This is a genomic window from Methylobacterium sp. DB0501 (assembly GCF_011043735.1).
Classification (GTDB): domain Bacteria; phylum Pseudomonadota; class Alphaproteobacteria; order Rhizobiales; family Beijerinckiaceae; genus Methylobacterium; species Methylobacterium alsaeris.
Genome location: NZ_JAAKGV010000004.1, coordinates 221896 through 334713, shown reverse-complemented (window position 1 = coordinate 334713; position 112818 = coordinate 221896). Strand labels below are relative to the sequence as shown.

102 protein-coding genes and 1 other RNA gene (2 of these 103 cut by a window edge) are annotated in these 112818 nt (G+C 71.3%); 53 read left to right on the top strand and 50 right to left on the bottom strand.

Going from position 1 to position 112818, the window contains the following annotated elements; translation table 11 throughout:
- Positions 1 to 1464, top strand: the 3' portion of a protein-coding gene (gene ptsP / locus G4G93_RS08840) for a phosphoenolpyruvate--protein phosphotransferase (protein WP_165083204.1). 798 nt of this gene lie to the left of the window's left edge; only the last 1464 of its 2262 coding nucleotides appear in the window; the start codon falls outside the window, past its left edge; its stop codon occupies positions 1462 to 1464.
- Between the two features lie 415 nt (positions 1465 to 1879).
- Here ptsP and G4G93_RS08835 read toward each other — a convergent pair whose 3' ends face one another.
- Positions 1880 to 2302 carry an ester cyclase gene (locus G4G93_RS08835; RefSeq protein WP_165083202.1) on the bottom strand — a complete coding sequence of 141 codons (423 nt, stop codon included), beginning with the start codon at positions 2300 to 2302 and terminating at the stop codon, positions 1880 to 1882.
- A gap of 234 nt (positions 2303 to 2536) precedes the next feature.
- On the opposite strand from G4G93_RS08835, the gene prfA reads away from it, so the two are divergent.
- From prfA to G4G93_RS08790, 9 genes are all read left to right on the top strand, one after another.
- The gene (prfA, locus tag G4G93_RS08830; protein WP_165083200.1) at positions 2537 to 3616 is read left to right on the top strand and encodes a peptide chain release factor 1; all 1080 of its coding nucleotides are present in this window, start codon (positions 2537 to 2539) and stop codon (positions 3614 to 3616) included.
- On the top strand, positions 3613 to 4500 hold the full coding sequence (prmC, locus tag G4G93_RS08825; protein ID WP_312891815.1) for a peptide chain release factor N(5)-glutamine methyltransferase: 888 nt from the start codon (positions 3613 to 3615) through the stop codon (positions 4498 to 4500). Before prfA ends, prmC begins: the two co-directional genes overlap by 4 nt.
- A gap of 426 nt (positions 4501 to 4926) precedes the next feature.
- A complete protein-coding gene (locus G4G93_RS08820; protein WP_165083198.1) occupies positions 4927 to 5955 on the top strand; it encodes a DUF4167 domain-containing protein in 1029 nt (342 codons plus the stop codon).
- Between the two features lie 778 nt (positions 5956 to 6733).
- Entirely contained in the window at positions 6734 to 7360 is a 627-nt protein-coding gene (locus G4G93_RS08815) for a TetR/AcrR family transcriptional regulator (protein WP_312891813.1), read from the top strand.
- A gap of 106 nt (positions 7361 to 7466) precedes the next feature.
- Positions 7467 to 8384, top strand: coding sequence for an SDR family NAD(P)-dependent oxidoreductase (locus tag G4G93_RS08810; protein WP_165083194.1), 918 nt, complete (start codon positions 7467 to 7469; stop codon positions 8382 to 8384).
- 309 nt (positions 8385 to 8693) lie between these two features.
- Entirely contained in the window at positions 8694 to 10169 is a 1476-nt protein-coding gene (gene zwf / locus G4G93_RS08805) for a glucose-6-phosphate dehydrogenase (protein WP_165083192.1), read from the top strand.
- Between the two features lie 259 nt (positions 10170 to 10428).
- On the top strand, positions 10429 to 11100 hold the full coding sequence (locus tag G4G93_RS08800) for an invasion associated locus B family protein (RefSeq protein ID WP_165083190.1): 672 nt from the start codon (positions 10429 to 10431) through the stop codon (positions 11098 to 11100).
- 43 nt (positions 11101 to 11143) lie between these two features.
- Entirely contained in the window at positions 11144 to 11338 is a 195-nt protein-coding gene (locus tag G4G93_RS08795) for a hypothetical protein (protein ID WP_165083188.1), read from the top strand.
- Between the two features lie 427 nt (positions 11339 to 11765).
- Positions 11766 to 13028, top strand: coding sequence for a nitrate/nitrite transporter (locus tag G4G93_RS08790; RefSeq protein ID WP_165083186.1), 1263 nt, complete (start codon positions 11766 to 11768; stop codon positions 13026 to 13028).
- A 39-nt stretch (positions 13029 to 13067) separates the two neighbouring features.
- Here the strand turns inward: G4G93_RS08790 and G4G93_RS08785 are convergent, their stop codons facing one another.
- Positions 13068 to 13838, bottom strand: a complete 771-nt coding sequence (locus G4G93_RS08785; protein WP_165083184.1) for a ComF family protein — start codon at positions 13836 to 13838, stop codon at positions 13068 to 13070.
- Between the two features lie 192 nt (positions 13839 to 14030).
- Between G4G93_RS08785 and G4G93_RS08780 the strand changes: the two genes are divergently transcribed.
- Positions 14031 to 14234, top strand: a complete 204-nt coding sequence (locus tag G4G93_RS08780) for a hypothetical protein (protein ID WP_165083182.1) — start codon at positions 14031 to 14033, stop codon at positions 14232 to 14234.
- A 113-nt stretch (positions 14235 to 14347) separates the two neighbouring features.
- Here the strand turns inward: G4G93_RS08780 and G4G93_RS08775 are convergent, their stop codons facing one another.
- Entirely contained in the window at positions 14348 to 15121 is a 774-nt protein-coding gene (locus tag G4G93_RS08775) for a restriction endonuclease (RefSeq protein WP_165083180.1), read from the bottom strand.
- A gap of 257 nt (positions 15122 to 15378) precedes the next feature.
- Between G4G93_RS08775 and G4G93_RS08770 the strand changes: the two genes are divergently transcribed.
- Entirely contained in the window at positions 15379 to 16173 is a 795-nt protein-coding gene (locus tag G4G93_RS08770; protein ID WP_165083178.1) for a DUF1194 domain-containing protein, read from the top strand.
- Positions 16174 to 16258: 85 nt separating this feature from the next.
- On the opposite strand, the gene G4G93_RS08765 is transcribed toward G4G93_RS08770, so the two are convergent.
- The gene (locus G4G93_RS08765; protein WP_165083176.1) at positions 16259 to 16690 is read right to left on the bottom strand and encodes a MucR family transcriptional regulator; all 432 of its coding nucleotides are present in this window, start codon (positions 16688 to 16690) and stop codon (positions 16259 to 16261) included.
- A gap of 662 nt (positions 16691 to 17352) precedes the next feature.
- Positions 17353 to 18393: an adenylate/guanylate cyclase domain-containing protein gene (locus G4G93_RS08760; RefSeq protein ID WP_246736633.1), complete on the bottom strand. Its 1041-nt coding sequence runs from the start codon at positions 18391 to 18393 to the stop codon at positions 17353 to 17355.
- A 324-nt stretch (positions 18394 to 18717) separates the two neighbouring features.
- Between G4G93_RS08760 and G4G93_RS08755 the strand changes: the two genes are divergently transcribed.
- A complete protein-coding gene (locus G4G93_RS08755) occupies positions 18718 to 18951 on the top strand; it encodes a hypothetical protein (RefSeq protein WP_165083172.1) in 234 nt (77 codons plus the stop codon).
- A gap of 45 nt (positions 18952 to 18996) precedes the next feature.
- Here the strand turns inward: G4G93_RS08755 and G4G93_RS08750 are convergent, their stop codons facing one another.
- Complete coding sequence (locus G4G93_RS08750; protein ID WP_165083170.1) at positions 18997 to 19404, bottom strand: EF-hand domain-containing protein; 408 nt, start codon at positions 19402 to 19404, stop codon at positions 18997 to 18999.
- Between the two features lie 127 nt (positions 19405 to 19531).
- Positions 19532 to 20854 carry a hemolysin family protein gene (locus tag G4G93_RS08745; protein ID WP_165083169.1) on the bottom strand — a complete coding sequence of 441 codons (1323 nt, stop codon included), beginning with the start codon at positions 20852 to 20854 and terminating at the stop codon, positions 19532 to 19534.
- A 282-nt stretch (positions 20855 to 21136) separates the two neighbouring features.
- Here G4G93_RS08745 and purH point away from each other — a divergent pair, with 282 nt between their 5' ends.
- Positions 21137 to 22738: a bifunctional phosphoribosylaminoimidazolecarboxamide formyltransferase/IMP cyclohydrolase gene (gene purH / locus G4G93_RS08740; RefSeq protein WP_165083167.1), complete on the top strand. Its 1602-nt coding sequence runs from the start codon at positions 21137 to 21139 to the stop codon at positions 22736 to 22738.
- A 158-nt stretch (positions 22739 to 22896) separates the two neighbouring features.
- Complete coding sequence (locus G4G93_RS08735) at positions 22897 to 24180, top strand: DUF3422 family protein (RefSeq protein WP_165083165.1); 1284 nt, start codon at positions 22897 to 22899, stop codon at positions 24178 to 24180.
- A 403-nt stretch (positions 24181 to 24583) separates the two neighbouring features.
- Here the strand turns inward: G4G93_RS08735 and G4G93_RS08730 are convergent, their stop codons facing one another.
- From G4G93_RS08730 to G4G93_RS08695, 8 genes are all read right to left on the bottom strand, one after another.
- On the bottom strand, positions 24584 to 26290 hold the full coding sequence (locus G4G93_RS08730) for a cation acetate symporter (RefSeq protein ID WP_165083163.1): 1707 nt from the start codon (positions 26288 to 26290) through the stop codon (positions 24584 to 24586).
- Positions 26287 to 26592 carry a DUF485 domain-containing protein gene (locus tag G4G93_RS08725; RefSeq protein WP_165083161.1) on the bottom strand — a complete coding sequence of 102 codons (306 nt, stop codon included), beginning with the start codon at positions 26590 to 26592 and terminating at the stop codon, positions 26287 to 26289. Before G4G93_RS08725 ends, G4G93_RS08730 begins: the two co-directional genes overlap by 4 nt.
- 294 nt (positions 26593 to 26886) lie before the next feature.
- A complete protein-coding gene (gene acs / locus G4G93_RS08720; protein WP_165083159.1) occupies positions 26887 to 28836 on the bottom strand; it encodes an acetate--CoA ligase in 1950 nt (649 codons plus the stop codon).
- A gap of 156 nt (positions 28837 to 28992) precedes the next feature.
- Positions 28993 to 29253 carry a hypothetical protein gene (locus G4G93_RS08715; protein ID WP_165083157.1) on the bottom strand — a complete coding sequence of 87 codons (261 nt, stop codon included), beginning with the start codon at positions 29251 to 29253 and terminating at the stop codon, positions 28993 to 28995.
- A gap of 345 nt (positions 29254 to 29598) precedes the next feature.
- Positions 29599 to 30078 (bottom strand): nucleoside deaminase, encoded by a 480-nt coding sequence (locus G4G93_RS08710; protein ID WP_165083155.1) that lies wholly within the window; start codon positions 30076 to 30078, stop codon positions 29599 to 29601.
- A 136-nt stretch (positions 30079 to 30214) separates the two neighbouring features.
- On the bottom strand, positions 30215 to 31105 hold the full coding sequence (locus G4G93_RS08705) for a LysR family transcriptional regulator (protein WP_048434235.1): 891 nt from the start codon (positions 31103 to 31105) through the stop codon (positions 30215 to 30217).
- 110 nt (positions 31106 to 31215) lie between these two features.
- The gene (trxB, locus tag G4G93_RS08700) at positions 31216 to 32208 is read right to left on the bottom strand and encodes a thioredoxin-disulfide reductase (RefSeq protein WP_165083153.1); all 993 of its coding nucleotides are present in this window, start codon (positions 32206 to 32208) and stop codon (positions 31216 to 31218) included.
- A gap of 31 nt (positions 32209 to 32239) precedes the next feature.
- Positions 32240 to 33226 carry a mitochondrial fission ELM1 family protein gene (locus tag G4G93_RS08695; RefSeq protein WP_165083151.1) on the bottom strand — a complete coding sequence of 329 codons (987 nt, stop codon included), beginning with the start codon at positions 33224 to 33226 and terminating at the stop codon, positions 32240 to 32242.
- Between the two features lie 107 nt (positions 33227 to 33333).
- Between G4G93_RS08695 and gltX the strand changes: the two genes are divergently transcribed.
- Entirely contained in the window at positions 33334 to 34680 is a 1347-nt protein-coding gene (gltX, locus tag G4G93_RS08690) for a glutamate--tRNA ligase (RefSeq protein ID WP_165083149.1), read from the top strand.
- Positions 34681 to 34894: 214 nt separating this feature from the next.
- On the opposite strand, the gene G4G93_RS08685 is transcribed toward gltX, so the two are convergent.
- The 4 genes from G4G93_RS08685 to G4G93_RS08670 form a co-directional block, all read right to left on the bottom strand.
- Positions 34895 to 36304 (bottom strand): amidase, encoded by a 1410-nt coding sequence (locus tag G4G93_RS08685; protein ID WP_165083147.1) that lies wholly within the window; start codon positions 36302 to 36304, stop codon positions 34895 to 34897.
- Between the two features lie 4 nt (positions 36305 to 36308).
- On the bottom strand, positions 36309 to 36656 hold the full coding sequence (locus tag G4G93_RS08680; protein ID WP_165083145.1) for a hypothetical protein: 348 nt from the start codon (positions 36654 to 36656) through the stop codon (positions 36309 to 36311).
- Between the two features lie 14 nt (positions 36657 to 36670).
- Complete coding sequence (locus G4G93_RS08675; RefSeq protein WP_165083143.1) at positions 36671 to 37237, bottom strand: Uma2 family endonuclease; 567 nt, start codon at positions 37235 to 37237, stop codon at positions 36671 to 36673.
- A gap of 140 nt (positions 37238 to 37377) precedes the next feature.
- Complete coding sequence (locus G4G93_RS08670; protein WP_165083141.1) at positions 37378 to 38826, bottom strand: homospermidine synthase; 1449 nt, start codon at positions 38824 to 38826, stop codon at positions 37378 to 37380.
- 338 nt (positions 38827 to 39164) lie between these two features.
- Here G4G93_RS08670 and G4G93_RS08665 point away from each other — a divergent pair, with 338 nt between their 5' ends.
- Positions 39165 to 39377: a hypothetical protein gene (locus G4G93_RS08665; protein ID WP_165083139.1), complete on the top strand. Its 213-nt coding sequence runs from the start codon at positions 39165 to 39167 to the stop codon at positions 39375 to 39377.
- Positions 39378 to 39523: 146 nt separating this feature from the next.
- Here G4G93_RS08665 and proB read toward each other — a convergent pair whose 3' ends face one another.
- From proB to rplU, 5 genes are all read right to left on the bottom strand, one after another.
- Positions 39524 to 40678: a glutamate 5-kinase gene (gene proB, locus G4G93_RS08660; protein WP_206289625.1), complete on the bottom strand. Its 1155-nt coding sequence runs from the start codon at positions 40676 to 40678 to the stop codon at positions 39524 to 39526.
- Between the two features lie 409 nt (positions 40679 to 41087).
- Positions 41088 to 42116, bottom strand: a complete 1029-nt coding sequence (obgE, locus tag G4G93_RS08655; RefSeq protein WP_165083137.1) for a GTPase ObgE — start codon at positions 42114 to 42116, stop codon at positions 41088 to 41090.
- A 66-nt stretch (positions 42117 to 42182) separates the two neighbouring features.
- Complete coding sequence (locus G4G93_RS08650; protein WP_165083135.1) at positions 42183 to 42818, bottom strand: GNAT family N-acetyltransferase; 636 nt, start codon at positions 42816 to 42818, stop codon at positions 42183 to 42185.
- 193 nt (positions 42819 to 43011) lie between these two features.
- Positions 43012 to 43293 (bottom strand): 50S ribosomal protein L27, encoded by a 282-nt coding sequence (gene rpmA / locus G4G93_RS08645; protein WP_093571229.1) that lies wholly within the window; start codon positions 43291 to 43293, stop codon positions 43012 to 43014.
- Positions 43294 to 43335: 42 nt separating this feature from the next.
- Entirely contained in the window at positions 43336 to 43653 is a 318-nt protein-coding gene (gene rplU, locus G4G93_RS08640) for a 50S ribosomal protein L21 (RefSeq protein ID WP_048436258.1), read from the bottom strand.
- Positions 43654 to 43927: 274 nt separating this feature from the next.
- Here rplU and G4G93_RS08635 point away from each other — a divergent pair, with 274 nt between their 5' ends.
- Together G4G93_RS08635 and G4G93_RS08630 are read left to right on the top strand one after the other, a co-directional pair.
- Positions 43928 to 44314 (top strand): DUF2267 domain-containing protein, encoded by a 387-nt coding sequence (locus tag G4G93_RS08635; protein WP_165083132.1) that lies wholly within the window; start codon positions 43928 to 43930, stop codon positions 44312 to 44314.
- Positions 44315 to 44481: 167 nt separating this feature from the next.
- Positions 44482 to 45483: a GNAT family N-acetyltransferase gene (locus tag G4G93_RS08630; protein WP_165083130.1), complete on the top strand. Its 1002-nt coding sequence runs from the start codon at positions 44482 to 44484 to the stop codon at positions 45481 to 45483.
- A gap of 27 nt (positions 45484 to 45510) precedes the next feature.
- Here G4G93_RS08630 and G4G93_RS08625 read toward each other — a convergent pair whose 3' ends face one another.
- The 5 genes from G4G93_RS08625 to G4G93_RS08605 form a co-directional block, all read right to left on the bottom strand.
- Complete coding sequence (locus tag G4G93_RS08625) at positions 45511 to 45810, bottom strand: HigA family addiction module antitoxin (protein ID WP_165083128.1); 300 nt, start codon at positions 45808 to 45810, stop codon at positions 45511 to 45513.
- Between the two features lie 15 nt (positions 45811 to 45825).
- Positions 45826 to 46110: a type II toxin-antitoxin system RelE/ParE family toxin gene (locus G4G93_RS08620; protein WP_165083126.1), complete on the bottom strand. Its 285-nt coding sequence runs from the start codon at positions 46108 to 46110 to the stop codon at positions 45826 to 45828.
- Between the two features lie 112 nt (positions 46111 to 46222).
- The gene (locus G4G93_RS08615) at positions 46223 to 47059 is read right to left on the bottom strand and encodes an SDR family oxidoreductase (RefSeq protein WP_165083124.1); all 837 of its coding nucleotides are present in this window, start codon (positions 47057 to 47059) and stop codon (positions 46223 to 46225) included.
- Positions 47060 to 47107: 48 nt separating this feature from the next.
- Entirely contained in the window at positions 47108 to 48280 is a 1173-nt protein-coding gene (gene queG / locus G4G93_RS08610; protein ID WP_165083243.1) for a tRNA epoxyqueuosine(34) reductase QueG, read from the bottom strand.
- Positions 48277 to 48969 carry a glutathione S-transferase family protein gene (locus G4G93_RS08605; RefSeq protein ID WP_165083122.1) on the bottom strand — a complete coding sequence of 231 codons (693 nt, stop codon included), beginning with the start codon at positions 48967 to 48969 and terminating at the stop codon, positions 48277 to 48279. Before G4G93_RS08605 ends, queG begins: the two co-directional genes overlap by 4 nt.
- A 442-nt stretch (positions 48970 to 49411) precedes the next feature.
- On the opposite strand from G4G93_RS08605, the gene G4G93_RS08600 reads away from it, so the two are divergent.
- The 7 genes from G4G93_RS08600 to G4G93_RS08570 all read left to right on the top strand — a co-directional run bounded on the left by G4G93_RS08600 (position 49412) and on the right by G4G93_RS08570 (position 56787).
- Positions 49412 to 50215: an undecaprenyl-diphosphate phosphatase gene (locus G4G93_RS08600; RefSeq protein WP_165083120.1), complete on the top strand. Its 804-nt coding sequence runs from the start codon at positions 49412 to 49414 to the stop codon at positions 50213 to 50215.
- 103 nt (positions 50216 to 50318) lie between these two features.
- Complete coding sequence (locus G4G93_RS08595) at positions 50319 to 52133, top strand: methylmalonyl-CoA mutase family protein (RefSeq protein WP_165083118.1); 1815 nt, start codon at positions 50319 to 50321, stop codon at positions 52131 to 52133.
- 67 nt (positions 52134 to 52200) lie between these two features.
- Positions 52201 to 52653, top strand: a complete 453-nt coding sequence (locus tag G4G93_RS08590; RefSeq protein ID WP_165083116.1) for a DNA polymerase III subunit chi — start codon at positions 52201 to 52203, stop codon at positions 52651 to 52653.
- Between the two features lie 32 nt (positions 52654 to 52685).
- Positions 52686 to 54251 (top strand): S10 family peptidase, encoded by a 1566-nt coding sequence (locus G4G93_RS08585; protein ID WP_165083114.1) that lies wholly within the window; start codon positions 52686 to 52688, stop codon positions 54249 to 54251.
- Complete coding sequence (locus G4G93_RS08580) at positions 54248 to 54613, top strand: hypothetical protein (RefSeq protein ID WP_165083112.1); 366 nt, start codon at positions 54248 to 54250, stop codon at positions 54611 to 54613. The genes G4G93_RS08585 and G4G93_RS08580 overlap by 4 nt, the downstream gene beginning before the upstream one ends.
- Positions 54614 to 54784: 171 nt before the next feature.
- Positions 54785 to 55882: an OpgC family protein gene (locus tag G4G93_RS08575; RefSeq protein ID WP_165083110.1), complete on the top strand. Its 1098-nt coding sequence runs from the start codon at positions 54785 to 54787 to the stop codon at positions 55880 to 55882.
- Positions 55843 to 56787, top strand: coding sequence for a GDSL-type esterase/lipase family protein (locus G4G93_RS08570; protein ID WP_246736617.1), 945 nt, complete (start codon positions 55843 to 55845; stop codon positions 56785 to 56787). Before G4G93_RS08575 ends, G4G93_RS08570 begins: the two co-directional genes overlap by 40 nt.
- A 327-nt stretch (positions 56788 to 57114) precedes the next feature.
- On the opposite strand, the gene G4G93_RS08565 is transcribed toward G4G93_RS08570, so the two are convergent.
- The 6 genes from G4G93_RS08565 to G4G93_RS08540 form a co-directional block, all read right to left on the bottom strand.
- Positions 57115 to 58185 (bottom strand): enolase C-terminal domain-like protein, encoded by a 1071-nt coding sequence (locus tag G4G93_RS08565; protein WP_165083241.1) that lies wholly within the window; start codon positions 58183 to 58185, stop codon positions 57115 to 57117.
- A gap of 56 nt (positions 58186 to 58241) precedes the next feature.
- A complete protein-coding gene (locus G4G93_RS08560; protein WP_165083108.1) occupies positions 58242 to 58988 on the bottom strand; it encodes an SDR family NAD(P)-dependent oxidoreductase in 747 nt (248 codons plus the stop codon).
- Positions 58985 to 59800 (bottom strand): amino acid ABC transporter ATP-binding protein, encoded by an 816-nt coding sequence (locus tag G4G93_RS08555; RefSeq protein ID WP_165083106.1) that lies wholly within the window; start codon positions 59798 to 59800, stop codon positions 58985 to 58987. The genes G4G93_RS08560 and G4G93_RS08555 overlap by 4 nt, the downstream gene beginning before the upstream one ends.
- An 11-nt stretch (positions 59801 to 59811) precedes the next feature.
- Positions 59812 to 60474, bottom strand: a complete 663-nt coding sequence (locus tag G4G93_RS08550; protein ID WP_165083104.1) for an amino acid ABC transporter permease — start codon at positions 60472 to 60474, stop codon at positions 59812 to 59814.
- Positions 60475 to 60501: 27 nt separating this feature from the next.
- Positions 60502 to 61365 carry a transporter substrate-binding domain-containing protein gene (locus G4G93_RS08545; protein WP_165083102.1) on the bottom strand — a complete coding sequence of 288 codons (864 nt, stop codon included), beginning with the start codon at positions 61363 to 61365 and terminating at the stop codon, positions 60502 to 60504.
- 380 nt (positions 61366 to 61745) lie between these two features.
- Entirely contained in the window at positions 61746 to 63053 is a 1308-nt protein-coding gene (locus G4G93_RS08540; RefSeq protein ID WP_165083100.1) for an FAD-binding oxidoreductase, read from the bottom strand.
- 122 nt (positions 63054 to 63175) lie between these two features.
- Between G4G93_RS08540 and G4G93_RS08535 the strand changes: the two genes are divergently transcribed.
- Entirely contained in the window at positions 63176 to 63856 is a 681-nt protein-coding gene (locus G4G93_RS08535) for a nitroreductase (RefSeq protein WP_165083098.1), read from the top strand.
- 429 nt (positions 63857 to 64285) lie between these two features.
- Entirely contained in the window at positions 64286 to 65242 is a 957-nt protein-coding gene (locus tag G4G93_RS35510) for a hypothetical protein (protein ID WP_206289623.1), read from the top strand.
- Between the two features lie 152 nt (positions 65243 to 65394).
- Here G4G93_RS35510 and G4G93_RS08525 read toward each other — a convergent pair whose 3' ends face one another.
- Genes G4G93_RS08525 through G4G93_RS08515 form a run of 3 tightly spaced genes read right to left on the bottom strand, consistent with a single transcriptional unit; the run spans position 65395 to position 68056 of the window.
- The gene (locus G4G93_RS08525; RefSeq protein WP_165083096.1) at positions 65395 to 66270 is read right to left on the bottom strand and encodes an SMP-30/gluconolactonase/LRE family protein; all 876 of its coding nucleotides are present in this window, start codon (positions 66268 to 66270) and stop codon (positions 65395 to 65397) included.
- A complete protein-coding gene (locus G4G93_RS08520; RefSeq protein ID WP_165083094.1) occupies positions 66267 to 67277 on the bottom strand; it encodes an aldose epimerase family protein in 1011 nt (336 codons plus the stop codon). The genes G4G93_RS08525 and G4G93_RS08520 overlap by 4 nt, the downstream gene beginning before the upstream one ends.
- An 11-nt stretch (positions 67278 to 67288) precedes the next feature.
- Complete coding sequence (locus G4G93_RS08515) at positions 67289 to 68056, bottom strand: FadR/GntR family transcriptional regulator (protein ID WP_165083092.1); 768 nt, start codon at positions 68054 to 68056, stop codon at positions 67289 to 67291.
- Between the two features lie 134 nt (positions 68057 to 68190).
- Here G4G93_RS08515 and G4G93_RS08510 point away from each other — a divergent pair, with 134 nt between their 5' ends.
- The 4 genes from G4G93_RS08510 (at position 68191) to mmsB (ending at position 73012) form a co-directional block, all read left to right on the top strand.
- Positions 68191 to 68949 carry an SDR family NAD(P)-dependent oxidoreductase gene (locus G4G93_RS08510; protein WP_165083240.1) on the top strand — a complete coding sequence of 253 codons (759 nt, stop codon included), beginning with the start codon at positions 68191 to 68193 and terminating at the stop codon, positions 68947 to 68949.
- Between the two features lie 201 nt (positions 68950 to 69150).
- Positions 69151 to 70215, top strand: coding sequence for a multiple monosaccharide ABC transporter substrate-binding protein (chvE, locus tag G4G93_RS08505; protein WP_165083090.1), 1065 nt, complete (start codon positions 69151 to 69153; stop codon positions 70213 to 70215).
- A complete protein-coding gene (gene mmsA / locus G4G93_RS08500) occupies positions 70215 to 71798 on the top strand; it encodes a multiple monosaccharide ABC transporter ATP-binding protein (RefSeq protein WP_165083088.1) in 1584 nt (527 codons plus the stop codon). Before chvE ends, mmsA begins: the two co-directional genes overlap by 1 nt.
- Before the next feature lie 8 nt (positions 71799 to 71806).
- Positions 71807 to 73012, top strand: a complete 1206-nt coding sequence (gene mmsB / locus G4G93_RS08495) for a multiple monosaccharide ABC transporter permease (RefSeq protein ID WP_165083086.1) — start codon at positions 71807 to 71809, stop codon at positions 73010 to 73012.
- Between the two features lie 250 nt (positions 73013 to 73262).
- On the opposite strand, the gene G4G93_RS08490 is transcribed toward mmsB, so the two are convergent.
- Positions 73263 to 74189 (bottom strand): LysR family transcriptional regulator, encoded by a 927-nt coding sequence (locus G4G93_RS08490; RefSeq protein WP_165083084.1) that lies wholly within the window; start codon positions 74187 to 74189, stop codon positions 73263 to 73265.
- Between the two features lie 97 nt (positions 74190 to 74286).
- A complete protein-coding gene (locus tag G4G93_RS08485; RefSeq protein WP_165082720.1) occupies positions 74287 to 74544 on the bottom strand; it encodes a hypothetical protein in 258 nt (85 codons plus the stop codon).
- A 194-nt stretch (positions 74545 to 74738) separates the two neighbouring features.
- Between G4G93_RS08485 and aroQ the strand changes: the two genes are divergently transcribed.
- Positions 74739 to 75185, top strand: coding sequence for a type II 3-dehydroquinate dehydratase (aroQ, locus tag G4G93_RS08480; RefSeq protein WP_165083082.1), 447 nt, complete (start codon positions 74739 to 74741; stop codon positions 75183 to 75185).
- A 66-nt stretch (positions 75186 to 75251) separates the two neighbouring features.
- Here the strand turns inward: aroQ and G4G93_RS08475 are convergent, their stop codons facing one another.
- The 3 genes from G4G93_RS08475 to G4G93_RS08465 form a co-directional block, all read right to left on the bottom strand.
- Positions 75252 to 76031 (bottom strand): outer membrane beta-barrel protein, encoded by a 780-nt coding sequence (locus G4G93_RS08475; protein WP_165083080.1) that lies wholly within the window; start codon positions 76029 to 76031, stop codon positions 75252 to 75254.
- 77 nt (positions 76032 to 76108) lie between these two features.
- Positions 76109 to 76324, bottom strand: coding sequence for a hypothetical protein (locus G4G93_RS08470; protein ID WP_165083078.1), 216 nt, complete (start codon positions 76322 to 76324; stop codon positions 76109 to 76111).
- A 17-nt stretch (positions 76325 to 76341) separates the two neighbouring features.
- Positions 76342 to 76545: a hypothetical protein gene (locus G4G93_RS08465; RefSeq protein ID WP_165083076.1), complete on the bottom strand. Its 204-nt coding sequence runs from the start codon at positions 76543 to 76545 to the stop codon at positions 76342 to 76344.
- A 162-nt stretch (positions 76546 to 76707) separates the two neighbouring features.
- Here G4G93_RS08465 and G4G93_RS08460 point away from each other — a divergent pair, with 162 nt between their 5' ends.
- The 3 genes from G4G93_RS08460 (at position 76708) to G4G93_RS08450 (ending at position 80325) form a co-directional block, all read left to right on the top strand.
- Positions 76708 to 77565: a DUF6502 family protein gene (locus G4G93_RS08460; RefSeq protein ID WP_165083074.1), complete on the top strand. Its 858-nt coding sequence runs from the start codon at positions 76708 to 76710 to the stop codon at positions 77563 to 77565.
- Positions 77566 to 77576: 11 nt separating this feature from the next.
- Positions 77577 to 78965, top strand: coding sequence for a DUF5666 domain-containing protein (locus G4G93_RS08455; RefSeq protein ID WP_312891804.1), 1389 nt, complete (start codon positions 77577 to 77579; stop codon positions 78963 to 78965).
- A gap of 235 nt (positions 78966 to 79200) precedes the next feature.
- Complete coding sequence (locus G4G93_RS08450; protein WP_165083070.1) at positions 79201 to 80325, top strand: lytic transglycosylase domain-containing protein; 1125 nt, start codon at positions 79201 to 79203, stop codon at positions 80323 to 80325.
- A 308-nt stretch (positions 80326 to 80633) separates the two neighbouring features.
- On the opposite strand, the gene G4G93_RS08445 is transcribed toward G4G93_RS08450, so the two are convergent.
- Complete coding sequence (locus G4G93_RS08445) at positions 80634 to 81467, bottom strand: 3-keto-5-aminohexanoate cleavage protein (protein WP_165083069.1); 834 nt, start codon at positions 81465 to 81467, stop codon at positions 80634 to 80636.
- A gap of 74 nt (positions 81468 to 81541) precedes the next feature.
- Positions 81542 to 82306, bottom strand: coding sequence for an electron transporter (locus G4G93_RS08440; RefSeq protein ID WP_165083067.1), 765 nt, complete (start codon positions 82304 to 82306; stop codon positions 81542 to 81544).
- Positions 82307 to 82512: 206 nt separating this feature from the next.
- On the opposite strand from G4G93_RS08440, the gene G4G93_RS08435 reads away from it, so the two are divergent.
- From G4G93_RS08435 to G4G93_RS08405, 7 genes are all read left to right on the top strand, one after another.
- The gene (locus G4G93_RS08435; RefSeq protein ID WP_165083065.1) at positions 82513 to 83124 is read left to right on the top strand and encodes a pyridoxamine 5'-phosphate oxidase family protein; all 612 of its coding nucleotides are present in this window, start codon (positions 82513 to 82515) and stop codon (positions 83122 to 83124) included.
- Between the two features lie 270 nt (positions 83125 to 83394).
- Positions 83395 to 83766 carry a response regulator gene (locus G4G93_RS08430; RefSeq protein WP_165083063.1) on the top strand — a complete coding sequence of 124 codons (372 nt, stop codon included), beginning with the start codon at positions 83395 to 83397 and terminating at the stop codon, positions 83764 to 83766.
- Positions 83767 to 83854: 88 nt separating this feature from the next.
- Positions 83855 to 84598 carry a YoaK family protein gene (locus G4G93_RS08425; RefSeq protein ID WP_165083061.1) on the top strand — a complete coding sequence of 248 codons (744 nt, stop codon included), beginning with the start codon at positions 83855 to 83857 and terminating at the stop codon, positions 84596 to 84598.
- Positions 84599 to 85142: 544 nt separating this feature from the next.
- The gene (locus G4G93_RS08420; protein ID WP_165083239.1) at positions 85143 to 85832 is read left to right on the top strand and encodes a response regulator transcription factor; all 690 of its coding nucleotides are present in this window, start codon (positions 85143 to 85145) and stop codon (positions 85830 to 85832) included.
- The gene (locus G4G93_RS08415; protein ID WP_165083059.1) at positions 85829 to 87349 is read left to right on the top strand and encodes an ATP-binding protein; all 1521 of its coding nucleotides are present in this window, start codon (positions 85829 to 85831) and stop codon (positions 87347 to 87349) included. The genes G4G93_RS08420 and G4G93_RS08415 overlap by 4 nt, the downstream gene beginning before the upstream one ends.
- On the top strand, positions 87346 to 90255 hold the full coding sequence (locus G4G93_RS08410) for a bifunctional [glutamine synthetase] adenylyltransferase/[glutamine synthetase]-adenylyl-L-tyrosine phosphorylase (RefSeq protein WP_246736616.1): 2910 nt from the start codon (positions 87346 to 87348) through the stop codon (positions 90253 to 90255). Before G4G93_RS08415 ends, G4G93_RS08410 begins: the two co-directional genes overlap by 4 nt.
- Before the next feature lie 398 nt (positions 90256 to 90653).
- Entirely contained in the window at positions 90654 to 92279 is a 1626-nt protein-coding gene (locus G4G93_RS08405; protein WP_165083237.1) for a methyl-accepting chemotaxis protein, read from the top strand.
- 268 nt (positions 92280 to 92547) lie between these two features.
- Here the strand turns inward: G4G93_RS08405 and G4G93_RS08400 are convergent, their stop codons facing one another.
- Entirely contained in the window at positions 92548 to 94899 is a 2352-nt protein-coding gene (locus G4G93_RS08400) for a PAS domain-containing sensor histidine kinase (protein WP_165083057.1), read from the bottom strand.
- Between the two features lie 200 nt (positions 94900 to 95099).
- Complete coding sequence (gene pepN, locus G4G93_RS08395) at positions 95100 to 97757, bottom strand: aminopeptidase N (RefSeq protein ID WP_165083055.1); 2658 nt, start codon at positions 97755 to 97757, stop codon at positions 95100 to 95102.
- Between the two features lie 184 nt (positions 97758 to 97941).
- Between pepN and G4G93_RS08390 the strand changes: the two genes are divergently transcribed.
- Positions 97942 to 98382: a VOC family protein gene (locus G4G93_RS08390; protein WP_165083053.1), complete on the top strand. Its 441-nt coding sequence runs from the start codon at positions 97942 to 97944 to the stop codon at positions 98380 to 98382.
- Between the two features lie 45 nt (positions 98383 to 98427).
- On the opposite strand, the gene G4G93_RS08385 is transcribed toward G4G93_RS08390, so the two are convergent.
- Positions 98428 to 98598, bottom strand: coding sequence for a hypothetical protein (locus G4G93_RS08385; RefSeq protein WP_165083051.1), 171 nt, complete (start codon positions 98596 to 98598; stop codon positions 98428 to 98430).
- A 139-nt stretch (positions 98599 to 98737) separates the two neighbouring features.
- Here G4G93_RS08385 and rnpB point away from each other — a divergent pair.
- The 9 genes from rnpB (at position 98738) to G4G93_RS08340 (ending at position 109659) form a co-directional block, all read left to right on the top strand.
- An RNA gene (gene rnpB, locus G4G93_RS08380) (RNase P RNA component class A) lies at positions 98738 to 99185 on the top strand.
- Between the two features lie 479 nt (positions 99186 to 99664).
- Complete coding sequence (gene rsmH / locus G4G93_RS08375; RefSeq protein ID WP_165083049.1) at positions 99665 to 100684, top strand: 16S rRNA (cytosine(1402)-N(4))-methyltransferase RsmH; 1020 nt, start codon at positions 99665 to 99667, stop codon at positions 100682 to 100684.
- Positions 100681 to 101130: a hypothetical protein gene (locus tag G4G93_RS08370; protein ID WP_165083047.1), complete on the top strand. Its 450-nt coding sequence runs from the start codon at positions 100681 to 100683 to the stop codon at positions 101128 to 101130. Before rsmH ends, G4G93_RS08370 begins: the two co-directional genes overlap by 4 nt.
- A 5-nt stretch (positions 101131 to 101135) precedes the next feature.
- On the top strand, positions 101136 to 103010 hold the full coding sequence (locus G4G93_RS08365) for a peptidoglycan D,D-transpeptidase FtsI family protein (RefSeq protein WP_395411471.1): 1875 nt from the start codon (positions 101136 to 101138) through the stop codon (positions 103008 to 103010).
- The gene (locus G4G93_RS08360) at positions 103007 to 104464 is read left to right on the top strand and encodes a UDP-N-acetylmuramoyl-L-alanyl-D-glutamate--2,6-diaminopimelate ligase (protein ID WP_165083045.1); all 1458 of its coding nucleotides are present in this window, start codon (positions 103007 to 103009) and stop codon (positions 104462 to 104464) included. The genes G4G93_RS08365 and G4G93_RS08360 overlap by 4 nt, the downstream gene beginning before the upstream one ends.
- The gene (locus G4G93_RS08355; RefSeq protein ID WP_165083043.1) at positions 104461 to 105921 is read left to right on the top strand and encodes a UDP-N-acetylmuramoylalanyl-D-glutamyl-2,6-diaminopimelate--D-alanyl-D-alanine ligase; all 1461 of its coding nucleotides are present in this window, start codon (positions 104461 to 104463) and stop codon (positions 105919 to 105921) included. Before G4G93_RS08360 ends, G4G93_RS08355 begins: the two co-directional genes overlap by 4 nt.
- Before the next feature lie 81 nt (positions 105922 to 106002).
- The gene (mraY, locus tag G4G93_RS08350) at positions 106003 to 107088 is read left to right on the top strand and encodes a phospho-N-acetylmuramoyl-pentapeptide-transferase (RefSeq protein ID WP_165083041.1); all 1086 of its coding nucleotides are present in this window, start codon (positions 106003 to 106005) and stop codon (positions 107086 to 107088) included.
- Positions 107089 to 107292: 204 nt separating this feature from the next.
- On the top strand, positions 107293 to 108726 hold the full coding sequence (murD, locus tag G4G93_RS08345) for a UDP-N-acetylmuramoyl-L-alanine--D-glutamate ligase (RefSeq protein WP_165083039.1): 1434 nt from the start codon (positions 107293 to 107295) through the stop codon (positions 108724 to 108726).
- Between the two features lie 99 nt (positions 108727 to 108825).
- A complete protein-coding gene (locus G4G93_RS08340; protein ID WP_165083037.1) occupies positions 108826 to 109659 on the top strand; it encodes an endonuclease/exonuclease/phosphatase family protein in 834 nt (277 codons plus the stop codon).
- On the opposite strand, the gene G4G93_RS08335 is transcribed toward G4G93_RS08340, so the two are convergent.
- Positions 109592 to 111028, bottom strand: a complete 1437-nt coding sequence (locus G4G93_RS08335; protein ID WP_165083035.1) for a phospholipase D-like domain-containing protein — start codon at positions 111026 to 111028, stop codon at positions 109592 to 109594. The two genes, G4G93_RS08340 and G4G93_RS08335, sit on opposite strands and share 68 nt — an antisense overlap.
- A 392-nt stretch (positions 111029 to 111420) precedes the next feature.
- Positions 111421 to 112818, bottom strand: partial view of a translational GTPase TypA gene (gene typA / locus G4G93_RS08330; RefSeq protein ID WP_165083033.1) — the 3' portion only. It continues 429 nt past the right edge of the window; 1398 of the gene's 1827 nt are visible here — the last part of the coding sequence; its start codon lies off the right edge, out of view; the stop codon is at positions 111421 to 111423.

Here is a 112818-nt window from a genome sequence, read left to right as displayed (position 1 = left end):
CGCGAGGCGGTCCTGTCCGGCCTCACGGCGGAGGCCGCGGTGGAGCGGGTGCAGTCCGACAACCGCGCCCGCATGCTGCGCCAGAGCGATCCCTACCTGCGCGAGCGCCTGCACGACCTCGACGACCTCGCCAACCGGCTGCTGCGCCAGCTCGTCGGCCGCTCGACGGTCGGGCCCGACGCGATGCCCGAGAACGCCATCTTGGTGGCGCGCTCGATGGGCCCGGCGGCGCTCCTCGACTACGACCGCGCCCGCCTGCGCGGCGTGGTGCTTGAGGAAGGCGGGCCGACGAGCCACATCGCCATCGTGGCCCGCGCCCTCGGCATCCCGGCGGTGGGCGAGGTGGCGAACGCCACGGCCTTGGTCGAGACGGGGGATGCCATCATCGTCGATGGCGGGACCGGCGAGATCCAGATCCGGCCGGGGCCGGAGATCGAGGCGGCCTATGCCGAGAAGGCGCGCCTGCGGGCGAGGCGCCAGGAGCAGTACCGTTCGCTCCGCGACGTGCCGGCGGTCACCCGCGACGGGGTCGCGGTCAATCTCCAGCTGAATGCCGGTCTCATCGTCGACCTGTCGCACCTGAACGAGACCGGGGCCGAGGGCGTCGGGCTGTTCCGCACCGAGTTGCAGTTCATGGTCGCCGAGCGGATGCCGACGGCGGCCGAGCAGCAGATCCTGTACGAGGCGGTGTTCGATGCCGTCGGCGACCTGCCGGTGACCATCCGGACCCTCGATATCGGCGGCGACAAGGTGCTGCCCTACATGAAGGCCCTCGAGGAGGAGAACCCGGCTTTGGGCTGGCGGGCGATCCGCATCGGGCTCGACCGGCCCGGCCTCCTGCGGATGCAGCTGCGCGCGCTGCTCAAGGCCGCGCGGGGGCGGCCGCTCAAGATCATGTTCCCGATGGTCGCGACCGTCGAGGAGTTCGTCCAGGCGCGTGCCATCGTCGAGCGCGAGAAGGCGCATCTCACCCGCCACGGCTACCCGTTGCCGGCGGATTGCCGCCTTGGCGTGATGGTCGAGGTGCCCTCGCTGCTGTTCCAGATGGACGAGATCGCCGCGGAAGCCGATTTCCTCTCGGTCGGCTCGAACGACCTGATGCAGTTCCTGTTCGCGGTCGACCGCGAGAACCGCCAGGTCGCCAACCGCTTCGACCCGTTGAGCACCGCGGCCTTGCGCGCCTTCCGGCTGATCGCCGAGCGGGCGCAGGCCGCCGGGACCCCGGCGACGGTCTGCGGCGAGATCGGCGGGCGGCCGCTCGAGGCGATGGCGCTGATCGGGTTGGGCTTTCGCGCCCTGTCGATGTCCCCGGCCTCGATCGGGCCGGTCAAGGCGATGGTGCTGGGGATCGATGCCGGCGCGGTGGCGGCGTTCCTGGAGCAGGAACTGGCGCGGACCAAGGACGGGGCTTCGCTACGGCCGGCGCTCGCGGCCTTCGCGGAAGAGCACGGTGTCCCGGTCTGACGGGCACGGGCGGATCTCTGCCAGCTACGCGAATCGGTAACCTCACCGTGCGATCGTTCTGACGTCGGGAAAGACTCTCTCCGGCCGCGAAGGCCCCGTGGCATGCGGGGTTTGCGGCGGAATCGCCGGCCGCCGCCTTTCGAGCTGGCGCAGACCGGAGAGAGGGTGAGAGATATGAACGGCTGGCCGTTCGTGACGATCACCGTCACGAAGGACCCGACCGGATGGAATATCACCATCACGATCGGGCTCATGTAATGACGTCTGACCGACAAGAGGGGTCGCGGGCTGCCACCCGCGGCTGCTCGCTCGTAAAATGGGGCAGGCAACCCTCATCCGCAAAGGGTCTCGCGTAAGGCGGGCCGGCTTTATCCACGGCTACTCGCTCGAAAGCGAGGGAGATGCTCCAGAGGCGCTACCGACCACTGATGTGGGTCGTCCAGTTCGGCTGTGCCGTGGCGTCGCTCCAGGCCGAGCCGATCGGCTGCATCACGACCCAGGTCTCCGCGAGCTTGCCTCCTTCGGTGCGATAGGATTGCATGCCCGCGCGGGTGCACACCTCACCGCTCTCCCGGTCCGTCCATCTCATCGTGAAGCGGTACCAGGCGCGCTCGCCATCGAAGTGATGGTCGTACACCACGATCCTGACGTCCGGTCGCGCCTGCCGCAAGCGTGACAGCTCGGCCGCATAGTCCTCGCGGCTCACGGTGCGATCACCCAACTCGTCGTGCCGGATGTAATGCGGCGTAACACAGGCCTCGACGAGGTCGAAGGCGCCCTCATGCCAGACCCTCTCCCAGCGATCGAACAGGTTCTTGAGGCCGCTCGTCTCGATCATAACCATCTCCCTGTGTCGGCCGGATCGATCCGCCGTCATCGCATCGATCCGGCCTGAGGGCGCGTGCGGCGTGCGGGCGTGGCGAACGGCGCGCGTACTGCCATGGTGCAAGCGGTGTGCCGTGCCACCCCGACTCCCCATCCCCCGCAGACCTGCTATACGCGGCATCATCTCCGGCACCGGGCGCGGGCCGCCCCGGCTGAACCGGCCGATACGAATGGCCATATCTCCTGCATGATCGCGATCCCGTCCGACCGTCTCGACGCCATCCTGGCCCGCCACGACATCGTCACCGCCACCCTGAGCGCCGGGGAAGCCGAGGCCGAGAGCTTCGTGCAGCTCTCGCGCGAGCTGTCCGAGCTCGATTCCGTCGTCGAGGCGATCCGCGCCTTCCGGGCCGCCGAGCGCGCGTTGCGCGGCGTCGAGGAGATGATCGAGGAGGGCGATCCCGAGATGCGGGCGCTCGCCGCCGAGGAGAAGCCGGAGGCCGAGGCCGCCCGCGAGGCCGCCGCCCGGTCGCTGCAATTGCTGCTCCTGCCCAAGGACGCGGCCGACGAGAAGAGCGCCATCCTGGAGGTGCGCGCCGGCACCGGCGGCGACGAGGCGGCGCTCTTCGCCGGCGACCTGTTCCGGATGTACTCGCGCTACGCCGACCTGAAGGGCTGGAAGGTCGAGGTCATCTCCGAGAGCCCCGGCACGATGGGCGGCTACCGCGAGGTCGTGGCCGAGGTGAAGGGGCGCGGCGTCTTCGCCCGGCTGAAGTTCGAGAGCGGCGCCCACCGGGTGCAGCGGGTGCCCGATACCGAGACGCAGGGGCGCATCCACACCTCCGCCGCCACCGTGGCGGTGCTGCCGGAGGCCGAGGAGGTCGACATCCAGGTCAACGATTCCGACCTGAAGATCGACACCATGCGGGCGCAGGGAGCCGGCGGCCAGCACGTCAACAAGACCGAATCGGCGATCCGCATCACCCACGTGCCGAGCGGCATCGTGATCTTCGTCCAGGAGGAGCGCTCGCAGCACAAGAACCGGGCCCGCGCCATGTCCCTGCTGCGGGCCAAGCTCTACGACCAGGAGCGCAGCCAGAAGGATGCCGCCCGCGCCGCGGACCGCAAGTCCCAGGTCGGCAGCGGCGACCGCTCGGAGCGGATCCGCACCTACAACTTCCCGCAGGCCCGGGTGACCGACCACCGCATCAACCTGACACTCTACAAGCTCGAGGAGGTGATGGCCGGTACCGCCCTCGACGAGGTGGTGGACGCGCTGATCACCGAGCACCAGGCGGCGTTGCTGGCTGCCGAGGGGATGGCGTGACCGGCCTCGCCGCCGGTCCGATCGACGCCGGGACGACCCGGACCGCGGCCCGGGCCCGGGCCGTCGACGCGCTCGCGGCGGGCGGGATCGAGACTGCCGCCCTCGATGCCCGCATCCTGGTCGAGGAGGCGTTGGGCGTCACCGCCACCGACCTCGCCCTGCGCGGGAACGAGCCCGCCGGGGCGGCGGGGGCGGAGCGCCTGACGGCCTATCTCGCCCGGCGCGTCGCCGGCGAGCCGGTGGCCCGGATCATCGGCGCCTGGGAGTTCTGGGGCCTGCCCTTCGGGCTCTCGCCCGACACCCTGGTGCCGCGCCCCGATACCGAGACCCTGGTCGAGGCGGCCCTCGCCCTCGGCCTCGATCCGGGCGGCTCGCACCGGCTGGTCGATCTCGGCACCGGATCGGGCTGTATCCTGGTGGCTCTGCTCACCGAGTGGCCGCGGGCCCAGGGCCTCGGCCTCGACCGTTCGCAGGCTGCGCTCGCGACCGCCCGGGCCAACGCCGCCCGCAACGGCGTCGCGAACCGTGCCGCCTTCGCCGCCGGGAACTGGGCCGCGGCACTCGCCGGACCCTTCGACCTCGTCGTTGCCAACCCGCCCTATATCGCGACCGACGCCATCGCCGGCCTGTCCGAGGAGGTGCGTGCCCACGACCCGCGCCTCGCCCTCGACGGCGGTCCCGACGGGCTCGACGCCTACCGCGCCATCCTGGCCCAGGTGCCGCCCCTGCTGGCGCCGGGCGGGCATCTCCTGGTCGAGATCGGCTACGACCAAGAGTCGGATCTGCGGGATCTCGCCGCTGCCCACGGCCTGTCGGCGCGGGTGGTCTGCGACCTCGCCGGCCACCCGCGGGTGGTCGTCATGACCGCGAGGATCGCTCCCTGACGCGGATTATTCAGGTTCCTGTGATCTTTATGCGCGAAACCGGCCTGAAATCCGCGTGAAGTCCCTTGGCGGGGGGCGTCGAACCCGCTAACGTCCCGAGGTAGATCGTGAACGGTCCGGATCAGACAGCCAGGCTCAGTTCTCGGGCGCGACATTGAGCGCGGACCTTTGGACGATCTTCCACCACCGGGCAGACCAATGAGCGCGTAGGCGGTCCGGTGCCCCGCATCTGTCGATCGACGACGGCCGGACCGCGAGGCGGCCCGCGGTCGCACAGGGCAAGGCGGACATCGCTGCGGAGACGGAACATGGCCCGGCAGAGGCCGCCCGGCTCCGCGGACGAAGCACCGCCGCGCGCGTAGTCCCGCCCTTCAAGTCGTCGAAGAGGGTCAGTCGAGACCGATGAGACCGAACCAGAACAGGCGTATGCGTGGCCGCAACCGCAGCAACAAGGGGCCGAACCCGCTGACCCGGGCCTACGAGTCGAACGGCCCCGACGTGAAGATCCGCGGCACCGCCCAGCACATCGCCGAGAAATACGCCCAGCTCGCCCGCGACGCCCAGGCGAGCGGCGACCCGGTGATGGCCGAGAACTACTTCCAGCACGGCGAGCATTATTACCGCATCATCGCCGCAGCGAACGAGCAGTACCGCCAGCAATACGGCGGCACCTACGGTCGCCAGGGCTACGACGACGACGAGGACGGCGACGACGAGGGCGCGCCGACCAACGGCTACGCCGTCCAGGAGCGCGGCGCCAACGAGCGCGGCGTCAACGGCTACTCGCAGTCCGGCTACGGCGCCGCCGACGATTACGGCGATCCCGGTCAGCAGCCCCAGCCCTACGACAGCCGCGACGACCGCCCGTCCCGCTACGACCGCCAGGACGCCCGGGGCGATGCGCGTCAGGAACAGCCGCGCCAGGACCAACCTCGTCAAGACCGGCGCGAGCGCTTCCAGAACCGGCAGGAGCGCCAGCAGCGCGACCGCCAGGATCGCCCCGAGCGGCAAGACCGTCCTGAACGCCAGGATCGTCCTGAGCGGCAGGAGCCGTCCCGCGCCGAGCCGCCGCAGCCCGTGCGCCAGGAAGCCCCGCGCCAGGAGAACGGGCGTCAGGAATCCGGGCGGCAAGAGGGCTACCGCGAGGGTGGCCGCTCCGAGTTCCGCCGCGAGCGTCGCCGCGAGGAGCCCCGCTCCGAGCCGGTGCTGGCCGCCGACGAGCCGACCGGTCTGCCGGCCTTCCTGACCACCCCGGTGCGCCCCGTCACCCCGCCGCCCGCCCCGGTCGAGGAGCCGCCGCCGGCGCCCCCCGCCGCGCCGGTCGACGCGACCGACGCGACCGATGCCCCGGCGGCCCGGCCGCGCCGCCGCCGCCGCACCCGGTTCGAGGGCGCCGAGGGCACCGAGCCGGCCGGCGAGCTGTTCCCGAAGCCCGCCGATTCGTCGGGGGAGTGAGCGTTCGCGCCATCGCGAGCAGAGGCGCATCCAAACCCCTCTCCCTGGAACTCGGGCTTGCCCGAGTTCCCCACCCACTTGATCGAGTCGGGCATGCCCGACTCGGGTTGGGGGAGAGTGGGGAACCTGGTGTGCTGTGATACCGACGGCCCAGGATGCTGACGCATCGATTCGATCTCGGGCGAGTCCGAGATCGACGGGGCCGTCGAGCCCTCTCGAATTTCAATGTCGAGCCCAAGGTCCCGGGCTTGGCATCGAAAATTCGAGAATCGAACCAATGGTCGTTTTCAACGACCGTTGGCGTGGGAGGAGTTGGGCGACGCCGATCCAGGGAGCGCCCCTCACGCCGGTTCAGGCATTTCCGGGAACGTGCCCCTCTCCCGCCGGGTATCCGCCGGACACCCTCCCCCGCAGTGGGAGGTGAGGGTTACGATCCAGCTCGCGTCGCGCCTCTTTCCCCATCGGCCGACACGGCGAGCCGGACCGCCACGGTTGCTGCCTCCGGGCCGTCCGAGATGAACCTGCGCTCCGGCGCCCGTCCCACGACGTCTCGCGACGATCAATCATACAGACCGGTCCGTCTTTCGCCGATCTGAGAGCCGCACAGCTCATGCCAATCGCAGTCAAGTTCGATCCGGCAGGGGTTACGCACCTTGGATCACTGGTGCGGCGCACGGCCTTGCTGCAAAACAGGTCAGTCTCGCCCGCGCCGCGGGCGTCGTCTCGCGGGGGTGACCGGTTTGAACGCAAGCGGGAAGATCGGGTTGGAGCAGGCCGCGTGACGGTGCGGGTGGGCGACACGCATCCGCGGAGCGAGGGCCCGCCCCGTGAGCGCCTGCAGCGCGCGGCCTCCGAGCTGTTCTTTCGGTACGGCATCCACGCCGTCGGGGTCGATGCCGTGGTGGCGGCGGCCGGCACCGCCAAGGCGACGCTCTACAAGCTGTTCGGATCGAAGGAGCGCCTGGTCGAGACGGTGCTGGAGGCGGAAGGACGGTCCTGGCGCGACTGGTTCCTCGGCGGGCTCGATGCCGGCGAGGCGAGCCCGCGCGAGCGGCTCGACCGCATCTTCCCGCTGCTCGCCGAGTGGTTCCGCGACGAGCGGTTCTATGGCTGCCCGTTCATCAACGCCGTCGGCGAGCACGACAAGCGCGACGACCGGATCCGCGCCCTGACCCTCGCCCACAAGCGCCAGGTGGTGGCACGCCTGCGCGACCTCCTCGCCGAGGCCGGTGCCCGCGACCCCGACGCCCTGGGATGGGAGGTCGGCCTGCTCGTCGACGGCGCGATCGTCACGGCGTTGCTCACCCGCGATCCGGAGGTCGGGCGCGTCGGCGCCCGGGCGCTGGGGAGTCTCCTCGATGCCGCCCTGCCGGGCGCGCCGTGCCGGGGCCGCAAAACCGCCTGAGCGCGAGAGCGTGGCGCGAATTTTTGCGCCGCCGCCCGTGGCGTTTCCGGTGCGGCTGCCTACCTGCCGGGCTGAGACAGAGCCCAAATTCCAGGCGGAGCGCAGCATGATCCACCACCCCGCACTCGCGAAGGGCCGCGTCGCGGTCGTCACCGGCGCGGCGAGCGGCATCGGCCTCGCGGCCGCCAAGGCCTTCGCGCGGGCCGGGATGCGGGTGGTGCTGGCCGACCTGCCCGGCGAGGCGCTGACGCAGGCCGGCCGCGACGTCGCAGCCGTGGCGCAGGGCGGCGAGGCGGAGGTGCGCGCGGTGCCGACCGACGTGGCCGTGCCCGAAGCGCTGGAGGCGCTGCGCCGGGAGGCGAGCGCCCTCGGCGAGGTGTCGCTGCTGATGGCGAATGCCGGCATCGAGGCCGGCGGCCGGTTCTTCTCGGATTCGGCCACCTGGCACCGCATCCTCGACACCAACCTGTGGGGCGTGATCAACGCCATCCGGGCCTTCGTGCCGGCGATGATCGAGGCGGGCCGGCCGGGGGCGGTGATCGTCACCGGGTCGAAGCAGGGCATCACCACGCCGCCGGGCAACACGCCCTACAACGTCAGCAAGGCCGGCGTGAAGGTGACGACCGAGGCCTTGGCGCACGAGCTGCGCGAGGCGAACTCGCCGGTGACGGCCCACCTGCTGATCCCCGGCTTCGTCTATACCGGCCTGACCCGGGCCCGCGGCGCGACCGAGAAGCCGGCCGGCGCCTGGACGCCGGAGCAGACCGTCGATTTCCTCCTGGAGAAGATGACGGCCGGCGACTTCTACATCCTGTGCCCGGACAACGAGACCACCCGGGAGATGGACGAGAAGCGGATGCGCTGGTCCTCCGACGACGTGATCCGCAACCGGCCGGCCCTGTCGCGCTGGCACCCCGACCACAAGGCGGCCTTCGCCGCCCACATGGACGCCCCGCTCGCGGGCGGGAGTACCGGGGCGGACGAGGGCGTGAGGGACGCTGCGGCGACGCCGGCGTCGTTCTAGGAGCATGTTCCGACGGACCGGAGACCGGTTCGTCGCAGGCGATGCGGCACGATCGACGACCCGGAGCAGCGTCCGATCGCGGCGTGATCGGGCGCTGCTCGCAGCAGATGCCGCAAAAGGGGTTGCCGGTTTTGCGACAGAAATCTGCGGCAAAACAAAAGTCCGAGCAGACGAAGCGTTGGCCTGCCGACGCAAGTCTGCTTAGGCGCCGCCCGACGACCGCCGCTTCGAAACCCTGCCTCCGCGAGACACACGCGCTGGCCGCGCCCTTGCAGGGCCGGCCGGCGAGAGCGGGAGACCCGTTACCCGATGCACAAGATCATTCCCGTTGCCCCCTTCGATGCCGTGGTGTTCGGCGCCACCGGCGATCTCACGATGCGCAAGCTGCTGCCCGCGCTCTATTGCCGGTTCCGCGACCGGCAGATCCCGGAGGAGAGCCGCATCATCGCGGCGGCGCGCACCCATCTCGGCACCGGTGAGTACCGGGACCTCGCCGCCGCGGCGCTGGAGCGCCACGTGCCGGACGCCGACCGCGACCCCGACACGGTGGCGCGCTTCCTCAACCATCTCGCTTACGTGGCGGTGGACGGCGCAGGCGAGGCGGGCTGGGAGGACCTGGCGAACCTGCTCGCCGAGCATCCAGGCCACGTGCGGCCCTATTATCTGGCCACCTCGCCGAGCCTCTACGGCTCGATCTGCCGCAACCTCAGCGCCCACGGGCTGATCGGCGAGCGCTCCCGCGTGGTGCTGGAGAAGCCGATCGGCCACGACCTCGCCTCGGCCCGCGCCATCAACGACCAGGTCGGCAAGGTCTTTCCCGAGAGCCAGATCTTCCGCATCGACCATTACCTCGGCAAGGAGACGGTGCAGAACCTGCTGGCGCTGCGCTTCGCCAACACGATCTTCGAGCGGCTCTGGAACGCCGACGTGATCGACCACGTGCAGATCACCGTGGCGGAGACGGTGGGGGTCGAGGGCCGCGGCGGCTACTACGACACCTCGGGCGCGCTGCGCGACATGCTGCAGAACCACATGCTGCAGCTCCTCTGCCTGCTCGGCATGGAGAGCCCGCTCTCCCTCGACGCCGATGCGGTGCGCGACGAGAAGCTGAAGGTGCTGCGGGCGCTCAAGCCGATCCCCGCCCACGAGGTGCCGATGCGCACCGTGCGCGGCCAGTACGTCGCCGGCGCGGTGAACGGCCAGCCGGTGCCGGGCTACGTCGCCGACCTCGCCGAGGACCGCACGAGCCTCACCGAGACCTTCGTGGCCCTGAAGCTCGAACTGATGACGCCGCGCTGGGCCGGGGTGCCGTTCTACCTGCGCACCGGCAAGAGGCTGCCGCAGAAGGTCTCCGAGATCGTGGTGCAGTTCCGCTCCTCGCCGTTCAGCATCTTCTCCGACGAGTTCGCCCGCGAGCCGAACCGCCTGGTGATCCGGCTGCAGCCGCAGGAGGGCATCAAGCTCGAGGTGATGACCAAGGAGCCGGGCCCCGGCGGCATGCGCCTGCGGGCGACCGGCCTCGACATCTCGTTCGAGGAGACCTTCAACCAGCGCTACCCGGACGCCTACGAGCGCCTGCTAATGGACGTGGTGCGCGGCAACGCCACCCTGTTCATGCGCCGCGACGAGGTCGAGGCGGCCTGGGCCTGGGCCGACACCCTGCTCAACGCCTGGGCCGACCGCCCGGAGCCGCCGCGTCCCTATCCCGCCGGCACCTGGGGCCCGACCGCCGCCATCGCGCTGATCGAGCGCGACGGGCGGACGTGGCATGAAGACCTCGGCTGATGGCGAAGGGAGCGGGGCCGAGACCGACCTGGTCGCGGCGATCCCGCACCCGGAACGACTGGGAGAAAGGTGGCCTCGCCGTCGCATCGATCGCCGATCCGCCAGACCATGATTGGAATAATCCTAAGATAACTCAACGGCATGGCGGTGGAGCCGGCGTCGCGGCGGCTTCCCTTCCGGCGCTCGGGGCTCTAGAGGAGCCGCGAGACAAAGGCCCGCTCCGCCGCCCCGGCGCGGACGGGCGCCGAGGATTTTCGTCATGCCGCCCTGCCGCCCGTCCCTCGCCAGCCTCCTGGTCCTCAGCCTGTTCCTCGCCGCGCCCGCCCGCGCCCAGGAGGAGCCGGCCGGCGGGGCACCGGCGGCGGAGGCCCCCAAGCCCGCGCACAAGCCGGCGCCGCGCCGCGCCGCGCCCAAGCCCGCCCCGAAGGCCGAGGCCGCGCCCGCCGCCGCGGCGGCCCCGGGCGCCGTCGCGGCAAGCGGAACTTGGCCCAACGGCGCCAGCGCAGTGAGCGAGGTCTACGGCGACTGGACCGTCAGCTGCACCCGCGAGAACGAGAAGCGCCAGTGCCAGCTGTCGCAGGCGCAAGGCGTGGCCCAGACCGGGCAGCGCCGCTTCAGCATCGAGCTGAACGCCCCCCAGGACGGGCGCGCCAACGGCCTCCTGCTGATGCCGCTCGGCCTGTCGATCGATCCCGGCGTGACCTTCAAGCTCGACGATGCGACCCTCGGCAAGGGCGCACCCTTCACCTCCTGCGTCCAGGCCGGCTGCATCGTGTCGATCAGCTTCCCGACCGTCGCGACCGACGCGATGAAGACCGCCGTGAACCTGCGCGTCACCGGCACCAAGCCCAACGGCGAGGCCGAGACCATCACGGTGCCGCTCGCGGGCTTCGCCGCCGCGCTCGCCCGGATGTCGCAGCTTTCGAGCTGAGACCTTCACGGCCTGCTCACGGTTCGGGCGCAAGCTCCACCGCATGAGCAGCCTCGATACCGCCTCCCTCGCCGCCAGCGCCGTGACCCAGCAGGGCGCCGCCTTCAGCCAGCAGGTCGCGACCCTCGCGGCCCGGCGCCAGATCGCGGCCGACCGCGAGGTCGCCGGCCTCGTGGCGCAGACCGCCAGCGCGCCGGCCCCGCCGGGTCAGGGGCAGGCGCTCGACATACGGGTGTGACCGTTCGGCCGGGCGGCCCGATCCTGTCCACGCCCTCGTCCTAAGGTGCCCACCCCGTGGGCCCACAGGACGCCGCGGCGACCTTTGGGGCCCTCCTTCGACATCAGTCCATCGACGGATTGCAGCAGAACAGGGCACGCGATTCCAGGGGCGAGCCCCGGTCGCCACCCTGCCGTCCGTCGCGCCAGCATTTGCCTGCCCTTGAGGCAGTCGAGGACGAACGGGTCCCCGCATCCTTGCCGCCCGGTTGGCACGAAAGCTGCAATTCCTCCCGCAGGCTGGCCTCACGGCCCGCGGGGCAAAGACGCCCGAGCCTTGGACAGGGATGTCCGACAGACTGGGGACCGTGCCCGGGACGCTCCGGCTCCGCGATCCTCACCCTGAAGCGCGTTGAAGACCCCCCGCGGGGGCTGCGTGAGGCTCCGACATGGCCAGTTTCAAGACCGTCATGAAGTCGGGACATCCCCCGACCCTGTTCGCCGCGTTCCTGTACTTCGATTTCTGTTTCGCGATCTGGGTGCTCAACGGCGCCATGGGTCCGTTCATCACCGAGCATTACAAGCTCTCGCCGGCCGAGACCGGCTTCATGATCTCGCTGCCGATCCTGGCCGGCGCGATCATGCGCTTTCCCCTCGGCGTGCTCGCCCAGTATATCGGGCGCAAGAACGCCGCGATCACCGAGATGTCGCTGATCGTCCTGGCGATGGCCTACGGCTTCTTCCTGGTGCACGGCTTCACCGACGTGCTCGCCATGGGCGTGCTGCTCGGCATCGCCGGCGCCTCGTTCGGCGTGGCGCTCTCCCTCGGCTCGGGCTGGTTCCCGGCCGAGCACAAGGGCCTGGCGATGGGCATCGCCGGGGCCGGCAACTCGGGCACCGTGCTGGCGGTGCTGTTCGCGCCGCCGCTCGCGCAGGCCTATGGCTGGCAGGCGGTCTACGGCTTCGCCGGCCTGTTCATGCTGATCCCGCTCGCCGTGATGATCGTCTTCGCCAAGGAGCCGCCGGACCGCGAGCACCAGAGCTTCAGGCAGCACGTCTCCTGCCTGTTCGAGAAGGACGGCTGGGCCTTCAACCTGGTCTACGTCATCACCTTCGGCGGCTTCATCGGCCTGTCGAACTTCCTGCCGACCTTCTTCTACGAGCAGTTCGCCGTCACCAAGATCGAGGCCGGGCGGCTGACCATGCTGGCAGCCCTGATGGGCTCGGGCATCCGCATCCTCGGCGGCTACTTCGCCGACCGGATCGGCGGCATCCTGGTGCTGACCGTTGTGCTGCTCGCCACCATCGGCTCGTTCCTGATGCTGACCGCGGCGCCGACGCTCCTCATCACCACGATCCTGTTCATGTTCTGCTTCGCAGCGCTCGGGGCCGGCAACGGCGCGCTGTTCCAGCTCGTGCCCCTGCGCTGGCCGACCAACACCGCGGTCGCGGGCTCGATGATCGGCGAGGTGGGGGCGCTCGGCGGCGCCATCCTGCCGAACGCCATGGGCCTGTCGAAGCAGTATACCGGCGGCTTCGCGGCGGGCTTCCTGTTCTACGCCGCCTTCACGGCCGTCGTGCTCGGCTGCCTTGCCCTGTGGTCGCGCAAGTGGGTCGGCGCCTGGGTCGGCCCCCGCGGCAAGGTCCTGGATTCCGGGGCGGCCCCGGCGGCCGCGCAGGAGAGCCCCATCGGCGGCGTCCAGCGCGCCTGACCGACGCCTGTCGACGGTCGTCGGCTACGACCGTCGACATTACACCACGTCGCGCCCGTCGCTCACCACGCGGGCGAAGACCAGCACGTCGACCGCCGCCGCCCCGCCGCGCAGGAGCGCCCGGGCGGCGGCGTTCGCCGTCGCCCCCGTCGTCAGCACGTCGTCGACGAGGAGGACGCGCCGGCCCGAGAGCCGCGGCCGCGCCGCCTCCGGCACCCGGAAGGCGCCCTGGAGGTTCTCCGCCCGGGCGGCGCGGCTCAGGCCGACCTGCTGGCGGGTGCGACGCACCCGGGCCAGCAGGTCCGGCGCCAGGGGCACGCCGCTGCCGCGCGTCGCGGTCCGGGCGAGCAGGGCGGCCTGGTTGAAGCGCCGCCGCCACAGGCGCCAGCGCCAGAGCGGCACCGGCACCGCCAGGTCGGCCTCCGCCAGCAATTCGGCGCCCGCCCGCGCCATCATCGCGCCGAGCGCGCCGGCGAGATCGAGGCGGTCCTCGTATTTCAACCGCTGCACCAGCCGCCGGGCCGTGGCGTCGTAGCGCGCCACCGCGCGGGCACGTTGATAGACCGGCGGGTCGGAGAGCGCCGCCGGCGAGAGCAGGCCCGGGCTCCCGAGATCGACCGAGAACGGCGTGCCGAGCCGCTCGCAATAGGGTCGCTCGATGAAGCGCATCTCGCTCCAGCAGCCGGCGCAGAGCGCGTGCGGCACCGCCGTGGCGGCCCCGCAGGCGATGCAGCTCGGCGGATAGACGAGCCCGATGAGGCCGCGGACGGCGAGGCCGGGCAGGGCGCCGAGGCGGCGCGGACCGGTCATGGTCGCCTGGATCCCGGCGTCGTCGTCATGAGGCGTGGCCGATCCGGATTGCTGCCTGCGGAATCATCGCGGCTGCCCGGGTAATGAGCGGGGGGTCGTTAGCCGGGGCTATTTCTGAGGCGGAAGGCATTGCATCGAGGCTGCGGACGAAGCAAGATCCAGCCTAACAAGAGCAAAGTGGAGGAAACAATCATGGCGATGGTCTCGATGCAGCTTCGTCCCGCGGCCCGGGCGTCGGCGCCGTTCGGCGCCAACGGGCCGGCTTCGCTCGACGAGACCGGGATCTCCGCCGGCGCGTCGCCCGCCCGCCCGGGTCGCCAGTCGATCGAAGAGCAGCGCGAGCGCGCCCAGCGGGAATTCAAACGGATCTGGAACCTCTGCGCCCCGCCCCAATGAGCTCCCCCGATGTGCCCCGCCGGTGAGCCTCGGCCACCGAGGCGGGCCGAGCGACGGTCGGACGCCGCCTCGCGTCGCGGTCCTCCCGATCCCGGCGCCTCGGGCTTCGGCGCTCATGTCCCACGCGGCCGCCCCGCCGGCCGCGCCCCGAGTTCCGCCAGCGCGTCGTGGTGCAGCAGCCACACGTCGGTCGCCCCGGCCAGCTTGCGCGCCGCCGGCGTGAACCCGGCATTGGAGACCACGGCAGCGCAGTCGGCGTTCCAGTAGCTGCGGGCCGCCACCACTTCCTGCACCGCGCCGTTGCCGACCGGCTTCGCGTAGCGCTTGCACTGCACGACCAGCCGCACGCCGTTCCGCTCCGCCACCACGTCGGCCCCCTGGTCCCCCGCCGCCTTCGTGGTGTGGGCGTCCCAGCCGGCCCGTTCGAGCAGGGCGGCGCAGTAGCGCTCGTAGGCGAGGCCGTCCTCCGGCAGCGTGTCCGCCTCGTCCGGGAGCCCGACGCTCAGGGACGCCGCCTCGACGATCTCCAGGATCTCGTCCCAGCGTGCCTCGATCAGGTCGCCATAGCCCGCGGCCTCGAGGCGCGGCAGCACCGTGCGCTCGGCGAAATAGCTGCGCTCGCGCAGCCAGCCGTCGAGGATCTCGTTGCCGTAAGGATCGACGTAGCTCTCCTGCCGCCGGCGCAGGGCCAGGGTTTCGGCATGCCGCCGGGCGATCGCCCGGACCCGCCGCCGGAACCGGCCGCCGCGCCCGAGCCGATGGACGACCAGCGCCAGCACCACCAGGCCGGCGACGGCGAGGGCCTTCGGTCCGAACCACAGGCTCGCCGCACCCCCGGCCAGGATGGGCCAGAACAGGCGATCGGCGAGGCTGGACGGGCGGGGCATCGGCGACCTCGGGACCTCTCGCGCCGCACGCTGCGGCCGGACGGGCCGGACTCTCGGCGGGGCCGCGTTGTCCCCAGCCTAAGACGCCGTCTTTCCCCGGACTCATCCACAGCAGAAGCCTCATTGGCCGCGGAACGCGGGCCCTCACGCGAGCGTGTCGGGCCAAGGCCTTCGCGGCGCTTGCGTTCGGGCCGCCGGACATCCGATCCTGTGCGTTCGCCGGAGCCCGAACCGGGCCGGCGCACGGGAGTGCCCGGATGAGATCACGCGTCGTCGCGCTTCTCGCCTGCCTGGTCGTCGCGGTCGCGGCCGGGCCTCCCGTCCGGGCCGGGGGCGACCCGGTCGAGGTCGATGTCGCCCTGGTGCTCGCCGTCGACGTCTCCCTGTCGATGACCGGCGACGAGCAGGCGGTCCAGCGGGAGGGCTATATCGAGGCGTTCCGCAACCCGGCGGTGCACCAGGCGATCCGCCAGGGCATGGTCGGGCGCATCGCCGTCACGTATGTCGAGTGGGCGGGCGTGGGCAACCAGCGGATCGTGGTGCCCTGGACGCTGATCGCCGGGCCCGAGGAGGCGACCGGCTTCGCCGAGCGGCTGGGCCAGAGCCCGCCCCGGCGCTCGACCTGGACCTCGATCGCCAGCGCCATCGACTTCTCCGCCGGCCTGCTCGCCGGCAGCGGCTTCGAGGCGACGCGGCGGGTGATCGACGTCTCGGGCGACGGCCCGAACAACCAGGGCCGGTCGGTGACCAAGGCCCGGGACGACGCCGTCGGCCAGGGGATCGTCATCAACGGCCTGCCCCTGATGATCCGCGAGCCGAGCGGGCCCTGGGACATCAAGGACCTCGACCTCTATTACCGCGATTGCGTGATCGGCGGCAGCGGCAGCTTCATGGTGCCGGTGCGCGAGCGCGACCAGTTCGCCACCGCGATCCGCACCAAGATCATCCGCGAGGTGGCCGGACGCGAGCCCGCGCCGCTGCTGCGGCGGACGCAGGGAGAGCCCCGGGCCAACTGCCTGATCGGCGAGCGCCCCAATCCCGACTGGGATTAGGGCGCCCGGCATCTGCACTCTCAAGGTGTATCGCCCGGGGCCGACCCGGCTCGCGACCGGCGCGGTGCGGCGCCGGCCACCGTGGTCATTCCGCCGTGCCGCGCTGGAATTTGCGCCGCTGCTGACCGAGGCCCATGGTCTTGGCCAGTTCCGAACGGGCCGCCGCATAGTTTGGTGCCACCATCGGATAGTCGGGCGACAGGTTCCAGCGCGCCCGGTATTCCTCTGGCGACAAGCCATAGCGGGTGCGCAGGTGGCGCTTCAGCGACTTGAACTTCTTGCCGTCCTCGAGGCAGACGAGATAATCCGGCATGATCGACTTCTTGATCGGAACCGCCGGAACGAGCGGCTCGGCCTGCGCGGTCGCCGCGCTGTTGCCGAGGCCGTCCAGGGCGGAGTGGACCGAGGCGATCAGGGCCGGCAGGTCGGTGGCCGGGACCGAATTGTTGCTCACGAAGGCTGCCACGATATCTGCGGCGAGCCCGATATGGTTCGTCGACGCCTCACTCTCACTCATCAGCTCGGCCTTCTCTTCAAGATAGATCCGCGAGACGCTTGGACATGCCCGCCCCATGCTCCGGATGCCGCAGGGCTGGCCTGTCTTGGCTTCCGAGTGGAACTATGATGTCGGAGAAAGGACTGCAAGCAGAAAAAGAACCGACGGCGGCATCCGGTCAAGGGGCGCGCGAAGTTCTTGTTGAGGCCGGTTGCGATGTGGGTTGTGCTGATTTCACCCTTGGTGGGAGGGCATCCCAACTCGTGCGATCGGGGGGTGCTGGTTCCATCCTCTTTGGCTTATGCCATCCGGATCGGAGTAGTACCTTGTGGACGAGGAAAAGAACATTTATCGCTCAAGTGCGCCGCCCGCCAGCAGGAGCCATGCGGGCGGCAGCAACCGTGAAATGCCGTGGACGCCATCGAACATCACGAATGTATAGATTTTGACCCAATTCCATCACGCCCGAGTGGATTGCCCGGCGAGCGGCGCCGACATCCGACCATGGATGCCGTCCGCGGCAGAGGAATAGGTTCTTATCGTCCAATCGGGCCGGCGCGGCAGGGCGGGCCAGTTCACGCGGCCGCTTCGCAGCGGCCATCGCCGGAAAGACTGAGAACCGACGTCGATGACCCAGGGAAACGATGGGTCTATACAGGCAGGCCGGTCGGGCGAGGCCGTGTTCAGGCCGCGGCGCGGCCGGCGCGCGGGGCCTGTTCGAGGGCGGCGACCGCCAGGACCTGGTCGCGCCCGCGCACCGCGTGCTCGCCCAGAGGTCGTGCCCGCACGCCGTCGGGCAGGCGCGGCAGCTTGGCCAGCAGGTCGCCGGAGATCAGCACCGGCGCGTCGAGGGTGCGGCACAGGGCTTCCAGCCGCGCGGTCACATTCACGGCATCGCCGAAATACGCGATCTTGTGCCGGTCGACCCCGACCTCGGCCGTGACCACCGGCCCGCCATGCAGGGCGGCGCGGATGCGCGGCACGGCGCCGAAGCGCTCCTGCCAGGCCTCGGCGTCCCGTGCCAGGCTCTCCTGGATCGCCAGCACGCAGGCGACGCAGCGCGCGCCCTGGAGACCGCGGGCCATCGGCCAGGTGATCATCGCCATGTCGCCGATGAAGTCGTCGGTCGAGCCGTGGCTGTGGCGCACCGGCTCGGCCAGCGTCGCGAAGACCGCGCCGAGGAAGGCCTGGGTCTTGAGCGCGCCGTGCGTCTCGGCGTAGGCGGTCGAGCCGACGACGTCGACGAACAGGAAGATGCGCTCCTCCTCGACCGGCCGGTGGTAGCGCCCGACCAGCAGATTGACGAAGACCTCGGCGCCGATGAGGTCGCGCATCCGCACCACGAAGACGAGGAGCGCCGAGACCGCGAGCGCGTAGACCAGCACGCGGAGCGAGGGCACCACCGCCTCGACGAAGGGCTCGGGAGTGAGCCCGGCGCTCCATACGATTACGCCGCCCGTGGCGTGGCCGAGCGTGATCATGCCGACATAGGCGAGTTCGGCGATCGGCACATAGAGGAAGGTCGGCAGGCGGCGCAGGCGCGCCTGCAGCCGCGGCAGCAGGGTGCCGCGCTCCATCAGGAGCGCGCAGGCGCCGATGAAGAAGCCGTGGGTCGCCGCCACCAGCGGGATGCCGTTCTGGAACAGGGCGTCGTAGAGCAGGCCCGCCCCGGCGCTGAGCAGCAGGATGCCGATCCAGAACCAGGCGTGCTGCGGGATCGGCAGCCCGGCCGTCCTCCAGAACTGGGCCAGACGCGCCGGAAGGCCGGGTTGCACCGCCTCCCCCGATGAGGTGCGGTCGACGGGGCCGGCTGCGGGCACGGTGGTGATCTCCTGCGGCCGGCGCGGCGGCATCTCCGCGCGGCGTGACCGCAATTCGCCTGCGATTCGCGCCGTTTTGAGGGCGCCGCAGCATCAAACCGCCGGCGGCGCGGCCGGCAACGCGAAATCTCCCGCTGACTTGTGGATCACTGTGGGCCGAAGGGGCGGAACCGTCTCCGCGATGCTGGCGTTCTGAGGACGATTGAACGCTCAAGCCTGGAGACTTCGATGTCCCTCCGCCTCGCCACCCTCGCGACGCTCGCGGCTCTCGTCACCGTTCCGGCCATGGCCGAGGACGTGACGGTGATCCGGCGCGATTCCGCCCCGGTCGAGCGCAGCACCGTGATCGAGAAGCGCTCGGTCGAGTCGACCGGCTCGGTCGGCGGCTGCGAGACCAAGACCGTCAAGAAGACCAACGAGTACGGCGACAGCAAGACCGTCCACAGCGAGCGCTGCGACTGATCTCGAAAGCGGGGCGGCCCGGCGGGCCGCCCCGACCCGAAACGCTTACTTCAGCAGGCGGGCCAGGGCCTTGCCGGCCGGGGTCTTCAGCTCCTTGGCGTCCAGGGTGCCGTCGTTGTCCGGGTCGGCGAGCTTGAAGCGGGCCTCGACCAGGGCGAGATACTCGTCCTTGGTGAGCGTGCCGTCGTTGTCCGGGTCGGCCAGCTTCATGTCCTTGCGGCTGACGCGGCCCTGCAGCTCCTTGGTGTCGAGGGTGGTGTCGCCGTCCTTCTCGAGCTTGTCGAACACCGCGCCGGCCGCGGCCTTGGCCTCGGCAAGGTCGATCGTGCCGTCGGAATCGGTGTCCACGGTCGCGATGGTGCGGTCGGTGTTCGGCTTGGCCTCGGCCGAGACGGGCAGGGCGAGCGGGGCCGCCAGAAGGGCGGCGAGCAGCAGGGCGCGGTTCAGGCTCATGGGGTGATCTCCGTGTGGCAGGGGCGCCGCGAGCGGCGGCCCGGGATAATCCGGCAAACCGTAGGTAACCGTCCGGCGAAGCTTTGCAACCCCATTTGACGCAGGGTGAGGTCGGCGCGCGGGTGACTCACGCGGCGACCCGCTCCGCCAGGACCTTGTCGATCCGCCGCCCGTCCATGTCGACGACCTCGAAGCGCCAGCCGCTGCGCTCGAACCCGTCGCCGGCGGTGGGAATGCGGCCGAGCTGGAAGATCATGAAGCCGGCGAGCGTCGAGAAGTCGTCGGTGTCGGGCCGCTCGGTGAAGCCGAGGCGCTCGAAGGCGTCGACCGCCGGCATCATTCCGTCGATCAGCAGCGAGCCGTCCTGGCGCTCGACCACCATCGGCTCCTCGTCGTCGGTCTCCGGGATGTCGCCGGCGATCGCCTCGAGCAGGTCGGTCTGGGTGACGATGCCCTCGAGGCTGCCGTACTCGTCGACGACGATCGCCATCCGGACGGGCTTGGCCTTGAAGGTCTCGAGCACCCGCAGGATCGGCATCGCCTCGTGGACGACGATCGGCTCGCGGATGATCGCGTCGAGGGTGATCGGCGCCCCGTCGAGGAGCTGGTTGAGCACGTCCTGCTTGCGCAGCACGCCGACGATCTCGTGGATCTCGCCGCGGCTCGCCACCAGCTGCTCGTGGCGGCAGGCCCGGATCGTCTCCAGCACCGCCTCGCGGGGATCGTCGACGTCGATCCAGTCGACCTCGTGGCGCGGGGTCATGATGTCCTTCACCCGGCGCTCGCCGATGCCGAAGATGCGCTGCACCGCCTCCTGCTGCGCCTCCTGGATCAGGCCGGCCTCCTGGCTCGCCGCGACGAGCAGCGACAATTCGGCGGTGGAATGCAGCGCGTCCTCGCCCGAGCCGGGCTGCAGGCCGCAGAGCCTCAGCACCCCGTTGCCCAGGCCGTTGAGGAACGAGATCGCCGGGCGGAACACCAGCAGGAACAGCCGCAGGGGCCGGACGATGGCGAGCGCCGTGCGCTCGCTGCGCTGCAAGGCCAGGCTCTTCGGCGCCAGCTCGCCCAGCACGATGTGCAGCGAGGTGATGACGACGAAGGACAGGACCACCGCGATGGCGTGGGCGCCGAAATTGCCCACGCCCTGCGGCAGCCAGAACAGGGCCGGCTCGATCAGGTGGGCGAGAGCCGGCTCGCCGACCCAGCCGAGGGCGAGCGACGAGATGGTGATGCCGAGCTGCGTGGCCGCGAGGTGCGAATCCAGGCTCTCGACCGCGCGCTGCAGGACCAGGGCGTTGGTCCGCCTCTCGGCCACGAGTTCCTGGACCCGGCTGCGCCGGACCGCCACCAGGGCGAACTCGGCCGCGACGAAGAACCCGTTCGCGAAGACCAGGAACACGATGGCGAACAGGCCGAGGCCCGTCCCCCAAGGACTGTCGGAAAAAATCACCGCCTCCCGTGGCGCGACAGGCCGCTTCCCGGGGCGGAAAGCGGCCGGTTCCCTCATAGCAAGTCTGCCCCTCCGAGCCTATCCGTCAGACGCGCGAGCCGGCGCCCCTCCACGGCCGATGCCGCCGGGGCAGGGCGGTCATGCCGGGGGATCCTCCCGCGCTGCACCATCTGGCCTCGACCGCCGGTTTCTGCTAGGCGCGCCCGAAGATCCTGCGCCGGCTCGGATTTTTCACCCGGATTCCTCCCGGCGGCGCCCCCGACCTGAAAGACCCGGATCCCCATGGCGAGCGACCTGTCCCGCATCTCCCGCGCGCTCCTCTCCGTCTCCGACAAGACCGGGCTGGTGGAATTCGCCCGCGCGCTCGCCGCCCGCGGCGTCACCCTGGTCTCGACCGGCGGCACCCACCGGGCGCTCCGCGAGGCCGGCCTGCCGGTGACCGAGGTCTCCGACCTCACGGGTTTTCCCGAGATGATGGACGGCCGGGTCAAGACCCTGCATCCGGGCGTGCATGGCGGCCTGCTCGCCATTCGCGACAATCCCGAGCACCAGGCCGCCATGCTGGCCCACGGCATCGCGGCGATCGATCTCCTCGTCGTCAACCTCTATCCGTTCGAGGCGACGCTGGCGGCGGGCAAGCCGGCGGCCGAATGCATCGAGAACATCGACATCGGCGGCCCGGCGATGATCCGCGCCGCGGCCAAGAACCACAAGGATGTCGCCGTGGTGGTCGACGTCGCCGATTACGCCACGGTGCTGGCCGACCTCGAGGCCCATGACGGCGCTGTCCCCTTCGCGACCCGCCGGCGCCTGGCCCAGAAGGCCTATGCCCGCACCGCCTCCTACGACGCGGCCATCGCGACCTGGCTCGCCGGCGAGATCGAGGCGGCGCCCGAGAGCCAGACCTTCCGGGCGCTGGGGGGAACGCTGGCCCAGGGCCTGCGCTACGGCGAGAACCCGCACATGAAGGCCGCCTTCTACCGCACGGCCGGCGCGGCCCGCCCGGGCGTCGCCACCGCGCGCCAGCTCCAGGGCAAGGAACTGTCCTACAACAACCTCAACGACACGGACGCCGCCTTCGAGGCGGTGAGCGAGTTCGACCCGGCCCGGGCCGCTGCCGTCGTGATCGTCAAGCACGCCAACCCGTGCGGCGTCGCGGAAGGGGCGAGCCTGATCGAGGCCTACGAGCGGGCCCTGCGCTGCGATCCGGTCTCGGCCTTCGGCGGCATCGTCGCGCTGAACCGCACCCTCGACGCCGAGGCGGCGCGGAAGATCGTCGAGATCTTCACCGAGGTCATCATCGCGCCCGACGCCACCGAGGAGGCGGCCGCGATCGTCGCCGCCAAGAAGAACCTGCGCCTGCTCACCACCGGCGGCATCGCCGATCCGCGCGCGCCCGGCCAGGTGTGGCGCACGGTAGCGGGCGGCTTCCTGGTGCAGGACCGCGACAACGCCGTCGTCGACGACATGCAGCTCAAGGTCGTGACGAAGCGCGCGCCGACCGAGGCCGAATTGTCGGACCTGCGCTTCGCCTTCCGGGTCGCCAAGCACGTCAAGTCGAACGCCATCGTGTACGCCAAGGACGGCGCCACGGTCGGCATCGGCGCCGGGCAGATGTCGCGGGTCGATTCCTCGCGCATCGCCGCCTGGAAGGCGGCGGAGGCCGCCAAGGCCGCCGGGCTCCCCGAGAGCCTCGCCCGCGGCGCGGTGGTCGCCTCGGACGCCTTCTTCCCCTTCGCCGACGGCCTGCTCGCCGCGGCGGAGGCCGGCGCCACGGCGGTGATCCAGCCCGGCGGCTCGATGCGCGACGACGAGGTGATCCGCGCCGCCGACGAGGCCGGCCTCGCCATGGTGCTGACCGGCCACCGCCACTTCCGGCACTGACGCGTCTCGACGAAGCTGGCCGGCCCGTCGATCGACGGGCCGGCCTCCGCCAATCGGCCCGTTGACCGGCGGGCCGGCCTCCGCCAATCGGCCCGTTGACCGACGGGCCGGCCTCCGCCAAGCCTCGCCTGGCGTGACGACAGGCGGGACTTCGAACAATGCGGCTGGACGAACACCCCCTGCGGGCGCGGGTGCTGGCGGAGGTCCATGCCCGGCCCTTCACCCCGGTCAAGACGCCTCGCCGCTTCCTGCACTACGCCTTCCTGACCGACGGCGACGCCGCCGCGGCCGACCGCGACGCGCTGGAGGCCTATTGCACCGGCCTCGGCCATCCCGGCCCGATGCCGGGGGCCAAGCAGCACCGGGTGGTGTTCTCCGGCGCCATCCTGCGCTGGGAGAGCCACAGCGAGTTCACCACCTATACGTGGGAGTTCGGCGACTCCCAGGCCCAGGCCTTCCAGCCCCAGCCCGATGCGCTGGAGGGCGCGATGGGGGAGGTGGCCCAGCCCGGCCCGCTCCTCGTCGCCGTCGACCTGCACCTCCTGCCGGCGGTCAATGACGGATTGCCGTCCGACGCGATCTCGGGCTTCAACGCCGCCTCGCTCGCCATGGCGGAGGCGGAAGGGGGCGCCGCGGTGATCGCCACCGACTTCCAGCCCGACCCGCACGGCTACGTCCGCATCGTGGTGGCCGACCGGCGCCTGAGCCGGCTCGGCGCCGGCACCCTGGTGCAGCGCCTGCTCGAGATCGAGACCTACCGCACCCTGGCGCTCCTCGGACTGCCGGAGGCGCAAGCCCTCGGGCCGACGATCCGGCGGATCGAGACGGCCCTGCCGCCCCTGATGGAGGCGATGCGCTCCAGCGAGGGCTTTTCGGAGAATCACGCCCTCCTCGACGAGCTGATCGGGCTCGCGGCGGAACTGGAGGCCGGCGCGTCGCGGGCGATGTACCGCTTCGGGGCGACGCGGGCCTATGACGAACTGGTGCGCCTGCGCCTCTCCTCCTCGGGCGAGCACGCGCTGCCGGGGCAGACGAGCTGGTCGGTCTTCCTCGCCCGGCGCTACAACCCGGCGATCCGCACCTGCACGACGATCGCCGAGCGGCAGGACCTGCTCTCGCGCAAGCTCTCCCGCGCCGCACAGATGCTGCGGACCCGGGTCGATATCGAGCTGGAGCACCAGAACCAGGCCCAGCTCCAGTCGATGAACGACCGGGTGCGGCTGCAGCTGCGCCTGCAGCAGACCGTCGAGGGCCTCTCGGTCGCGGCGATCACCTACTACGTCGCCAGCCTCGTCCACCACGTGCTGGAGGGCGTGCACCACGCCGGCGCGCCGGTGGACCCGACGATCGGGACGGCCGTGGCGGTGCCGCTGGTGCTGGTGGGCGTGTGGTGGACGGTCCGGCGGATCCGGCGGATGCATGCGGAGCCGGGTGGGCATTGAGGAGCTGATCGTCTCTCGCCGACGACTCCGACACCGTCCCCGTCATTCCTGGGACGCTCTTTGCGACAAAAATCCTCGGCAACATCGGCGATCCTGAGCCGCCTCGATCTCCCATGGTGCCCGGTGCGCGGCGATCGCCACGATTTCCGGAACAACCGTTGCCGGTGCGGACACGATCGCCGTGAAATCCGCAAAGGCTTCCGGCCGCCAAGCGGATGACGCGCGGAAGCAGCGAATCGTCGTCATCCAGTAAGTGCTGCGCGCTGGGAGATGTCTCGTCCTCACCGCTCATGATCACCGCCCCTCTCGCCAGTTGGAGAGTGTATCCGGCGATGACGTCCCGCAGGCATTCCATGGCGGCGAAGAAATAGGCGGCGGCCGGTGTGGGCCGCCGCCTCTCTCGTCAATGCGCGTGCGCGCCCGCCGCCCCGATGCCGGTCTCGGAGCGCACGTACTGCGCCTCGAAGGCCGCCCGCTCGCGCTTGGCCCGGGCGCTGTTGTCCATCTTCGAGACGAGCCAGATGCCCAGGAAGGCGATCGGCATCGAGAACAGCGCCGGGTTGTCGTAGGGGAAGAGCGCTGCCGGGTGGCCGAAGGTGGTGACCCACACCGCCTTCGACAGCACCACCATCGCGACCGCCGTGACGAGGCCGATGAGGCCGCCGACGAGGGCGCCGAGCGTGGTCGTGCCCTTCCAGAGAATCGACATCGCGAGGACCGGGAAGTTGCAGCTCGCCGCCACCGAGAAGGCGAGGCCGACCATGAAGGCGACGTTCTGGTTCTCGAACACGTAGCCGAGATAGATCGCCACGAGGCCGATCACCACCGCGGCCCCCTTGGACAGGTTGACCTCGGTGCGCTCCGTGGTGCGGCCGCGGGCGAAGACCTGGGCGTAGAGGTCGTGGCTCACCGCCGAGGCGCCCGCCAGCGTCAGGCCGGCGACCACCGCCAGGATCGTCGCGAAGGCCACCGCCGAGATGAAGCCGAGGAAGTAGGGGCCCGCCACGGCGTTGGCGAGGTTCACCGCCACCATGTTGGTCGAGCCGTTCATGCCGGTGATCTTGTTGTAGGTGCCGTCGGCCGCGACCGTGAAGTAGCTCGGATCCGACATCAGCAGGGCGATGCCGCCGAAGCCGATGATGAAGGTGAGGATGTAGAAGTAGCCGATCAGGCCGGTGGCGTAGAACACCGACTTGCGGGCGGCCTGCGCGTCCGAGACGGTGAAGAAGCGCATCAGGATGTGCGGCAGGCCGGCGGTGCCGAACATCAGGCCGATGCCGAGGGAGATGGTGTCGATCGGGTTCGCCACCGGGCTCCTGGGGTTGCCGCTCGGGCCCATAATGGCGTCGCCGTTGGGATGGACGCTGGTGGCGGCGGCAAACAGCTTCTCGGGGCTGAAGCCGTACTTGTAGAGCACGGCGCCGGCCATGAAGGTCGCGCCGAACAGGAGCAGGCAGGCCTTGATGACCTGGACCCAGGTCGTCGCCTTCATGCCGCCGAAGGCGACGTAGACGATCATCAGGAGGCCGACGATGATCACGGCGTAGAGATAGGGCAGGCCGAACAGGAGCTGGATCAGCTTGCCGGCGCCGACCATCTGGGCGATCAGGTAGAAGGCCACCACCACCAGCGTGCCGGTCGCCGACAGGATGCGGATCCGGGTCTGGTCGAGGCGGAAGCTCGCCACGTCGGCGAAGGTGAACTTGCCGAGGTTGCGCAGGCGCTCGGCGATCAGGAACAGCACGATCGGCCAGCCGACCAGGAAGCCGGTCGAGTAGATCAGCCCGTCGAAGCCGAAGCTGTAGACCATGCCGGAGATGCCGAGGAACGACGCCGCCGACATGTAGTCGCCGGCGATCGCCAGGGCGTTGGTGCCGGCCGAGATGCCGCCGCCGGCGGCGTAGAAGTCCGCGGCCGATTTCGAGCCCTTGGCCGCCTTGTAGGTGATGCCGAGGGTGAACAGCACGAAGAACAGGAACATGCCGATCGCCGGCCAGTTCGTCGCCTGCTGCTGCACGGCGCCGAGGTCGGGACCGGCCGCGAGAGCGGCCGTGGGGCCCAAGAGCGCGAGGGCGCCGAAGGCGAGGCGGTTCGTCGCGAGGCGGTTCATCGGCCGATCTCCCGGTTCAGGTCGCGGGTGAGGTCGTCGAAGCGGCCGTTGGCGCGAACGACGTAGATCCCGGTGAGCAGGAAGGCGGCGAGGATGACCCCGATGCCGAGCACCAGGCCCAGCGAGATCGTGCCCATGACCTTCGTCGCCATCAGGCCGTGCGCGAAGGCGATGAGCAGAATGAAGACGAGGTAGATCGCCAGCATCAGGCCGGACAGGATCCAGGCGAAGCGGGTGCGCTCGTGCACCAAGCGGCGGAAATTCGGGCTCGCCAGAACCCGTGCGGTGTCTGCCTCTGCCATCGGCGGGCCTCCCTGTGTTTCTCTTCTGTGACCGGACACGGCTCCGCCGCGCGCCGGGAACGGCACGGAACGATGAAGCCGGTGCGTCGGTCTATCTGATGCCTGTTCTCGTCAGGCTTGAGCTTGCGCCGACTGCGTTTATTGCGGCGCAATAATTCCGATGGTCCGATTCTATGACGAATGCCAGCGCAAAGGGACTGAAAATGCTTGCGATGCGACGAAGGTCTGATAACCGCGACCGTCTTGCGCGGGATTAAAAATGCCGGGGCCTCGATCGGGGCCCCGGCGCGACGATCATTTGGTGCGGTTCTGCCGGTTCTCGATCAGGTCGTCGACCACCGCCGGCTCGGCCAGGGTCGAGGTATCGCCGAGCGAGGAGAACTCGTCCTCGGCGATCTTGCGCAGGATGCGGCGCATGATCTTGCCGGAGCGGGTCTTGGGCAGGCCGGGGGCGAACTGGATCAGGTCGGGCGAGGCGATCGGCCCGATATCCTTGCGCACCCAGGCGACCAGCTCCTTGCGCAAGCCGTCGGTGGGTTCCTCGCCCTGCATCAAGGTGACGTAGGCGTAGATGCCCTGGCCCTTGATGTCGTGAGGATAGCCGACCACCGCGGCCTCCGAGACCTTCGGGTGCGCCACCAGCGAGGATTCGACCTCCGCCGTGCCCATCCGGTGGCCCGAGACGTTGATGACGTCGTCGACCCGGCCGGTGATCCAGTAATAGCCGTCCGCGTCGCGCCGGCAGCCGTCGCCGGAGAAGTAGCGGCCCGGGAAGGTCGAGAAGTAGGTCTGCACGAAGCGCTCGTGGTCGCCCCACACCGTGCGCATCTGGCCCGGCCACGAATCGTCGATGCAGAGGTTGCCCTCGCAGGCACCCTCCTGGACCACGTTGTCGCCGTCCACGACCACCGGCTTGACGCCGAAGAACGGCAGGGTCGCCGAGCCGGGCTTGAGCGGGGTGGCGCCGGGCAGCGGGGTGATGAGGATGCCGCCGGTCTCGGTCTGCCACCAGGTGTCGACGATCGGGCAGCGCTCGTCGCCGACGACCCGGTAGTACCATTCCCAGGCCTCCGGGTTGATCGGCTCGCCGACCGAGCCGAGCACCCGCAAGGACTGGCGCGAGGTCCTCTTCACCGGCTCCTCGCCGGCGCCCATCAGCGAGCGGATCGCGGTCGGGGCGGTGTAGAAGATGTTGACCTTGTGCTTGTCGACGACGTCCCAGAACCGCGAGATCGACGGATAGGTCGGGATGCCCTCGAACATCAGGGTGGTGGCGCCGTTCGCCAGCGGCCCGTACAGGATGTAGGAGTGGCCGGTGACCCAGCCGACATCGGCAGTGCACCAGTAGATGTCGCCCTCGTGGTAGTCGAAGACGTATTGGTGCGTCATCGACGCGTAGACGAGGTAGCCACCGGTGGTGTGGACGACGCCCTTCGGCTGGCCGGTCGAGCCCGAGGTGTAGAGCAGGAACAGCGGGTGCTCGGCCTCGACATGCGCGACCGGGCATTCGTCGGTGACCTGGGCGGCGGCGGCATCGTAGTAGACGTCGCGGACCGGATCCATCTCGACGGCGCCGCCGGTGCGGCGCACCACAATCACGTGGTCGACGCTGTCGGCGGGAAGGCGCTGGATCGCCGCGTCGACATTGGCCTTCAGCGGCACCTTGCGGCCGCCGCGCAGGCCCTCGTCGGCGGTGATGACGAGCTTCGAGTCGCAGCCCTGGATGCGGCCGGCGAGCGAATCCGGCGAGAAGCCGCCGAACACCACCGAGTGGATCGCGCCGAGCCGGGCGCAGGCCAGCATCGCGAAGGCGGCCTCGGGGATCATCGGCAGGTAGATGGTGACCCGGTCGCCCTTGGAGACGCCGCGGTTGCGCAGGACGTTGGCCATCCGGCACACTTCCGCGTGCAGCTCGCGATAGGTGATGTGGCGCGATTCCGACGGATCGTCGCCCTCCCAGATGATCGCGACCTGATCGCCGCGGGTGTCGAGGTGACGGTCGATGCAATTGTAGGCGGCGTTGGTGACGCCGTCGGAGAACCACTTGATCGAGACGTCGCCGGGGCCGAACGTCGTCTCCTTCACCTTGGCATAGGGCGTGAACCAGTCGATCCGCTTGCCGTGCTCGCGCCAGAACGCCTCCGGATCGCGGATCGACGCCTCGTACCAGGACTGGTACGTCGCCTCGTCGATATGCGCCCGCGCGCGCGCATCCTGGCTGACCTCGATGACCCGCTGGTTCATGGCGCTCTCCCTCGCATGGTTCACCCGGTCGCGGGCGCGGCGCCCGGGCTGGTTGCGGCCGGTGTAATGGGGCGTCGACTGCGCTCGCAACCGATCATTCCGTCTAATGCAGACTGGATTAATTCGCCCGACCATCCGTATGGGGTTGTGTCCGTGCTAGTCGGTGCAACCCGTGCAGATGCCGGTCTCGATCGCGCGCTGGATCGCGCGATCCCGCTCCTGCAACTCCGGCGTGAGGCCCGCATCCGGGCCGAGGGCCGCGCCCGGCGGCTTGGTCTGGCCGACGCCGGTGGTGTCGCGGGTGGCCAGCGACCCGGTGCTGCCCGGATCCCGCCCGGGCGGCTCGCCCTGCGCGAGGAGCGGGGCCGGGGCGAGGGCCGCGGCGAGGAGGACGGCAAGATGGGGCGCGCGACGCATGGAGACCTCCTTCCATGATCCGGGTCGCGGCCCGGATCGATGTCCCAGGTGCCTGACACGGCAACGTGCGGCGAAGGCTCCGGTTTCGGGGCTTTCCGGATCCCCGGCGCATCCGAAATCCTCCGTTGTCATCCTGGGGCTCGTTGAAGGCGAGAGTCGGGATGACGCGGAGCGTTGTCGCAGGCCGAGCCGTCTTGACTTGCCGGACGATGGCTGGAGCACGGCCCGATTGCCTTGCACTCGGGCCGTGCTCTAGGTCTTTTGACTTTGGCGCATCTTCTGAGGCGAACCGATTTCCACGTCGCCGGAAAATGCTCTAAGCCGTCGTCGCCCGGACGCCTGCCCTCAATACGGCACCCGGTCGGCCTTGGCCTCGTAGCGCTCCCAGACCTCGATCGCCTCGGCCCGCATGATCTGGCGGATCGGGATCTTGCGCTGGTCGGCCGGCTTGCGGATCTCCTCGTAGATCATGCTGTCGTCGAAATTGCCGTGGCGGAGCGCATCCTCGTTGGTCGAGGCGTAGAAGATCCGCGAGATGCCGGCCCAGTAGGCGGCGGCCATGCACATCGGGCAGGGTTCCGCCGATGTGTAGAGGGTGGCGCCCGGCAGCTTGAAGTTGCCGTCCTTCCGGCAGGCGTCGCGGATCGCCGCCATCTCGGCGTGCCAGGTCGGATCGTTCTCGGCGACGACCCGGTTCGCGCCCTCGCCGATGATCTGCCCGTCGCGCACGATCACCGCCCCGAAGGCGCCGCCGGCGCTCTCGACGAGGGCGGTGTGCTCCGACAGCGCGATGGCGCGTGCCATGAAGGTCTCGTCGTCGGTCATCGGGGCTCCTCGTCACCTGACCTTGGGCTAGCTTGGGCAGCATGGCGCCGGCGGGCGGAAAGGCAAGCGGGGAGGGGCCGGTGCGCGCCGGCTTCGCCCGGAGGATGCCGGACTCGTCGCGCGAGCCGAGCCCGCCTCAATAGGTCCAGCGCTGCGCCTTCGCGACGAGGAAGTCCCGGAAGGCCTGGACCCGGGCGACCGTCCGCATCTCCTCGGCATAGACGAGGTAGCTCTCGAGGTTCGGCATCTCGTAGTCGCGCAGCACCTGGACCAGCTGCTCGTTCCCGTCCGCCACGTAATCCGGCAGGATACCGATGCCGGCGCCGGTCTCGACCGCGAGCTGGAGCGCCGAGATGTTGTTGACCGTGAAGTGGATGGTGCGGTGCTCGCGCCCCTCGCGGCCGACGGTGGCGAGCCAGTGGGTTGCCATCAGGTAGGAGGGTTGATCGCCGCCGAACGAGACGAGGCGGTGCTTGTCGAGGTCGTCGATGGTCTTCGGCTCGCCGAACCGCTTGATGTATTCGAGCGAGGCGAAGACGTGGTAATGCACGGTGAACAGCCGGCGCTGGATCAGGTCCGGCTGGGCCGGCCGGCGCAGGCGAATCGCCACGTCGGCCTCGCGCATGGCGAGGTCCAGCTCCTCGTTGGTCAGGATCAGCTCGACGCGCACGTCCGGGTGCAGGTCGAGGAACTCGGCCACCCGCTGCGACAGCCAGGCAGTGCCCAAGCCCACCGTCGTCGTCACCTTGAGGTCGCCCGAGGGACGCTCGCTGGTCTCGACGAGGCGCGCCCGGGTGGTCTCCAGCCGCATCTTCATGTCCCGGGCGGCCCGGAACAGCAGGTCGCCCTGCTCGGTCAGGATCAGCCCGCGGGCGTGGCGGTGGAACAGCGGCGCCTTCAGCTCGCGCTCCAGCGCGCTGATCTGGCGGCTGACGGCCGACTGGCTGAGCCCGATGTCGTCGCCCGCCTTGGTGAAGCTGCCGGCTTCGGCGACGTTGAGGAAAATCCGGATCTTGTCCCAGTCCACGGCCGTCAAACCCCTCGCCAGAGCCCCGGCCGGCCAGGAGGACCGGTGAGTTCAGAGCGAACGCCACAAGGCCGGGGCCGGGGCTCATCCCCGGCCCCGGTACAACCCGTCTACTCGGCCGCGGCCTGGCGCGGCTTCTCGCCGATCGCCAGGTTGGCCAGGTACTTCTCCGCCTCCAGGGCGGCCATGCAGCCCATTCCGGCGGCGGTGATCGCCTGCCGGTAGACGTCGTCGGTCACGTCGCCCGCCGCGAACACCCCGGGGATCGCCGTCATGGCGGTGCCGGGCTGAACCTCCAGGTAGCCGCCGGCCCGGAAGGGCAACTGCCCCTCGAACACAGCCGTGGCCGGCTGGTGGCCGATGGCGACGAACACGCCGTCGGCCTTGCGCTCGGTGATCGCGCCGGTCGTCGTGTCGCGCAGGCGGACATGGGTGACCGACGGGGCCGGTTTGTCGCGGCCGCAGATCTCCTCGACCGCATGGTTCCACACCACCTCGACGTTCGGATGCTTGAACAGGCGCTCCTGCAGGATGCGCTCGGCCCGGAACGTGTCGCGGCGGTGGACCACCGTGACCTTGGAGGCGAGGTTGGCGAGGTAGAGCGCCTCCTCGACCGCGGTGTTGCCGCCGCCGACCACCACGACCTCCTTGCCCCGGAAGAAGAAGCCGTCGCAGGTGGCGCAGGCCGAGACGCCGAAGCCCTGGAACTTCGCCTCGGAGGGCAGGCCGAGCCACTTCGCCTGGGCGCCGGTGGCGATGATCAGCGCGTCGCAGGTGAAGACCGCACCCGAATCCGCCTCGAGCCGGAACGGCCGCTGCGCGAGGTCGACCTTGGCGATGTATTCCGAGACGATCCGGGTGCCGACATGCTCGGCCTGGAGCCGCATCTGCTCCATCAGCCACGGGCCCTGGATGGCCTCGGCGAAGCCCGGGTAGTTCTCGACGTCGGTGGTGATCATCAGCTGGCCGCCGGGCTGGAAGCCCGAGATCAGCAGCGGCTCGACCATGGCGCGGGCGGCGTAGATCGCGGCGGTGTACCCGGCGGGGCCGGAGCCGACGATCACGAGCTTCTCGTGCTGGGGAGCCTGCTTGGTGGTGGACATAAGGGTCTCCGGGGCTGCCGCCGGTGAGGCTCTAACGAGTCTTGCGGCGGGCGAGCGCGTCGCGATGCCCGATATAGGCATTCGCCACAGCCTGCGCGATCGCGAGTGTCATGTCTAAGGGCTTGGGGCGCAACGCTTCAACCCGTCCGGCGAAAGGATGCACAGTTCCGTGGCTTTTCAAGGCCGCGAAGAGCGGGCGATGGCGGGAATAGAGGTTCTGCGGCTCGAACAGCAGCACCGGAACGCCGGCGGCGCAGGCCTCCGTCACCATGTTGGCCGAATCGGCCGTCGCTACGACGGTGTCGGCGAGCGCCAGGAGAGCGAGGTAGGGGTTCTCGCCGCTGCCGTCCCAGAAGAAGCCGCCGCGGCGCCGGGCCAGATCCGCGAGCGCCGCCCGCAGGGGCTCGGGCGTGCGCCGGGACGCGGTGATCATCAGGCTCGCCTCGCCCGACAGCCGTTCCAGCCCGGCGAGCAGGCGCCGCCCATCCTCGTCCGGGAATCGCCCGTGCCGGCTGTCGCCGCCGACCAGCACCGCGGCGCGGGGGCGGGGGAGGGCGGAGAGGCGCGGGTCGGGCTCGCGTCTCGCGGCGGCGAGGCGGGCCGGCGAGACCGGGTGCGGTCCGGCCTCGGTCACGATCACGTTGGCCCCGCGCAGGCGGTCGTGGGCCGGCACCCAGATCAGGTCGGCCGCCCGCCTCCCGATGCGGGGATCGCGCAGGAACACCGTGAAGGTCCGGGCCCCCGAGCGGCGCTTCACCGCGCGCAAAGCCGGCACCGCCCGGCGGCCGGTGGCGATGGCGAGGTCGGGCCAGGGCGGGACGAGCGCCCGCTCGCGCGGGTCGGCCGGGCCGCGGGGGGCGAACCAAGAGAAGGGCAGGCGCGGCGCGATCCTGCGCTCCTCCGCCGCAAGCCCCAGGGCCTCGGCGAGGCCGCGGCAGGGGGCGAGGTCGCCGGCCTTGCCGTCGGTTATCAGCCAGGCCGTGGTGCCGGCCGGCAGAAGGGGAGCGGAGGGGGCCACGGCCCCGCGATGCGGTGCCGGGGCAGGATCTGTCAAGGCTCGGGCGTCGAGGCTTGGAGCGTGCGCCCGATTGCGCGCCGCTCGGCCGATGCTCTACGAGGGCCGGCATGGCACCCGTCGTTCGCTTCGCTCCCTCGCCCACCGGCTTCCTCCATATCGGCAATGCCCGGCCGGCCCTGTTCAACGCGCTGTTCGCCCGGCGGGCGGGCGGGCAATTCTGGCTGCGCCTCGACGACACCGACACGGCGCGCTCGACGGCCGAGTTCGCCGCGGCGATCGAGGAGGATTTGGCCTGGCTCGGCATCGTCCCGGACGGGATGTTTCGCCAGTCGGAGCGCCTCGCGATCTACGACGCGGCGGCCGAGCGCCTGAAACAGGCGGGCCGGCTCTACCCGGCCTACGAGACGGCGGAAGAACTGGAGCGCCGCCGCCGGCGCCAGCTCGGCCGCGGCCTGCCGCCGGTCTACGACCGCGCCGCCCTGAAGCTGACGCCGGAGGAGCGCGCCGCCTTCGAGGCCGAGGGGCGCCGGCCGCATTGGCGCTTCCGCCTCGATCCCGGCACCGTGACCTGGGACGACCTCGTGCGCGGGCCGTGCCACGTCGAGGCCGACAGCTTGTCCGACCCGGTGCTGATCCGGGAGGACGGCAGCTACCTCTACACCCTTCCTTCCGTGGTCGACGACGCCGAGACCGGCGTGACCCACGTGATCCGCGGCGAGGACCACGTCACCAACACCGCGGTCCAGATCCAGATCTTCTCGGCCCTCGGCGCGACCGTGCCGGTCTTCGCGCACCACAACCTGCTCACCACGGCGAGCGGCGAAGGCCTGTCGAAGCGCCTCGGCCACCTCTCCCTGCGGGGCCTGCGCGCGTCCGGCTACGAGCCGATGGCCGTGGCGGCGCTCGCGGTGCTCACCGGCTCGGCCGAGGCGGTGCGGCCGGTCTCCGACCTCGACGAACTGGCCGCCCTCGTCGACCTCGCCCACGTCTCGCGGGCGCCGGCGAAGTTCGACGAGCACGAGCTCGACGGGCTCAACGCCCGGGTCGTGCATGGCCTGCCCTACGCGGCGGTGGCGGAGCGGCTGACCGCCCTCGGCGTCGCGCCGGAGCGCGGAGAGGCGTTCTGGGAGGTGGTGCGGGCGAACCTGACCCGGGTGTCGGATGCCGCCGAGTGGTGGCGGGTGGTGCAGGGCCCGGTGACGCCGGTGACCGGCGAGACGCCGGATCTCCTCGCGGTCGCCCGCCAGGCGATGCCGCCGGAGCCCTGGGACGCCACGACGTGGAAGCGCGTGACGGAGGCGGTGCGCACCGCGACCGGCCTCAAGGGCAAGGCATTGTTCCTGCCCCTGCGCCTCGCCCTGACCGGCCTCGACCACGGCCCGGACCTCGCCGGCCTGCTGCCGCTGATCGGGCGGGAGAAGGCGCTGGCGCGGTTGAAGGGGGAGACGGCCTGACAAGCGGCGCGTCCGTTCAAGACAGGCACCGTTCCCGTTCCCACGCGGCAGGGCCATGCGGGGGAGAAGCAAAGGCGCGGGTCCTCTCCTCTTCCCGACGGATTCCGGGGAAGCCCGGGATCTGCGCGAGACGGACGAAGTCGGGCAAGCCCGGCTTCTCACGGGGAGAGGGGGAAGCCCGTGCCTCGCCTGAAGGGCGGCAGGAGGATCCGGCCTATCCCGTCACCGGCCACGCCTTCAGCGCCGGCCGGATCCGCTCGAAGGCGTGGGCCAGCCGTAGCACCCCGACATCGTCGAAGCGCCGGCCGGCGATCTGCAGGCCGACCGGCAGCCCATCCGGCGTGAACCCCGCCGGGACCGAGACCGCAGGCTGCTCCGACATGTTGAACGGCACCGTGTAGGCGATGTGGGCCATCGCCCGGGCCGGGTCGTTGGTCGGGGAGGCGTGCTCGGCCGGGAAGGGCGGGTTCGGGGAGACCGGGCCGATCAGGAAGTCGAACGGACGGATCGCCGCGAGGCTCGCGTCGCGCATCGCCGCCATCTGGCTCATGCCGTGGAACACGGTCGCGCCGCTCAACGAGCGGCCGCCCGCCGCCCAGTCGCGGATGAAGGGCAGGACCCGGGCCCGGCGCGCCTCGTCCAGGGCCTCGATGTCGAGGGAGGCGCGCTGGCGCCAGAACAGGTCGAGCCCGTCGAGCATGGCTTGGCTGAGGAACGGCCCGACCGGCTCGATCACCGCGCCGGCCTCGGCGAGGAGCCGCGCGGCGTCCTCGACGACCGCGCGGTTCGCCGGATCGAGCGGGAGGCCGGCGCCGGCCTCCATCACCAGCCCGAGGCGCAGGCCCTTGAGGTCCAGCCCGTCGAGGTCGAGCCAGGGCAGGTCGGCCGGGGGCAGGGCGGTAGGGTCCCGCTCGTCCGGGCGGCTCAAGGTCCGCATCATCAGCGCCGCATCGCCGACGGTGCGGGCGAGCGGCCCGGCGCAGCGGCCGTAATAGGGCGGATCGAGCGGCACCCGGCCGTGGCTCGGCTTCAGGCCGACGACCCCGCACCACGAGGCCGGCAGCCGGATCGAGCCGCCGATATCGGTGCCGAGATGCAGCGGGCCGTAGCCCGCGGCGGCGGCGGCACCCGAGCCGGCCGAGGAGCCGCCGGGCCCCTTGGTCGGATCCCAGGGGTTGCGGGTGAGGGGATGGAAGCTCGACAGACCCGAGGACAGCATGCCGTAATCCGGCATGGTGGTGTGGGCGAGGATCACCGCGCCGTCCTCGCGCAGGCGGGCGGTGGCCGGCGCGTCGTGCGGGCTCGGGGGCGCGTCGTCCCGGGCGGCGGTGCCGAGCGGCATCGGCACGCCCCGCGTCGCGATGTTCTCCTTGATGGTGACCGGCACCCCGTCGAGGGGCAGGGCCTCGCCCCTCATCCACCGCGCCTCGGAGGCGCGGGCGGCGGCCAAGGCCGTCTCGGGCGCGAAGGCGTAGAGGGCGTGCAGGCGCGGCTCGGCGGCCTCGGCCCGGGCGATCACCGCTTGCGTCACCGCCACCGGCGAGAGGACGCGGCCGGCATAGAGGCGCAGGAGCTCGGTGGCGGGCAGGTCGGCCGGGTTCGCGGCGGAGGGCTCGGGCGCCATCGCGTCAGCGCGCCTCGGGCGTCTTGTCGGGGCGCCCGGCCAGGGCGATGTAGAAGCCGAGCCCGTCCTGGGACGGCAGGGTCTGGAGGCGGTCGACCCAGCCGCGGCGCTTGGCGTCGAGGAGCTGGCGGCCGACCGGCTGGAACAGGGTCTCGCCGCCGCCGGGCACCGGCGCGTCGAGGCGCACCGCCACGGTCTTGCCCTTGGCGAAGCGGCTGCGCTCCAGCATGTCGGCGAGGGAGGCCTCGGCCTTGGCCCGGGGGGCACCGCGCAGGTCGAGCACCGATTCGGCGTCGGTCACCCCGAGGGTGCCGCGCAGCTTGTTGGCGTAGAATTCGTCGAAATGGGGCAAGGGCGGCTCGGGCGTCAGAGGGGAAGGCCGTGATACAGGGCGGCGACGGGGATCTCCCCGCCGAGATCCGGAAGTGGGATGACGTCGTCGCGGCCGAGGACGCGCAGGGACCAGCTCGGACCGTTCCCTCGCGACCAAACCTCCACGCGGACTTCGTCCTGGTAGACGATCAGGTAGGTGCGCAGGGTCTGGAGTCCCTGGTAGAACTCGGCTTTGCGACCCCGGTCGTTGTTCATGGTCGAGGGCGACAGCACCTCGGCGACGATCAGCGGGTCACGGGCATAGCCGTCGGAAAGAAGTGGACCGCAGCGGACGATGATGTCGGGGATCGGCGCAAAGTCGTCGACGAAGTCGTTGCGCACGGCCATTCCGGCCAAAGCCCGACAGCCTAGCTTATCGGCCAGCGCCCCCAGCTGACGCCCCAGATTCATGGAGATCTGGTTATGGCGCTCGCTGGCCGGCGCCATCAGCACCGCCTCGCCGTCGAGAAGCTCCCAGCGCTCCTCGTCCGGGCGGTCGCGGATCATCTCGATGAAATCGGCGACCCGCATCCGCGGGGCGCGCCGCAGCGCGAGCGACATGACGGCTCCCTGTCACCGCCACGATGGTAGCACCGGGCGGGGACGGGCGACAGCCTGCGGCAGCGCGGCACCGCGCCCGAACAAGGGGCGCGATGCCGCGTCGCGATGGGCGTTTACGCCCCGTACCGTCGATGGGCGGTTTAAGAGCCGTGCACTAGCACGTTGCGGAACTGCCAGGGATCGCTCTCGTCGATGTCCTCCGGGAACAGCCCGGGGCGGCCGGAGAGCGGGGTCCAGTCGGTGTAGACCCCGATCACCGGACCGAGATACGGGGTCTGCACCTCGAGGCAGCGGCGGAAATCGACCTCGTCGGCCTCGACGATGCCGGCCTCCGGGTTCTCGAGCGCCCAGACCATGCCGGCGAGCACGGCGGAGGTCACCTGGAGGCCGGTGGCGTTCTGGTAGGGGGCGATGCGGCGGGTCTCCTCGATGGAGAGCTGCGAGCCGTACCAGTAGGCGTTCTTGCCGTGGCCGTAGAGCAGCACGCCGAGCTCGTCGATGCCGTCGACGATCTCGTTCTCGTCGAGGATGTGGTGCTTCTCCTGCACCTTGCCGGCCTGGCCCCACATCTCGTGCAGCGACAGCACCGCCTCGTTGCAGGGATGGTAGGCGTAGTGGCAGGTCGGCCGGTAGACCGCCTTCCCGTCCTGGCGCACGGTGTAGTAGTCGGCGATCGAGATCGCCTCGTTGTGGGTGACGAGGAAGCCGAACTGCGCCTGCGCGGTCGGGGTCCAGGAGCGCACGCGGGTGTCGGCGCCGGGCTGGAGCAGGTAGATCGCCGGGGCGTCGTTGGGCAGCGTGCGGCCGTTCTCCGGCATCCAGGTCTCGTGGGTGCCCCAGCCGAGTTCGGCCGGCTGGTTGCCCTCGGAGACGAAGCCCTCGACCGACCAGGTGTTGACGAAGACGCCCTGCGGCTTCTCCGACTTGGCGCGCTGGGTGTCGCGCTCGGCGATGTGGATGCCCTTGACGCCGGTCTCGCGCATCAGCGCGGCCCAGTCCTCGCGGGACTTCGGCTCGGGGGTCTTGAGGCCGAGATCGGCCGCGACGTTGAGGAGCGCCTGCTTGACGAACCACGACACCATGCCGGGATTGGCGCCGCAGCACGACACCGCGGTCGGGCCGCCGGGCTTGCGGCGGCGGGCATCGAGCACCTGCTCGCGAAGCGCGTAGTTGGTCCGGTCGGCGGGGCCGGCATTCTTGTCGAAGTAGAAGCCCGGCCACGGCTCGGCGACGGTGTCGATGTAGAGCGCACCGATCTCGCGGCACAGCTCCATGATGTCCCGCGACGAGGTATCGACCGAGAGGTTGACGCAGAAACCCTGGCCGCCGCCCTCGGTGAGGAGCGGGGTGAGAACCTCCCGGTAGTTGTCCTTGGTCAGCGCCACCTGCTCGAAGCGCAGGCCGTGCTTGTCGGCGAGCGCCTTATGGGCGTCCGACGGCTCCACCACGGTGAACCGGGCCTTGTCGTAGGTGAAGTGGCGCTCGATCAGGGGCAGGGTGCCCCGGCCGATCGAGCCGAAGCCGATCATCACGATCGGGCCGCTGATGCGGCCGTGGACGGGCCAGTCGGTCGTGGCGCTGTCGGTCATGGCGCTCAAGGTCTCCGGATTGTCGCTAACGGTGGGCCCCGCCCGCAGGAGAACGTTCCCCGGGCCGGTCGGCTCGCCTAGCAGGCCAGCATGACGCGCGGGCGACGGGGGCAGGCGAGGGGTGATTGACGCGTCGGGTCGGCGGGGTCAACCCCGGTCAACCCTTTGGTCCGCAACGTGCAAGCGTAACTGCCGGGTTAACGCGGCCGCCGGACGCGGCATGTCGGATTCGCATGACGCCGCTGCAACCGCTGCGCTTGTGTGCAGCGCGGTAGCGACCATATTGCGTTGCAACAAGAACACCGGAAACGCCCGCGCGCACTCTTCAGGAGATCCCCATGCTCGCGGTCATCACCCACTCTCTCATTTCCCCGGTCGAGGAGCGCTCCGACATGGAGCCCGGCATCCTCACCCTCGTCAGCCGCATCGTCCACGCGGTCCACGCCGCCAACCAGCGCCGCCAGGAGCAGCGCATCGGCGAGTTCGTGGAGACCCGCGGCGGCCGCATCACCGACGACCTCGAGCGCCAGATCGGCCAGTACTTCTGCTGATCGCGCCGCCCCGGTCCGCCGGGGTGACGCCGACGATGGTTCCATCACGCAGGCGCCGGGGGCGAAACCGCCCCTCTGGCGCCTTCTTGGTATTTGGGGTGTTCGGCGGCGTTTGATCGGCGGTGAGCCCGGACGATCCCAGCCCCTCAATCCCCCACCACCGCCAGATCGTCCCGGTGCACCATGGCCGCCCGGCCCGGATAGCCCAGCACCGCCTCGATCTCCCGGCTCGACCGGCCGAGGATGCGCGCCGCATCCTCGCTGTCATAGGCGACGAGGCCGCGGGCGAGCACCGTCCCGTCCTCGGACCGGATCGTCACCGCGTCGCCGCGGCTGAAGCTGCCCTCGACCCGCCTGACGCCGACCGGCAGCAGGCTCGCCCCGCCCTGGAGCGCACGCGCCGCGCCGGCATCGATCGTCAGGGTGCCGCGGGGCTCCAGGGAACCGGCGATCCACGTCTTGCGGGCGGCGCCGGGTGTCGAGCCGGCGAGGAACCACGAGCAGCGCGCGCCCGACGCCACGGCCTTCAGCGGGTTCTTCACCCGGCCGTCGGCGATCATCATCTGGGTGCCGCCCGAAATCGCGATCTTGGCCGCTTCGACCTTGGTGCGCATGCCGCCGCGGGACAGTTCCGAGGCGGGTCCTCCCGCCATCGCGTCGATCTCCGGGGTGATCCGGGCGATCACCGGCAGGTGCTCGGCGGTCGGGTCGCTCGCCGGCGGCGCGGTGTAGAGCCCGTCGATGTCGGAGAAGAGCACCAGCAGGTCGGCGCCGATCATCGTGGCGACCCGGGCGGCGAGGCGGTCGTTGTCGCCGTAGCGGATCTCCGAGGTCGCGACGGTGTCGTTCTCGTTGACGACCGGGACGGCGCGCTCCTCGAGGAGCTTCAGGGTGGTGGCGCGCGCGTTGAGGTAGCGCCGGCGAGACTCGGTGTCCTGCGGCGTCACCAGGATCTGGCCGGCGACGATGCCGTGATGGGCGAGCGCCTCCGACCAGTGCCGGGCGAGCGCGATCTGCCCCACCGCCGCCGCGGCCTGGCTCTCCTCCAGGCGCAAGGGCCCCGGGCCGAAATTCAGCACCGTGCGCCCGAGCGCGATCGAGCCGGAGGAGACCACCAGCACGTCGACGCCGCGCCCGTGCAGGTCGGCGATGTCCTCGGCTAGCGCCGCCAGCCAGGCATGGCGCAGCCGCCCCCGCGCCCGGTCGACGAGGAGCGCCGAGCCGACCTTGAGCACGACGCGGCGGAACTGGTCGAGGGTGGGGGGCACGACCGGGGGCTCGCTGAGGGCGGAAGCAGTCATGCTGAACGTCGTGTCCTTGCTAGCGGGAAGCCGCGCGAGCTGAGCCATAGGACGGCCCCCCCCGCGAAGGCGAGGCCGCCCGGTCCCTTGATCGTCAGCGCAGATCCGGATCGTCGTAGGGGTCACCCTGATCCTCGCTCGCCTCCGGAGGCAGCGCGGCTCTTGCCGACGCAGCGCGGGCCAATGCCCGAGCGATGAAGTCCGGTGGATCGGCAGCTCTGCCCGCCGGCGGCTGGTCACGTGGGGGCATCGTGGCCTCGAAGGCCCGGAGAGCCTGGAGAACCACGTCCTCCGGTGTCGCTCCGCTCCGGGCGGCCTGACGAAGGACGATGGCGATCGTGCCCGGGTCAGTAATGACCAGTCTTTCAGCCACGATAGATCCTCGTCGTTGAGTGCCTTGCCTGGCGCCTCAAGGCTGCCAGGCCGCCCGCTCCACCGGCGCCTCGGCCGCGGCCGCATCCATCCGCGCCATCAGGGCGCGCAGGGCCTCCGTCACGCCCTGGCGGGTCGCCGAGGACAGGACGAGGGGCCTCCGGCCGCTCTCGGCCTCGAGGCGTTCGAGCTGGAGCGCCAGGGTCTCGGGGTCGAGGGTGTCGGCCTTCGACAGCGCCACCACCTCGGGCTTCTCCTCCAGGCCGTGGCCATAGGCCTCGAGTTCGGTGCGCACCAGCCGGTAGGCGGCGCCGGCATCCTCGCTGGTGCCCTCGACGAGGTGGAGCAGCACCCGGCAGCGCTCGACATGGGCCAGGAACTTGTCGCCGAGGCCGACGCCTTCATGCGCCCCCTCGATCAGGCCCGGGATGTCGGCGAGCACGAATTCGCGGGTATCGACCCGCACCACGCCGAGGCCCGGATGCAGGGTGGTGAAGGGGTAGTCGGCGATCTTGGGCTTCGCCGCGGTGACGGTCGCGAGGAAGGTCGACTTGCCGGCATTCGGCAGCCCGACGAGGCCGGCATCCGCAATGAGCTTAAGGCGCAGCCAGATCCATTGCTCCTGGCCCTCCAGGCCCGGATTGGCGTGGCGCGGCGCGCGGTTGGTCGAGGTGGTGAAGTAGGCGTTGCCGAAGCCGCCATTGCCGCCCTTGGCGAGCCGCACCCGCTGGCCGACCGTCGTCATGTCGGCGAGCAGGGTCTCGCGGTCCTCGGACAGGATCTCGGTGCCGGCCGGCACCTTGAGGATCACGTCCTCGCCCTTGCCCCCGGCTCGGTTGCGGCCCGAGCCGTGCTCGCCCTTGCGGGCCTTGAAATGCTGCTGATAGCGGTAGTCGATCAGGGTGTTCAGCCCCTCGACGCACTCGATCCAGACATCGCCGCCGCGGCCGCCGTCGCCGCCGTCGGGCCCGCCGAACTCGATGAACTTCTCCCGCCGGAACGAGACGCAGCCGGCGCCGCCGTCTCCCGAGCGGACGTAGACCTTGGCCTCGTCGAGGAACTTCACGGGACAACACTCCAGTATAGAACGAGGGCGGCCGGGGAGGGCCCCGGCCGCCGCAAGGATATCAGATCAGGCGACGACCCGGCATTCCGGCCGGTCGTGACGCTCGAAGACGAGCCCGGCGGCGTGCCAGGTCTTCAGGCTGTCCCAGGCCCGCCGGTCGAGCCGGAAGCGGTCGACCGGGAAGACGCCGCCGCGCGCCGGGAAGGCCTGGAGGCCGGAGCCGACCGAGGCGAAGCCGCACTTCTCCAGGACCCGCCGCGAGGCCGGGTTCACCACCCGGGCCGACGAGGCGAGCTCGCTCCCCTCCGTATAGGCGAAGAAGGCGTCGATCATCGCCCGTGCGGCTTCCGTGGCGAGGCCCTGGCCCCAGTGCGGGGTGCCGAGCCAGTAGCCGAGATGCGGGGCGCCGCCGTCCGGATCGGGCTCGATGCCGACGACGCCGATCGCCTGGGTCGGGTGCCGCCGCGGCGTGATCGCCATGACGAGCGCCCGACCATCCGCATTGGCCTGCCGCGACGCGAGGATGAAATTGTCCACGGTCGGCGGATCGAGCGGATGCGGAATCCGGGCGGTCATCCCGGCTACGGCTTTCTCACCGGCGAAGCGGACGAGGGCTTGCGCGTCGGCCTGGCGGGCCCAGCGCAGCCACAGCCTCCGGGTCTCGAGCCGGAAGACATCGTCGCGGGTGAGGTCGGGAAACATCGCCTGACTCCGATCCGAACCCAGAGCCTCCCGCTCGGGCGCGGTTACGAGAACGACGAAAGGGAAGGTGGTGCCCCACCTTCCCTTCGGGTCTCGCTCGGAGCTCGGCCGTTTTACGGGCCTAAGGTGAGCAGGAGTCGCCGGGTCGGTGTGGGGACACCGGCGGAGCTCCCTCGTCACTGGCTCCGTCGGATTACTCTGCGGCCTCCAGGGCCGGGGCGGCGTCGTTGGCGACGACCGTTACGAAGGCGCGGCCTCGTTTCGTAATGAATTGCACCTTGCCGGCGGTGAGGGCGAACAGGGTGTGGTCGGTGCCCATGCCGACGTTGACGCCGGGATGCCACTTGGTGCCGCGCTGACGCACGATGATGTTGCCGGCGATGACGGCCTCGCTGCCGAACTTCTTCACGCCGAGACGACGACCGGCCGAATCGCGACCGTTGCGGGACGAACCGCCTGCCTTCTTGTGAGCCATGGGGCTAACTCCTGAATTCTGGAAAAGGGGCTCGCGGCCAGCTTACGCGGCGCTGATGCCCGTGACGCGGACCACGGTGAGGTCCTGGCGGTGACCGCGCTTGCGGCGCGAGTTCTGGCGGCGGCGCTTCTTGAAGGCGATGACCTTCGGGCCGCGGGCCTGCTTCACGATCTCGCCGGCGACGCTGACGCCCGACACCAGCGGGGCGCCGACCTGGGTCGCGCCGGCGCCGTCGGTGAACAGCAGCACTTCGCCGAAGGTGACGGCGGTGCCGGCCTCGCCCTCGAGCTTCTCGATCGTGATGACGTCGTTGGCGGCGACGCGGTACTGCTTGCCGCCGGTCTTGATCACTGCGAACATCGTTCTCGTCCGTGTTCCATCCGGCCTCCGGCGCTGCGCCGGGGTCGTCTTTTTGACAGTTGACGTTCGGGAGCCCGGGAGGACTGCCGCGAACGCGACGGCGCGCGGGCCGTTCAGCCCGCGCGCCAGATGTCACCGTTACGGGTGCGGGCGCAGTCTGTCAACGCCGTCGCCCCCGGTTTTCCGGCCGTGCCTTGATTTCGCGGCGACCTTCGCCGAAGACCGCCCGGCGTGCCGGCCGGCCGGTCGCACGCGAGAGGTGCGGGAGACCACGATGGAAGAGCTTGTTGCCCGGGTGACGCAGGCCACGGGACTGGACGCGACCACGGCCCAGACGGCGATCGGCCACATCCTGGCCTTCCTGCAGAAGGAGGGCCCGGCCACGGAGGTCAACCAGCTCATCGCCGCGATGCCGGGCGCCGAGACGGCGATCGCCCAGGCGGGAGCCGGCGAGGGCGGCGGCGGCCTGATGGGCATGCTCGGCGGGATGATGGGCGGCGGCGTGATGGCGCTCGGCCAGAAGCTGATGTCGGCTGGCGTGCCGATGAACCAGATGCAGCCGCTCGGCCGCGAGCTGTTCGCCTATGGCCGCGAGAAGGCCGGCGAGGACGTGATGGGCCCGATCGTCGGCTCGATCCCGGGTCTGAGCCAGTTCGTCTGATTCGCCGGCGGGCGGGGCATCGTGCCCCGCCAACTCGTTGAAGGGCCTTGTAAACCCCTGTCATATTCCCGTACTGCCTTCGTGGTGTCTTGTCGGCACGCGGGGCGGTCGCGGCGACCGCGTCGACGGGCGCCGGATCGGTCGGCGCCGCACGGGATGCCTCGACCATGGTTCCGTTCCTCACCCGCGGCCCTGCCGGCGACGGCCGCGATGCTCCGCCCGGCATTCCCCTGACCCGCCTCCTGGGCCGGGCCGCGGAAGGCGGCATCCACCTCAAGGGATTCGGCCAGAAGGGGTTTGGCCCATCCTCGCGGCTGTTCCCGCGCCTCAGGCACTTCGAGACTCCCGGCCTCGACCCGGTGCTCGGCCGCATCGGCTCGCTCGAGGTGCGCCTCGCGACGACGCCGAAGGAGGTCAAGCGGGCCCAGCGCCTGCGCTACCGCGTCTTCTACGAGGAGATGGCGGCGATCCCGACCGGCATGGCCCTGCTCAAGCGCCGCGACGCCGACGAGTACGACGCGGTCTGCGACCACCTCCTGGTGATCGACCACGCCGCGCGGGAAGCCAAGCCCTTCCGCAAGCCCAAGCCCCGGGTCGTCGGCACCTACCGCCTCCTGCGTCAGGAGCAGGCCGACCGGAACTTCGGGTTCTACACCGCCGGCGAATACGATCTCGGCCCGGTCCTCGACGCCAATGCCGGCAAGCGGGTGCTGGAGCTCGGCCGCTCCTGCGTGCTCAAGCCCTACCGAACCAAGCGCACCGTCGAGCTGCTCTGGCACGGCATCTGGACCTACGTGCTCCATCACCGCATCGACGCGATGCTCGGCTGCGCCAGCCTGGAAGGCACCGATCCCGACCGCCTCGCGCTCCCCTTGAGCTTCCTGCATCACTTCGCCCGCGCCCCCGAGGGCTGGCGCGCCCGGGCGCTGCCCGGCCGCCACGTCGCCATGGACCGCCTGAGCCGCGAGGCAATCGACCCGAAGGCCGCCCTCCAGGCCCTGCCGCCGCTGATCAAGGGGTATCTTCGGGTCGGCGCCACCTTCGGCGACGGCGCGGTGGTCGATCGCCAGTTCGGCACGACCGACGTGTTCGTGGTGCTGCCCGTGGAGGCCATCGCCAAGCGGTATATCGGGCATTTCGGCGCGGAGGCGGGGCGGCACGCGGCGTGAGCCGCCATGCCTCGCCGCTATGGATCATCAGGCTGAGGCAGCCTCGGGTATCTCTCGCGGCGTGATCTTGGACAGGTCGATCGCGGCCTGTGCGTTCGCAAGGTCGTAGGCTGCCTGCAGGTTGATCCAGAATTGCGCCGTGGTGCCGAAGTACCGGCCCAGCCTGAGTGCCGTATCAGCCGTGACGCCCCGGCGCTCACGGACGATATCGCTGATCCGATTGTGCGGCACGTCGAGCGCGTCCGCGAGCTGCCTTGCACTGAGTTTTAGAGGCTTGAGATATTCCTCAAGAAGATACTCTCCAGGATGGGTGCGCATTCGAGGCATGATACTTCTCTTCAATCAATGATGATAGTCGACGATCTCGACATCATGGGGGCCATGCTCCGTCCAGCGAAAGCACAGCCTCCATTGATCGTTGATGCGAATGCTGTGTTGCCCCGCGCGATTGCCTCTCAACGTCTCCAGCCTGTTTCCAGGTGGGCTGCGCAGATCGTCGAGCGCGAGTGCCGAGTCCAAGGCGTCGAGCTTACGTAGCGCGATCCGCTCGAAGCTGCGCCATGATGGATGACAAAGGCCATCCTCATGAAGCGCACGGGTTCGTCTATCTGCAAAGCTCTGTATCACGGCATGTCGGTATGTAGTGCGTAACGCATACCACAAGCGAACCGGGCAGACAATGGATCGCAGGCGGAGGTGCCAGGCGAGCGATAGGCAAGCGGGAAAGGAAGAATGGCGGCTACACCAACCCCCGCAGCCCCTCCCGATAGGTCGGGAAAGCCAGCTCCACCCCCAGCTCCTCCCGGATCAGCCGGTTCCGCACCCGCTTGTTCTCGCCGTAGAAGCTGCGCGCCATCGGGCTCAGGGCCGCGCTGTCGAAATCGACCGCCGGCGGCAGGGGCAGCCCGGCGATCTCGGCCGCGAAGGCGGTCACGTCCTGCGGCGGGGCCGGCTCGTCGTCGGTGACGTTGTAGACCGCCCCCGGCCGCGGGCGGTCGAGGGAGGCGGCCAGCACCGTCGCGATGTCGTCGACGTGGATGCGGTTGAACACCTGGCCGGGCTTGACGATGCGCTGCGCCTTGCCCTGCCGCAGCTTCTCGAAGGCGTTGCGCCCCGGCCCGTAGATGCCCGACAGCCGGAACACCTGCACGGCCTTGCCCGTCCGCACCCCGAGCGCCAGCCAGGCTTGCTCCGCCGCCACCCGGTCGCGGGTGCGCTGGTGGGTGGGAGCCGGCGGCGTCGCCTCGTCGATCCAGGCGCCGCCCTGGTCGCCGTAGACCCCGATGGTCGAGAGATAGCCGATCCACCGCGCCGGGCTCGCCGCGACGGCCTCCGCGAAGGCGGCGAGCGCCGGGTCGCGGCCGGAATCCGGCGGGATCGACACCAGGATCGCGTCGGCCCGCGCGAGGTCGCCGGCGATCCGCGGATCGGCCTCGTCGGGCGAGAACACCCGCACCGCGACCCCGTCGATCGCGGCCGGCGATTGGCGGGTGGCGGTGACGGAGGCGAAGCGGGCGCGCTCGCGCTCCGCGAAATGGCCGGCCGTGTAGCCGAGCCCGAAGACGAACAGGTTCATGCGACCGAGCCTTGCCAAAGGACGAGCCTCGCCAAAGGAGACGCGGTCTTATGCAGGGCGCCGCCCTGCACCCGCCAGAGGGGCGGCCCGCTGGACGCCCGGGTTTTTTGCCGTCTCCCACTCGGCGAGCACGTCGGGGTCCCGCTCGTCGGCCGGGGCGGGGGGCAGGCGCCCGAGCCGGGCGAGCGCCCACACCGCCATGCCCCGCACCAGCGGGGAGGCGTCGCCGAGGAGCCGCAGGGCCTCCCCGGCCAACTCCTCATCGCCCGAATTGCCGATGGCGATCAGCACGTTGCGCAGGAAGCGGTCGCGCCCGGTGCGCTTGATCGGCGTGCCGGCGAAGCGGAGCCGGAAGGCCGCGTCGTCGAGGCGCGCCAGCTCGGCGAGGGGAGGGGCCGCCAGGTCGTCGCGGGCCGCGAGCCGCGCCTCGCGGGTCTCTGCCGCGAACTTGTTCCACGGGCACACCGCCAGGCAGTCGTCGCAGCCGAACACCCGGTTGCCCATCGGCGCCCGGAACTCCGCCGGGATCGGCCCGGCATGCTCGATCGTCAGGTAGGCGAGGCAGCGCCGCGCATCGAGCCGGTACGGCGCCGGCAGCGCGTCGGTCGGGCAGGCATCGAGGCAGCGCCGGCAGCGGCCGCAATGGTCGTCCTCGGGCGCGTCCTCGGGCAGCTCGGCGGTGGTGTAGATCGCGCCGAGCAGGAGCCAGTTGCCGAAGGCCCGCGACACCAGGACGCTGTGCTTGCCCTGCCAGCCGAGGCCGGCGGCCGCCGCGAGCGGCTTCTCCATCACCGGCGCGGTATCGACGAAGACCTTGACCTCGGCCCCGGCCTTCGCCGCGAAGGCGCCGCCGAGCTCCTTCAGCTTGCCCTTGATCACGCCGTGGTAGTCGCGCCGCCTGGCATAGACCGAGATCGATCCGAGCGAGGGTTCGGCGAGCGCCGCCAGCGGGTCGCCCTCCGGCCCGGCATTGACCCCCAGCATCACGACGCTCCGCACCTCCGGCCACAGGCGAGCCGGATCGGCCCGCTCGGCCGTGCGCTCCTCCATCCAGCCCATGTCGGCATGGTGGCCGGCGGCGAGCCAGGCGGAGAGGCGCTCGGGCAGGGCCGGGACCGCGCCGGGCCGCGTCACCGCCAGGGCGTCGAAGCCGAGAGCCCGGGCGCGGGTCTCGAGGAAACGGCGAAGGGCGTCGGGTGCCGGCCGGGCTTTGGGGTTCAGAAGTCCAGATCCGCGTAGTGGTCCGCCGGGGCCATCCCGGCCACCCGGTCGGCGAGCAGGCTGCGGAAGGACGGCCGGGACTTCACCCGCGCGTACCAGTTCCTCGCCATCTCGTCCTCGTCCCATGGCACGTCGCCGAGGTAATCCACGCAGGACAGGTGCGCCGCCGCCGCGAGGTCCGCGTAGGTCAAGGTGCCGCCCGCCAGCCAGTTCCGCCGCGAGATCAGGTAGCCGATGTATTTCAGGTGGTAGCGCACGTTGCTGCGCGCCGCCCGGATCGCGTTCATGTCCGGCGGGCCGCCGCCGTGCTGCGAGGTCATGAACCGCTTGTGGATCTTCTCGGTGACGAGGTAGCCGGTCACCTCCTGGTCGAACTTCTGCAGGAACCAGTCGAGCAGGCGGCGCACCTCGACCCGGGCGGCGGGGGATTCCGGCAGGAGCCGGATTCCGCTGAGGCCCAGGCCCCGCGTCTCGTCGAGGTATTCGGCGATGATCCCGCCCCCCGGCACGGCGAGCCCGCCCTCCTCCACCAGCACCGGGGTGGTGCCGGCGGGGTTCATCATCAGGAACTCGTCCCGGCGCTCCCAGGGGCGCTCCTCGACCAGGGTGGGCTCCATGCCCATCTCGGCCATGATCAGGCGCACGAAGCGGGAATGCGGGCAGAACGGGGAGTGGTGGAGCGTCGCCATGCGGGGCCGTTTCGCGCTTCGTCTGTCGGCTGGCCTGGAAGGTCGGCTCGCGGTGGGTCGTGTGAGTCCGGATTGACCCCCGCAGGATTAACGTCTGGTCACCGAGACACGGATATCTTTCGGCATCCTTAACACGGGCGAACGTGGCTGGTAACCGAGCCTCAACCATGACGGCCCAAGCTGCGGCCCGAGTTAGGCCATCGGGCCGGGCCGCTCCGGAGCCCGCCCACCACAGACTTGCCACAGAAGACTTGCCACAGAGCTGGTGCCGTCCTGGCGCGCCCGATGCGGGCGCGGCACGAGCCGGCCCCGTTTCCTTCCCCGCCGGACGCGGTCGCGCGACCGCCCGCGGCGCGACCACGAGAGCAGGCACCATGACGACGGCGACAGGCAAGGCGGGCGGTCCCGCCCGCGGCACGGCTTCGGGCCGGGGAGCACGGTGATGGACGTCGCCAGCATCGGCAAGGCCGTGGTGCTCGCCCTCGTCGAGGGCGCCACCGAGTTCATCCCGGTCTCCTCGACCGGGCACCAGCTCCTCGTCGGCCACTTCATCGGCTTCGAATCGCCCAACAACACCTTCGAGGTACTGATCCAGCTCGGCGCCATCCTGGCGATCGTCGGGGTCTATTTCCGCCAGATCCTCGACCTGCTGCGGCGGGCGCCCACGGATCCGAATGCCCGCCGGTTCATCCTGGCGATCCTGATCGCGTTCCTGCCCGCCGCCATCATCGGCGGCCTGTTCTCGAAATACATCAAGTTCTACCTGTTCAACCCGTGGATCATCTGCTCGACCCTGGTCGCCGGCGGCCTCGTGCTGCTCGTCATCGACGAGACCGAGATCGAGCAGAAATACGACGACGTGCACCAGTTCTCGCTGCCGATGGCGCTCAAGATCGGCCTGTTCCAGTGCCTCGCCATGATCCCCGGCGTGTCGCGCTCCGGCGCCACCATCGTCGGTGCCATGCTGATGGGCTCGGGCAAGCGCGCCGCCACCGAGTTCTCGTTCTACCTCGCGATGCCGACCATGGCCGGCGCCTTCGCCAAGGACCTGCTCGACAACTACAAGAACCTGTCGAAGGACGATGTCGGGCTGATCGCCATCGGCTTCGTGGTGGCGTTCCTGTCGGCCCTGTTCGTGGTCCGCAAGCTGCTCGACTACGTCTCCCGCCACGGCTTCGCGCTCTTCGCCTGGTGGCGCATCCTGGTCGGCGCGGCGGGCTTTGCCGGATTGATCGTCTTCGGTTGATCGCCATCGGACGACGCCGGACTCTCGGGGGCCTCGACCGAGGGCGGGTGGCGCGGCTATGTCCTGGCGCCAGGGAGAAGACCCAGCGCCAGAGGACCCCGCCATGGACGATACGACGCTCGCCGCCGCGTTTCCGGCCGCCACCGAGGCGCAGTGGCGTGCCCTGGTCGACGGGGTGCTGAAAGGCGCCGATTTCGACAAGAGGCTGGTGCGCCGCACGCCGGACGGCATCAGGGTCGCGCCGCTCTATCCCCCGGCCGAGGCCGCGCCCCAGCCCGGCCGCGCCGTCCCCGGCCGCTGGCGCGTGAGCCAGCGGGTCGACCATCCCGATCCCCAGGAGGCCAACGCCCTGGCGCTGACCGACCTGGAAGGCGGTGCCGACGCCCTGACCCTGGTGATCGCCGGCGCGCCGGCCGCCCGCGGCTTCGGCCTTCCCGGGCCGCAGGCCCTCGAGGCGGCGCTCGCCGACGTGATGCTGCCGCTGATCGGGCTGCGGCTCGATGCCGGCGCGGCGGGGCCGGAGACCGCGACGGCTCTGCTCGCCCTCGCCAAGGCCCGCGGCGACGACCTCTCCGGCCTCGACATCGATCTGGGCCTCGACCCGGTCGCCGTGCAGGCCGCCACCGGCACCGCGCCGTCCTGGGATCCGGCCGCGATCCTGCGCGACCTCGACGCCCACGGATTCACCGGCCGCGCCTTCCTGGCCGATGCCCGGCCCTTCCACGAGGCCGGGGCCGGCGAGGCGCTGGAACTGGCGGCACTCCTCTCCGGCGCGCTGGCGACCCTGCGGGCGCTCGAGGCCGGCGGGCATTCCCTGGAGCGCGCCCGCGCCGCCCTGGCGTTCCTGCTGGTGGCCGAAGCCGACGAGTTCCTGACGGTGGCGAAGGTCCGCGCCCTGCGCCGGCTCTGGGCGAGGGTCGAGGAGGCCTGCGGCCTGACGCCCGCGCCGATCCGCCTCCACGCCGAGACCGCCTGGCGCGGCACGACGAAGCGCGACCCCTGGGTGAACATGCTGCGGGCCACCAGCGCGGTGTTCTCGGCGGGCCTGGGCGGGGCGGACGCGGTCACGGTGCTGCCCTTCACGGCGGCGATCGGCCTGCCCGACGCCTTCGCGCGCCGCTGCGCCCGCAACACCCAGCACGTCCTCCTCGACGAGGCCAATCTCTGGCGCGTCGCCGACCCGGCCGCCGGCGCCGGCGGCTTCGAGGCCCTGACCGACGCGCTCTGCACGGAAGCCTGGGCGCTGTTCCAGGCGATCGAGCGGGAAGGGGGCATCGCCGCGAGCCTGCGCTCCGGCGCCATGTCCGACCGCCTCGCCTCCCTGCGCAGGACCCGCGACGCGGAGCTCGCCACCCGCCGCCAGCCGATCACCGGTACCAGCGAGTTCCCCGACCTGCACGAGGCGCCGGTCGCGGTGCTGAAGCCCGCCCCGGCGGCCATGCCGGTTCCCGAGGGCGCGCTGCCGTCCCGGCGCCTCGCCGAACCCTACGAGGCCCTGCGCGACGCCTCCGACGCGGTCCTCGAGCGGACGGGCCGGCGCCCGCGGGTCTTCCTCGCCAATCTCGGGGCCTTGAGCGCCTTCAACACCCGCGCCACCTTCGCCCGCAACGCCTTCGAGGCCGGCGGCATCGAGGCGGTGACGAACGAGGGTTTCCCGGATCACGCCGCGATGGTGGCGGCGTTCCGCGCCGCCGGCACGCCGCTCGCCTGCCTGTGCTCGTCGGACGCGGTCTATGCCGAGGAGGCGGTGCCCGCCGCCGAGGCGTTGCGCGCCGCCGGTGCGACGACCCTCTACCTCGCGGGCAAGCCGGGCGACCTCGAACCCGCCTTGCGGGCCGCCGGCGTCGCCCACGACCTCTATGCCGGCTGCGACCTGGTGAAGCTGCTGGCGCAGGCACAAAAGGCGGCAAGCGCGTGAGGCCCACCGCGCCGGAGTCTCCCCTGCCCGGTGCCGTCCGGCCCCGGGCGCCCTATCTCCAAGAACCGTGACCGAGATCCTGTTCTACCACATGCAGCGCCAGCCCCTGGAGCAGGTGCTGCCGAGCCTCCTGGAGAAATCCCTGGAGCGGCAATGGCGCGTCGCCGTGCAGGCGACGAGCGAGGAGCGGCTCCAGGCCCTCGACGACCACCTCTGGATCTATTCCGACGAGAGCTTCCTGCCCCACGGCACCGACCGCGACCCCGATTGCGCCACCCAGCCGGTGGTGCTGACCCTGCGCGACGCCAACCCGAACGCCGCCTCGATCCGCTTCCTGGTCGAGGGCGCCCCCCTGCCGGACGATGCGGCGGAGTACCAGCGCATCTGCATCCTGTTCGACGGCACCGACCAGGACGCCCTGCTGCACGCCCGCGAGCAGTGGCGCGGCGCCAAGGAGGCCGGCCACAGCGTGGCCTACTGGCAGCAGGACGAGCGCGGCCGCTGGCAGAAGAAGGCCTGACCATACCGGGCTCCCGCCCGCGAGGAGACGTCATGACCCGCATCACGACCCGCATCCTCGCCCTCGCGGCGGCCCTGCTGATCGGACCCGCCCCTGTGCTGGCGCAGCCCGCCCGCCAGGAGAGTCGACAGGAGAACCGTCAGGAAGCCCGCCCGTCCGAGGGCCGGCGCCTGCCCCCCGACGCCACGACCCAGCACAGCCTGACCCTGTCGGGCGGCCGCATTCTGAACTTCACGGCCGTGGCCGGCAGCCTGCCGCTGGTCGACGAATCCGGAAAGCTCCAGGCCGAGATCGCCTTCACGGCCTTCACCCTGCCAGGCGGCGAGCCCGGCACCCGGCCCGTCACCTTCGCGGTCAATGGCGGTCCCGGGGCGGCCTCCGCCTATCTCAACCTCGCGGCGGTCGGGCCCTGGCGCCTGCCCCTCGACGGACCGAGCATCAGCCCGTCGGCGCCGCCCGTGGTGGTGCCGAACGACGAGACCTGGCTCGATTTCACCGACCTCGTCTTCATGGATCCCGTCGGCACCGGCTACAGCCGCGCCGCCGGCGACGACGGGAAGCGCTACTACGCGGTGGAGAGCGACGCCGCGGTGCTGTCGGCGGCGATCGCCCGCTGGCTGCGCACCAACGACCGGCTCACCTCGCCGAAATTCTTCCTCGGCGAGAGCTACGGCGGGTTCCGCGGGCCGCTGATCGCCCGCAAGCTCCAGGACGATGTTGGGATCGGGCTGTCGGGCCTGGTGCTGCTCTCGCCGGTGCTTGATTTCGCCTATCTGCAGCCGCCGCGCCACAACCCCCTCGGCGCCGTGACGCGGCTGCCGTCCCTGGCCGCCGCCGGACTGGAGAAGCGGGGCCGGACCCCCGATCCCGCCCGCATGGCCGAGATCGAGGCCTATGCCACCGGGCCCTACCTCGCCGATCTCCTGCGCGGGCCCGCCGACACCGCCGCGACCGACCGGATGACCGAGCGGGTGGCGGCGCTCACCGGGCTCGATCCCGCCCTGGTGCGCCGGCAGGCCGGGCGGGTGGCCGGATCGAGCTACCAGCGCGAGGCCGACCGCGATGCGGGGCGGGTGGCGAGCGCCTACGATACCGGCGTCACCGGCTGGGACCCGGACCCGAGCGCGGCCCAGGGGCGCTTCGCCGACCCGATCCTCACCGCGATGCTGGCGCCTCTGTCGAGCGCGATGATCGACCTCACCGCCCGCACCCTGAACTGGCGCGTGCCGAACCTGCGCTACGAACTCCTCAACAACGCGGTCAATGCGAGCTGGAACTGGGGCGGCGGCCGCTCGTCGCCGGAGGTGGTGGGCGACCTGCGCCAGGTGCTCTCCCTCGACGGCAACCTGCGGGTGCTGGTCGCCCACGGCTATACCGATCTCGTCACGCCCTACTTCGCCTCCAAGCTGATCCTCGACCAGATGCCGGCCTATGGGGACGGGACGCGCCTCGCCCTGTCGGTCTATCCCGGCGGCCACATGTTCTATTTCCGCGAAGGCTCGCGGGCGGCCTTGCGCAGCGACGCGCTCCGCCTCTACGAGACGGCCCTGGCCGCGCGGCAAGGCGGCCCGGGACGCAAGACGGACGAGGGACGATGAGGCGGACGGTGATCGGGATCGCCCTGACAGGGATCGCTCTCGCAGGGTGCAGCAGCACGGACCGGGCCGCCCCGCCGGTGACGATCGCGGCGCCGAAGCCGCCCCCGGCGCCGGCCGCGCCCTGGGGCCCGGTCCTGGCGAATGACGGGACCTGCACCGGTGCGGTCCCGGTGGCGGCCACCGAGATCGCCCCCGGCATCGGCGAGTGCGAACTGGTGCGGCTCAAGGGCAAGCCGCCGACCGACGTGCTGGTCGGCGAGAGCGGGCGGGGCCAGCGCGAGGTGCAGGTGCTCTACACCGAACCCGGCGCGAAGGAGCTGTACTTCTTCGTCAACAACCGCCTCGACCGGATCGTGAAGTAGGGCAGGGCATCCCCGGCCATCCCGCCGCGGCCCGCCCGGTCGCGCGGCGGCCGGGCCGTGCGCTAAACTTGCATGCGCTCATGGGCCGGCGTCCCGCGCCCGCCCCGGACGGGAGCGCGCGGACCCGCGGGAAAGTCCGAGAGAGAGACCCCAAGAGGGACCACGACCATCATGCGTGAACCGAATGCGGTCGATTTCTGGCGCGGCATTGCCCTGATCACGATCTTCATCAACCACATCCCGGGCAACGTCTTCCAGAACTATACCTATTCCCAGTACGGGATCTCGGACGCGGCCGAGCTGTTCGTGTTCCTGGCCGGGTGGTCGATCGGCATCGCGACCCGCGGGCGCGACGGCGTGCCGGAACCGGCGCTCCGCACGATCCTGCGGCTGCTCTCGCGCATGGTCGAGGTCTACCGGGCGCAACTCGTCATCACGGCGATCGCGCTCGCCATGCTGGCGGGGGCGGCCCTCTACCTCGACAACCCGCTCCTGGTGGAATGGCACAATGCCGGGCCGATCTTCAGCGACCCGATCCAGGCCACCGTCGGCTGGGTGACGCTGCTGCATCAGCTCGGCTTCTTCAACATCCTGCCGCTCTACGTCGTGCTGCTCGGCCTCGCCCCGGCCTTCGTGCTGCTGTCGCGGGTGCATCTCGGCCTGGCGGTCGGGATCTCGGTCGCGCTCTACGCCGTCAGCCTGGTCTTCGAGATCAACATCCCGAGCTGGCCGGTGGAGGGGCACTGGTTCTTCAACCCGCTGTGCTGGCAATTGCTGCTGGTGCTCGGCTTCGCGGCCCATGAATGGCGGCGCAGCTCCGAGCGGTTCCTGGTCTGGCGCCGCCGGCTGATGCCGCTCGGGGTGGTCATCGTGATCGTCGGCGCGGTCCTGTCCTGGTTCAACCTGCGGCCCGACCCCCTGGCGGTGCCGGAACCGCGGCTCCTGTTCATCTTCGACAAGTCGTACCTGTCGCCCGCCCGGCTGGTGCACTTCCTCGGCGTGCTCCTCGCCTTCCAGGCGGTGTTCGCCGTCGTCCAGCCGCGGGCGCGCTGGCTCGTCCGGCAGCTCGCCGGGCTCGGGCGCAACTCGTTGGCGGTGTTCTCGGTCGGCTCGGTCGCCAGCCTCGGTGCACAGCTGATTCGTTTCTGGACCGGGGGAGGTTTCGCGACCGACGTCTTTGTCGTAGGATGCGGGTTAGCTTCACTCTCCTTCACGGCATGGTTCGTCGAATGGCGCTCTCGCTCCCCCCGGCCCTCCTCGGCGGCGTGAGCCTCGCCATGGCGTCGTGCCTCGCGCTGGCGCAGTCGTCGCAAGTTCCAGCGTCGCAAGTTCAGCCTTCGCAAGTTCAGGGCCCGGCGACGACGCAGGCCGTGCCGGCCAACGTCCCGGCCCCCTCGTCGCAACCGGCCCTGGCCGAGATTCCTGCGCTCCAGGCCACCGCGCCGAGCCCGGATGCGCCGGATCCCAGCCTCTCCCCCGAATGCCGGGTCCCGGGCTCCAAGCTCTACACGCTGGCCAAGCTGAAGGCGGTGAAGAAGGCCCTGCGCGAGCACCGCGCCGTCCAGGTCCTGACCATCGGCTCGAATTCCGGCGGCATCGGCACCGCCGCCACCTACCCGGTGCGCCTGGAGGATGCGCTCACCCGCTCCCTGCCCGACGTCGAGGTGACGGTGGAGAGCCGCGGCGTCTCCGGCGAGATCGCCTTCGGGGCGGCGGAGCGCCTGCGCAACCAGGTCGCCGAGATCGAGCCCGACCTCGTGGTCTGGCAGGTCGGCGGCAACGACGCCCTGGCCCGCGTCGACATCGAGGAGTTCGCGCAGTCGCTGGCCGAGACCGTGGCCTGGATCAAGTCGCACGGCATCGACGTGGTGCTGGTCGATCCCCAATACACCGCGAGCCTCGCCAAGGACGATTATTACCGCCAGTTCGTCCAGGCGATCCAGAAGGTCGCCGAGCGCGAGCAGGTGCCGCTGGTCCAGCGTTACGAGGCGATGCGCTACCTCGCCACGCGGGCGATCAGTGCCCTCAAGGGCGATACCGCTCAGGCCGGCGCCGGCTTCCGCCTCGCCGATCTCGGCTATCGCTGCATGGCCGAGCACGTCACCCGGGCGATCACCGTCTCGCTGCTCCAGCCGGACATCGCGACGCCGGCGGTGGTGGCGCCGGCGCATTGAGTGCCGGCGCGAGTGCGGCAGCCGCCGTCCCGTCCTTCATCGTGATCCCGGGCCCGCGTGGCCGCACGGTACAGGTCGGTCGCAGTTGGCTTCGCGGGGGTTACGCTCATCGTAAGCCGCGCCCCTTTCACGGACGACTGGAGCGTCGGCGGCAGGAGATCCGGGACCCAGACGTACGACTTGCCGCGAAGCGGCCCCGCATGCTGCATCGCTGCAGACAGACCGACGCTTCGCGACTTCTTGGGCTGAATCCCGGATTTCCTGTCACTTCGTTCCAGTCGTCCGGGAATGGGAGAGTGGAGCGGGATGGACGATCCGCTTCCTCCCTCAGGCCTCCGCCAGCACCCGCGCATTCCCCCGGATCGCCGCCTCGCTCACCGTGATCCCGAGCCCCGGCCCGCGCGGCACCACCACCGCCCCGGCCTCGACCGGCACCCGCGCGTCCAGCACGTCCTCGGTCAGGACGTGGTGGGGCATGTAGAACTCGCAGCCCAACGAGATGCCGGGCGTGGCGGCGATGAGCTGGGTGCCGGCGGCGAGCGCAATGCCGCCCTCCCACAGGGTCCCGCCGTAGCCCGGCAGGCCGGCGGTCTCGGCGATCGCCATCATCGCTTGCGCCTTCAGCATCCCGCCGCACTTCATCAGCTTCACCGAGACCGCGGAGGCCGCCCGGCGCCGCACCACCTCGAGGGCGTCGGCGGCATCGAAGCAGCTCTCGTCGGCGAGGATCGGGGTGTCGAGGGCGGCGGTGAGCGCCGCCATGGCGTCGAGGTGGCGGCGGGCCACCGGCTGCTCGATGAAGGTCGGCCGGAAGGCCTCGACGTCGCGCAGCACCCGCAAAGCCCCGAACGGCTCGAGGGCCTGGTTGTAATCGACCCGCAGGTCGATGCCCTCGCCGAAGGCCGCCCGCATCGCCTCGAGATGGGCGAGGTCCTCGGCATGCGGCTTCACCCCGGTCTTCACCTTGAACAGCCGGTGGCCCTGCGCCGTCATCGCCCGCATGCGGGCGAGGTCGGCCTCGAAGTCGGGATCGGCGATCGAGAACGAGAGCGGGATCGTGTCCCGCACCCGTCCGCCCAGCAGCTCGGCGACGGAGAGCCCGGCGGAATGGCCCAGGATGTCGAACAGGGCCATCTCGACCGCCGCCTTGGCGTCGGTGTGGCCGGTGAGCGCCCGGTCGAGGTCGGCGGCGAGCGCCCGCACGCCGCGCGCCGAGCGGCCGAGGATCAACGGGCGCAAGTAGGTGTCGAGGGCCGCGAAGGCGCCCTCGGCGGTGCCGGTGAACACCTCCCACGGCGCGGCCTCGCCCCAGCCGACCACGCCCTCGCGGGTGGTCAGGCGCAGGAGCACCCGCTTGACGCTGCCCTTGACGTCGCCGACGCCCTGGCGGCGCGCCATCCTGATCGGGCTCTCGATCAGGACGACGCGCAGGTTCTCGATGATCAGATCGCGGCTCACGTAAGCCCTCCATCGGCGTGGACGACCTGGCCGGTGACGTAGGAGGCGGCCGGCGAGGCCAGGAAGGCGACGAGCCCGGCGATCTCCGCCGGATCGGCCCGCCGCCCGAGAGGGATGGCGGCCTCCAGCGTGGCGATCGCCTCCGCCGGCAGCGCCCCGCCGCGGCCCGGATCCTTCCGGGTCAGGCCCGGTGCCACCGCGTTGACGGTGATGCCGTCCGGCGCAAGCTCGCGGGCGAGGCTGCGCACCAGCGCCTCCAGGGCGGCGCGGCCGGCGGCGGAGGCCGCGAACAGGCCGAGATCGGCCCGGTAGAGATGGGCGACGTAGGACGACACCGCGACAATCCGCGGCGCGGTGCCGGCCCGCAGCAGCGGGCTCGCGGCTTGCGCGAGGTGCAGGAACGACTCGGCCGACAGGGTGAGCGCGCGCGCCAGATCCGCCGCATCGAGCGCGAGCGCGCCGCCCCGCTGCGCCTTGCCGGCGGCGGCCACCACCGCGTCGAGGCGTCCGAACGTCCCGGCGGCGAGCGCCACGCCGCGGGGGCCGGTCTCCGGATCGGCGAGGTCGCCGAGCCAGGTCGCGACCGCGGCGCCCCGGCTGCGGGCCGCCTCCGCCACCTCCGCGAGGCCGGCGGCGTTGCTGCCGCTATGCAGCACGAGGGCGTGGCCCGGCGCCGCCAACGCCAGCGCCGTGGCGCGGCCGATGCCGCTGCCCGCTCCCGTGACGAGCGTGACGCGGGTCATCCGGCCAGCGCCTCGCCGCGGCGATGGAAATGCGCCAGGAAGGCTTGCGTGTCCGGGTGCTGCGGCGCGTCGATCAGGGTGCGGGCCGGGCCCTCCTCGATTACGACGCCGTCGCGCAGGAACACCACCCGGTCGGCGACCTCGCGGGCGAAGGCGATCTCGTGGGTGACGATCACCATGGTCATGCCGTCGGCGGCGAGCGCCCGCATCACGTTCAGCACCTCGCCGACCAGCTCCGGATCGAGGGCGGAGGTCGCCTCGTCGAACAGCATCACCTCGGGTTCCATCGCCAGCGCCCGCGCGATGGCGACGCGCTGCTTCTGCCCGCCCGACAGGCGGCTCGGATACTGCTCCGCCTTGTCGGCGAGGCCGACCTTGGCGAGCAGCGCCCGGGCCCGCGTCTCGGCCTCCGCCTTAGGCAGGCGCTGCACGGTGAGCGGCCCCTCCATGACGTTCCGGAGCGCGGTGAGGTGCGGAAACAGGTTGAAGTGCTGGAACACCATGCCGGTATTGGCGCGAAACCGCGCCAGGGCTCTCGTTCCGGGCAGCTTGGTGCCGGGGCCGAAGCGGAAGGCGTCGTCCCCGACCCGGACCTCGCCCGCATCCGGCACCACCAGGAGGTTGATGCAGCGGAGCAGCGTCGACTTGCCGGAGCCCGACGGCCCGATGAGGGCCACCACGCCGCCCGCCGGCACGGCGAGCGACACGTCCTTGAGCACCGCATGGGTGCCGAAGCTCTTGGCGAGATGCGCGATCTCGATCTTCGCTTCGACCTTGGCCTCGGTCTTGGCCCGGCCGGTCGGATCCGTCATGGCGTCGAGCCTCAATCGCTGGTGGCCAGGCGCTTCTCGCCCCGGCGCACGATCCAGGTGAGCGGGTAGAGCGCCGCGAAGTAGAGCACCGCCACGAGGGTGTAGATCTCCAGCGGCCGGTAGCTGTCATGGGCCGCGACCTGGCCCTGATAGAGCAGGTCGGGCACTGCCAGCACCGAGACCAGCGAGGTGTTCTTGAACTGGATGATCGACTGGTTCATCAGCGGCGGCACCATGCGCTTGAGCGCCTGGGGCAGGATGATCCGGCGCAGGCTCTGGGCCGGGGTCATGCCGAGGGCCGCCGCCGCCTCGCTCTGGCCGCGGTCGATCGACACGATGCCGCCGCGGATGATCTCGGCGTAGAACGAGCCGCCATAGAGCGACAGGGCCAGCACCGAGGCGCCGATCGCCGAGATCTCGATCCCGGCGAGGATCGGCAGGGCGTAGTAGAACCACACCAGCTGCACCAGGAGCGGGGTGCAGCGGAAGACCTCGATATAGGCGTTGCTGAGCCAGCGCAGGGGCGCGAAGCCGGACAGCTTGGCGAGGCCGGCGGCGAGGCCGACCAGGAGCCCGATCGCCACGATCGCGACCGTGAAGGCCACGGTGACGCCGAGCCCCTGGGCGAACAGCCAGCGGTAGGTCCAGAGCGAGCCGAAATCCCAATTGTACATGTCAGACCGCTCCGCGCCCCCGTCGCATCACAGCGAGACGCCGGCCGGCATGTCGGCCTCGGTGACGCCGACCAGCTCCATGTTCGACACGATGGTCTGGCGGATGAAGCCCAGCCCCTTGTTGTAGTCGATCCAGGTGTTGACGAAATCGCGCAGCGTCTTGTCGCGCTCGCGTCGGAAGCCGGCATTCGAGGTGGTGGCGAAGACCGGGTTCGGCACCACGAGCTGGCCCAGAGCCGGGTTCTTCTTCAGCACGGTCAGCGCGAGCATCAGGATCAGGCATTGCGCGTCGACCCGGCCGGTCGAGAGCGCCAGCGTCGCCTCGTCGGCGGACTTGAAGCGCACGATCTGGGCCTTGGGGCAGAGCCGCGTCACCACGGCGTCGTGCGAGGAGCCGACATCGACCGCGAGCTTGACGTCCGGGCTGTTCAGCTCGGCCCAGGTCTTCGGGGAGAAGCCCTTCTTGGCGATCACCGTGAAGGCGTTGCTGAACACCGGCACCGAGAAATCGACCACCAGCGCCCGCTTCGGGGTCGGGTTGAGGCCGAAGAACATGTCGATCTTGTTGGCCTGGAGGTCGAGCACCGCGTTGCCCCAGGTGGTCTCGGACAGTTCCAGTTCCGCTTCGAGTTCGGTGGCCAGCGCCTTCGCCATGTCGACGTAGAAGCCGCGCCATTGCCCGCTGGCAATGTCCTTCTGGTAGTACGGCGCCCCGCCGGCGACCGCCGCGGTGCGCAGCTTCTTGGTGCGCCGGATCCGGTCGAAGGCGCTCTCGGAAGCGTCCTGCGCCAGGGCCGGCGAGGAGACGACGGCGGCGGCTCCCGCCACGAGGGTGCCGGCCCCCAGGATGCCTGTTCCGGCCAGGCCCGCCAGCGATCTGCGCGACAGCATCACGAAAAACTCCTTCTCGGGCGTCTCCCCGGCGGTCGCGCTTAGCACGTGGCGGGCCAGAGGGAAGAGCCGTGAGGGCCGGAGCGGTTTAATCCGTGGGCGTGTGCCACCGCATCCTCTCGGGGTAACGCCGAATCGATCGGGGCGGAACACGATGTTCCATGGATAAGTCACAGATCCATTGATGAAATCCCGCCTCGTTCCGCGGCTCGCCGTGGCCGATGGGCCGGAATCCATGACCGCCGACACGGATGAGCGAAGCAGGCCACCCTCAAGTTGTCCTGCAACGCCAGCGGTTATGACGCCCGGGTTCCGTTTCGCGGCGCCGGGATGACGCGTAGGGGCGCCATCGACGTCGTGCGGACATTCCGGACGGACGGTCAACCTTGCGGCGTCACCCGCCCCGGAAACCGTGCCTCGCCCAGATGCACCGCCTGCGCACCGATCTCGTAGGCGAGTTCCCGCGCCACCCGGAAGCCGATCGGCACCGGGGGCGTGACCGGCAGCGGCAGTTCGTCCTCGGTGATCGTGCCGGCGACGAGATCGGCGAGCACCCGCCCGAAGGCGGTGCCGGGCGCGATGCCGCGGCCATTGTAGCCGCTGAACGAGACGACGTTCCGGCCCAGGCGATGGAAGCGCGGCAGGGCGTCCGCCGTCATGCCGATACGGCCGTACCACTCGGCCTCGAACGGCACGTCGCCGGCCTGCGGAAAGAGCCGGCGCAGCGTGCGCCGCGCCCAGGCCCGATGCAATGCGGCGCCCGTGCCGCGCAGGGCGCCGACGCTGCCGATCACGAGCCGGCCGGCGGCGTCGAGGCGGAACGAGGTCAGCACCGCCTTGGTGTCCCAGGCGCCCTGGCGGCCGGGCAGGATCGTGCCGCGCAGGTTGTCGGAGAGCGGCGCGGTCGCGATGTTGAAGTAGGGCAGGTGGGCGATCTCGGCCCGGATCTCCGGCCAGGGCGCCCGCGTATAGGCGTTGGTGGCGACGACGACCCAGTCCGCCGTCAGCGTGCCGCCCGGCGTCGCCAGGCGCCAGCGTCCGCCATCCTCCGTGACGCCGGTGACCGGGCTGCCGGTCCGGATTGCGGCTCCTGCGGCGAGCGCCGCTTGGGCGAGGCCGCGGGCATAGGCGAGCGGCTGGATCGTGCCGGCGCGCTCGTCGAGGAGCGCGCCGGCATACGATCGCGTGCCGGTGAGCCGGGCGGCCTCCGCGGCGTCGAGAAGGCGCACCGGCGCGCCGCGGGCCTGCCATTGCCGGGCGCGCTCCTCCAGGTCGGACAGGCCCCCGGCTCCCACGGCGCAGTGCAGCGTGCCCGCGCCCTCCGCCTCGCAGGCGATGCCGTGGCGGGCGACGAGATCGAAGACGGCGGCCGGTGCCGCGCCCAGCAGCGCCAGCAGCCGTTCGCCGCGCTCTCGGCCCAAGGCCGCCGGCACGAGGTCGGGCTTCACCCACAACCCGGCATTGACGAGGCCGACATTGCGCCCCGATCCCCCGAACCCGACCGCCTCCTCCTCCAGCACCACGACCCGGGCGCCGCGTTCCGCGAGGTGGAGGGCGGCCGAGAGGCCGGTATAGCCGGCCCCGACCACCGCCACGTCGGCGACGGCGTCGCCGCGCAGGGGTTGGGTCTCGGGGGCGGGCGGGGCGGTTCTCTCCCAGAGGCCGTGCGAGCGGGGATCGTTGTTCACGGGGCTGTCTTGCGTTCCTCAGGCGGTCCGGCACCATGCCCGATCGGCAGCACGGCTGGAAGCGGCGCCCGCGGCATGGCACCAAGAGGGGAGGGCGGCATCAAGAGGGGAGGGAGACCCGCATGACAGAGCGTAACGCCGTCGACGACGCGATCACCGGCCGGCGCAGCGTCCGGGGCTTCCGGTCCGACCCGGTGCCGATCGGGACGATCCGCGACCTGATCGCGCTGGCCGGCCGGGCGCCGAGCGGCAGCAACATCCAGCCCTGGAAGGTCCACGTCGTCACCGGTGCCGCGCTCGCGCGTTTCACCGACGCCCTCTCGGCCGCCCACGAGAGCGACATGCCGGAGGCGCGGGAATACGAGTACTACCCGGTGAACTGGCGCGACCCGTATCTCGGCCGGCGCCGGGCGCTGGGCTGGCAGCTCTACGGCCTCGCCGGTATCGCAAAAGGCGACCGCGAGGGCGCGAAGCGCCAGATGGGCCGCAACTTCACCTTTTTCGGCGCCCCGGTCGGCCTCGTCTTCACCATCGACCGCGACATGGAGCAGGGCAGCTGGCTCGATTACGGCATGTTCCTCCAGACCCTGATGCTCGCCGCCCGCGGCCGCGGCCTCGACACCTGCCCGCAGGCGGCGATCGCCAGCTACCCGGCGGTGGTGCGGGGGCAGCTCGGCATCCCGGAGAGCGAGATGGTGGTGTGCGGGATGGCCTTGGGCTTCGCCGATCCGGACGAGCCGGTGAACGGCTTGCGGGCGGAGCGGGAGCCGGTGGAGGCGTTCACGGTGTTTCACGACGCCTAGATCCGCGTGCGATTGCAGCGCCACGGGACACGACACCGGCCTATGCGCCGCCGCCGGGCATCACGTCTCTCGCAACGACGGCCTCGGAAACCGGCTCATCTCCAATGATAATTTGGGATGGCAATAATTATCCTATGAATTGACCATGAAAATATGATAGTGCGATTGCTGAAATCATATGTTTGTTTAGAACGATTATCGTTCTTGTGCAATTTATTCGGTCACTGCGACGCTCCCGATTCGAGAGTCAATGGTTGAATGCGCCTGATGGCGACCCGCGTTAAGTCCATCAAATTTGTTGTTTTTGACGGTGTAGAGGCTGGGAAAATTGTGTCTTCGTGCAAAATTTGATGAAGAATCGATCCCTTCCTGACGCTACGATCGGATTGCTTGAAAATTCCAGCTTGCTGGCTTCGGGAGGCTGAAGCAATGATCGGGTTACGCCAATGGATCACGGCGGCTCGCGTGGTCGTCGGCGCGCTCGTTCTCGGCCTCGTGCCGTGCACGGCATCGCTGGCGGATACGTGGCGCGGCACGGCGCCGTTCTGCGCGGGGGAATGCCGGCCCGGCGAGATCAGGAAGGGCGTCAGCGATTCCGGCGACGGGGGATATTGCGTCACGGGGCACAAGGTCCTGTGCGGAAACGCGTCGCAGAGTTGCCCCGTCACGTCCACGCAAACGGATTGCTACGGGATCGTGATGATCTGCGACAACGGCTCGAACGTCCCGCCGAAGGGAGACTGGCATTCCTGCGGCAAGTACGCGTGCGGCGTGTGCATCGGGATCGGCAAAGTCTCGCAAGGACTGACCGCCTATCAGGCCGACATCTGCCAGCAGGGATTCGTGTGGCGCGAGGCCACGAAGGACGACCATGTCTGCGTGACGCCCGCGACGCGCCAGGCCGCCGCATCCGACAACGCCCAGGCCGCCGCCCGCCGGTCGCCGAACGGGGGACCCTCCGGTCCGGATACCTGCCTGCAAGGGTTCGTCTGGCGGGAGGCCACCGCGAACGACCACGTCTGCGTGACGCCGGAGGTCCGGCAGCAGGCGAGAAACGACAACGCCCTCGCGGCGCAGCGGCGGCCGGCCCCGTCGCAGGATTACGGGCCCGACACCTGCAAGCAGGGATATGTCTGGCGCGAGGCGATCGGGGACGACCATGTCTGCGTGACGCCCGACATCCGAAGCCAGGCCGCCGGCGACAACGCGCAAGCTGCCTCGCGACGCGCCGGCGGGGGAGCCTACGGGCCCGATACCTGCAAGCAGGGCTTCGTCTGGCGCGGCGTCGTCCCGTCCGACCACGTCTGCGTGCCGCCGGACATCCGCGACCGCGTGGCGCAGGACAACGCGCTGGCCGACCAGCGGATCGCGACGCCCAAGCGTTAGAGCAGAGACCGGGAGCAGCGCACGATGGCAACGCGATCGGGCGCTCCTTCCGGGCGATCGCCTCGTGGGCGACCGGGGCGGCACGATGGGCCGGGCCGTCAGGCGGCGGTGCAGATTGCTGGCGCCCCTGACGAGGCGGCCGCGGGCCTGCGCTACGCCACCCGCACCGCCGGCTCGAACCGCCCCTTCACCTTCACCGGCACCGTGAAGGTCAGCCCGGCGAAACGGTCGTCGCTCCGGTCCGGGTCGAGGCCCGCCGTCGCCGAGGTGACCACCAGGGTGTCGGCGTCCGGGCCGATGAAGGCCGGGCAGGTCACCTGGCGCGCCGGCATCGCGATGCTGCGCACCCGCGTGCCGTCGGGGGCGTAGGCGTCGAGGCTGGCGCCGCCCCAGCGGGCGTTCCAGACCAGGCCTTCTCCGTCGATCACCGCGCCGTCCGGCGCGCCCTCGGAGGGAGGGATCGTCACGAAGACCCGGCGGTCGCCGGTGGGCAGGCCCGTCTCCGGGTCGGTGGCGACGCGCCAGATCGTGCCGGCCTCCGAATCGGCGAAGAGGGCGCCGGTGCCGTCGGCCGTGAACGCGATGGCGTTCGGGATCGTGAGGCCGGTGAACAGCGTTCGGATCTCGCCGCGGAAGAACCAGTAGATCGACCCGAGACCCGGTTCGGCTCCCTTGCCCATCGTGCCGAGCCACAAGGCACCGCTCGGATGGACCCGGCCGTCGTTGGAGCGGGTCTCGGGCCGGTCGGCTTCGAGGGCCGTGAGGAGGCGCATCCGCCCGGTTGCGACGTCGCGCAGGTACAGCCCGTCCTCGGCCCCGAGCAGCAGGGTCGAATCGTCGACCCGCGCCACCATCGAGGCCATCACCGGCAGGTCGTGGAGCGTGGTCGCGCCGCCCGAGAACGGCCGCTCGCACAGGTGCTTGCCGAGGATGTCGAGCCAGTAGAGCCGACCGAGGCCGGGATGCGCCGCCGGACCCTCGCCGAGCAGGCAGGCGCGGTCGCAGAAGATGCCGGCCCAGCCGCTCATCGGATGGTCTCCCTGGTGAAGCGGTACGCGATGATCTGGCGATAGGTCTCGCCCGGGCGCAGCACGGCGCTCGGAAAATCCGGGTGGTTCGGCGCATCGGGAAACGCCTCGGGTTCGAGGCAGAGGCCGGAGCGGGCGGCAAAGCCGAGACCCGCCTTGGGCAGCTGGGTGCCGTCGTAGAACTGCAACGCCGGGGCGGTCGCCAGCACCGTCAGCGCCACGTCGCTGCCCCGAGCGGTGACCCGGCCGACGGGGCGCGGCTCGGCCACGGTCTCGCGGCCGAGCACGAAGGCGTGGTCGAAGGCCTGGTCGCCGATGCGCGTCGGGCGGCGCAGGTCGAAGCGCGTGCCCGCCACCGGGGCGATCGCGCCGGTCGGGATCTGGTCATCGTCGACCGGGAGATACGCTTCGGCCGGGATCTCGATGACGTGGTCGTCGACCGTCGGGGCCGGAAAGCCCTCGGGGGGCAACAGCAGGTTGAAGTAGGTGTGGTTCGTCAGGTTGACGAGCGTCGGCCTGTCGGTCGTCGCCGTCAGGGTGATGCGCAGGGTGCCGGGACCGGCGACGGCATAGGTGCAGGTCGCGTCGAGCGCGCCCGGATAGCCCTCCTCGCCGTCCCCGGCGTGGTAAGCGAGGGTCAGGCTGCGCGGGCTCACCTCCGCGAAGGTCCAGTTGCGCCGTGAAAAGCCCGTCGCGCCGCCATGCAGGTGGGCGCGGCCGGCCTCGTTGCGGTCGAGGGCGTAGGGGATCCCGTCGAGGGTGAAGCGCCCGCCGGCGATGCGGTTGGCGAAGCGACCGACGATGGCGCCGCATTGCGGGGTCTTCGTCACGTAGTCGTGCGGGTCGTCGCGGCCGAGCACCATCGGGTGCCCATCGACATCGAGCCGGCGGATCACCGCGCCGAGGCTGAGGATCGCCACCGAGAGTCCGTCGCCTTCCAGCCGCGCCTCGAGGATCGGGCTGCCATCCGGCATCGCGCCGACGGGGACGGGATCGTGGGTGCTCATTCGGAGGTTCCTCAAGGGACCGGACTGGCCGGACAAGGGTAGGGCGCGGGGTCTGCGGCCTCCACCGCCGCGGCGCCGTTCCGCAGCCCGTCGCGCACCACGGTTTCGGTCGCCCGGGCGGCGGCGGCGGGGTCGCCGGCGCGGATCGCCGCGGCGATCGCCGCGTGGGCGCGCCAGGAGGTCTCGTGCGCCGCAGGATCGGTCGGCCGGCTCATCCGGAAGACCACGTCGAGGGCGGCCTCGGTCACGGCGCCGACGGAGTGCATGAAGACGTTGCCGGAGGCATCCGCCAGCGCGAGATGGAAGGCGAGGTCGGCGCTCGCGAAGGCCGGGTCGAGGCCGCCTGCGTCGCGCATCGCGGCGACGCAGGCCTCGAGGCGCGCGACGTCTCCGTCGGTCCGGCGCTCGGCCGCGAGCGCCGCCGCCGCCGGCTCGATCGCCAGGCGGATCTCGGCGAGGTCGCGCAGGAAGCGCCGGTCGATCCCGGCCTCGAGGCACCAGGCCAGCACGTCGCGGTCGAACAGGTTCCAGGCCGCGCGCTCGCGCACCCGGGTGCCGACCCGGGTGCGGGTCTCCACCATCCCCTTGCCCGACAGCGTCTTCACCGCCTCGCGCAAAACCGTGCGCGACACGCCGAAGCGGGAGAGCAGGGCCGCTTCGCCGGGCAGCACGGCGCCCTCCGGAAAGCGCCCGCCGACGATGCCGGTGCCGAGCGCCCGCGCCACCCGGGCGTGACCCGGACCCTGCGGTCGTACGATCCCGGCGCCGATCTCATCCAAGGTTGCATCCTCCCCGCGTCATTCGCCTCTTGCCCACGCGTCAGGATTCCGCGATAAGGGCCGGACCGCTGGAATAGTCATATTAAATGATTTTCAGCGCGTCGAGCGATCCGGCGGGCTTCAGGGAGGAAGCGGTGGCGGCAATCTATCCGGACCTTGCGGACAAGGTCGTGGTGGTGACGGGCGGCGGCTCCGGCATCGGGGCGGAGCTGGTCCGGCACTTCGCCCGGCAGAAATCCCGGGTCGGTTTCCTGGACATCGCCGACGATCCCTCGCGGGCTCTGGCCGCCGAGCTGGGGAGCCAAGGCCTCGCGGTCGCCTTCGAGCATGCCGACGTCACCGACATTTCGGCCCTGAAGGCCGCGATCGGCCGCATCCGCGACCGCTTCGGCCCCGTCGACGTGCTGATGAACAACGCCGCCCATGACGAGCGCCATGCCACCGAGGAGGTGACGGAGGCCTACTGGGACGGCCGCATCGCCGTGAATCTCAAGCACCAGTTCTTCGCCGCCCAGGCCGTCCTGCCCGACATGAAGGCGACGGGCGGCGGCGCGATCGTGAATTTCGGCTCGGTCTCGTGGATGATCGGCCAGGGCGGCATGGCCGCCTACACCGCCTGCAAGTCGGGAGTGATCGGACTCACCCGCTCGCTGGCCCGGGATTTCGGCCCCTTCAACATCCGGGTCAACGCGCTGGCGCCGGGCTGGATCATGACCGAGCGCCAGCTCGCCCTCTGGGTGACCCCGGAATCCGACGCCGAGATCAATGCCCGCCAGTGCCTCAAGCGCAAGCTGGTCCCGGCGGACGTCGCCCGCTTCGCGGTGTTCCTCGCCTCGGAGGAGGCGGGAGCCTGCACCAACCAGCATTACGTCGTGGATGGCGGGTGGGTGTGAAGGGGCCGGCGCGCCGGCCCTCACCAAGGAGTTCGTAGCCGGACATGGCGCGGGTTTCCCCCGGCGGAAGTACCAGGCTGTTCTCACCCCTCGGCCACACGACAGAAACACCACCCCCGGCAGAATGGCAGGACGCAATCCTGCCGGGCACCACTCACCGGCAGCCCCGCGCGACCAAGATGCGGGGATTTGGGAGGACACATGAAGTCGTTCGTCGCCCTCGTCGGCGGAGCCCTGATGGCTGCCGCGATGCTCGCAACCCCGGCTTACGCCCAGCAGAAGGGCAAGATCGGCGTCTCGATGCCGACCAAGTCGTCGGCGCGCTGGATCGCCGACGGCCAGGGCCTGGTCCAGGCGCTCAAGGCCAAGGGCTACACGCCCGACCTGCAATACGCCGAGGACGATATTCCCAACCAGCTGTCGCAGATCGAGAACATGATCACCACCGGCGCCAAGGTGCTGGTGATCGCGGCGATCGACGGCACCACCCTGTCGGACGTGCTGCAGCAGGCGAACGACCGCGGCATCAAGGTCATCGCCTATGACCGCCTGATCCGCGGCTCGAAGAACGTCGATTACTACGCCACTTTCGACAACTTCCAGGTCGGCGTGCTGCAGGGTAGCTACATCGTCGACAAGCTCGGGCTGAAGGACGGCAAGGGGCCGTTCAACATCGAGTTGTTCGGCGGCTCGCCCGACGACAACAACGCCTACTTCTTCTACGACGGCGCGATGTCGGTGCTGAAGCCCTACATCGATTCCGGCAAGCTGACGGTCCCGAGCAAGCAGCTCGGGATGGACAAGGTCTCGACCCTGCGCTGGGACGGCGCGGCGGCCCAGGCCCGCATGGACAACCTTCTCTCCGCCTTCTACGGCAACAAGCGCCTCGACGCGGTGCTGTCGCCCTACGACGGCATCTCGATCGGCATCATCTCGTCGCTCAAAGGGGTCGGCTACGGCTCCCCCGACCAGCCGATGCCGGTGATCACCGGCCAGGACGCCGAGATCCCCTCCGTCAAGGCGATCATCCGCGGCGACCAGAGCATGACGGTGTTCAAGGACACCCGCGAGCTGGCCAAGGTGACGGGCGACATGGTCGACGCGATCTCGTCCGGCGCCCAGGTCCCGGTCAACGACACCAAGACCTACAACAACGGCGTCAAGGTGGTGCCGTCCTACCTCCTCAAACCGGTGACGGTCGACAAGTCGAACTGGGAGAAGACCCTGGTCGACAGCGGTTACTACAAGGCGTCGCAGGTCAAGTGATGGCGGCGTCCCCGGCCTCGGCGGTGGTGCCCGGAACCTCTCCGATCCTGGAGATGCGCGGCATCACCAAGGCGTTCCCGGGCGTGAAGGCGCTCGACAACGTCACCCTCGCCGTCCGCGCCGGCGAGATCCACGCCGTCTGCGGCGAGAACGGGGCCGGGAAGTCGACCCTGATGAAGGTGCTGAGCGGGGTCTACCCCGCCGGCTCCTATGACGGCCACATCCTGTTCGACGGCGAGGAGCGGCGCTTCTCGGGGATTCCCGACAGCGAGGCGCTCGGCATCATCATCATCCACCAGGAACTCGCCCTGGTGCCGTTGCTGTCGATCGCCGAGAACATCTTCCTCGGCAACGAGGCGGCGTCGCGCTTCGGGGTGATCGACTGGCCGCTCGCCATGGCGCGCACCCGCGATCTCCTCGCCCGCGTCGGCCTGAACGAGGCGCCCGAGACCCTGGTGACCGATCTCGGCGTCGGCAAGCAGCAGCTGGTCGAGATCGCCAAGGCATTGTCGAAGAAGGTGCGGCTCCTCATCCTCGACGAGCCGACCGCCTCGCTCAACGAGAGCGACAGCGCGGCGCTCCTCACCCTGCTGGAGGCCTTCCGCGAGCAGGGCATCACCTCGATCCTGATCTCGCACAAGCTCAACGAGATCGCCCGGGTCGCCGACAGCGTCACGATCCTGCGCGACGGCGCCAGCGTCGAGACGCTGCCGCGCAAGGCGATGCTGGGGCCGGACGGAAAACTCGACGAGGACCGGATCATCAAGGGCATGGTCGGGCGCGACCTCGCCCACCGCTATCCGCCGCGGGAAGGTGTTTCGATCGGCGAGCCGCTGCTGGAGGTGAAAGGCTGGAGCGTGCGCCACCCGCTCCACCCCGACCGGCTGGCGGTGGAGGATGTGAGCCTGACGGTCCGCCGCGGCGAGGTGGTCGGCATGGCGGGCCTGCTCGGCGCCGGGCGGACCGAGTTCGCCATGAGCCTGTTCGGTGGCGCCTACGGCCAGCGCGTCGCCGGCGAGGCACGCCTCAAGGGTCAGCCGGCCGATCTCGGCAGCGTCGAGAAGGCGATATGCGCCGGCCTCGCCTACGCCACCGAGGACCGCAAGGGCTACGGGCTGGTGCTGCACGAGGACATCCGCACCAACGTGTCGCTGGCCAACCTCGCGGGCGTCGCCGCCAAGGGCGTCATCGACGAGGACCGCGAGCGGGCGGTGGCGGAGCGCTACCGCGAGCGCCTGCGCATCCGCTCGTCGGGCATCGACCAAGCCACGGTGAACCTGTCGGGCGGCAACCAGCAGAAGGTCGTCTTGAGCAAGTGGCTCTTCGCCGATCCGGACGTGCTGATCCTCGACGAGCCGACCCGCGGCATCGATGTCGGCGCCAAGTACGAGATCTACGCGATCATCAACGACCTCGCCCGGCAGGGCAAGGGCGTGCTGATCATCTCGTCCGAGATGCCGGAACTGCTCGGGATGTGCGACCGCATCCTGGTCATGAACCGCGGCCGCATCGTCGGCGAACTCCCCGCGGGTGAAGCCTCGCAGGAGGCGATCATGCGGGCCATCGTCACCTCAGGAGGATAATCGAAGTCATGAGCGACACCGCCACTCCCGTCGAGGCCCCGCGCCCGCCGGCCCTTGCCGGCTTCAATCCGAAAGCCTTCTCCGGCTCGCTGCGCGACTACGGCATGATCCTGTGCCTCGTCGGCATCGTGATCTTCTTCCAGTTCTTCACCGACGGGGCGCTGCTGCGCCCGCTCAACCTCACCAACCTGGTGCTGCAGAACAGCTACATCGTGGTGATGGCGCTCGGCATGCTGCTGGTCATCGTGGCAGGCCACATCGACCTGTCGGTCGGCTCGACCGCCGGCTTCATCGGGGCGCTCGCTGCAGTGCTGATGGTGCAGATGGGCCTGCACCCGCTCCCGGCCACCCTGCTCTGCCTCGTCGCCGGCGGGATCATCGGTGCGGCGCAGGGCTGGTGGGTCGCGTATTTGCGCATCCCGTCCTTCATCGTGACGCTCGCCGGCATGCTGGTGTTCAAGGGCCTGACCCTGGCGCTGCTCGCCGGCCAGTCGGTCGGGCCGTTCCCGTCCGAGTTCCAAAAGCTCAGCTCCGGCTTCATCCCGGACATCGTCACCGGCGGTCCGCTGCGGATCACCTCGGTGCTGGTCGGCGTCGCGCTGGCGCTGATCCTCGTCGGCTCGAACCTGCGCCGGCGCCTCGGCCAGCAGCGCCAGGGCTTCACGCCGGAGCCGTTCGGCGCCTTCGCGCTCAAGAATGCGCTGGTCGCCGCGGTCATCGTCGCCTTCAGCACCTGGCTCGCCACGTATCGCGGCCTGCCGAACGTGCTGATCGTGATGTTCGCGCTGATCCTGCTCTACCGCTTCGTCACCAGCCGCACGGTGATCGGCCGGCGGATCTACGCGCTCGGCGGCAACGAGAAGGCGGCCAAGCTCTCAGGGATCAACACCGAGCGCCTGACCTTCCTCACCTTCGTCAACATGGGGGTGCTCGCCGCGCTCGCCGGCCTGATCTTCGCCGCCCGCCTCAACACCGCGACCCCCAAGGCGGGCCTCGGCTTCGAGCTCGACGTGATCGCCGCCTGCTTCATCGGCGGTGCCTCGGCCTCGGGCGGCGTCGGCAAGGTCACGGGCGCGGTGGTCGGCGCGCTGATCATGGGGGTGATGAACAACGGCATGTCGATCCTCGGCATCGGCATCGATTATCAGCAGGTCATCAAGGGGCTGGTTCTGCTCGGGGCGGTGAGCATCGATCAGTATTATCGGAAGCGGTAAAATAACGAGACGGAGTTCGCCCGACGTTTTCCACGCGCTCTCTGTCACCCCGGGGCTCGGCGTAGCCGAGAACCCGGGATCCATAACCGCCGACGCGTCAGGACAGGGCGACCAGCGTCCCGATTCATCCGGTACTGTCAGCGGTTATGGATCCCGGATTCCACTGCGCGGCCACGGGATGACACCGAGATTGTCAGGATCGTCTCGTGATTCGCCCGGGCGCTTCCATGCCCGACCGGGGCAGGCGGCGTCAGGCCTCGCCGCCCCGCACCCGCTCGGTCGCTAGAGCCGGCGCACCGAACCACTCCGCCCGCATCGCCTCGCGCAAGAGCGCTCCGACCGCCGGGGCATGCGGCCGGCCGCGGACGGTGACGAGGTTGACCTCGCGCCAGAATTCCGGCTCGACCAGCGGGCGGGCGACCACGCCGGGATGGGTCACGCAGGAGCGCGGCATGAAGCCGAAGCCGAGCCCCGAGGCGATCATCGCCAGGATCCAGTCGTCGCGCTCGCTCCGGTAGATCGTCTCGCAATCGGTGCAGCCCTGCGCCTCCCAGATCGGCCCGGCGACGCCGCGGAACTCGCAGTTGAGGCGGTGCACGTAGTGCTGGCCGCTGAGGTCCCGCGGGCGGATCGCCTCCAGGGCGGCGAGCGGGTGCCCGGCCGCCACCGCGATCGCCATCGGCTCGCGGAACAGGGCGAGGTGGTGGAGCCGCGGGTCGGGCTCGCGGCCCGGCAGGCAGTAGAGCGCGACTTCCAGCGAACCCGCGAGCAGGCGCTCCTCGAGGGCGCCCGCGCTGGCATCGACGATGTCGAGTTCGAGGTCCGGGTGCCGCGTCCGCAGGCCGCCGATCAGCCCGACGAGGGCGTCGGGCTGGATCGTGCACATCACCCCGAGGGTCAGGCGGGTGCGGCGCTGGCGGCCGAAGGCGCGGGCTTCGGCCTGGGCGGCCTGCGCCTTGGCGTAGACCTCCTCCAGGTAGGGCCGCACGGTGCGGCCGAGTTCAGAGAGCTGCGTACCGGCGCGCTCGCGGTGAAAAAGGGCGCCGCCCAGCTCCTCCTCCAGGAAGTGGATCGCCCGGGTGAGGGAGGGCTGGGTGACGTTGCAGGCCTGGGCCGCCCGGGTGAAGTTGTGCTCCTCGCACAGGGCGAGGAAGTAGCGGATCTGGTGCATCTCCATTGTCGCCCTCCGCAGCATCGGCCTCGCACCGAAGGGCCCCGACGCCGGGGACGGTCCTGAGGCTAACACCACGGAGGCCGGTCGGGAACGACGCCTGTCAGCACCACGGGCAGGATGGCCAGGCCGGGGGATCGGAGGGCCGCGTCGGCGCGACCGTGGAACGGACCGTCGGGGGCACCCGGCGCCCCGCCCGGATGCCGGCCTCGCCGTAGCCGGTATAATGCGGGGGCGCGGGCATCGCGGTCACGATGGCGGCCTCCCGGCTCTCGGGATGCAGGAGCGACTGGGTCCAGGCATGGGCGGAACCGGTCGAGGCGGCGGCGAGCACGACGCCGGCGAGGAGAAGGCTGCGCATCGGAGTGATCTCTCGAGGGGAAGGGGACGGGATGTCCCGCTTCGTCGAGGAGGATCATCGCCGCGGCAGCCTCCCGCGGGCCAATGCCGTTCGCCTATCGTGGCGATGCCGTCCGGCTCTGATGCGACGGTTGACGCGAGAAGGCGGAAGGGCGCCTAACGCGCTGTCCCCGATCCCCGGCAAGGAGCCCCGTCATGAGCCGCCTCGTCTACGTGCTGAACGGCCCGAACCTGAACCTGCTCGGCAAGCGCCAGCCGCACATCTACGGCAGCGAGACGCTGGCGGACGTGGAGGCCTCGTGCCGGACGCTCGCCGGCGAGCTGGGGCTGGAGATCCGCTTCCACCAGTCGAACCGCGAATACGAGATCATCGACTGGATCCACGAGGCGCGCGAGACGGCGGGCGGGATCGTCATCAACCCGGCGGCCTTCACCCACACCTCGGTGGCGATCCTCGACGCGCTCAACACGTTCGAGGCGCCGGTGATCGAGGTGCACATCTCGAACGTGCACAAGCGCGAGGCGTTTCGCCATCACTCCTACGTCTCGCTGCGCGCCGACGGGGTGATCGCGGGCCTGGGCACGCAAGGGTACGGGCTCGCCCTGCGCCGCGTCGCCCGGCTGATCGACGAGACGGCGTGAAGCAAAGGTGGACCGGAGGCGGTCGCCCGCCTCCGGTCCTCTCGAGCGGACCGACGCTGGGGGATATCAGTCCGTCGAGAACCGGTAGTTCAGGCCGGCGCGGACCACGCCGAACTCGGTCCTGGGCTTGCCGAGGCCGTAATAGGCATTCGTCGCGGTGTCGTAGACGAGGCCGCCGCTGCCGCCATTGCGGTCGAGGCTGACGTAGAGCGCCTCGATCCGGGCGCTCAGCCGGTCGGTGATGGCGTATTCGACGCCGCCGCCGGCGGTCCAGCCGGTGCGGAAGGCCCCCGGCAGGGTGCCGGTGTAAGACGATGCGGTCGGCGCCGTGCTGCCGCCGCCATAGGCGAAGCCGCCGGTGCCGTAGACCAGGAAGCGGTCGAAGGCGTAGCCGAGCCGGCCGCGCACGGTGCCGAACCAGTCGAGGCTCGGGCCGATGTCATAGAAGGTCGTGGTGCCGACGAGCCCGCTGCGGGCCCGCCCGAAGGTCGTGCCCTGGATGTCGGCCTCCGCGCCGACCACGAAGCCGGAGCCCGGCGTGAGCTGGTAATTGTAGCCGATCTGGCCGCCGCCGACGAAGGCGGCGTCGCGGCTGCCCGGGGTCACGGTGCCGTAGGTGGCATCCGTGAAGGTCCCGCCGCCGCCGCCGAAGCCGGCGCCGGCATTCACGCCAGCGTAGAAGCCGGTCCAGGTGAAGACCGGGACGGGGGTGAAGGCCGGCGGCGGGGCGACCCGGCGCGGCAGGTCGGCGGCCGCGGCCGGCGAGGCCGCCAGCATGGGGACCATGTGGGCGGCCGTCAGGGTGAGCGCCGCGGCGAGGCCGAGCGCTTCGGTCAGTCTGGTCATCGGGGATGCCGTGTGTGCGGGTCTTCGGGAAGGGGCTTCGGCCGGCGGGCCGTCCGGGCCGGCCGTCCGAACCGGGTTCAGAGGTTCTGGACGATGCAGATCGCCTGGAGGGCGACCAGCAGGATCGCGCCGCCGATGACGAGGCACAGGGCGGCGAGGATCAGCGCGTCGCCGCCATCGGCCGGTTCGCGCCGGGAGCGCAGGGCGGGGCGAAGCGCCTCGATCTCGGGCGCCGGGAAGGCGCGGCCGAGGGGGACCGGCTGCGGACGGTCGCTGCGCAGGGCTTCGAGCATCGCGACAAACTCCTTCGTCAGCGGGACGTGAGGCCGGGTGCCGGATGGGCGAGGTCGGCCAGGGTGGCGGCCGCTACCGGCAGGCCGAGAGCGACGAGGACCGCGACGGTGCGCACCAGCATCACGACGGGCAGCCGGGAGGCAGGCCGGCGCCGCCGGGCCGGCGCGAGACGAAGCGGTTCCGGACCCTGGCGGCACACGAGGGGGAGGGGGCTGGCCATCGGTTGATCCTGCAGCTGTTCCGTGGCGGGGCGGACCCGGCGTGGGAAATCCGACCACGACCGAGGATTTATGTGGGCAAATTTCCCACGTCAATCGAAAAACGCGTCGCGCCGCGCTTTCGTGGGATTGTGTCCCACGTTGCCTGGGCTACAACGGCCGTGATGTCAGAGCCGCCCCCGAGATTGCCGCCCGATGCCGGCGCGCTGCAGGCCCCCCTCGCCCGGCTGCTGCGCCCGCTGGTGCGCCTGTTCGTGCGCAGCGGGATCACCTTCCCGGCGCTGACCGATCTCCTGCGCGAGCTGTACGTGAACGTCGCCGAGTACGACTTCGCCCTGCCCGGCAAGGACCAGACCGACAGCCGGGTGAGCCTGCTCACCGGCATCCACCGCAAGGAGGTGCGGCGCCTGCGCGGGGCCGGCGCGCCGGTGAGCGCGGTCCCGGCCGCGGTCTCGCGCACCAGCCGCATCATCGCCCGCTGGGTCGCGGCGCCCGACTTCACCGAGGCCGACGGCCGGCCCAAGGCGCTGCCGCGGGCCGCCGAGAGCGGGCCGTCCTTCGAGAGCCTGGTCGCCTCGGTGACCCGCGACCTGCGCCCGCGGGCGGTGCTCGACGAATGGCTCGACCGCGGCCTCGTCAGCCTCGACGCCGAGGAACGGATCGTTCTGGCGGAAGCCGCCTTCGTGCCGAGCGGCGGCGGCAGCCAGCAGCTCTATTATTTCGGCCGCAACCTGCACGACCACATCGCCGCCGCAGTCACCAACATCCTGGAGGAGAAGCCGCGCTTCTTCGAGCGCGCGGTGCATTACGACGGGCTGTCGCCCGAGCTGGCCCGGCGGCTCGAGGCGCGGGCGCGGGAGATCGCCATGGACGCGCTGCAGCAGGCCAACCGCGAGGCGCACGCGGCCTGCGAGACCGATCCGGGCGGCGACGCGCGCTGGAACTTCGGCATCTACATCTACGGCGAGGATGCCCCGCCGGCGCAGGGTGAGGCCGTGCCCCGGCCCGGGCCGAAGGCGTGAGGATGCCACCCGTGCGGCGTGCTCCCCCGGTCATCGGCGCCGTCACCCGGCGCGGCCTGCTGCGCCTCCTCTCCGGCGCGAGCTGGCTCGCGGTCGCCGGTCCCGCGGGCGCGGCCGGCGACAAGATCCTCGACCAGGGGATCGGCGGCACCGGCATCCGCCCGGGGACCGACGACGAGGGCGACCGCGGCATCGGCGGCACCGGCGTCGTCGGCACCATCCGGGGCTTCGGCAGCATCATCGTCAACGACCTGCGCATCGCCTATCCGCCCGACGTGCCGGTGACGGTCGACGGCCGGCCGGCCCGGGTCGAGGACCTGCGCGTCGGCCAGGTCGTGCGCACCCTGGCGCAGCCGGGGGAGAACGGGCTGTCCACCGGCGGCATCGCGGTGATCCACGAGGTGGTCGGCCCGGTGCAGCGCGTCGCCGGCGACCGGTTGACGGTGCTCGGCCAGTCGGTCGCCACCGCCGGCCTGCCGCCCGAGATGCCGCGGCCGCGGCTCGGCGAGCGGGTGGCGGTCAGCGGCCTGCGCCGGCCGGACGGCGGCATCGCGGCGAGCCGGATCGATCCGGCCGGGTCGGCGCCGGACCTCGTCGCCGGCCCGGTGCGGCGCGGCCCGGGCGGGACGTTGCGCATCGGCAACCTGGCGCTGTCCGGTCTCGATCCGGCGCTCGCCGGCGGCCGGGCGGTGGCGGAGGGTACCCTTTCCGGCTCCCGGCTCGCGGTGACGCGGGCGGTCTCGGCGACCGAACCGTTCGGCGCCGAGGCGCGGCGCCTGTCGATCGAGGCCTACGTGACCCGGGAGGGCGGCGCCTTGCGCACCGGCGCCGGCTACGCGGTCGTGGGACGGGGCGGGCTCGTGCCGGCGGGCGGCGGCCTCGCCATCCTCGACGGCCGCGCCGGCCGCGGCGGCCGGCTCGACCTCGACGCCGTGCGCCTGCAGCGCGACCCGGCCGGGCGCGACGGCGGTCGGGGTGCGGATGGTTCCGGCCCGGGCCGCGCCGGGCCCGGCCGGGGCGGGCCGGGCGGATCGCCGGGTGGCGCGCGTGACGGATCCCGCGGCGGATCGCGTGGTGGATCTCCGGATGGCCCGGGCGGCGGACACGGAGGCCCGGGCGGACGTCTCGGGCCGTCCGGCCGTCAGGGTCCCGGCGGGGAGGGACCGTTCGGCGGCGCCGAAGGCGGGCGGTTCGGCTTTCCGGGCCGCGGCGAGATCGATCCGCGCGTGCCGGGCGGGGAGGGGGCGGGCCGGTTCGGCGGCCCGGGTGGCGGCCCAAATGGCAGCCAAGGCGGCTTCGGCGGTCAAGGCAGCTTCGGTGGTCCAGGCGGCTCGGGAGGTCCCGGCGGGTTCGGCCGGTCCGGGGGCGGCGAGGGCGGCTTCGGAGGGGGGCGGCGCTGATTCGCATCCTCCGGGCCGACGGGCCTCGTGAAACCGGTGGACGGGGGCTCGGGTGGCGCTCGCCTGTGCCTGCGGAGCCACACCGCACCGCGAAACCTGACCGTTTTCCGGCTCAGTTAACGGCCAAGTTCGGGTCCGGAACGGCCAAGTCTCTTTCCCGCCGCATTTGAAACGGAGCAGGATGGGCCTTCCCGTCGGTGCGGCAACGCACCGGCCCCCTCCAGCAGGTTTTTGCATGCGCAAGCGCCTCCTCATCGCCGTCGCCGTCGCGGCGCCGCTCCCGGCCTCGGCCCAGGTGAGCCCCGTCCGCGACAACATCGACGCGCTGATCGAGGCGCACGCCAAGGCCAACGGCGTCCCGGCGAGCTTCATCCACCGGGTCGTGAAGCGGGAGAGCGGCTACAATCCCCGCGCGGTCGGCCGCGGCGGGGCGCTCGGCCTGATGCAGATCAAGCACGGAACTGCCCGGGCGCTTGGCTACAGCGGCCCGGCCTCCGGCCTGCTCGATGCCAGGGTCAACCTGACCTACGGCGTCGCCTACCTCGCCGGCGCCTACAAGACCGCCCACGGCAACGAGGCCCAGGCCTACAGCTATTACGCCCGCGGCTATTACTATGCCGCCAAGCGGGCCGGCATCCGCACCGACGTCGCCGAACTCGAGGCGCCGCCGGTGCGCGAGGTGCCCGCCAACCCGCTCGGCAAGTTCTTCTCGAACGTCTTCGGCGGCCGGCCGGCGACCACGACCGCCACCGCGTCGGCCGATCCGTCGGTCGCCGCCCTGGCGGGTGCCTACGCCCAGCAGGCGTCCGCCCAGCCCTACACCCTGCCCACCCCCGCCGCCCCGCAGCCGGCCGCGACTTTCCAGCCGGTCCAGGCGGCCCCGGCCCAAGCTACTCCGGCCCAAGCTACTCCTGCCCAAGCCGCCGCCGCCCAGGCCACCCCGACCCAGATGGCCTCCGCCGAGCCGGCGGTCACCGTGCCGCTGCCGCCGGTCCGCCCGGCCTCCCTGGCCTTCCACGCCGCCCCGACCCCCACCGCCGGCCCGGTTCTCGCGTATGCGGGCACGTCCGCCGCCGGCCTGCCGTTCCCGACCTCCGGGCAGACCGTCAGCCTCGCCGCGACGCCGACCGCCGCACCGGCTCCGCAGGCGGCGGCGTCCACCCCGCCGGCCGCCGCGACCGCGGTCGCCGCCCTGTCCCCGGATGCCGCCCCGGCCGAGCCCGATTCCGGCCCCAAGATGCCGCTGCCGCCGCGCCGCCCGGTCGAGTTCCGCCACTTCGTCGTGCGTAAACCCGCACCCCCGGTGCCGCAGACCGCCGCGGCGATGCCCGAGCCGAATGCGGCCGCGGTCAGCCAGTAATCGTCCCGACGGCGTTTCCCGATCCGTCTCCGGACCGGCAGATCCGGAATTCACCCCACAGGGTCGTCCCCGGCGCTCGCCGCAGGCCAGAGCCGGAATTCAGGGACTCGGGTGGTGGAGAACGAAGCGGACGGCGATCCGCCTTTTCCTGAAGCCTCGGCGGTTCCGGATCCCGGGCTCCGCCGGCGCGGCCGCGGCACGATGCAGAAATCGACTTTCCTCAAATGTCACGCGGGCCTGTGATACGATGTCCGAAAGGAAACTTCCGAAAATCGTATCAACGTCGGCCGCTCGATCGAATGAGTGCTTTACGCTTCCCCGGTGAGCAGCGCCCGCGCCTGTGCCGGCGTCGCCACGCCGATCCCGATCGACCGGGCGAGGGCGGCGAGGTTGGCCACCTGCGCGGCGTTGTCCGGCGCCAGGCTCCCGTCCGGCCGCCACAGGTTGTTCTCGAACCCGACCCGGGCATGGCCGCCGAGCGCCGCCGCGGTGACGAGGCAGGCCGCTTCCCGGGGCCCGAAGGCGCAGAGCGCCCAGGGCAGGTCGAGATGGTGCTCGGAATTCCAGGCCGTCAGGAACGGCAGCAGGTCGGCCGGGTCCGAGCGCTGGCCGACGGCGTAGCGGCCGAGCACGAACAGGACGCTCGCCCGCTCGAGCGGGATCAGCCCCCGCGCGACGAGGCCCTGGAAGCGGGTGACGTCGCCGGCATCGTACAGGATGTGCTGCACCATGACCCCGGCCCGGGCCTGCTCGGCCAGGAAGGCGGCGGCGGCGGCCTCGTCCTCCGGTTCGCCGAACAGCTCGCGCAAAGCCACCGAGAACGCCTCGGGCTTGAGCGCCCGCATCGCCGCCATCTGCTCGGCCGGGCCGTAGAGGCCGACCGCTTCGGTGGTGACCTGGCAGATCATCTCCGGCCCCGCCTCCCGCCGCACCGCCGCCAGCGCCGCCCGGTAGCGGTCGAGGTCGAGGGTGTGGCGCTGTTCGGCGTCGCGGACGTGCAGGTGGATCATCGCGGCGCCGGCCTCGCGGCAGCGGGCGGCTTCCAGACCGATCTCCCGCGGGTCGATCGGCAGGGCGGGGTGGTCGGCCTTGGTGCGGCGGGCGCCGTTCGGCGCCACCGTGATGACGAGGGGAAGGACCATATCGTGTCTCGATTCCGTTCGGCGGCACTCTGCACCGCCGTCGCCCCGCCGCCCACCGGAGAGTGGCGGTCGCGTCAGGCCGGCGTTGCGGGTTTCGAGCGCCGGTGCAGCCAGGCCACCAGCCCGGCGATGCCCAGAACCGTGACGAGGCCCGAGGCCGTCAGGATCCGGCGGATCAGCGGGGTGTAGACCCCGGTCTGCGGGTCGTAGCCGTAGCAGAGCAGCAGCAGCCGGTCCGGGAGCGTTCCGACCCGGCCTTCGCCGGCCTCGACGAGGGCGAGGCGCAGGTCGCGGGCGGTCATCGCGAGCGGCGACAGCGCCCGGGCGACCCGCCCGTCGCCGGCGAGCACCAGGGCCCCGGCCGGGTGGGCGTAGGAATCGGTGTCCCGGTCGTAGGCATAGGCGTAGCCGACCGCCCGCGTCACCGCCGCGACCGGCCCCGGCGCCCCGGTGAGCACCACGGCGCTGTCGAGGAGCGGCCCGGCCCCGAGCTGCCCGGCCACCATGGTGCGGGCGGTGCCGGCATCCGCCCGCGGGTTGATGCCGAGGGCCACCAGCCGGAAGTCTGTGCCCGGCGTCAGGCCGGTCCCGGCGAGGGCCGCGCCGGCGACGGCGAGCATCGGGTCGCAGACGTTGCGGCAGGCATAGTCGAGGGGCATCAGCAGGGCGGGCCGCCCGTCCAGGGCCTGGCCGAGGCTCAGGCGCCGGCCGTTCGTGTCGGTGAAGGCGGCGTCGAGGGGCGCCCGGGCGCCGGGGGGCGGCGCGAGCCCGACGCCCGACAGATCCTTCGGCGTCAGCCCGGCCGCGGCCGGCCCGGCGAGGCCGAGGAAGAGGGACACGGAGAGGGCTGCCGCGCCGAGGCGGCCGGCGGGCCGGCGCTGCGGGACGCCGCGAGAGGGATTGCCTCGAGAGAACATCGCTTGCTTCGATCGCGCGGAGCCCGCACCCTGACCCGAGATAGGGCGCGGGAGCGGGCAGCAGCCGGCTCCGGGGCGCGCGACGGACAACAGGCCGCAGCGGCCAGAGGGACCGGAAAGGGGATCGGATGGACGAGATTCGCGACGCGGCCGGCCTGCGCGACCATATGGGCCCGGTCAGCCGCCTGGCCGAGGGCAAGGTGCTGGCGCGGCTCGACGCGCATGCCCGCGCCTTCATCGCGCTCTCGCCGTTCCTGGTCGTCGCCACCGCCGATGCCGGGGGCCGCGCCGATGCGAGCCCGCGGGGCGACGCGCCGGGCTTCGTCCAGGTGCTCGACGACGCCACCCTGCTGATCCCGGACCGGCGCGGCAACAACCGCGCCGACAGTTTCGGCAACCTCCTCGCCGCGCCGGGCATCGGCCTGATCTTCCTGGTGCCGGGCATCACCGAAACCCTGCGGGTGAACGGCACCGCCCGCATCACCACCGATCCCGCCCTGCTCGCGCCCCTCGTCGCGCAGGGCAAGGTGCCGATGACCGGGCTCCTCGTCGCGGTGCGCGAGTCGTTCTTCCATTGCGGCAAGGCGGTGATGCGCTCGCGGCTGTGGGACCCGGCGGCGCAGGTGCCGCGCGACACCTTCCCGAGCCTCGGCCGGGTGCTGGCCGAGCAGACCGGCGCGCTCGCCGTCGCCGAGGCCGAGCGGCTGATGGACGAATCCTACCGCACCCGGCTCTACTGATTCCGCGTCCGGAAGCCATCGTCCGGAAGCGGTATCGGGAGGGCCTGCGCGGCGTCCGAGCGAAGCCGAGATCCCTATTGCGAAGCAATCGATCGGGTTCACATGGGGCCATTCGCGCTCTGACTATGGGGCCATTCGCGCTCTGATTGTCCTCACCGACATCCGACCCGGGGGTTGCATGCGCGACGTGCATGCCCCCATCGTGCTATCCTGTGCGGGCGCCGGCGGCGCCCATGCGGAGGTGGTGCCGGCGGAGGCGAGGATCGCGCGATGACAGGACAGGAGAGGCCCGACCCGCTTCGGGTCCTCGTGGTCGAGGACGAGTACTTCATCGCCGACGACATTTCCCGTGCCCTGGTCCGGCACGGTGCCGAGGTGGTCGGCCCGGTGCCGACGGTCGACGAGGCGCGCCGGCTCCTGGCGTCGCAACCGCTCGACCTCGCGGTCCTCGACATCAACCTGCGCGGCGAGCTGGTCTACCCGCTCGTCGCCGAGTTCGCCCGTCGCGGCGTACCGGTGGTCTTCGCCACCGGCTACGACGCCGCCGCGATCCCGGCCGATTACGGCGCGATCCCCGCCTGGTCGAAGCCCTTCGACTACGAGGTCCTGGCCGGCCTGCTGCCGGGCCTGCGCCGCCTTTGATGCGGCGCAGCGGAACCGTCACGCTCCCTCCCGGTTCTGCCTTGCGAGCCCCATCTGCCCTCAGGGCAGTACAGGAGAGAGAGGCTGCATGGCAGCAGAGAAGGAAACCAAGGCCTTTCCGGCCTCTGCGAGCACGCGGGTCCCGTTCGCGCTGGCCCTGTCGGCGCTGGCCGGCTGCGCGGACTCGATCGGGTTCCTCGAGTTCTCGCAGCTGTTCATGTCGTTCATGAGCGGCAACACCACCCGCCTCGGCGCGGCGGTGAGCCTCGGCGAGTGGGGCAACGTCACCCGGGTCGGCAGCACCATCGCGCTGTTCTGCTTCGGGGCGTTCCTCGGCACCCTGATCGCCGCCGCCGTCGGCTACTGGCGGCTCGCGGTGCTGCTCGGCCTGCAGGCGCTGCTGCTCTGCGTCGGGCTGGCGATGCCGCGCGGCCCGGAGGAATTCCCGCTCCACGCCTACCCGATCGTGCTGGCGCTCGGCATGCAGAACGCCGTGCTCCAGGACGAGGAGGGCCGCAGCCTGGCGCTGACCTACGTCACCGGCGCGGTGGTGCGGTTCGGCACCGGGCTCGCCAACCTGCTGCTCGGCCATCCCGCGCCGTCGTTCTGGATCCAGGCGCCGCTCTGGGCCGCCCTGACGCTCGGCGCGATCACCGGCGGGCTCCTGCACGGCGCCTTCGGCGAGCGCGCCTTCCTGGTGCCGGCGGTGGTGGCGGCGGTGCTGGCGGTCATCGCCCTGGCGATGACGCTGATCCACGGCGACGGGCCGCTGGTCTCCGGCACCAAGTCCCCGGCCCCGGACGCCGCCGCGACGGCGCCGCCGGTGGTGTAGGCCGCGACGGCTGCGGGGCCGTTCGGCGAGTGCGGCTCCCGTCGAGACGGGTAGGCGCAGCTTCTCCCCTCTCTCCGCGGGCGGTGGGAGGGGAAGCTCCGCGCCCTCCTCTATCCCGGACGAACCCGCGCTCCCGCCGCCTGCGGCAAAGATTACGCCGAGTTCATCGGGCGGAGACGACGGCGTAAGCCGGGATACGCGATAACGGCAGGGTCGCCGGACGCGATGCCGCCCTCTCACCCCCCGGGGCGGCGGCGCGCCACAGGCCCCGAGGGCCGCGGTGCCGGGTCATCATCGTCGCCCCCCAAGGACGACCCGGTACTCCGTGCCACGGCAGGTCGAGCCCCTCGGCTCGGCCTGCCGACTCCCGGCGGCGATGCCCGGCGTGCCGCGATTCCCCCTCCCAATCCGCGGTACGCCGGGCGGGGCCCGCCCCCGCGGCGCCGGGATCCAGGCAGGGACAATCCCGGCAGGGACGGTCCCGGCCCGTCTCCCGCGCGCCGACGCCTCCCGCGCGCCGAGGATCTGCCCTAGAATGCCCGACATGCGCCTCCTGATCATCGAGGACGACCGCGAGGCGTCCGCCTACCTCTCTAAGGCTTTTCGCGAGGCCGGCCACGTCGCCGACACCGCCGATGACGGGCTCGACGGCTACGCGCTGGCCCGCGAGGGCGCCTACGACGTCCTGGTGGTCGACCGGATGCTGCCGAAGCTCGACGGGCTGTCGTTGATCCGCTCGCTGCGCGAGCAGGGCGTCGAGACGCCGGTGCTGATCCTCTCGGCGCTCGGCCAGGTCGACGACCGGGTGAAGGGCCTCAAGGCCGGCGGCGACGACTACCTGCCCAAGCCCTACGCCTTCTCCGAGCTGATGGCCCGGATCGAGGTGCTGGCCCGCCGCCGCGGCGGCGGGGGCGGGACCGAGACGACGAGCTACCGTGTCGGCGACCTCGAGCTCGACCGGCTGTCGCACCGGGTCACCCGGGCCGGCCAGGAGATCCCGCTCCAGCCGCGGGAATTCCGGCTGCTCGAATACCTGATGCGCCATGCCGGCCAGGTCGTCACCCGCACGATGCTGCTCGAGCACGTCTGGGACTACCATTTCGATCCGCAGACCAACGTCATCGACGTCCACGTCTCGCGCCTGCGCTCCAAGGTCGACAAGGGCTTCGAGCGCCCGATGATCCACACCGTGCGGGGGGCGGGCTACATGGTCCGCGCCGGCGGCGAGGCGTGAGCGCGCGGCACGCCGCCACCGGGCCCGCGGGTGGGGCGCCCTCCGGCGCCGCTCCGGACGGCCTGCTGGCGCGCCTCGGCACGCTGTTCCGCACCACCGCGTTCAAGCTCTCGCTCGCCTATCTCCTGGTCTTCGCCGCCTTCGCGTTCTTCGCCCTCGGCTACGTCGCCTGGAACGCCCGGCGCGTCCTCGACGACCAGATCGTCTCGACCATCGAGGCGGAGATCAACGGCCTGTCCGACCAGTACGCCTCGGGCGGCATCCGCCGCCTCGTCAGCGTGGTCGAGCGCCGCTCGCGCGAGCCCGGCGCCTCGCTCTACCTCGTGACCACCCCGGCGGGCGAGCACGTCGTCGGCAACGTCGAGTCGCTGCCCCCGGGCACCCTCGCCGAGCCCGGCCAGACCGAGACCGCCTATAGCCGCGTCGGCGACGGCGACCGCCTCGACCACCGGGCGATCGTGCGCATCTTCACCCTGCCGGGCGGGTTCCGCCTCCTCGTCGGCCGCGATGTCGAGGAGCGCGACCGCCTGCGGGCGGTGATCGGCCGCGCCTTCGCCTGGTCGCTGATGCTGGTGGTGGGCTTAGGGTTTCTCGGCAGCTGGTTCATCGCCCAGCGCGTGCTCAAGCGCGTCGACCACATGACCGAGATCACCCGCGGCATCATGGCGGGCGACCTCGACGGGCGCCTCGCGCTGGCCGGCACCGGCGACGAGCTCGACCGGCTGGCGAGCAACCTCAACGCGATGCTCGACCGCATCGGCGAGTTGATGCGCGGCATGCGCGAGGTCTCCGACAACATCGCCCACGACCTCAAGACCCCGCTCACCCGCCTGCGCAACAAGGCCGATGCCGCGCTCCGCGACGGCCGCGACCCCGATGCCCTGCGGGCGGCGCTCGAGGCCAATATCGAGGAGAGCGACAACCTCATCCGGGTGTTCAACGCCCTCCTGATGATCGCCCGGCTGGAGGCCGGCAATGCCCGCGAGGGCCTGGCGGATTTCGACGCCGGGGCAGTCGCCCTCGAGGTCGCGGAGCTGTACGAAGCAGTGGCGGAGGAACGCGGAATCGCCGTGACGGCCGAGGTCGAGGACGGCCTGGTGCTGCACGGCAGCCGCGAGCTGATCGGACAGGCGGTGGCGAACCTGATCGACAACGCCCTGAAATACGGGGCCAAGGCGGCTGAAGCCAAGGCGGCCGGAGCCGTGGCGGCCGAGACCGGAACGGCCGGGGCCGGCGCACCCGATCTCACGGTCAGCGTCTCGGCCCGGCGCGAGGGCGGGGACGTCGTCCTCATCGTGGCCGATCGCGGCGAGGGGATTCCGGCCTCCGACCGCGGCCGGGTTCTGGAGCGCTTCGTGCGCCTGGAGACCGCCCGCACGCGGCCTGGCTTCGGACTGGGCCTGAGCCTCGTCAACGCCGTCGCCCGCCTGCACCAGGGCAGCTTCGCGCTCGAGGACAACGCGCCCGGCCTGCGCGCGGTCCTGCGGCTGCCGGCGCTTCGGGACGCCGCGGCATGACCGGACCGAGGATGATCGGATCGCTCGCCGCGCGCCTGACCCGGGCGCCCCGCCTCGCCGAGCCCGAGCGGGCGCGGGCGCGCCTCGACGACCTCCTCGCCTCGGACCCGGATCTCGCGTCGCGGCTGGAGCCCGGCCGCGACCTCCTCCTCGGCCTCGCCGACCACTCGCCGTTCCTGTGGGGGCTCGCCGCCCGCGATCCCGCCCGGCTCGCCGGCCTGCTGGAGCGCGCGCCCGAGGAGTCGAACGCCGCGATCCTCGCCGAGCAGCGGGGGGCCGGTCTCGCCGGCGGCGACGTCGCCGGCGCTTTACGCCGCAACCGCGCCGCCCACGCGCTGCTGGTGGCGCTGGCCGATATCGGCGGCGTCTGGCCGCTGGAGCAGGTGACGGCGGCGCTCTCGAATTTCGCCGACGCCTCGGTGAGCGCCGCCGTCGACGCGGCCCTCGTCCAGGCCGCCGGCACCGGCCGCTTCCGCCCCGCCGATCCGGGCAAGCCCCAGGAGGGATCGGGGCTCATCGTGCTCGGGATGGGCAAGCTTGGGGCCGGCGAGCTCAACTATTCGAGCGACGTCGACCTGATCGTGCTGTTCGATCCCGATGCCGCACCGTTGCGCGAAGGCGTCGAGGCGACGCCGTTCTTCAGCCGGATCGCGCAGACCGTCGCCAAGCTCCTGCAGGAGCGCACCGCCGACGGCTACGTCCACCGGGTCGATTACCGCCTGCGGCCCGATCCCGGCTCGACCCCGACCGCCCTGTCGCTGCCCTCCGCCTACACCTACTACGAGACGGTCGGGCAGAACTGGGAGCGTGCCGCCTTCATCAAGGCGCGGCCGGTCGCCGGCGATCTCCCGCTGGCCGAACGGTTCCTCGCCGAGCTGCGGCCGTTCATCTGGCGCAAGTACTTCGATTTCGCCTCGATCGCCGACGTGCACGCGATGAAGCGGCAGATCCACGCCGTGCGCGGCCACAGCGCCATCGCGGTGGCCGGCCACGACATCAAGCTCGGGCGCGGCGGCATCCGCGAGGTCGAGTTCTTCGTCCAGACCCAGCAGCTCGTCTTCGGCGGCCGGCGCCCCACCCTCCGGGGCCGGCGCACCCTCGAGATGCTGGCGGTCCTGCACGACGAGGGCTGGATCACGCCGCAAGCGCGCGACGAGCTGTCGGACGCCTACCGCTTCCTGCGCACCGTCGAGCACCGGCTGCAGATGGTGGCCGACGAGCAGACCCAGCGCCTGCCCGACGAGCTGCCCAAGCTCGGACGCTTCGCCCGCTTCCTCGGCTATGCCGACGAGGCCGCCTTCGGCGCGGCGCTGACCGCCGAGGCGCGGCGGGTCCAGGGCCATTACGCCCTGCTGTTCGAGGCCGAGCCCGACCTCGCGGCGGAGGTCGGCGACCTCGTCTTCACCGGCGTCGAGGACGATCCCGCGACGCTCGCCACCTTGCGCCGCCTCGGCTTCCGGGCGCCGGAGCAGGCGACCGAGACGGTGCGCGGCTGGCATTTCGGCCGCCGCCCGGCGGTGACGAGCCCGCGCGCCCGCGAGGTGCTGACCGAGCTGGTGCCGGCGCTGATCCAGGCGCTGGCCGGTACCGCCGACCCGGACGGGGCGCTCGCCGCCCTCGACCGCGCCTTCGGGCGGATGCCGGCAGCGGTCGAGCTCCTGACCATCCTGCGCTCGCACGAGCGGCTGCGGCTGCTCTTCGCCGACCTCCTCGGCACCGTGCCGCGGCTCGCCGACACGGTGGCGTTCAGCCCGCACGTCCTCGACGCGGTGATCGACCCCGCCTTCGTGGTGCCGGTGACCGAGGCCGAGGCGCTGGCGCTCCAGTTCCGCGCCGGCCTCGGCCAGCCCCGCGACCTCGAGGACGTCCTCGACCGCAGCCGCGATGCCGCCCGGCAGCTGCGCTTCGTCACCGGCGCCCGGCTCCTCTCCGGCATCCTTCCCCCCGCGGGTGCCGGCCGCGCCTATGCGGGCATCGCCGAGGCCGCCATCGCGACGGCGCTCCAGGCGGTCGAATCCGCCTTCGCCGAGGAGCATGGCAGGGTGCCGGCGGGGCGGTTCGCGGTTCTGGGGCTCGGCCGCCTCGGCTCGCGCCAGCTCACCGCCGATTCGGACCTCGACCTCGTGGTCCTGTACGATTTCGACCAGGACAACCGCGAGAGCGACGGAAGGCGGCCCCTCGATGCCGCGGTCTACTACAACCGCCTGACCCAGCGCCTCGTCGGGGCGCTGACCGTGCCGACCCGGCGCGGCCGGCTCTACGAGGTCGACCTGCGCCTGCGCCCGAGCGGCGGCCAGGGCCCGATCGCCAACCAGTGGCACCGGTTCGCCGCCTACTGGCGCGAGGAGGCGGCGTTATGGGAGCACATGGCGCTGACCCGCGCCCGGGCGCTCGCCGGCGACGCGAGCCTGATGCGGGAGGCCGACGCGTCCGCGGCCTCCGTCCTGCGCCAGCCCCGCGACTTCGCCGTCGTCGTCGGCGAGGTGCGGGCGATGCGCAGCCTGATCGAGCGCGAGAAGGGCGATCATGGCCCCCTCGACCTCAAGCTCGCCCCCGGCGGGCTCCTCGACCTCGATTTCCTGGCGCAGAGCCTGGTTCTGTCCCATGCCGGCACGCATCCCGACCTCGTCGGGCTCGACGCGCCGGCGGTGCTGGAGCGCGCCGGCGCCCACGGCCTCCTCGAGGAAGGACGGGCCGGCCGCCTCGTCACCGCCTACCGGCTCCTCGACGACGCCCATCACTGGCAGCGCCTGATGGTCGAGGGCGATTTCGGCCGCACCGCACCGCCCGCGGCCCGCGCCCGCCTCGCCGCGGCGCTCGGTCAGCCCGACGAGGCGGCCCTGGCCGCGCAGCTCGCCGAGGCGCGGGCGGGGGTGCGGGAGGCCTTCGGCGCGATCCTGGGCTGACCCGGCCGACCGCATGGTCCATGCCGGGATCACCCCTTGGGAAACGTTCGCCTTGGGGAACATCCGGGCGTTCCGTGCGTTCTCGCCCGCTTGCTGCGTGACGTCGTTGCTCCGCGGGCGCGACCTTTCCGAAGACAAGACCTTACAGTGTCGATCTCACCGTAATCTGCAGGAATAAAAGCGTACGGCAGGGTCGTGCCGGGATGAAGGCCTGCGGGAAGCCTGGGAACCCCGACCTGAATAGGCTGCGGTACCGGCCTGGATCTTGGCGGTTTACGCAGGATTAAGCCATCTGGCGTTTTCTGCGGTCCAACGGATATCGACCAAGGACGTGGCACGTGCTCGCCAGATTCAAGATCCTCCACAAGCTCACCGTCGCCGTCCTGCTGATCGCCGTCATGGTGGGCGGCTGCGTATGGTACGCCCAGGGGCGCATGACGGCGATCGACGATGCCTACAGCCAGTTCCTCATGCGCGAGGCGCGGGCGCCGGCGAGTGCCAGCCGCCTGAACCGTGCCCTCTACACCCTGACCTCCGCGGCGTTCCGCATCATCGCCGAAACGGACCAGGCGCAGATGCGCCGCGCCGGCGCCGAATTCGACGAAGCCCTGGCGGTGTTCAAGCCCACCGTCGCGACCCTGCGCGAGCGGGCGCCGACCTTCGCGCCTCGCGTCGACACGCTCGCCCGCGATCTCGACGACCTCACCGCCAAGCTCGTGGCGGTGCGCGACCTCGGCCTCGCCCAGCGCAATGCCGACGCCCTGGCCCTGTTCCGGCGCACCGTCGACCCCGTCCTGGGCGGCCAGCTCCATGAGACGCGCCAGCTCGCCACCGACATCCAGGATTACGTCGCGAAGAGCTCCAACGACCTGACCGCGCAGACCAACGCCACCCGCACCCGGCTGATGGCCGTCAGCGGCCTCGGCCTCGGCTTGGGCCTCGCGGCCGTCGCCCTGGTGGCCGTGTTCGGCGTCACCCGCCCGATCGGCCGCCTGGTGCGCGTGCTCGAGCGCATGGCCCATGGCGAGATCGAGGCCGAGATCGCGGAAGCCCGCCGGGGCGACGAGATCGGCGCCATCGGCCGGGCGGTCGACGGCATCAAGGCGATGGTGGCGCAGAAGGCCGCCGAGCAGGCCGAGATCAAGCGGATCGCCGACGAGGCGGCGGCCGATGCGCGCCGGCGCACCATGATGGACCTGGCCGACGGGTTCGAGCGTGCAGTCGGCGGCATCGTCGGCCGGGTCTCGGACTCGGCCACCGCGTTGCAGGCGACTGCCGGGCAGATGACCGGGACGGCGACCGAGACGGCGAGCCAGTCCGCCGCGGTCGCTGCCGCCGCCGAACAGGCGGCCTCGAATGTCGGCACCGTGGCGGCGGCGGCCGAAGAGCTGGGCGCCTCGGTGGCCGAGATCGGCCGCCAGGTCGACGGCTCGGCCGGCCTCGCCCGCCAGGCGGTGGCGGAGGCCGACCGGACCGGCGCCCAGGTGCGCGAGCTGAGCCACACCGTCGGCCGGATCGGCGACGTCGCCGGCCTCATCTCGTCGATCGCCGCGCAGACCAACCTCCTGGCGCTGAACGCCACGATCGAGGCGGCCCGTGCGGGCGCCGCGGGCCGCGGCTTCGCGGTGGTCGCCGCGGAGGTGAAGGAACTCGCGTCCCAGACAGCGAAGGCGACGGGGGAGATCGGCCAGCAGATCGCCGCGGTGCAGAGCGCCACCGGCGAGACGGTCGCGGCGATCGCCGCCATCACCGCACGGATCCGCGAGATCGACACCGTGACGGTGGCGATCGCCGCCGCGGTCGAGGAGCAGGGCGTCGCCACCCAGGAGATCGTCCGCAACGTCTCCCAGGCCGCGACCGGCACCGGCGAGGTGACCGGCAACATCGCGGGCGTCGCCGGTGCGGCGGAGGAGACGGGCGCCGCCGCGACCCAGGTCCTCGCCTCGGCCACCGCGCTGTCGCGTCAGTCGGAGCATCTCGGAGCGGAGGTGGCGCGGTTCCTGGCGACGGTGCGGGCGGCGTAGCCGTTCCTCGGCCTCGTACTGAGCCTCTGGTTTGGGGCCCTTGGTTTGGCCGTTGATTGGCCAAACTACTTTCCCCTCGGCGCCTGCTCGACGCTCCGTTGCCCGAATGAAACCCCTCCTCGTCCAGTGCAGGGCCGCGCAGCCCGGCATGGACGGGGGCGGGGATCGATTCCGTCGCCCGACTCGCGCAGGGTCTCAGGATCGAGTCGGCGGCGGCATCGTCGAAAAGACCGCCGCAACCCTTCTTGCGCCGCTCGGATGGGCTGCCTTACGCCCCGACCTCCGCCGCCATCTCCTGCGCCTGGGCCGCGTCGCTCAGGCCGGGCCGCGGCAGGCGGACGAGCACGATCGTGCCGGTGCCCTCCTCGGAGCGGATGCGCAGGCCTCCGCCATGCAATTCGGCGAGCGAGCGGGCGATGGCGAGTCCGAGGCCGGAGCCCTTGTAGCTGCGGGCGAAGTTGGTCTCGACCTGCTCGAACGGATAGCCGAGCTTCGGGAGCGCCGCCTTCGGGATGCCGATGCCGCTATCCTCGACGAAGATGTGGACTGCATCGATGGCGCGGCGCGTGCGCACCGCCACCCGGCCGGCTTCGGGAGTGAACTTCACGGCGTTCTGCAGCAGGTTGACCAGGATCTGGTGCAGGGCGCGCTCGTCGGCCATCACCAGGGCGTCGGCGCTCATCTCGACGCTGACGGTGAGCCCCTTCATCCGGGCCGGCTCGGCGATCAGCTTGAGGGCGCGCTCCAGCGCCTCGCTCACGGCGACCGGCTGCTTGGCGAGCTTCACCCGGCGGGCGTCGATCCGCGACATGTCGAGGATGTCGTCGATGACCGACAGCAGGTAGTGCCCGCTCGAGCGGATGTCGCGGCAATATTCGCGGTACTTCTCGGAGCCGAGCGCCCCGAAGACCTCGCTCTCCATCACCTCGGCGAAGCCCAGGATGGCGTTGAGGGGGGTGCGCAGCTCGTGGCTCATATTGGCCAGGAACTCGGACTTGGAGCGGTTGGCACTCTCGGCCTGGGCCTTCTGGTCGAGGTAGCGCTCGGCGAGATCCGCGAGCTGCTGGGTCTGGATCTCGAGGGTCCGGCGCGAGCGCTTGAGGTCCGCGATGGTGGCGATGAGCTGGCGTTCCGATTCCACGAGCCGCTCCTGGTGCCGTTTCAGGGCCGTGATGTCGGTGCCGACCGAGACGTAGCCGCCGTCCTTGGTGCGGCGCTCGCTGATCTGCAGCCAGCGCCCGTCGGCGAGCTCGGCCTCGAAGGTGCGGGCTCCCGCTTCCGGGAACTCGCCGGCGGGGATCTCGCGCCGCACGGTCGGCAGGGCGGCGCGCCCCATGATGGCGTCGTAGCGGCGGCCGGGCTGGGCCTCGTCGGAGGTCAGGGCGTGCAGGCGGCGGAACTTCGAGTTGCACAGGACCAGGCGGTTCTGCGCGTCCCACAGCACGAAGGCCTCGGACACCGCCTCGACGGCGTCGCGCAGGCGCATGTCGGCGGTGGCGGTCGATTCGGCGAGGCGGCGCTGCTCCGAGATGTCGATGACGATGCCGACGAGGTGCCGGCCGTTGTCCTCCAGGTCCTGCACGATCTCGGCCCGGGCCTTGAGCCAGACCCATTCGCCGCCGGCGGCGCGGATGCGGAACTCGTGATCGACGGTGGTGTCGCGCGCCGCGAGCTGGCGGGCGAGGCCGTAGAGGTCGGTATCGTCCGGATGGACGAGGCCGTTCACGTCGCCGAAGGAGAGGAATTCCTGCTCCCGGACGTAGCCGAGGAGCTGGTACATCGAATCCGACCAGTAGATCCGCCCGCGCGGGATGTCCCAGTCCCACAGGCCGCAGCGGCCGCGGCCGAGCGCGGTGTCGAGGCGCTGGCGCACCTGCTCGCAGACGCGGTCGACGGCGCGAGCCCGGTCGGCCTGGAGCGCGTAGGCGAGGCCGGTGCAGACCACCACCAGCGTCACGGCACCGACCAGAACCGCGGCGATGCGCGCCCGCCCGGCCCACAACGCGGTCACCGAATCGAGGGTCTGCACCACCGCGACCTGGGCGACGCCGCCGCCGCCCTGGACCGCCCGCACCGTGGCGAGAGCCCGCTCGCCGTTGCCGAGCACCACCGGGAGCACGCCGGCGCGCTCGCCCATGATGCCGAGCACCTGGACCTCGCCGACGAACTCGCTGAAGTTGCGCGGCAGGCCGAATTGCTCCGGCAGCGCTGCCAGAATCGCGTCGTCGGCGCCGATCAGCAGGAGGGTGCGGCCGGCCGGCAGGCCGCCGGGGGGCAGCAGGCGCACCAGGCGCTCGCGCAGGGCGGCCGCGCCCGGCGTCTCCGGCGCGACCAGGCCGGAGGGGCGGCCGAGGCCGGCCGGCAGGCTCCCGGCCAGCAGCCGGGCCACCAGGTCGATGTCGCGCCGCGCGTCGGAGACCACCTCCTCGCGATGGCCGGAGAGCTGCAGGGCGGTGACGGTGCCGAGGCAGATCAGGAACGCCGCGAGCATCGCCGGGACGGCGAACCGGAGCCAGGATTCGGCATGGGCGAGACGCTGGTGCGCGGCTTTCGAAACCCGGCTGATCCCGAGAATCGTCGCGGCACGCGCAGAGAAGGGGGCGGGATCCGCCTCCAGCATACCCAAACCCCCAACGGAACAGAAAGACAGATGCCGCGGAGGTTCCCGGCAGGCCCCCGAATCGAGGCTCAATCTGGCATTTCCACAAGCATTTTGTCCAGCGCTTCGCGAGACGGAAATGAAGTGTTAACCAGTGATCCGAGCGTTGTGCGATTCTGCAATCAGCGCGATTATGCCTTCGGCCGCAGAGGCTTGTGCCTTTATTTCACCGGCGCGAGCGAGCGCCCGGCGATGTCGCTGACGTCGGGGGAGAGGCCCGGCGTACCGGCGACGCGGGACAGGGCCTCCTCGGCCTTCCGGCGGCGCCCGCCCTCGACCATACGCCAAGTATTGAAAGCAGTTAGCAGCCGCGCCGCGACTTGGGGATTTTTTCCGTCGAGGGCCAGAACCACCTCCGCGGTCAGGTCGTAGCCGGCCCCGTCCGGGCGGTGGAACTGTGTCGGATTGTTGAGGCTGAAGCTGGCGACCAGCGAGCGAACCCGATTCGGGTTGCCGAGCGAGAATGCGGGATGGCGCATCAGGCCGCGGACCCGCTCCAGGGTGCCGGGCTCCGGGATCATCGCCTGGAGGGCGAACCACTTGTCGAGCACCAGGGGCTCGTGGCGGTAGGCCTCGCCGAAGCGGGCGAGCGCCCCGTCCCGGGCCTCGCCCGGCACGAGGCTCAGGGTCGCGAGCGCCGCGAGGCGATCGGTCATGGTCGTGGCGGCCTCGATCTGGGCGAGCGCCAGGGCGGTGCCGGTCTCGGGGTCGGCCGCCGCGACGAGGTCGAGGGCGGCGTTGCGCAAGGCGCGGCGGCCGGCGCTGGCCGCGTCCGGGCTGAAGGGTGCCCCGGACGGCTCGGCCAGCGCGTCGCGCAGGGACAGCAGCCGGGACCCGAGGTCGCGGCCGAGCTGGCGCCGCAGGGTCTGGCGCGCCCGCCAGATCGCGTCGGGATCGACCTCGCCGGCGATCGTCTGCGCCACCTCCTGCTCGCCCGGCAGGGCCAGGACCAGGGCGGCGAAGGCCGGGTCGGCCAGGGCCTCGGCATCGAGGAAGGTCGCGAGCGCCCCCGTCAGGCCCGCGCCCTCCGGACCGGCCTCGTCCGCGAGCGGCGCCCCGGCGCGGGCGCGGCCGACCAGCACCTCCATGGCGAGGCTCTGGGCCGCCTGCCAGCGGTTGAAGGCGTCGGCGTCATGCGCCAGCAGGGTCAGGCGCTCGTCCCGGGTGAGCGCGTGCTCGACCTTCACCGGAGCCGAGAAGCCGCGAAACAGCGACGGCACCGGCGGCGCCGCGACGCCGGTGAAGACGATCGCATCCTCCGGCTTGTCGAGCACGAACACGCCGTCCCGCACCCGCTCGCTCGCGGCCGCGACGGATTCACCGCCTTGGCCGACGAGGCCGAGGGCGACCGGGATCACCAGGGGCTCCACGGCGGCCCCGGCGGTCGCCTCGGTCGCGACGCGCGGCAGGCTCTGGCGGAAGGTCAGGATATAGGTCTGCGCCGCCGGGTCGTGGGCGCCCGTCACCGCGACGGTCGGCGTGCCGGCCTGCGCGTACCAGCGGGAAAACGCCGTGAGGTCGCGCCCGCTCTCGGCGGCGAAGGCGGCCAGGAAATCCTCCACGGTCGCGGCCGTGCCGTCGCAGATGGAGAAGTAGCGGTCCATGCCGCGCCGGAAGGTGTCGGGGCCGAGCAGGGTGCGCAGCATCCGGACGATCTCGGCGCCCTTCTCGTAGACCGTCGCAGTGTAGAAGTTGTTGATCTCGCGATAGGCCTGCGGCCGCACCGGATGGGCGAGCGGCCCGGCATCCTCGGGGAACTGGCGGGCGCGGAGCGTGCGCACCTCGGCGATGCGATGGACCGGGCGCGAGCGCTCGTCGGAGGAGAATTCCTGGTCCCGGAAGACCGTCAGGCCCTCCTTGAGGCAGAGCTGGAACCAGTCGCGGCAGGTGACCCGGTTGCCGGACCAGTTGTGGAAGTACTCGTGCGCGATGATCGCCTCGATGTTGGCGTAGTCGGCGTCGGTCGCCGTGTCGGGGCTCGCCAGCACGTACTTGTCGTTGAAGATGTTGAGGCCCTTGTTCTCCATCGCGCCCATGTTGAAGTCGGAGACCGCGACGACGTTGAAGACGTCGAGGTCGTAGGCGCGGCCGAAGGTGCGCTCGTCCCAGGCCATCGAGCGGGCCACCGCGTCGAGGGCGAAATCGGCGCGGTCCTCCTTGCCGGGCTCGACGTAGACCGCGATCTCGACGTCCCGCCCCTCCATGGTGGCGAAGCGGGAGCCGATCCGGCCGAGATGGCCGCCGACGAGGGCGAACAGGTAGGCGGGCTTCGGGTGGGGGTCGTGCCAGACCGCGTAGTGGCGGGTCAGGCCGACCGCGCCCTGCTCGACCGGGTTGCCGTTGCCGAGCAGCACCGGCGCCTCGGCCCGCTCGGCCTCGATCCGGGTGGTGTAGACCGCCATCACGTCCGGCCGGTCGAGGAAGTAGGTGATGCGCCGGAACCCGTCGGCCTCGCACTGGGTGCAGTAGACGCCGTTCGAGCGGTAGAGCCCCATCAGCTTGGTGTTGGCGCTCGGATTCACCTGCGTGGCGACCTCGAGCACGAAGGGGCGCTGCGGCGGCTGATGCAGGGTCAGGGAGCGGGGCGTGACGTCGATCGCGCCCGGGCCGGTCGGCTGCCCGTCGAGGGCGATCGCCAGCAGGGTCAACTCGTCGCCGTCGAGGACGAGCGGCGCGCCGGGCTCCCCGGCCGGGTTCGGCCGGAACGCCAGCGTCGCGGTGATCCGGGTCTCGGTCGGATGCAGGCGCACGTCGAGCTCGACGCGGTCGATCAGGTAGTCGCTCGGGCGGTAATCGGCGAGGCGAACGATCGACTGCATGGCGGGGTCCTCGGCGGTCGCGCGGCGCGATGGAAGGCTTCAGCCTTTGCACCGCCGCCGGCCGCAGCGCAACGCGGGATGAACGCTCCCCTTCGAAGCCCTCCCCGCCGGTCGCCGGCCGCCCTAGCTACGACGCCGGATCCGGCGCCCGACCGGCGCGCCCCGACACCGAGGATGGAGTGCCATGGAATACCTGCACACGATGGTCCGCGTCGCCGATCTCGAGCGTGCGCTCGACTTCTACTGCAACAAGTTCGGCCTCCAGGAGGTGCGCCGCACCGAGAGCGAGAAGGGCCGCTTCACCCTGGTCTTCCTGGCCGCCCCGGGCGACGTCGCGCGGGCCAAGGACAGCAAGTCGCCGCTGCTCGAACTCACCTACAATTGGGATCCGGAGGAGTATGCCGGCGGACGCAACTTCGGCCACTTGGCCTATCAGGTCGACGACATTTACGCGACCTGCCAGAAGCTGCAGGATGCCGGCGTGACCATCAACCGCCCGCCGCGGGACGGCCACATGGCCTTCGTGCGCTCGCCGGACGGCATCTCGATCGAGATCCTGCAGAAGGGCGGGCCTAAGCCGCCGCAGGAGCCCTGGGCCTCGATGCAGAACACCGGCAGCTGGTAGCGGCGGCCGGCGGGCCCGGCCCGGGCCCGCCCCTCCCACGAAAGCCTACGCTCCGGCGGCGGGCGTGATGCCGAGCTCGGCCAGCTTGGCGTGGATCGCCGTGACCGGGCGCTTGAGCTTGAGGCTCATCACGGAGGGCGAGACGCCCTCCTGCGCCATGGCCTTGAGCTGCTGCACGGTCTCCAGGGTCCAGCCCGCCTCGATGTTCTCGCTCATCCGGGTCGCCTCCTGTTTCGGGTCGGCCGCGCCTCGCGGCCTTGGACATCGGCAGGTAGGGGGTCCCGACGAGGCGGCAACCCGTCCCGGCGGCGCTCCCGCCTTGACGCGGCGTCCCGGCCGTCGCACATCGGCGCCGTCAGCCGGCCGGGCGGCCGCTCCGTTCCCCGTGCGCGGGTCTCCTCGTGGGACTTCCGCGCGCGAGGGGCGGGGAGGAAAGTCCGGGCTCCATGAAGAGACGGTGCCGGATAACGTCCGGCGGGGGCGACCCCAGGGACAGTGCCACAGAGAGCAGACCACCGCATCGCGGGTCCTCCGGGATCTGCCGCGGCCAGGGTGAAAGGGTGCGGTAAGAGCGCACCGCGGACGCGGCAACGCGGACGGCACGGCAAACCCCACCGGGAGCAAAACCGAATAGGGGCGGCACGCGCGGGACTCCCCGCGCAGGGCTTCTTCAGGCCCGTCGCCCGGGTTGGTTGCTCGAGGCGGCCGGTAACGGCCGTCCCAGAGGAATGGCCGCCACGTCAGGGGGATCCTCGCGGATCCTCCGGGCCATACAGAACCCGGCTTACAGGCCGGCTGATACCCAATTCCGGGAACGCCGCGCTCGCGCGGCTGCAACTGAGTGCGAGCGGGCGCGAGGCAACCGCATACTAGAGCCCGCGCCCGCGGCCGAAGAGCCGCCCCCGCCTCGACTTTCCGCGGACACGGCGCGCGAGCACAAGCCTTCGTTAACCTTGCTGGTCTCTGATGGCGCACGGACGGGTGCTACCCGCCGCGTGTGCCCTCGCGTTGACGACCCCAGAGGCCCATGATACCCCGAGCCACCCCGTCCACGGCGATTCCAGCATCGGCGGCCGCCGCCCGCGAGAGCAGGCGTGATGGTCGCGCGTCGATGGCTGGCGTGGGCATCGCGGCGCCCTGGCGCCGATCCCGGCCGGCCTCGGCCCGGCTCGTGCGGATACCGGAGCACCATGGATCGTCACGCGTCACTGCGCGCCTCTCGCGCGAGCGTTGCCGTCGTCTCGCAACGTGCCGCGGCACACGCCGCGCCGGGGTGCCGGTCGTGACCGAGGCCGCGCCCCACATCCCGGTCCTGCTCGACGAGGTCCTGCACGCCCTGCGCCTCGGGGACGAGCCGGCGGCGGTGATCGACGGCACCTTCGGGGCCGGCGGCTACACGAGGGCGATCCTGGCGGCGCATCCGAAGAACCGCGTGCTGGCCATCGACCGCGATCCGACCGCGATCGCCGCCGGCCAGGCGCTGGTCGAGCGCGAGGCCGGGCGCCTCGTGCTGGTCCAGGGCCGCTTCGGCGACCTCGACGCCATCGCCCGCGACCAGGGCTTCGCCGAGGCCGACGGCGTCGTCCTCGACATCGGCGTATCGTCGATGCAGCTCGACCAGGCCGAGCGCGGCTTCTCGTTCCGGTTCGACGGCCCCCTCGACATGCGGATGGAGCGGGCCGGCGAGAGCGCCGCCGACCTCGTCAACGAGGCCTCCGAGGCCGCCCTCGCCGACGTGATCTACCATTACGGCGAGGAGCGCCGGGCCCGCGCCGTGGCGCGCGCCCTGATCGAGGCGCGCCGGCGCGGCCGCATCGAGACCACGGCGGCCCTGGCCGAGATCGTCGCCGGCGTCGTGCGGGCCGAGCCCGGCAGCGGCATCCACCCGGCGACCCGGACGTTCCAGGCCCTGCGCATCGCGGTCAACGACGAACTGGGCGAGCTGCAGCGGGCGCTGCACGCGGCCGAGCGCACCCTGCGGCCGGGCGGGCGCCTCGCGGTGGTCACCTTCCACTCGCTGGAGGACCGCATCGTGAAGCAGTTCTTCTCGGCCCGCAGCGGCCGGGCGGTGGCGGCCTCGCGCCACCTGCCGATGGCCTCGCAGCCCGCGCCCCGCAGCTTCACGCTCGCCACCAAGGGCCCGGTCGCCGCGGGCGAGGCCGAGTGCCGCGCCAATCCCCGCTCCCGCTCGGCCAAGCTCCGGGCCGGCGAGCGCACCGACGCCCCGGCGCCGCCGCCGCTGACGGTCCTCGAAGCCCTGGCCTCCCTGCCCGAGCCTCAAGCCCGGGGAGGCCGCCGGTGATCCGCCTCCTGCACCTCGCGGCGATCGCCGGGCTGATCGCCTCGGCCATCTACGCCTACTCGATCAAGTACGACACGCTCTACCAGGCCGAGCAGGTCGCCAAGCTGAAGACCCGCCTGCGCAAGGAGCGCGACGCGATCGCGGTCCTGCGCGCCGAGTGGCAGCTCCTGACCCGGCCCGACCGGCTCCAGGGCGCGGTCGACAAGTACCTGACCCTCGAGCCGATCGGCACCAATCATCTCGGGCGGCTGGCCGACCTGCCGGTCAAGGCCGACCGCGGCGACGAGATCGCCCGCAAGCTCGAAGCCCTCGGCCTCGGCGCCACCGCGACCCCGGTCGCCAAGGAGCGTCCGGCCGCCACGACCGCCGCCGCCACCGCCGGCCGATCCGAGGAGCCCCGCACCACCGGCTCCACCTCCACCCGCACCCCGACCGCCAAGAGGTAGGCGCCGTGAGCCAGGACCAGGACTTCCAGGATCACGACGCTCCGCTTCCCGGGCCCGGTGCCGCGAGCCCGGCGGGCCGGGAGACGGTGCGCGCGGAATCGACGCACGAGGAGGCCGCCCCGGCGCGGCCGCGGGCCAGCCTCGCGGAGCGCTTGCGCGGCGGCGTCATGGCGATGTTCCGCCTCTCGGTGGAGCGCAGCGCCGCCCGCGTCGGGCTCGTCAGCCTCGTCTTCGGCGCGGTGTTCCTCACCCTGATGGGCCGCCTGGTCAGCTTCGCGCTGTTCCCGGACGATCCGGTGACCGCCTCGGCGCGCCGGGCCGAGGCCGGCGGCACGACCCAGGTCCGCCCCGACATCATCGACCGCAACGGCGAGATCCTGGCCACCGACATCCGCACCGTCTCGGTCTTCGCCGAGCCGAAGAACATCTACGACAAGGACGAGGCGGTGGAACTCCTCACCGCCGTCCTGCCGGAGATCAACGCCCGCGACCTGCGCGAGAAGCTGTCGTCGAAGAAGGGCTTCGTCTGGGTCAAGCGCGAGATCACCCCGCGCCAGCAGGTCGAGGTGCACCGCCTCGGCATCCCGGGCGTCGGCTTCCTGCCCGACCACAAGCGCGTCTATCCGAACGGCACCGCGGCCGCCCATATCCTCGGCGTCACCAACCTCGACAACGTCGGCATCGCCGGCATCGAGAAATACATCGACCGCCAGGGCCTGCGCGACCTCACCAGCCTCGGCTTCGTCGAGAAGTCGGCCGACATGGCACCGGTCCAGCTCTCGATCGACCTGCGCGCCCAGCACGCGGTGCGCGACGAGCTGGCCTGGGGCATGGAGCATTACCGCGCCAAGGCGGCGGCCGGCCTGATCCTCGACGTGACCACCGGCGAGGTGATCGCGCTCGCCTCGCTGCCCGACTTCGACCCCAACGAGCCGAAGGATGCGCTGGATCCCGACCGGATCAACCGGATGAATGTCGGCGTCTACGAGATGGGCTCGACCTTCAAGGCCATGACGCTGGCCATGGCGCTCGATTCCGGCAAGTTCACCGTCAACTCGACCTTCGACACCCGCGGCGGCGTGCTGCACTGGGGCCGGCAGAAGATCCACGAGTACCACGGCACCAACCGGGTCATCACGATGCCGGAGGTGTTCACGCACTCGTCCAACATCGGCTCGGCCAAGATGGCGCTCGGCATCGGCGTGCCCGGCCACAAGGCCTTCCTGAAGAAGATGGGTCTGCTCGACCGAATGCGCACCGAATTGCCGGAGAGCGCCGAGCCGATCGTTCCGCCGCGCTGGACCGAGATCAACACCATCACGATCGCGTTCGGCCACGGTCTCGCGGTGGCCCCGCTCCAGGCCTCGGCGGCAGTGGCGGCGATCGCCAATGGCGGCTTCCTGATGACGCCGACCTTCCTCAAGCGGACCGAGGCCGAGGCGCGCGAGAAGGCGACGCCGGTGCTCTCGCCCCAGACCAGCGAGGCGATGCGCTACATCATGCGCCTCAACGCCACCGAGGGCTCGGCCAAGAAGGCGGCGATTCCGTACTACTATGTCGGCGGCAAGACCGGCACCGCCGAGAAGGTGATCCGCGGCCGCTACGTCAAGAACCGGCTGTTCACCACCTTCATGGCCGCCGCGCCGATGGACAAGCCGAAATACCTGTTCGTCACCATCATGGACGAGCCGCAGGCCGTGGCGGCGGAATCCGGCAGCTACGCCACCGCCGCCTGGAATTCCGGCGTCGTCACCGGCCGGGTGATCGCCCGGGTCGCACCGATCCTCGGTCTGCCGCCGCAATTCGAGCCGCCGGTGAAGCCGTTCCCGCTGATGGTCAAGCTCGGCGCCTACCACGTGAACCAGCTGGACGGACGATGAGCCTCACCCTCGGCGACCTGTTCCCGCAGGCCGGTGCCGCTGCCGGCCTGCCCGTCACCGGCCTCACCGCCGACAGCCGCAAGGTCGTGCCCGGCGTCGTGTTCCTGGCGGTGCCCGGCACCGCCGCCGACGGCCGGCTCTTCGCCGCCAAGGCGGCGGCCGCCGGCGCGGTCGCGATGGTGGCCGAAGGAGAGCGGCCGGCCGACCTGCCCGAGGGCGTCGCCTACCTGGCGGTTACGGATGCGCGCCGCGCCCTGTCGCAGGCCGCCTCCCGGCTGCATCCGGGCCAGCCCGGGACGGTGGTCGCGGTCACCGGTACCAGCGGCAAGAGCTCGGTCGCCGATTTCGTGCGCCAGATCTTCGGCCGCCTCGGCCGGCAGGCGGCGAGCCTGGGCACGCTCGGCGTCATCACCACCTCGGGCGCCGCCTACGGCTCGCTCACCACCCCCGACCCGATCACCCTGCACGCGACCCTCGACCGGCTCGCGCGGGACGGCGTCACCGAACTTGCCATGGAGGCCTCCTCGCACGGCATCGAGCAGAGCCGCCTCGACGGGGTGCGCCTGACGGCCGCCGGCTTCACCAATCTCGGCCACGACCATCTCGACTATCACGGCACGCCGGAAGCCTATCTCCAGGCGAAGCTGCGGCTGTTCACGACCCTGCTGCCGGAGGATGGGACGGCGGTCGTCAATGCCGACGGCCCGCGGAGCGGAGCGGTGATCGCGGCCGTCCAGGACCGCGGCGTGCGGCTCGTCACCACCGGCCGGGCAGGGGAGGGGATCCGCCTCGTCTCCGTCCGCGCGCACGGCTTCGCCCAGCGCCTCGAGATCGCCGTCGGGGCTGCGACCCATACGGTCGACCTGCCCCTCGTCGGGACGTTCCAGGTCGAGAACGCACTGCTCGCCGCCGGCCTCGTGCTGGCGACCCCGGCCGGCGCCGGGCGCGAGGCGGAGGTCGTCGCCTCCCTCGGCCACCTCGCCGGGGTGCCGGGGCGGCTGGAGCGGGTCGGCACCGTGCGCGACGCGCTCTGCATCGTCGATTACGCCCACAAGCCCGACGCGCTGGCGAACGTCCTCGATGCGTTGCGCGCCTTCACCTCCGGGCGCCTCGTCTGCGTCGTCGGCTGCGGCGGCGACCGCGACCGCGCCAAGCGCCCGCTGATGGGCCGCATCGCGGCCGAGAAGGCCGACCGGGTCATCGTCACCGACGACAATCCCCGCAGCGAGGACCCCGCGACGATCCGCGCGGCGATCCTCGCGGCGGCGCCCGGTGCCGAGGAGATCGGCGACCGCGCGGAGGCGATCCGGGCGGCGGTGGGCTCCTTGCGCGCCGGCGACGTGCTGCTGGTTGCCGGCAAAGGTCATGAAACCGGCCAGATCATCGGCGACCGCACGTTGCCTTTCTCCGACCGCGACGCGGTCCTGAGCGCGATCGAGGAGACCCGCGCATGACCGAGCCCCTCTGGACCCTGATGGATGCCGCCGCCGCCATGGGCGGCCGCGTCGTCGCGGACGAATCCGCGGCGCAGGCGCTCTCCGGGATCTCGATCGATACCCGCACCCTGAAGGTCGGGGACCTGTTCTTCGCGATTCGCGGCGAGGCCCGCGACGGCCACGACTTCGTGCGCGACGCCCTCGCCCGCGGCGCCGGCGCCGCGGTGGTGGCCGAGGAGCGCGCGCCTGACCTCGGCGGAGCCGGACCGTTGATCGCGGTGCCGGCGCGGGACGAGGACGGCGTGCTCGCCGCCATGCGCGGCCTCGCGGTCGCGGCCCGTGCCCGCACCGGCGCACGAATCCTCGCCGTCACCGGCTCGGTCGGCAAGACCGGCACCAAGGAAGCGTTGCGCCACGTCCTGGCGGCGCAAGGGGCCACCCACGCCTCGGTCGCCTCCTACAACAACCATTGGGGCGTCCCGCTGACGCTCGGCCGGATGCCGGCCTCGAGCGAGTTCGGGGTGTTCGAGGTCGGCATGAACCATGCCGGCGAGATCGCCCCCCTGACCCGGCTGGTGCGGCCCGAGATCGCGATCGTCACCACGGTCGAGCCGGTCCATATCGAGCATTTCCGCTCGCTGTCCGGCATCGCCGACGCGAAGGGCGAGATCTTCTACGGGCTGGAGCCCGGCGGTGTCGCGATCATCAACCGCGACAACCCGAATTTCGAGCGGCTGAAGGCCCATGCCCTCGCCTCCTGCGCCGGCCGTGTGGTCAGCTTCGGCGAGCACCGCGAGGCCGACGTGCGGGCCGAGCGGATCGTGATGCGGCCCGACCTCTCGATCGTCGACGTGCGGGCGATGGGCCTCACCGTCACCTACCAGCTCGGTACGCCGGGCCGCCACACGGCGCTGAACTCGCTCGCCGTCATCGCCGCCGTCCAGGCGCTGGGCGCCGATCTCGCGCTCGCGGCCCTGTCGCTCGCCCAGCTGCGTCCCCCGGCCGGGCGCGGCGCCCGCCACGTCCTCCAGGTCGGGGACGGCGAGGCGCTCCTCGTCGACGAGAGCTACAACGCCAACCCGGCCTCGGTGCGGGCCGCGCTCAGCACGCTCGCCGGGGTCGAGACGTCCGGGCGGCGCATCGCGGTTCTGGGCGACATGATGGAACTCGGCGCGGACGCGCCCGTCCTGCACCGCGAGCTGGCGGCGGCGGTCGAGGAGCACGGCATCGACCTCGTCTTCACCGCCGGTCCCCTGATGCAGGAGCTGTTCGAGGCGCTGCCCTCCGCCCGGCGCGCCGGCGCCCGGCCGGGCTCGGCCGAACTCGTCGACCTCGTCGTCGGGGCCCTGCGGCCCGGCGACGCCGTGATGGTCAAGGGGTCGAACAGCACCCGCATGGGCCGGATTGTCGAGGCGCTCAAAGCCCGCTACGGCGGGGCTGAGGATCAGGACCTCGCCGTCGGCCGATCCGGCTGAGCGACCTTCGAAGGACTTCTGACGCGGCGGCGCGGCCTTGAGCCCGGCGCTGCCGCTCGCCCACGATCGGATGCCCCCGGGATGCTCTACCTCCTCTCCGACCTGAGCGGCGTGTTCTCGCCGCTCAACGTCTTCCGCTACATCACCTTCCGGACCGGCGGTGCGCTGTTCACGGCGGGCTTCTTCGTGTTCTGGTTCGGGCCCTGGATCATCTCGCTCCTGCGCCTGCGCCAGGGCAAGGGCCAGCCGATCCGCGAGGACGGCCCGCAATCGCACCTGCTGACGAAGCGCGGCACGCCGACCATGGGCGGGCTGATGATCCTCGCCGGCGTGATGGTGGCGGTCCTGCTCTGGGCCAACCCGCGCAACCACTACGTCTGGATCGTCATGATGGTGACGCTGGGCTTCGGCGCGATCGGCTTCTACGACGACTACCTCAAGGTCACGAAGCAGAGCCACAAGGGCTTCTCGGGCAAGTTCCGGCTCGCGCTGGAAGCCCTGATCGCGGTGTCGGCCTGCATCGCGGTGGCCGAATACTCGGCTCCGGGCCTGTCCTACCGGCTCGCCTTCCCGGTCTTCAAGGACGCGATCTTCAATCTCGGCCTGTTCTACGTCGCCTTCGCGGGCTTCGTGATCGTGGGGGCCGGCAACGCGGTCAACATCACCGACGGCCTCGACGGCCTGGCCATCGTGCCGGTGATGATCGCGGCAGCGACCTTCGGGATCATCGCCTATCTCGTCGGCAACGTGATCTACGCCTCCTACCTCCAGGTGAACTACGTCCCGGGCACCGGCGAGCTGGCGGTGGTCTGCGGCGCACTGATCGGGGCGGGCCTCGGCTTCCTGTGGTTCAACGCCCCGCCGGCCCAGATCTTCATGGGCGATACCGGCTCGCTGGCGCTCGGCGGCCTGCTCGGCACCGTCGCGGTGGCGACCAAGCACGAGATCGTGCTCGGCATCGTCGGCGGCCTGTTCGTGCTGGAGATCCTGTCGGTCATCATCCAGGTCGCGTCGTTCAAGCTCACCGGCAAGCGCGTCTTCCGCATGGCGCCGATCCACCACCATTTCGAGCAGAAGGGCTGGAAGGAGCCGCAGGTGGTGATCCGGTTCTGGATCATCGCAGTGGTGCTGGCGCTCCTGGGGCTGGCGACGCTGAAGCTGCGGTAGGATTCTTTCTCACCTCCGCGCCCTTTCCCGGATCTCCGTCCGCTGACGCTTCAGTCGTCCGGGAAAGGGGATGGTGGCAGACCGGTCCCACCCCGGCCACATGGCACAGCTTGACGAAGCCTCGCTCCGCGTCTCACTAACCGCCTGAGACACGCGCCGGGCCCCGGCCCGGCGCCGCCCTGGCGCGAAGGCCCGATCGCACGCATGACACCCTCCACCACCTTCGCCGGCCAGACGGTCGCCCTGTTCGGGCTCGGGGGCTCGGGCCTCGCCACCGCGCTGAGCCTCAAGGCCGGCGGCGCCCGGGTGATCGCCTGCGACGACAACCCGGCGCGGATGGAGGCGGCGGCTCGGCAGGGCATCGAGACCGGCGACCTGCGGCAGGCGGACTGGGCGGAGTTCGCGGCGCTGGTCCTCGCCCCGGGCGTGCCGCTCACCCATCCGGCGCCGCACTGGACCGTGGAACTGGCCAAGGCGGCCGGCGTGCCGGTGATCGGCGACATCGAGCTGTTCTGCCGCGAGCGCGTCGCCCGGAAACCCACAACCGGGAGCCCCGACGCGCCCTTCGTCGCCATCACCGGCACCAACGGCAAGTCGACCACCACGGCCCTGATCGCCCACGTCCTGGCGGCGGCCGGCCGCGACGTGCAGATGGGCGGCAATATCGGCACCGCCATCCTGTCGCTGGAGCCGCCCTCGCCCGACCGGGTCCACGTGATCGAGCTGTCCTCGTTCCAGATCGACCTGACGCCGTCGCTGGCCCCCACCCTCGGCGTGCTCCTCAACCTCACTCCCGACCACCTCGACCGCCACGGCGACATGGCGCATTACGCCGCCATCAAGGAGCGGCTGGTGACGGGCGCCGCCCACGCGATCGTCGGCGTCGACGACGCGTTCTGCCGGGCTATCGCCGGGCGCCGCGCGGGCCCGCTCACCCGGGTCCAAGTCTCCCGAGTCCAAGTCTCCCAAGGTCATGTCGGCGAGGCGGGGGAGGGGCCGGGCATCCTCGCCCGGGACGGCATCGTCATCGACGGGCGACGGGCGCCGGCGGAGCCGGTGGCCGATCTCTCCGGCATCGGGTCCTTGCGCGGCGCCCATAACTGGCAGAACGCCGCCGTCGCCTACGCGGTGGCGAGCGAGCTGGGCGTGACGCCGGACGCCTTCGCGGCGGCGCTCGCGAGTTTCCCGGGCCTGCCGCACCGGATGGAGGAGGTCGGGCGCCGCGGCGCCGTCCTGTTCATCAACGATTCGAAGGCCACCAACGCCGATTCGACCGAGAAGGCGCTCTCGGCCTTCCGGCACGTGCACTGGATCCTCGGCGGCAAGCCGAAGGAGGGCGGGATCGCGAGCCTCGCGCCGTACTTCCCGCGCATCGCCCACGCCTACCTGATCGGCGCCGCGACCGAGGATTTCGCCGCCACTCTCGACGGGCAGGTGCCGTTCAGCCGTTGCGGGACGCTCGCCGCCGCAATCGCCGAGGCCGCCGCGGCGGCGGAGGCCGATCCGGCGGACGAGCCGGTGGTGCTGCTCTCGCCGGCCTGCGCCTCCTACGATCAGTTCCGCAGCTTCGAGGATCGCGGCGACCAGTTCCGGACCCTGGTCCGGGCGCTGCCCGGATTGCGGCCGCCGGGGGCCTGACGCCCTCTCCCCGGTCGGGCCGGACGGCCTATGTCGCTCCGGTCCGACGGGCTCTCACGCCGTCGTGCCGGCCCCATCCTGCGCTTCCCCAGCGGTGACATGCTGCCCCCCCAAAGCCTCTTGCCCCCCCAGCGCCTGCTGCCCGCCGACACCCCGGCCGTTGCGCCCGCCCCGCACCGGGCGGGCCCGCGCAAGATCATCAGCTGGAACCTGCTGCGGCGGACCGGCGCGACGGTCGACGCCCTCGAGGCGCTGATCGCCCAGGAGAAGCCGGACCTCCTGTTGATGCAGGAGGCGACCGTCGACATCACCGAATTGCAGGCCCGCGCCGGCGGCCACTACGCCTGGGCGCCGCTGCCGCGCCGCATCCACGGCCTGGCGATGTGGAGCCCCACCCCCTGGGCGACGCCGCCGCGGGTGGTCACCCTGCCGTCCGGCGCCCTGATCGACCGGGTGTGCCAGATCGTCGATCTCGGGACGTTCGGCGTCGCGAACGTGCACCTGTCGCACGGCCAGGTGCTGAACCGGCGCCAGCTGCGCCGCATCGCCCAGCACCTGCCGGTGCGGGCCGCGGTGCTGGGCGACTACAACATCGTCGGGCCGGCCCTGCTGCCGGGCTTCCACGATGTCGGGCCGCGCCACCCGACCCACGCCATGGTCGATCTCGTGCCCCTGCGCCTCGACCGCTGCCTCGTGCGCGGGCTGACCTGCCGCGGCCAGGCCGTGCTGCCGCGGGGCGCCTCCGACCACCGTCCGATCGTCGTCCACCTCGAGCCCGGCAACCCGCAGGGCAAGCGCGAGCCGCTTCGCGCCCGGATCGAGGCGTTTCGCGACCGGGCCGAGGATTTCCGCAAGCGGGCGCCGCTCAAAGATATGGCAGCAGCAATCGCACGGCGGCGTCGCGCAGGCGCACGGCCATCCCGCGAGAGTTGAGGTCGTCGGCGGTCAGGCGCTGCTCCATCTTGGCCCGCATCAGCCCGTCGATGTCGGCCGCGAAGTCGGGGTCGTAGACCTCGACGTTGAGCTCGAAGTTGAGCCGGAAGCTGCGGCTGTCCCAGTTGGCGCTGCCGACGAAGCACCAGGCGTCGTCCACCACCATCAGCTTCGAGTGGTCGAAGGGCGGCCGGTCGAGCCAGATCCGCACGCCGGTCTCCAGCAGCGGCCCGACATGGGCCCGCGTCGCCCAGTCGACCACCCGGTGATTGCTCGCCTGCGGGATGATGACGTCGACGGTGACGCCCCGCATCGCCGCGAGGCCGAGCGCGGTCAGCAGCATCTCGCTCGGCAGGAAATAGGGCGTGGCGACGCGCACCGAATGCCGGGCGGTGGCGACCGCCTCCATCACCACGAACTCGATCTTCTCGATGTCGGCATCCGGCCCCGAGGTGACGACCCTGGCAAGGGAGGCGCCGGCCGCCGGGATCTCCGGGAACCAGGCCGGCCCCTCCAGGTCCTCGCCCTTGACGAAGGCCCAGTCGCGCCAGAAGGCCTGGGCGAGCTGCCCGACCACCGGGCCGTCGATGCGGAAATGGCTGTCGCGCACCGGATCGGGCGGCTTCTTCGCCATGACGTTCTCGTCGGCGATGTTGACCCCGCCGACGAAGCCGATCCGGCCGTCGATCAGCAGGAGCTTCTTGTGGGTGCGCAGGTTGAGGAACGGCATCCGCCAGGGCAGCGCCGAGTGCATGAACAGGCCGGCGGGGATACTCAGGCGCCGCAGGCGCCGGTACATCGCCGGGAAGAAGTAGCCGCTGCCGATGCCGTCGATCAGCACGCAGACCGCGACGCCCCGCGCCCTCGCGGCCGCCAGGGCTTGCGCGAAGGCCCGCCCGCTGTCGTCGTCGCGCATGATGTAGCTCGACAGGGCGACGCTGGTCTGCGCCTCGCCGATCGCCGCCAGCATCGCCGGATAGGCCTCGTCGCCGTGGCGGTAGCGCCGGATGCGGTTGCCAGCGACGAGCGGCAGGCCGCTGATCCGCTGGACCGCCTGCTTCAGGGGCTGGAACGCGTCCGGCACCTCGGCCACCGGCGGCGGGGGTGCGCCGGGCCGGGGGCCGGGCAGCACCGGCAGGCGGCGGGCGCGCCGGCTCACCCGGTTGATGCCGAACATCACGTAGAGCAGGCTGCCGAGGAGCGGGGAGAGCCAGGCAAGCCCGATCCAGCCGATCGCCGCCCCGACCTCGCGCTTCCTCATCAGAACGTGCACGGTGACGATCACCGCCAGGGCGAGGCCGAGCGGCGCCAGCACGTCCGAGCGGATCGAGGTCAGGATCCCGAGCCAGCGGTAGATCTCGTGTTCCACACGGCCTCCTGCCGCCGCGCCGCCCTCGCGCTCAGATAAGCAGGGCCGTTTGGGGAAATCATCCGGGAAGGGATCAGGCGCGGGATCCCCTTTCCCGAGTGGGGAGGGGCCGGGGGTGAGGGTGGAGACGGTGCCGGATCAGGCTCCGCGCGTTCCGCTGCCCGCGTCACGCTCAGCGTTTCACACCGAAGCGTGTCACCCTCACCCCCGGCCCCTCTCCCACACGGGGAGAGGGGATCCCGCGCCCCGTCTCGTTCCCGGACAAGCCTACGGGATACGGGAGGACGGACCGGGAATCCACTTGGGCGAGCCGGCCGTCCACCGCCGCCATAAAAAATCCCCCGCCCCGGGGAGGGGCGAGGGACGACGATGTCAGATCGTCATGCCGTCGATCAGGCGCTCAGCGCTTCCTTGGCCCGCTCCGCCCGCTTGCGGTCGTTCGGGTCGAGCACGGCCTTGCGCAGGCGGATCGACTTCGGGGTCACCTCGACCAGCTCGTCGTCCTGGATCCAGGCCAGCGAGCGCTCGAGGGTCATGCGGATCGGCGGGGTCAGGCGGACCGCCTCGTCCTTCGAGGTGGTGCGGATGTTGGTGAGCTTCTTGCCCTTGAGCACGTTCACCTCGAGATCGTTCTCGCGGTTGTGCTCGCCGATGATCATGCCCTGGTAGACCTTCCAGCCCGGCTCGATCATCATCGGGCCGCGATCCTCGAGGTTCCACAGGGCATAGGCGACGGCCTCGCCCTGGTCGTTGGACATCAGCACGCCGTTGCGACGGCCGGCGATCTCGCCCTTGTAGGGCTCGTAGGCCTTGAACAGCCGGTTCATGATCGCGGTGCCGCGGGTATCGGTCATCAGCTCGCCCTGGTAGCCGATCAGGCCGCGGGTCGGAGCGTGGAACACCAGGCGCAGGCGGTTGCCGCCCGACGGGCGCATCTCGATCATGTCGGCCTTGCGCTCCGACATCTTCTGCACGACGACGCCGGAATACTCCTCGTCGACGTCGATCACGACCTCCTCGATCGGCTCCATGATCTCGCCGGCCTCGTCCTTCTCGAAGACGACGCGAGGACGCGAGACCGCGATCTCGAAGCCCTCGCGGCGCATGGTCTCGATCAGGATCGCGAGCTGCAATTCACCGCGGCCCGAGACGTAGAACGAGTCCTTGTCGGCGGCTTCCTCGATCTTGAGCGTGACGTTGCCCTCGGCCTCCTTGAACAGGCGGTCGCGGATCATGCGGCTCGTGACCTTGTCGCCCTCGGTGCCGGCGAGGGGTGAGTCGTTCACGATGAACGACATCGTCACGGTCGGCGGGTCGATCGGCTGGGCCTGGATCGGGGTCTCGACCTGCGGGTCGCAGAAGGTATCGGCGACGGTGCCCTTCACCAGACCGGCGATCGACACGATGTCGCCCGCCTCGCCGACCTCGATCGGCTGGCGCTCCAGGCCGCGGAAGGCCAGGATCTTCGAGACGCGGCCGGTCTCCACGACCTTGCCCTCGCGGTCGAGGACCTTGATCGCCTGGTTCGGCTTCACGGTGCCCGAGGCGATGCGGCCGGTGATGATGCGGCCGAGGAACGGGTTGGCCTCGAGGAGCGTCCCGAGCATGCGGAACGGACCCTCCTCGGTCTTGGCCTGGGGCACGTGCTCCAGCACCAGGTCGAAGAGCGGGGCGAGGCCGTCGTCCTGCGAGCCCTCGGGCGAGGTCGCCATCCAGCCGTTGCGGCCCGACCCGTACAGGATCGGGAAGTCGAGCTGCTCGTCGGTGGCGTCGAGCGCCGCGAACAGGTC

What these genes read in the sequence shown, in the direction of transcription:
- G4G93_RS08835 (WP_165083202.1), bottom strand. Translation starts at nt 2,302, where the DNA reads ATGATCGAGACGAGCGGCCTCAAGAACCTGTTCGATCGCTGGGAGAGG.
- prfA (WP_165083200.1), top strand. Translation starts at nt 2,537, where the DNA reads ATGATCGCGATCCCGTCCGACCGTCTCGACGCCATCCTGGCCCGCCAC.
- G4G93_RS08820 (WP_165083198.1), top strand. Translation starts at nt 4,927, where the DNA reads ATGCGTGGCCGCAACCGCAGCAACAAGGGGCCGAACCCGCTGACCCGG.
- G4G93_RS08810 (WP_165083194.1), top strand. Translation starts at nt 7,467, where the DNA reads ATGATCCACCACCCCGCACTCGCGAAGGGCCGCGTCGCGGTCGTCACC.
- zwf (WP_165083192.1), top strand. Translation starts at nt 8,694, where the DNA reads ATGCACAAGATCATTCCCGTTGCCCCCTTCGATGCCGTGGTGTTCGGC.
- G4G93_RS08800 (WP_165083190.1), top strand. Translation starts at nt 10,429, where the DNA reads ATGCCGCCCTGCCGCCCGTCCCTCGCCAGCCTCCTGGTCCTCAGCCTG.
- G4G93_RS08795 (WP_165083188.1), top strand. Translation starts at nt 11,144, where the DNA reads ATGAGCAGCCTCGATACCGCCTCCCTCGCCGCCAGCGCCGTGACCCAG.
- G4G93_RS08790 (WP_165083186.1), top strand. Translation starts at nt 11,766, where the DNA reads ATGGCCAGTTTCAAGACCGTCATGAAGTCGGGACATCCCCCGACCCTG.
- G4G93_RS08785 (WP_165083184.1), bottom strand. Translation starts at nt 13,838, where the DNA reads ATGACCGGTCCGCGCCGCCTCGGCGCCCTGCCCGGCCTCGCCGTCCGC.
- G4G93_RS08780 (WP_165083182.1), top strand. Translation starts at nt 14,031, where the DNA reads ATGGCGATGGTCTCGATGCAGCTTCGTCCCGCGGCCCGGGCGTCGGCG.
- G4G93_RS08775 (WP_165083180.1), bottom strand. Translation starts at nt 15,121, where the DNA reads ATGCCCCGCCCGTCCAGCCTCGCCGATCGCCTGTTCTGGCCCATCCTG.
- G4G93_RS08770 (WP_165083178.1), top strand. Translation starts at nt 15,379, where the DNA reads ATGAGATCACGCGTCGTCGCGCTTCTCGCCTGCCTGGTCGTCGCGGTC.
- G4G93_RS08765 (WP_165083176.1), bottom strand. Translation starts at nt 16,690, where the DNA reads ATGAGTGAGAGTGAGGCGTCGACGAACCATATCGGGCTCGCCGCAGAT.
- G4G93_RS08755 (WP_165083172.1), top strand. Translation starts at nt 18,718, where the DNA reads ATGTCCCTCCGCCTCGCCACCCTCGCGACGCTCGCGGCTCTCGTCACC.
- G4G93_RS08750 (WP_165083170.1), bottom strand. Translation starts at nt 19,404, where the DNA reads ATGAGCCTGAACCGCGCCCTGCTGCTCGCCGCCCTTCTGGCGGCCCCG.
- purH (WP_165083167.1), top strand. Translation starts at nt 21,137, where the DNA reads ATGGCGAGCGACCTGTCCCGCATCTCCCGCGCGCTCCTCTCCGTCTCC.
- G4G93_RS08735 (WP_165083165.1), top strand. Translation starts at nt 22,897, where the DNA reads ATGCGGCTGGACGAACACCCCCTGCGGGCGCGGGTGCTGGCGGAGGTC.
- G4G93_RS08730 (WP_165083163.1), bottom strand. Translation starts at nt 26,290, where the DNA reads ATGAACCGCCTCGCGACGAACCGCCTCGCCTTCGGCGCCCTCGCGCTC.
- G4G93_RS08725 (WP_165083161.1), bottom strand. Translation starts at nt 26,592, where the DNA reads ATGGCAGAGGCAGACACCGCACGGGTTCTGGCGAGCCCGAATTTCCGC.
- acs (WP_165083159.1), bottom strand. Translation starts at nt 28,836, where the DNA reads ATGAACCAGCGGGTCATCGAGGTCAGCCAGGATGCGCGCGCGCGGGCG.
- G4G93_RS08715 (WP_165083157.1), bottom strand. Translation starts at nt 29,253, where the DNA reads ATGCGTCGCGCGCCCCATCTTGCCGTCCTCCTCGCCGCGGCCCTCGCC.
- G4G93_RS08710 (WP_165083155.1), bottom strand. Translation starts at nt 30,078, where the DNA reads ATGACCGACGACGAGACCTTCATGGCACGCGCCATCGCGCTGTCGGAG.
- trxB (WP_165083153.1), bottom strand. Translation starts at nt 32,208, where the DNA reads ATGTCCACCACCAAGCAGGCTCCCCAGCACGAGAAGCTCGTGATCGTC.
- gltX (WP_165083149.1), top strand. Translation starts at nt 33,334, where the DNA reads ATGGCACCCGTCGTTCGCTTCGCTCCCTCGCCCACCGGCTTCCTCCAT.
- G4G93_RS08685 (WP_165083147.1), bottom strand. Translation starts at nt 36,304, where the DNA reads ATGGCGCCCGAGCCCTCCGCCGCGAACCCGGCCGACCTGCCCGCCACC.
- G4G93_RS08675 (WP_165083143.1), bottom strand. Translation starts at nt 37,237, where the DNA reads ATGTCGCTCGCGCTGCGGCGCGCCCCGCGGATGCGGGTCGCCGATTTC.
- G4G93_RS08670 (WP_165083141.1), bottom strand. Translation starts at nt 38,826, where the DNA reads ATGACCGACAGCGCCACGACCGACTGGCCCGTCCACGGCCGCATCAGC.
- G4G93_RS08665 (WP_165083139.1), top strand. Translation starts at nt 39,165, where the DNA reads ATGCTCGCGGTCATCACCCACTCTCTCATTTCCCCGGTCGAGGAGCGC.
- proB (WP_206289625.1), bottom strand. Translation starts at nt 40,678, where the DNA reads ATGACTGCTTCCGCCCTCAGCGAGCCCCCGGTCGTGCCCCCCACCCTC.
- G4G93_RS08650 (WP_165083135.1), bottom strand. Translation starts at nt 42,818, where the DNA reads ATGTTTCCCGACCTCACCCGCGACGATGTCTTCCGGCTCGAGACCCGG.
- rpmA (WP_093571229.1), bottom strand. Translation starts at nt 43,293, where the DNA reads ATGGCTCACAAGAAGGCAGGCGGTTCGTCCCGCAACGGTCGCGATTCG.
- rplU (WP_048436258.1), bottom strand. Translation starts at nt 43,653, where the DNA reads ATGTTCGCAGTGATCAAGACCGGCGGCAAGCAGTACCGCGTCGCCGCC.
- G4G93_RS08635 (WP_165083132.1), top strand. Translation starts at nt 43,928, where the DNA reads ATGGAAGAGCTTGTTGCCCGGGTGACGCAGGCCACGGGACTGGACGCG.
- G4G93_RS08630 (WP_165083130.1), top strand. Translation starts at nt 44,482, where the DNA reads ATGGTTCCGTTCCTCACCCGCGGCCCTGCCGGCGACGGCCGCGATGCT.
- G4G93_RS08625 (WP_165083128.1), bottom strand. Translation starts at nt 45,810, where the DNA reads ATGCCTCGAATGCGCACCCATCCTGGAGAGTATCTTCTTGAGGAATAT.
- G4G93_RS08615 (WP_165083124.1), bottom strand. Translation starts at nt 47,059, where the DNA reads ATGAACCTGTTCGTCTTCGGGCTCGGCTACACGGCCGGCCATTTCGCG.
- G4G93_RS08605 (WP_165083122.1), bottom strand. Translation starts at nt 48,969, where the DNA reads ATGGCGACGCTCCACCACTCCCCGTTCTGCCCGCATTCCCGCTTCGTG.
- G4G93_RS08600 (WP_165083120.1), top strand. Translation starts at nt 49,412, where the DNA reads ATGGACGTCGCCAGCATCGGCAAGGCCGTGGTGCTCGCCCTCGTCGAG.
- G4G93_RS08595 (WP_165083118.1), top strand. Translation starts at nt 50,319, where the DNA reads ATGGACGATACGACGCTCGCCGCCGCGTTTCCGGCCGCCACCGAGGCG.
- G4G93_RS08585 (WP_165083114.1), top strand. Translation starts at nt 52,686, where the DNA reads ATGACCCGCATCACGACCCGCATCCTCGCCCTCGCGGCGGCCCTGCTG.
- G4G93_RS08580 (WP_165083112.1), top strand. Translation starts at nt 54,248, where the DNA reads ATGAGGCGGACGGTGATCGGGATCGCCCTGACAGGGATCGCTCTCGCA.
- G4G93_RS08575 (WP_165083110.1), top strand. Translation starts at nt 54,785, where the DNA reads ATGCGTGAACCGAATGCGGTCGATTTCTGGCGCGGCATTGCCCTGATC.
- G4G93_RS08570 (WP_246736617.1), top strand. Translation starts at nt 55,843, where the DNA reads ATGGCGCTCTCGCTCCCCCCGGCCCTCCTCGGCGGCGTGAGCCTCGCC.
- G4G93_RS08565 (WP_165083241.1), bottom strand. Translation starts at nt 58,185, where the DNA reads ATGGCGCGCCGCCAGGGCGTCGGCGACGTCAAGGGCAGCGTCAAGCGG.
- G4G93_RS08560 (WP_165083108.1), bottom strand. Translation starts at nt 58,988, where the DNA reads ATGACCCGCGTCACGCTCGTCACGGGAGCGGGCAGCGGCATCGGCCGC.
- G4G93_RS08555 (WP_165083106.1), bottom strand. Translation starts at nt 59,800, where the DNA reads ATGACGGATCCGACCGGCCGGGCCAAGACCGAGGCCAAGGTCGAAGCG.
- G4G93_RS08550 (WP_165083104.1), bottom strand. Translation starts at nt 60,474, where the DNA reads ATGTACAATTGGGATTTCGGCTCGCTCTGGACCTACCGCTGGCTGTTC.
- G4G93_RS08545 (WP_165083102.1), bottom strand. Translation starts at nt 61,365, where the DNA reads ATGCTGTCGCGCAGATCGCTGGCGGGCCTGGCCGGAACAGGCATCCTG.
- G4G93_RS08535 (WP_165083098.1), top strand. Translation starts at nt 63,176, where the DNA reads ATGACAGAGCGTAACGCCGTCGACGACGCGATCACCGGCCGGCGCAGC.
- G4G93_RS35510 (WP_206289623.1), top strand. Translation starts at nt 64,286, where the DNA reads ATGATCGGGTTACGCCAATGGATCACGGCGGCTCGCGTGGTCGTCGGC.
- G4G93_RS08525 (WP_165083096.1), bottom strand. Translation starts at nt 66,270, where the DNA reads ATGAGCGGCTGGGCCGGCATCTTCTGCGACCGCGCCTGCCTGCTCGGC.
- G4G93_RS08520 (WP_165083094.1), bottom strand. Translation starts at nt 67,277, where the DNA reads ATGAGCACCCACGATCCCGTCCCCGTCGGCGCGATGCCGGATGGCAGC.
- chvE (WP_165083090.1), top strand. Translation starts at nt 69,151, where the DNA reads ATGAAGTCGTTCGTCGCCCTCGTCGGCGGAGCCCTGATGGCTGCCGCG.
- mmsA (WP_165083088.1), top strand. Translation starts at nt 70,215, where the DNA reads ATGGCGGCGTCCCCGGCCTCGGCGGTGGTGCCCGGAACCTCTCCGATC.
- mmsB (WP_165083086.1), top strand. Translation starts at nt 71,807, where the DNA reads ATGAGCGACACCGCCACTCCCGTCGAGGCCCCGCGCCCGCCGGCCCTT.
- G4G93_RS08490 (WP_165083084.1), bottom strand. Translation starts at nt 74,189, where the DNA reads ATGGAGATGCACCAGATCCGCTACTTCCTCGCCCTGTGCGAGGAGCAC.
- G4G93_RS08485 (WP_165082720.1), bottom strand. Translation starts at nt 74,544, where the DNA reads ATGCGCAGCCTTCTCCTCGCCGGCGTCGTGCTCGCCGCCGCCTCGACC.
- aroQ (WP_165083082.1), top strand. Translation starts at nt 74,739, where the DNA reads ATGAGCCGCCTCGTCTACGTGCTGAACGGCCCGAACCTGAACCTGCTC.
- G4G93_RS08475 (WP_165083080.1), bottom strand. Translation starts at nt 76,031, where the DNA reads ATGACCAGACTGACCGAAGCGCTCGGCCTCGCCGCGGCGCTCACCCTG.
- G4G93_RS08470 (WP_165083078.1), bottom strand. Translation starts at nt 76,324, where the DNA reads ATGCTCGAAGCCCTGCGCAGCGACCGTCCGCAGCCGGTCCCCCTCGGC.
- G4G93_RS08465 (WP_165083076.1), bottom strand. Translation starts at nt 76,545, where the DNA reads ATGGCCAGCCCCCTCCCCCTCGTGTGCCGCCAGGGTCCGGAACCGCTT.
- G4G93_RS08460 (WP_165083074.1), top strand. Translation starts at nt 76,708, where the DNA reads ATGTCAGAGCCGCCCCCGAGATTGCCGCCCGATGCCGGCGCGCTGCAG.
- G4G93_RS08450 (WP_165083070.1), top strand. Translation starts at nt 79,201, where the DNA reads ATGCGCAAGCGCCTCCTCATCGCCGTCGCCGTCGCGGCGCCGCTCCCG.
- G4G93_RS08445 (WP_165083069.1), bottom strand. Translation starts at nt 81,467, where the DNA reads ATGGTCCTTCCCCTCGTCATCACGGTGGCGCCGAACGGCGCCCGCCGC.
- G4G93_RS08435 (WP_165083065.1), top strand. Translation starts at nt 82,513, where the DNA reads ATGGACGAGATTCGCGACGCGGCCGGCCTGCGCGACCATATGGGCCCG.
- G4G93_RS08430 (WP_165083063.1), top strand. Translation starts at nt 83,395, where the DNA reads ATGACAGGACAGGAGAGGCCCGACCCGCTTCGGGTCCTCGTGGTCGAG.
- G4G93_RS08425 (WP_165083061.1), top strand. Translation starts at nt 83,855, where the DNA reads ATGGCAGCAGAGAAGGAAACCAAGGCCTTTCCGGCCTCTGCGAGCACG.
- G4G93_RS08420 (WP_165083239.1), top strand. Translation starts at nt 85,143, where the DNA reads ATGCGCCTCCTGATCATCGAGGACGACCGCGAGGCGTCCGCCTACCTC.
- G4G93_RS08410 (WP_246736616.1), top strand. Translation starts at nt 87,346, where the DNA reads ATGACCGGACCGAGGATGATCGGATCGCTCGCCGCGCGCCTGACCCGG.
- G4G93_RS08405 (WP_165083237.1), top strand. Translation starts at nt 90,654, where the DNA reads ATGGTGGGCGGCTGCGTATGGTACGCCCAGGGGCGCATGACGGCGATC.
- G4G93_RS08400 (WP_165083057.1), bottom strand. Translation starts at nt 94,899, where the DNA reads ATGCTGGAGGCGGATCCCGCCCCCTTCTCTGCGCGTGCCGCGACGATT.
- pepN (WP_165083055.1), bottom strand. Translation starts at nt 97,757, where the DNA reads ATGCAGTCGATCGTTCGCCTCGCCGATTACCGCCCGAGCGACTACCTG.
- G4G93_RS08390 (WP_165083053.1), top strand. Translation starts at nt 97,942, where the DNA reads ATGGAATACCTGCACACGATGGTCCGCGTCGCCGATCTCGAGCGTGCG.
- G4G93_RS08385 (WP_165083051.1), bottom strand. Translation starts at nt 98,598, where the DNA reads ATGAGCGAGAACATCGAGGCGGGCTGGACCCTGGAGACCGTGCAGCAG.
- G4G93_RS08360 (WP_165083045.1), top strand. Translation starts at nt 103,007, where the DNA reads ATGAGCCTCACCCTCGGCGACCTGTTCCCGCAGGCCGGTGCCGCTGCC.
- G4G93_RS08355 (WP_165083043.1), top strand. Translation starts at nt 104,461, where the DNA reads ATGACCGAGCCCCTCTGGACCCTGATGGATGCCGCCGCCGCCATGGGC.
- mraY (WP_165083041.1), top strand. Translation starts at nt 106,003, where the DNA reads ATGCTCTACCTCCTCTCCGACCTGAGCGGCGTGTTCTCGCCGCTCAAC.
- murD (WP_165083039.1), top strand. Translation starts at nt 107,293, where the DNA reads ATGACACCCTCCACCACCTTCGCCGGCCAGACGGTCGCCCTGTTCGGG.
- G4G93_RS08340 (WP_165083037.1), top strand. Translation starts at nt 108,826, where the DNA reads ATGCTGCCCCCCCAAAGCCTCTTGCCCCCCCAGCGCCTGCTGCCCGCC.